Source organism: Paludisphaera rhizosphaerae, from assembly GCF_011065895.1.
Taxonomy (GTDB): domain Bacteria; phylum Planctomycetota; class Planctomycetia; order Isosphaerales; family Isosphaeraceae; genus Paludisphaera; species Paludisphaera rhizosphaerae.
This window is the reverse complement of sequence record NZ_JAALCR010000012.1, coordinates 1-115343: the sequence shown is the minus strand read 5'-3', so window position 1 is coordinate 115343 and position 115343 is coordinate 1. Positions and strand designations below refer to the sequence as shown.

103 protein-coding genes (1 of these 103 running past the window's edge) are annotated in these 115343 nt (G+C 65.9%); 45 read left to right on the top strand and 58 right to left on the bottom strand.

Features of this window, described 5'->3' with window-relative positions; genetic code table 11:
- The 4 genes from G5C50_RS17015 to G5C50_RS17000 all read left to right on the top strand — a co-directional run.
- On the top strand, positions 1–52 hold the 3' end of the coding sequence (locus G5C50_RS17015) for a lactate racemase domain-containing protein (RefSeq protein WP_165071296.1). The gene continues 1310 nt to the left of window position 1, outside the view; 52 of the gene's 1362 nt are visible here — the last part of the coding sequence; its start codon lies beyond the left edge, outside the window; its stop codon occupies positions 50–52.
- A gap of 132 nt (positions 53–184) precedes the next feature.
- Positions 185–1030, top strand: a complete 846-nt coding sequence (locus tag G5C50_RS17010; protein ID WP_165071294.1) for a PEP-CTERM sorting domain-containing protein — start codon at positions 185–187, stop codon at positions 1028–1030.
- Positions 1031–1159: 129 nt separating this feature from the next.
- Complete coding sequence (locus G5C50_RS17005) at positions 1160–1477, top strand: DMT family transporter (protein ID WP_165071293.1); 318 nt, start codon at positions 1160–1162, stop codon at positions 1475–1477.
- 86 nt (positions 1478–1563) lie between these two features.
- Positions 1564–2070 carry a hypothetical protein gene (locus tag G5C50_RS17000; protein WP_165071291.1) on the top strand — a complete coding sequence of 169 codons (507 nt, stop codon included), beginning with the start codon at positions 1564–1566 and terminating at the stop codon, positions 2068–2070.
- An 81-nt stretch (positions 2071–2151) separates the two neighbouring features.
- Here the strand turns inward: G5C50_RS17000 and G5C50_RS16995 are convergent, their stop codons facing one another.
- Entirely contained in the window at positions 2152–3894 is a 1743-nt protein-coding gene (locus G5C50_RS16995; RefSeq protein WP_165071289.1) for an alkaline phosphatase, read from the bottom strand.
- A 317-nt stretch (positions 3895–4211) separates the two neighbouring features.
- Here G5C50_RS16995 and glgC point away from each other — a divergent pair, with 317 nt between their 5' ends.
- Both glgC and G5C50_RS16985 read left to right on the top strand, forming a co-directional pair.
- A complete protein-coding gene (glgC, locus tag G5C50_RS16990; RefSeq protein ID WP_165071288.1) occupies positions 4212–5444 on the top strand; it encodes a glucose-1-phosphate adenylyltransferase in 1233 nt (410 codons plus the stop codon).
- 233 nt (positions 5445–5677) lie between these two features.
- Positions 5678–6154 carry a TIGR03067 domain-containing protein gene (locus tag G5C50_RS16985; protein ID WP_165071286.1) on the top strand — a complete coding sequence of 159 codons (477 nt, stop codon included), beginning with the start codon at positions 5678–5680 and terminating at the stop codon, positions 6152–6154.
- 358 nt (positions 6155–6512) lie between these two features.
- Here G5C50_RS16985 and G5C50_RS16980 read toward each other — a convergent pair whose 3' ends face one another.
- From G5C50_RS16980 to G5C50_RS16960, 5 genes are all read right to left on the bottom strand, one after another.
- Positions 6513–7499, bottom strand: a complete 987-nt coding sequence (locus G5C50_RS16980; protein WP_165071284.1) for a PLP-dependent cysteine synthase family protein — start codon at positions 7497–7499, stop codon at positions 6513–6515.
- Between the two features lie 93 nt (positions 7500–7592).
- On the bottom strand, positions 7593–9059 hold the full coding sequence (locus G5C50_RS16975) for a sulfatase family protein (RefSeq protein ID WP_165071283.1): 1467 nt from the start codon (positions 9057–9059) through the stop codon (positions 7593–7595).
- A gap of 104 nt (positions 9060–9163) precedes the next feature.
- Positions 9164–10087 (bottom strand): DUF4349 domain-containing protein, encoded by a 924-nt coding sequence (locus G5C50_RS16970; RefSeq protein ID WP_165071281.1) that lies wholly within the window; start codon positions 10085–10087, stop codon positions 9164–9166.
- Between the two features lie 129 nt (positions 10088–10216).
- Positions 10217–12151, bottom strand: a complete 1935-nt coding sequence (gene asnB, locus G5C50_RS16965; protein ID WP_165071279.1) for an asparagine synthase (glutamine-hydrolyzing) — start codon at positions 12149–12151, stop codon at positions 10217–10219.
- 70 nt (positions 12152–12221) lie between these two features.
- Positions 12222–12407, bottom strand: a complete 186-nt coding sequence (locus G5C50_RS16960; RefSeq protein WP_165071278.1) for a hypothetical protein — start codon at positions 12405–12407, stop codon at positions 12222–12224.
- 348 nt (positions 12408–12755) lie between these two features.
- Here G5C50_RS16960 and G5C50_RS16955 point away from each other — a divergent pair, with 348 nt between their 5' ends.
- Positions 12756–13448, top strand: coding sequence for an Npun_F0296 family exosortase-dependent surface protein (locus G5C50_RS16955; RefSeq protein ID WP_165071277.1), 693 nt, complete (start codon positions 12756–12758; stop codon positions 13446–13448).
- Between the two features lie 271 nt (positions 13449–13719).
- On the opposite strand, the gene G5C50_RS16950 is transcribed toward G5C50_RS16955, so the two are convergent.
- A complete protein-coding gene (locus G5C50_RS16950) occupies positions 13720–14784 on the bottom strand; it encodes a tetratricopeptide repeat protein (RefSeq protein WP_165071276.1) in 1065 nt (354 codons plus the stop codon).
- 903 nt (positions 14785–15687) lie between these two features.
- Between G5C50_RS16950 and G5C50_RS16945 the strand changes: the two genes are divergently transcribed.
- A complete protein-coding gene (locus G5C50_RS16945; RefSeq protein ID WP_206107746.1) occupies positions 15688–16614 on the top strand; it encodes a cation diffusion facilitator family transporter in 927 nt (308 codons plus the stop codon).
- A gap of 113 nt (positions 16615–16727) precedes the next feature.
- Positions 16728–17708 carry a ThuA domain-containing protein gene (locus G5C50_RS16940; protein WP_165071275.1) on the top strand — a complete coding sequence of 327 codons (981 nt, stop codon included), beginning with the start codon at positions 16728–16730 and terminating at the stop codon, positions 17706–17708.
- 18 nt (positions 17709–17726) lie between these two features.
- Here G5C50_RS16940 and G5C50_RS16935 read toward each other — a convergent pair whose 3' ends face one another.
- The 4 genes from G5C50_RS16935 to G5C50_RS16920 all read right to left on the bottom strand — a co-directional run bounded on the left by G5C50_RS16935 (position 17727) and on the right by G5C50_RS16920 (position 21647).
- Complete coding sequence (locus G5C50_RS16935; RefSeq protein WP_165071274.1) at positions 17727–18938, bottom strand: hypothetical protein; 1212 nt, start codon at positions 18936–18938, stop codon at positions 17727–17729.
- A gap of 266 nt (positions 18939–19204) precedes the next feature.
- On the bottom strand, positions 19205–20071 hold the full coding sequence (gene ypfJ / locus G5C50_RS16930; protein WP_165071273.1) for a KPN_02809 family neutral zinc metallopeptidase: 867 nt from the start codon (positions 20069–20071) through the stop codon (positions 19205–19207).
- Positions 20072–20229: 158 nt separating this feature from the next.
- The gene (locus G5C50_RS16925) at positions 20230–20589 is read right to left on the bottom strand and encodes a hypothetical protein (RefSeq protein ID WP_165071272.1); all 360 of its coding nucleotides are present in this window, start codon (positions 20587–20589) and stop codon (positions 20230–20232) included.
- 14 nt (positions 20590–20603) lie between these two features.
- Positions 20604–21647, bottom strand: coding sequence for a DUF1559 family PulG-like putative transporter (locus G5C50_RS16920; RefSeq protein ID WP_165071271.1), 1044 nt, complete (start codon positions 21645–21647; stop codon positions 20604–20606).
- A gap of 256 nt (positions 21648–21903) precedes the next feature.
- Between G5C50_RS16920 and G5C50_RS16915 the strand changes: the two genes are divergently transcribed.
- From G5C50_RS16915 to G5C50_RS32715, 7 genes are all read left to right on the top strand, one after another.
- Positions 21904–22323 carry a cytochrome c gene (locus G5C50_RS16915; protein ID WP_165071270.1) on the top strand — a complete coding sequence of 140 codons (420 nt, stop codon included), beginning with the start codon at positions 21904–21906 and terminating at the stop codon, positions 22321–22323.
- Between the two features lie 74 nt (positions 22324–22397).
- On the top strand, positions 22398–23567 hold the full coding sequence (locus G5C50_RS16910; RefSeq protein ID WP_165071268.1) for a pyridoxal phosphate-dependent aminotransferase: 1170 nt from the start codon (positions 22398–22400) through the stop codon (positions 23565–23567).
- A 477-nt stretch (positions 23568–24044) separates the two neighbouring features.
- Positions 24045–25115, top strand: a complete 1071-nt coding sequence (locus G5C50_RS16905; RefSeq protein WP_165071267.1) for a DUF1559 family PulG-like putative transporter — start codon at positions 24045–24047, stop codon at positions 25113–25115.
- Between the two features lie 109 nt (positions 25116–25224).
- Positions 25225–25698, top strand: coding sequence for a hypothetical protein (locus G5C50_RS16900; RefSeq protein ID WP_165071265.1), 474 nt, complete (start codon positions 25225–25227; stop codon positions 25696–25698).
- A 290-nt stretch (positions 25699–25988) separates the two neighbouring features.
- Positions 25989–26252 carry a hypothetical protein gene (locus G5C50_RS16895; protein WP_165071264.1) on the top strand — a complete coding sequence of 88 codons (264 nt, stop codon included), beginning with the start codon at positions 25989–25991 and terminating at the stop codon, positions 26250–26252.
- A gap of 54 nt (positions 26253–26306) precedes the next feature.
- Positions 26307–26522, top strand: coding sequence for a Sec-independent protein translocase subunit TatA/TatB (locus tag G5C50_RS16890; RefSeq protein ID WP_165071262.1), 216 nt, complete (start codon positions 26307–26309; stop codon positions 26520–26522).
- A gap of 48 nt (positions 26523–26570) precedes the next feature.
- Positions 26571–26897, top strand: a complete 327-nt coding sequence (locus G5C50_RS32715; protein ID WP_240907123.1) for a Sec-independent protein translocase subunit TatA/TatB — start codon at positions 26571–26573, stop codon at positions 26895–26897.
- Between the two features lie 68 nt (positions 26898–26965).
- Here G5C50_RS32715 and G5C50_RS16880 read toward each other — a convergent pair whose 3' ends face one another.
- Positions 26966–27493: an acyl-CoA thioesterase gene (locus G5C50_RS16880; RefSeq protein ID WP_165071261.1), complete on the bottom strand. Its 528-nt coding sequence runs from the start codon at positions 27491–27493 to the stop codon at positions 26966–26968.
- 126 nt (positions 27494–27619) lie between these two features.
- On the opposite strand from G5C50_RS16880, the gene G5C50_RS16875 reads away from it, so the two are divergent.
- Both G5C50_RS16875 and G5C50_RS16870 read left to right on the top strand, forming a co-directional pair.
- Positions 27620–28303, top strand: coding sequence for a class I SAM-dependent methyltransferase (locus G5C50_RS16875; RefSeq protein ID WP_165071259.1), 684 nt, complete (start codon positions 27620–27622; stop codon positions 28301–28303).
- Positions 28304–28394: 91 nt separating this feature from the next.
- The gene (locus tag G5C50_RS16870; RefSeq protein ID WP_165071257.1) at positions 28395–28931 is read left to right on the top strand and encodes a hypothetical protein; all 537 of its coding nucleotides are present in this window, start codon (positions 28395–28397) and stop codon (positions 28929–28931) included.
- A gap of 4 nt (positions 28932–28935) precedes the next feature.
- Here G5C50_RS16870 and G5C50_RS16865 read toward each other — a convergent pair whose 3' ends face one another.
- Positions 28936–29856, bottom strand: a complete 921-nt coding sequence (locus tag G5C50_RS16865) for a dihydroorotate dehydrogenase (RefSeq protein WP_165071256.1) — start codon at positions 29854–29856, stop codon at positions 28936–28938.
- 275 nt (positions 29857–30131) lie between these two features.
- Here G5C50_RS16865 and G5C50_RS16860 point away from each other — a divergent pair, with 275 nt between their 5' ends.
- Entirely contained in the window at positions 30132–31199 is a 1068-nt protein-coding gene (locus G5C50_RS16860) for a DUF1559 family PulG-like putative transporter (RefSeq protein ID WP_165071254.1), read from the top strand.
- Positions 31200–31241: 42 nt separating this feature from the next.
- Here the strand turns inward: G5C50_RS16860 and G5C50_RS16855 are convergent, their stop codons facing one another.
- From G5C50_RS16855 to G5C50_RS16825, 7 genes are all read right to left on the bottom strand, one after another.
- Complete coding sequence (locus tag G5C50_RS16855) at positions 31242–32372, bottom strand: protein-glutamate methylesterase/protein-glutamine glutaminase (protein WP_165071253.1); 1131 nt, start codon at positions 32370–32372, stop codon at positions 31242–31244.
- 9 nt (positions 32373–32381) lie between these two features.
- Positions 32382–33248, bottom strand: a complete 867-nt coding sequence (locus G5C50_RS16850) for a CheR family methyltransferase (RefSeq protein ID WP_165071251.1) — start codon at positions 33246–33248, stop codon at positions 32382–32384.
- Position 33249: 1 nt separating this feature from the next.
- On the bottom strand, positions 33250–33756 hold the full coding sequence (locus G5C50_RS16845; RefSeq protein WP_165071250.1) for a chemotaxis protein CheW: 507 nt from the start codon (positions 33754–33756) through the stop codon (positions 33250–33252).
- A 58-nt stretch (positions 33757–33814) separates the two neighbouring features.
- Positions 33815–35650, bottom strand: coding sequence for a methyl-accepting chemotaxis protein (locus G5C50_RS16840; protein WP_165071248.1), 1836 nt, complete (start codon positions 35648–35650; stop codon positions 33815–33817).
- Entirely contained in the window at positions 35647–38016 is a 2370-nt protein-coding gene (locus G5C50_RS16835) for a chemotaxis protein CheA (RefSeq protein WP_165071247.1), read from the bottom strand. The genes G5C50_RS16840 and G5C50_RS16835 overlap by 4 nt, the downstream gene beginning before the upstream one ends.
- Positions 38017–38271: 255 nt before the next feature.
- Positions 38272–38739 carry a response regulator gene (locus G5C50_RS16830; protein WP_165071246.1) on the bottom strand — a complete coding sequence of 156 codons (468 nt, stop codon included), beginning with the start codon at positions 38737–38739 and terminating at the stop codon, positions 38272–38274.
- Between the two features lie 137 nt (positions 38740–38876).
- The gene (locus G5C50_RS16825; RefSeq protein WP_165071244.1) at positions 38877–39173 is read right to left on the bottom strand and encodes an STAS domain-containing protein; all 297 of its coding nucleotides are present in this window, start codon (positions 39171–39173) and stop codon (positions 38877–38879) included.
- A 315-nt stretch (positions 39174–39488) separates the two neighbouring features.
- Between G5C50_RS16825 and G5C50_RS16820 the strand changes: the two genes are divergently transcribed.
- On the top strand, positions 39489–40517 hold the full coding sequence (locus G5C50_RS16820) for a DUF3500 domain-containing protein (protein WP_165071243.1): 1029 nt from the start codon (positions 39489–39491) through the stop codon (positions 40515–40517).
- A gap of 144 nt (positions 40518–40661) precedes the next feature.
- Positions 40662–41651 carry a prenyltransferase/squalene oxidase repeat-containing protein gene (locus G5C50_RS16815; RefSeq protein WP_240907122.1) on the top strand — a complete coding sequence of 330 codons (990 nt, stop codon included), beginning with the start codon at positions 40662–40664 and terminating at the stop codon, positions 41649–41651.
- 6 nt (positions 41652–41657) lie between these two features.
- Here the strand turns inward: G5C50_RS16815 and G5C50_RS16810 are convergent, their stop codons facing one another.
- The 7 genes from G5C50_RS16810 to G5C50_RS16780 form a co-directional block, all read right to left on the bottom strand.
- Entirely contained in the window at positions 41658–42782 is a 1125-nt protein-coding gene (locus G5C50_RS16810; protein WP_165071242.1) for an Ig-like domain-containing protein, read from the bottom strand.
- 236 nt (positions 42783–43018) lie between these two features.
- Positions 43019–44113: a hypothetical protein gene (locus G5C50_RS16805; RefSeq protein WP_165071240.1), complete on the bottom strand. Its 1095-nt coding sequence runs from the start codon at positions 44111–44113 to the stop codon at positions 43019–43021.
- Positions 44114–44450: 337 nt separating this feature from the next.
- Positions 44451–45407, bottom strand: a complete 957-nt coding sequence (locus G5C50_RS16800; RefSeq protein WP_165071239.1) for a DUF1559 domain-containing protein — start codon at positions 45405–45407, stop codon at positions 44451–44453.
- A 275-nt stretch (positions 45408–45682) separates the two neighbouring features.
- Entirely contained in the window at positions 45683–46219 is a 537-nt protein-coding gene (locus tag G5C50_RS16795; RefSeq protein WP_165071238.1) for a hypothetical protein, read from the bottom strand.
- A 115-nt stretch (positions 46220–46334) separates the two neighbouring features.
- A complete protein-coding gene (locus G5C50_RS16790; protein WP_165071236.1) occupies positions 46335–47276 on the bottom strand; it encodes a hypothetical protein in 942 nt (313 codons plus the stop codon).
- 88 nt (positions 47277–47364) lie between these two features.
- A complete protein-coding gene (locus G5C50_RS16785) occupies positions 47365–48066 on the bottom strand; it encodes a metal-dependent hydrolase (RefSeq protein ID WP_165071235.1) in 702 nt (233 codons plus the stop codon).
- Between the two features lie 94 nt (positions 48067–48160).
- On the bottom strand, positions 48161–49063 hold the full coding sequence (locus G5C50_RS16780) for an alpha/beta hydrolase (RefSeq protein WP_165071233.1): 903 nt from the start codon (positions 49061–49063) through the stop codon (positions 48161–48163).
- Positions 49064–49212: 149 nt separating this feature from the next.
- Here G5C50_RS16780 and G5C50_RS32380 point away from each other — a divergent pair, with 149 nt between their 5' ends.
- A complete protein-coding gene (locus G5C50_RS32380) occupies positions 49213–50322 on the top strand; it encodes a M15 family metallopeptidase (RefSeq protein ID WP_206107745.1) in 1110 nt (369 codons plus the stop codon).
- Between the two features lie 13 nt (positions 50323–50335).
- Positions 50336–51664 carry a right-handed parallel beta-helix repeat-containing protein gene (locus tag G5C50_RS16770; RefSeq protein ID WP_165071231.1) on the top strand — a complete coding sequence of 443 codons (1329 nt, stop codon included), beginning with the start codon at positions 50336–50338 and terminating at the stop codon, positions 51662–51664.
- A gap of 33 nt (positions 51665–51697) precedes the next feature.
- On the opposite strand, the gene G5C50_RS16765 is transcribed toward G5C50_RS16770, so the two are convergent.
- Positions 51698–52585, bottom strand: a complete 888-nt coding sequence (locus G5C50_RS16765; RefSeq protein WP_165071229.1) for a hypothetical protein — start codon at positions 52583–52585, stop codon at positions 51698–51700.
- Between the two features lie 482 nt (positions 52586–53067).
- On the opposite strand from G5C50_RS16765, the gene G5C50_RS16760 reads away from it, so the two are divergent.
- Both G5C50_RS16760 and G5C50_RS16755 read left to right on the top strand, forming a co-directional pair.
- Positions 53068–54153, top strand: coding sequence for a ferrochelatase (locus G5C50_RS16760; protein WP_165071228.1), 1086 nt, complete (start codon positions 53068–53070; stop codon positions 54151–54153).
- A 205-nt stretch (positions 54154–54358) separates the two neighbouring features.
- Complete coding sequence (locus G5C50_RS16755; protein WP_165071226.1) at positions 54359–55528, top strand: SpoIIE family protein phosphatase; 1170 nt, start codon at positions 54359–54361, stop codon at positions 55526–55528.
- A gap of 447 nt (positions 55529–55975) precedes the next feature.
- On the opposite strand, the gene G5C50_RS16750 is transcribed toward G5C50_RS16755, so the two are convergent.
- The 3 genes from G5C50_RS16750 to G5C50_RS16740 all read right to left on the bottom strand — a co-directional run bounded on the left by G5C50_RS16750 (position 55976) and on the right by G5C50_RS16740 (position 59955).
- On the bottom strand, positions 55976–57670 hold the full coding sequence (locus G5C50_RS16750) for a hypothetical protein (RefSeq protein ID WP_165071224.1): 1695 nt from the start codon (positions 57668–57670) through the stop codon (positions 55976–55978).
- 41 nt (positions 57671–57711) lie between these two features.
- Complete coding sequence (locus G5C50_RS16745; RefSeq protein ID WP_165071223.1) at positions 57712–58875, bottom strand: dsDNA nuclease domain-containing protein; 1164 nt, start codon at positions 58873–58875, stop codon at positions 57712–57714.
- A 324-nt stretch (positions 58876–59199) separates the two neighbouring features.
- The gene (locus G5C50_RS16740) at positions 59200–59955 is read right to left on the bottom strand and encodes an SGNH/GDSL hydrolase family protein (protein WP_240907121.1); all 756 of its coding nucleotides are present in this window, start codon (positions 59953–59955) and stop codon (positions 59200–59202) included.
- 343 nt (positions 59956–60298) lie between these two features.
- Between G5C50_RS16740 and G5C50_RS16735 the strand changes: the two genes are divergently transcribed.
- Complete coding sequence (locus G5C50_RS16735) at positions 60299–62194, top strand: DUF1592 domain-containing protein (RefSeq protein WP_206107744.1); 1896 nt, start codon at positions 60299–60301, stop codon at positions 62192–62194.
- A 16-nt stretch (positions 62195–62210) separates the two neighbouring features.
- Positions 62211–63599: a DUF1552 domain-containing protein gene (locus tag G5C50_RS16730; RefSeq protein ID WP_206107743.1), complete on the top strand. Its 1389-nt coding sequence runs from the start codon at positions 62211–62213 to the stop codon at positions 63597–63599.
- Between the two features lie 47 nt (positions 63600–63646).
- Here G5C50_RS16730 and G5C50_RS16725 read toward each other — a convergent pair whose 3' ends face one another.
- The gene (locus G5C50_RS16725) at positions 63647–63961 is read right to left on the bottom strand and encodes a hypothetical protein (RefSeq protein ID WP_165071217.1); all 315 of its coding nucleotides are present in this window, start codon (positions 63959–63961) and stop codon (positions 63647–63649) included.
- Between the two features lie 370 nt (positions 63962–64331).
- Here G5C50_RS16725 and G5C50_RS16720 point away from each other — a divergent pair, with 370 nt between their 5' ends.
- Positions 64332–65396 (top strand): class I fructose-bisphosphate aldolase, encoded by a 1065-nt coding sequence (locus tag G5C50_RS16720; protein WP_165071215.1) that lies wholly within the window; start codon positions 64332–64334, stop codon positions 65394–65396.
- 260 nt (positions 65397–65656) lie between these two features.
- Here the strand turns inward: G5C50_RS16720 and G5C50_RS16715 are convergent, their stop codons facing one another.
- From G5C50_RS16715 to G5C50_RS16695, 5 genes are all read right to left on the bottom strand, one after another.
- The gene (locus G5C50_RS16715) at positions 65657–65992 is read right to left on the bottom strand and encodes a DUF5615 family PIN-like protein (RefSeq protein WP_165071213.1); all 336 of its coding nucleotides are present in this window, start codon (positions 65990–65992) and stop codon (positions 65657–65659) included.
- Positions 65961–66299 carry a DUF433 domain-containing protein gene (locus G5C50_RS16710; protein ID WP_165071454.1) on the bottom strand — a complete coding sequence of 113 codons (339 nt, stop codon included), beginning with the start codon at positions 66297–66299 and terminating at the stop codon, positions 65961–65963. The genes G5C50_RS16715 and G5C50_RS16710 overlap by 32 nt, the downstream gene beginning before the upstream one ends.
- A 38-nt stretch (positions 66300–66337) precedes the next feature.
- Positions 66338–66706 carry a hypothetical protein gene (locus G5C50_RS16705; protein ID WP_206107741.1) on the bottom strand — a complete coding sequence of 123 codons (369 nt, stop codon included), beginning with the start codon at positions 66704–66706 and terminating at the stop codon, positions 66338–66340.
- Between the two features lie 246 nt (positions 66707–66952).
- Positions 66953–67405: a hypothetical protein gene (locus G5C50_RS16700; RefSeq protein WP_165071210.1), complete on the bottom strand. Its 453-nt coding sequence runs from the start codon at positions 67403–67405 to the stop codon at positions 66953–66955.
- A gap of 19 nt (positions 67406–67424) precedes the next feature.
- Positions 67425–68003, bottom strand: coding sequence for an RNA polymerase sigma factor (locus G5C50_RS16695; protein WP_165071208.1), 579 nt, complete (start codon positions 68001–68003; stop codon positions 67425–67427).
- 127 nt (positions 68004–68130) lie between these two features.
- On the opposite strand from G5C50_RS16695, the gene hpt reads away from it, so the two are divergent.
- The 4 genes from hpt (at position 68131) to G5C50_RS16675 (ending at position 72817) form a co-directional block, all read left to right on the top strand.
- The gene (gene hpt / locus G5C50_RS16690) at positions 68131–68646 is read left to right on the top strand and encodes a hypoxanthine phosphoribosyltransferase (RefSeq protein WP_240907120.1); all 516 of its coding nucleotides are present in this window, start codon (positions 68131–68133) and stop codon (positions 68644–68646) included.
- Between the two features lie 34 nt (positions 68647–68680).
- The gene (locus tag G5C50_RS16685) at positions 68681–69868 is read left to right on the top strand and encodes a glycosyltransferase family 4 protein (protein ID WP_165071204.1); all 1188 of its coding nucleotides are present in this window, start codon (positions 68681–68683) and stop codon (positions 69866–69868) included.
- Between the two features lie 20 nt (positions 69869–69888).
- Positions 69889–71031 carry a glycosyltransferase gene (locus G5C50_RS16680; protein WP_165071203.1) on the top strand — a complete coding sequence of 381 codons (1143 nt, stop codon included), beginning with the start codon at positions 69889–69891 and terminating at the stop codon, positions 71029–71031.
- Between the two features lie 463 nt (positions 71032–71494).
- Positions 71495–72817 (top strand): hypothetical protein, encoded by a 1323-nt coding sequence (locus G5C50_RS16675; RefSeq protein ID WP_206107740.1) that lies wholly within the window; start codon positions 71495–71497, stop codon positions 72815–72817.
- 174 nt (positions 72818–72991) lie between these two features.
- On the opposite strand, the gene G5C50_RS16670 is transcribed toward G5C50_RS16675, so the two are convergent.
- Complete coding sequence (locus G5C50_RS16670) at positions 72992–73420, bottom strand: hypothetical protein (RefSeq protein WP_165071199.1); 429 nt, start codon at positions 73418–73420, stop codon at positions 72992–72994.
- Between the two features lie 112 nt (positions 73421–73532).
- Between G5C50_RS16670 and G5C50_RS16665 the strand changes: the two genes are divergently transcribed.
- Positions 73533–74339, top strand: a complete 807-nt coding sequence (locus G5C50_RS16665; RefSeq protein WP_206107739.1) for a bestrophin-like domain — start codon at positions 73533–73535, stop codon at positions 74337–74339.
- Between the two features lie 180 nt (positions 74340–74519).
- On the opposite strand, the gene G5C50_RS16660 is transcribed toward G5C50_RS16665, so the two are convergent.
- The 4 genes from G5C50_RS16660 to G5C50_RS33260 all read right to left on the bottom strand — a co-directional run bounded on the left by G5C50_RS16660 (position 74520) and on the right by G5C50_RS33260 (position 78162).
- Positions 74520–75080 (bottom strand): cysteine peptidase family C39 domain-containing protein, encoded by a 561-nt coding sequence (locus G5C50_RS16660; RefSeq protein WP_165071196.1) that lies wholly within the window; start codon positions 75078–75080, stop codon positions 74520–74522.
- Positions 75077–76129: a hypothetical protein gene (locus G5C50_RS16655; RefSeq protein WP_165071195.1), complete on the bottom strand. Its 1053-nt coding sequence runs from the start codon at positions 76127–76129 to the stop codon at positions 75077–75079. The genes G5C50_RS16660 and G5C50_RS16655 overlap by 4 nt, the downstream gene beginning before the upstream one ends.
- Positions 76130–76521: 392 nt before the next feature.
- Positions 76522–77067 carry a hypothetical protein gene (locus G5C50_RS16650; protein ID WP_165071194.1) on the bottom strand — a complete coding sequence of 182 codons (546 nt, stop codon included), beginning with the start codon at positions 77065–77067 and terminating at the stop codon, positions 76522–76524.
- A 60-nt stretch (positions 77068–77127) separates the two neighbouring features.
- Positions 77128–78162 (bottom strand): DUF1559 family PulG-like putative transporter, encoded by a 1035-nt coding sequence (locus G5C50_RS33260; RefSeq protein WP_165071452.1) that lies wholly within the window; start codon positions 78160–78162, stop codon positions 77128–77130.
- A gap of 1308 nt (positions 78163–79470) precedes the next feature.
- On the opposite strand from G5C50_RS33260, the gene G5C50_RS16640 reads away from it, so the two are divergent.
- Positions 79471–80532, top strand: a complete 1062-nt coding sequence (locus tag G5C50_RS16640) for a tagatose 1,6-diphosphate aldolase (RefSeq protein ID WP_165071192.1) — start codon at positions 79471–79473, stop codon at positions 80530–80532.
- A 120-nt stretch (positions 80533–80652) separates the two neighbouring features.
- On the opposite strand, the gene G5C50_RS16635 is transcribed toward G5C50_RS16640, so the two are convergent.
- Positions 80653–82329 carry an alkaline phosphatase family protein gene (locus G5C50_RS16635; protein ID WP_165071191.1) on the bottom strand — a complete coding sequence of 559 codons (1677 nt, stop codon included), beginning with the start codon at positions 82327–82329 and terminating at the stop codon, positions 80653–80655.
- Between the two features lie 691 nt (positions 82330–83020).
- A complete protein-coding gene (gene msrA, locus G5C50_RS16630; protein ID WP_165071189.1) occupies positions 83021–83740 on the bottom strand; it encodes a peptide-methionine (S)-S-oxide reductase MsrA in 720 nt (239 codons plus the stop codon).
- 227 nt (positions 83741–83967) lie between these two features.
- On the opposite strand from msrA, the gene G5C50_RS16625 reads away from it, so the two are divergent.
- The 3 genes from G5C50_RS16625 to G5C50_RS16615 all read left to right on the top strand — a co-directional run bounded on the left by G5C50_RS16625 (position 83968) and on the right by G5C50_RS16615 (position 90493).
- Positions 83968–84351, top strand: coding sequence for a BlaI/MecI/CopY family transcriptional regulator (locus G5C50_RS16625; protein ID WP_165071188.1), 384 nt, complete (start codon positions 83968–83970; stop codon positions 84349–84351).
- Between the two features lies 1 nt (position 84352).
- Complete coding sequence (locus tag G5C50_RS16620) at positions 84353–87355, top strand: M56 family metallopeptidase (protein WP_165071187.1); 3003 nt, start codon at positions 84353–84355, stop codon at positions 87353–87355.
- A 111-nt stretch (positions 87356–87466) separates the two neighbouring features.
- Positions 87467–90493: a M56 family metallopeptidase gene (locus G5C50_RS16615; protein ID WP_165071185.1), complete on the top strand. Its 3027-nt coding sequence runs from the start codon at positions 87467–87469 to the stop codon at positions 90491–90493.
- Here G5C50_RS16615 and G5C50_RS33255 read toward each other — a convergent pair.
- Complete coding sequence (locus tag G5C50_RS33255; RefSeq protein ID WP_165071184.1) at positions 90471–90614, bottom strand: ATP-grasp domain-containing protein; 144 nt, start codon at positions 90612–90614, stop codon at positions 90471–90473. The genes G5C50_RS16615 and G5C50_RS33255 overlap by 23 nt on opposite strands.
- A 351-nt stretch (positions 90615–90965) precedes the next feature.
- On the opposite strand from G5C50_RS33255, the gene G5C50_RS16605 reads away from it, so the two are divergent.
- From G5C50_RS16605 to G5C50_RS16595, 3 genes are read left to right on the top strand one after another with little or no spacing between them, the layout of a single operon-like run.
- Entirely contained in the window at positions 90966–92000 is a 1035-nt protein-coding gene (locus G5C50_RS16605) for a KpsF/GutQ family sugar-phosphate isomerase (RefSeq protein WP_165071183.1), read from the top strand.
- 4 nt (positions 92001–92004) lie between these two features.
- Positions 92005–92559, top strand: coding sequence for a KdsC family phosphatase (locus tag G5C50_RS16600; RefSeq protein ID WP_165071181.1), 555 nt, complete (start codon positions 92005–92007; stop codon positions 92557–92559).
- Positions 92560–92604: 45 nt separating this feature from the next.
- Positions 92605–96573, top strand: a complete 3969-nt coding sequence (locus G5C50_RS16595; RefSeq protein ID WP_165071180.1) for a hypothetical protein — start codon at positions 92605–92607, stop codon at positions 96571–96573.
- Between the two features lie 15 nt (positions 96574–96588).
- Here the strand turns inward: G5C50_RS16595 and G5C50_RS16590 are convergent, their stop codons facing one another.
- The gene (locus G5C50_RS16590; RefSeq protein ID WP_165071179.1) at positions 96589–96978 is read right to left on the bottom strand and encodes a VOC family protein; all 390 of its coding nucleotides are present in this window, start codon (positions 96976–96978) and stop codon (positions 96589–96591) included.
- A 367-nt stretch (positions 96979–97345) separates the two neighbouring features.
- Here G5C50_RS16590 and G5C50_RS16585 point away from each other — a divergent pair, with 367 nt between their 5' ends.
- The 4 genes from G5C50_RS16585 (at position 97346) to G5C50_RS16570 (ending at position 100396) form a co-directional block, all read left to right on the top strand.
- Positions 97346–97942 carry a sigma-70 family RNA polymerase sigma factor gene (locus tag G5C50_RS16585; RefSeq protein WP_240907119.1) on the top strand — a complete coding sequence of 199 codons (597 nt, stop codon included), beginning with the start codon at positions 97346–97348 and terminating at the stop codon, positions 97940–97942.
- The gene (locus G5C50_RS16580; protein WP_165071177.1) at positions 97939–98571 is read left to right on the top strand and encodes an anti-sigma factor; all 633 of its coding nucleotides are present in this window, start codon (positions 97939–97941) and stop codon (positions 98569–98571) included. The genes G5C50_RS16585 and G5C50_RS16580 overlap by 4 nt, the downstream gene beginning before the upstream one ends.
- An 82-nt stretch (positions 98572–98653) precedes the next feature.
- Complete coding sequence (locus G5C50_RS16575; protein ID WP_165071176.1) at positions 98654–99046, top strand: rhodanese-like domain-containing protein; 393 nt, start codon at positions 98654–98656, stop codon at positions 99044–99046.
- A 90-nt stretch (positions 99047–99136) separates the two neighbouring features.
- Positions 99137–100396: a hypothetical protein gene (locus tag G5C50_RS16570; RefSeq protein ID WP_165071175.1), complete on the top strand. Its 1260-nt coding sequence runs from the start codon at positions 99137–99139 to the stop codon at positions 100394–100396.
- An 81-nt stretch (positions 100397–100477) separates the two neighbouring features.
- Here the strand turns inward: G5C50_RS16570 and G5C50_RS16565 are convergent, their stop codons facing one another.
- The 6 genes from G5C50_RS16565 to G5C50_RS16540 form a co-directional block, all read right to left on the bottom strand.
- Positions 100478–101692, bottom strand: a complete 1215-nt coding sequence (locus G5C50_RS16565; RefSeq protein ID WP_165071174.1) for an acyltransferase family protein — start codon at positions 101690–101692, stop codon at positions 100478–100480.
- Positions 101693–102343: 651 nt separating this feature from the next.
- Positions 102344–103450 (bottom strand): DUF4142 domain-containing protein, encoded by a 1107-nt coding sequence (locus G5C50_RS16560; protein WP_165071172.1) that lies wholly within the window; start codon positions 103448–103450, stop codon positions 102344–102346.
- A 599-nt stretch (positions 103451–104049) separates the two neighbouring features.
- Entirely contained in the window at positions 104050–104580 is a 531-nt protein-coding gene (locus G5C50_RS16555; RefSeq protein WP_165071171.1) for a hypothetical protein, read from the bottom strand.
- A 22-nt stretch (positions 104581–104602) separates the two neighbouring features.
- Complete coding sequence (locus tag G5C50_RS16550; protein WP_165071170.1) at positions 104603–104908, bottom strand: hypothetical protein; 306 nt, start codon at positions 104906–104908, stop codon at positions 104603–104605.
- 161 nt (positions 104909–105069) lie between these two features.
- The gene (locus tag G5C50_RS16545) at positions 105070–106455 is read right to left on the bottom strand and encodes an efflux RND transporter periplasmic adaptor subunit (RefSeq protein ID WP_165071169.1); all 1386 of its coding nucleotides are present in this window, start codon (positions 106453–106455) and stop codon (positions 105070–105072) included.
- A gap of 199 nt (positions 106456–106654) precedes the next feature.
- On the bottom strand, positions 106655–107032 hold the full coding sequence (locus G5C50_RS16540) for a winged helix-turn-helix transcriptional regulator (RefSeq protein WP_165071168.1): 378 nt from the start codon (positions 107030–107032) through the stop codon (positions 106655–106657).
- 126 nt (positions 107033–107158) lie between these two features.
- Between G5C50_RS16540 and G5C50_RS16535 the strand changes: the two genes are divergently transcribed.
- A complete protein-coding gene (locus G5C50_RS16535) occupies positions 107159–107917 on the top strand; it encodes an SDR family oxidoreductase (protein WP_165071167.1) in 759 nt (252 codons plus the stop codon).
- Here the strand turns inward: G5C50_RS16535 and G5C50_RS16530 are convergent.
- The 6 genes from G5C50_RS16530 to G5C50_RS16505 form a co-directional block, all read right to left on the bottom strand.
- Complete coding sequence (locus tag G5C50_RS16530) at positions 107898–108614, bottom strand: DUF434 domain-containing protein (RefSeq protein WP_165071166.1); 717 nt, start codon at positions 108612–108614, stop codon at positions 107898–107900. The two genes, G5C50_RS16535 and G5C50_RS16530, sit on opposite strands and share 20 nt — an antisense overlap.
- Before the next feature lie 152 nt (positions 108615–108766).
- The gene (locus G5C50_RS16525; protein WP_165071165.1) at positions 108767–109804 is read right to left on the bottom strand and encodes a polysaccharide deacetylase family protein; all 1038 of its coding nucleotides are present in this window, start codon (positions 109802–109804) and stop codon (positions 108767–108769) included.
- Positions 109805–109840: 36 nt separating this feature from the next.
- Entirely contained in the window at positions 109841–110494 is a 654-nt protein-coding gene (locus tag G5C50_RS16520) for an HD domain-containing protein (RefSeq protein ID WP_165071164.1), read from the bottom strand.
- Positions 110495–110510: 16 nt separating this feature from the next.
- Positions 110511–112328 (bottom strand): sulfatase-like hydrolase/transferase, encoded by a 1818-nt coding sequence (locus G5C50_RS16515; protein ID WP_165071163.1) that lies wholly within the window; start codon positions 112326–112328, stop codon positions 110511–110513.
- 219 nt (positions 112329–112547) lie between these two features.
- On the bottom strand, positions 112548–113693 hold the full coding sequence (locus G5C50_RS16510) for a TlpA family protein disulfide reductase (RefSeq protein ID WP_165071161.1): 1146 nt from the start codon (positions 113691–113693) through the stop codon (positions 112548–112550).
- 212 nt (positions 113694–113905) lie between these two features.
- The gene (locus tag G5C50_RS16505; RefSeq protein ID WP_206107738.1) at positions 113906–114622 is read right to left on the bottom strand and encodes an SMI1/KNR4 family protein; all 717 of its coding nucleotides are present in this window, start codon (positions 114620–114622) and stop codon (positions 113906–113908) included.
- Positions 114623–115343: the final 721 nt, after the last annotated feature.

Below are 115343 nucleotides of genomic sequence, written 5' to 3'. Positions count from 1 at the left end.
GCGCGGCGGTCTGACTTACTCCACTGGCGTCCGCAATACAGTTGATGTCTGAAAACCTATTCAGAATTTACGTATGCCTGGCGTGCTGCGGTGTGAATCGCCATGATGGGTGGTCGAATCCGGCCTGAACATTTCGGTGCCGGGTGTTTCGATGTTGGAAACACAGCCCAGGGAGCGATTCGACATGTTTCGTTCTTTCTCGCATCGGTGGGTTCGGAGGCTGTTGACGGCTACGGCGATCGTTCTTGGAACGACGGCTCCATGTCACGCCGGGTTCACGGTGTTCGAGGCCGCCGGGTCGACCGCTGCGTCGATCACGCCGACGCGTGACGCCTTCCGGACGGCGATCGGCGGCGGCACGGTCGCCGGGGCCAACGGCTCGTTCGGCGGGCTTCGGCGTGAGATCAACTGGGACGGGGTGCCCGACCTGCAGAGCGATCCAAATCCCTTCTCCGCCAATTTCTTCAATACGACTTCGCCCCGGGGCGTCGTCTTCAGCACGCCCGGGACCGGATTCCTGGTCAGTGCCAATGCCGGTGGGGCCACGCCGCCGTTGTTCGGATTCCCGAACGACTTCCAGGCGTTCAGCGCCCAGAAGCTTTTCACCGCGGTGAACAGCAACATCACCGACGTCAGCTTTTTCATTCCGGGGACGACCACGCCGGCGACCGTCAGCGCCTTCGGCGTGGTCTTCGTCGACGTCGAGGTCGCCGGTCAGACCAAGATCGAGTTCTTCGACCAGAACAACTCGCTCATCTTTTCACGAAATGCGTTGGTGGCTGGGAACCAGGGCCTCACGTTCCTGGGCGCGATCGCGAACGCTGGTGAGCAGATCAGCCGGGTGCGGATTACTTCGGGCGCCAACACGATCGTCTCCAACGGCGTGCTCGGCAACCCGAACGACGACGTCGTCGTAATGGACGACTTCATCTACTCCGAACCCCAGGCCGTCCCGGAGCCTTCGAGCCTGGCGTTAGCTGGTCTGGGACTGGCTGGCGTTCTTGCCTGGTCGCGACGCAATCGGACTTGAACTCCAGGGCTCCAACAACGAAGTTGGGAGCCCCTGCGGCTCCTCTGAATCGAACAAGTAGGGGCGAGGTCCCACGGCGCACGGGACCTCGCCCCTTCGGCTTTTCCTTTCTCTCCAAGGTGCTTTGCGATGTCCTGGCTGGTCCTGATCGTGGCGGGTTTGTTCGAGGTCGCCTGGGCGTACTTTCTGAAGACGTCGAAGAGCTTCACGCAGTTGTGGCCGTCGCTCGCGTTCCTGGCCACGATGACCGCGAGCATGCTGGGGCTGGGGTGGTCGCTGAACCGCCTGCCGATGGGGACGGCCTACGCCGTGTGGACGGGCGTGGGAGCCGTGGGGACGGCCATCGTCGGCATCGCGGCCTTCGGCGAGCCGGCCTCGGCGCTGCGGGTCGGGTCGATCGCCCTGATCGTCCTGGGGATCGTTGGACTGCGATTGGCTTCAGGCTGACGGCGCGGGAGTTGCGAATCCTTTCAAGACGTGTGGACCCATGCCACAGGTCCCGAGGATTCGCACCATCAGCCAGGAGCTTTCCCATGCGCCGAAATATCTTCCGGGGCGGCCTGCGCGCCCTGGCTTTGTTCGCCCTTCCGCTCGCGGCCCAGGCGCAGAGCATCAACGTCGATAAGGACAAGCCGGCCGGTCTGAAGCCGGCGGAGCTGGTCGGGGCTTACGAGATCGTCTCGGGCGAAAAGTTCGGTGTGCCTGAGCCGGCCGATCGGATCAAGGGCTCGACCGTACGGTTCACTCAGGACCGCGTGGTCGTCATGGACAAGGACAGCAAGGAGGTCTACGGAGCGGCCTATACGCTGGAACCGTCTGAGATCGCTACCACCGCCGAGGACTCCGGCGCGACCGCCGCGAAGATCCGGATGGTCAGCAAGCTCGCCGACACGGAGAACAAGCTCGCGATGGGTCTGATCGAGAAGGACGGCGACAAGGTCCGCCTCATCTACGCCCTTCCCGACGCCGACGCCCCGCGCGAGTTCAAGACCAAGGACAAGCAACTCATGTTCACAATGAAGAAGAAGGCCGGCGAATAACCGAGGACTTCCAACGCGCATGCGAACGGCCGCCGAGATGATCGGCGGCCGTTCGCTTATCTGCGTCAAGACCGGTCGAGGTCACTTGGCCTGGTTGAGAAGCCCTTCGGGCTTGTCGATCACCAGATAGTGGCCGTGGTCGGAAGAGACCACCAGGACGGATTCGTCCCAGTTGCTCTTGGTCTCGACCCAGTGGATGATCCGCTTGATGGCATCCTCGCCGCTGTGGACGGCGCCGATGGCGTTGTCGAGATTATTCGAGTGCAGGCCGAAGTCGACGTCGCCAGCCTCGGTGAAGAGGATGAACTTTTGGTCGGGCTTGGCGGTCAGGACCGTCAACGCGGCGTCAGCCTCCTGGGCGAGCGTCGGCTGGGAATCGAGCGTCTCCTTGGAGTAGACCTCGGCGACGGGCTCCTTGCCGAGCTTGGCGGGATTCGGCGAGGGATCGTAGTTGCCGTCGGCCGTGCGGAACGGGAGGTGGTCTACCCCCTTGTCGCCGAAGAAGCCGAAGAGTCGGGTGCCGTTCTTCGCGGCCTCGTCGGCGGCCCGTTGCAGGGCCTCGCCGCCGTTGGTCCCCAGCTTGGTCTCAACGACCGTGTACTTGCCGCCGTTCTTGACGTTGATCGCCGCACGGTCGGGCTCGGCGATGAACAGGTGGCCGTCGACCGCGTTCTTCCCCTGCTTCTTGAAGTGCGCCTTCTCCATCATGATCCCGTACCCGGTGCCGATGATGACGTCGAGCCCGGGATAGAGGGGAGCGTGAAGAGCGTCCTGCATGATGTTCGGAATCCCGAACATGCACCGGGCGAGATCCTGGTAGTCGTCGCGATAGACGTTCTGGGCGTACATGCCGGCCGGCGAGGCGTGCGGGAACGGCACGCTCGTGACGACGCCCGTCTTCCAGCCCTGAGCCTGCAGGTCGTGGAAGAGGGTTGGGACAGGCTTGCCCTTGTCCGACACGTTGATGCTGTTGTTGTACGACTTCACCCCGCTGACGATCTCCGCGGCGCTCTGCGAGGAGTCGGTGTAGGCGTGCATGATCCGGCCGACCGACTTCACGCCCGCCTTGTCCTTGTCGTTCGCCGACTGGCCCTTGAAGTAGCCCGGCGCCTGCGGTCCGTTGGGGCCGAGCGTCCAGGGGTTGGGGCCGGCGATGGTGACGTCGTAACCCCCCTTCATGCTCGTCTTGGGGATCTCGACCGACTGGACGTCCACGTCGTTCTCAGTGTGGTCGTAGGTCGGGCTGGTGACCACCCAGCCATACTGGGGGTTGGAGCCCTTGCCGGCGTAGTCCTGGAAGATCAGGCCCGAGCCCTTCCCCTGGGTGTAGACCTTCTGAGATTTGGCGATCGCCGCGGCCTGGGTGGCGACCCAGTCCATGCCGTCGAACCAGACGATGAAGATGTGCTTGGCGCCCCTCTTGGCGGCGTCTTCCAGGACGATGCGGATGTCGCTCTGGTCGGCGTACTCAGCCTCAGGGTTGACCGTGTTCTCGGGGAGGAAGCCGTAGATCTTCTTGAGCTTCTCGGGATCGCGATAGCTGCTGTTTGAGCCCATGATCAACCCGAGGTCGATCTTGGTCCCCCAAGTGTAGACGGGGATCTGGCGGTTGGAGTGGCTGCCGTGGTTCGAGTAAACGTCGCCAGGACCCTGCGACCCGAAGTGGTAAACGCGGTCGACCTTCTCGCCGGCCTTCGTCGAGTATTCGGTCTGCAGTTCCTTCAGCCGGTCCTGCGCCTGCGACGCGACGGGAACTCCCCAGGCCGAAAGCCCCGCCAGCACGGCTGCGGCCGCGCGGACGTGTCGAGATGCGATTGAATTCATCAGGCGTCTACCTCTCCATTCACCGAGGACGTCGAAGGCGGGTGGGCCGGCGGCGACGCCCGGGAGGCCCATGATCACAGGATACGAACGGTTTGCGAAGATTCGAGGTTTTTCCGGCGGGATCTCGGCGAGACGGCGTGCTGCGCCGAGGATGACAGTCTAACGAATCCTCATCGGGCTTCGCAGCCCCCTGACGAAGGAAAAGGATGGGGAGGAGGATAGTTGGGTCGGCTCTCCGGAGCAGGTAGGATGCAAACGTGGGCGACGCCGTTCGGCGGCCTCCATGGGCGGGGCGATTCGATCGATCGGAGGCGGCGGTGCAGCGGGACGTCCTGGCGATCGTGCTGGCGGGCGGGCGTGGGTCGCGGCTAGACCCTCTCACGCGGGATCGAGCCAAACCGGCGGTCCCCTTCGGCGGCATCTACCGAATCATCGATTTCACGCTGTCCAACTGCATCAACTCCGACATCCGCCGGATCCTGGTCCTCCCGCAATACAAGGCGACGAGCCTCAACCGCCATCTCGACCAGGGCTGGAACTTCCTCTGTCGCGAACTTGACGAGTACGTCGAGGTCATCCCGCCGCAGCAAAGGATCGCCGAGACCTGGTATCAGGGCACGGCCGACGCCATCTATCAGAACGTCTACACAATTGAGAAGGCCGCTCCTCGCGACACGATCATTTTGGCCGGCGACCACATCTACAAGATGAACTACGCGCGGATGATCGAATTCCACCGCGATCAGCGCGCCGACCTGACCGTCGCCTGTCAGCCCTCCACGCTGGCGGCCGCTCGGGAGTTCGGCGTGATGGGAGTCGACGCGGAGGGCCGCATCACCAGCTTCGTTGAGAAGCCCAAGAACCCTCCCTGCATCCCGGGCCAGCCCGACACGGCGCTGGCCAGCATGGGCATCTACGTCTTCAACACGGACGTGATGTACGAGTTGCTCTTCCAGGACGCCGCCCGCAAGGAGGCCAGCCGGCACGACTTCGGCCGCGACATCATCCCCAAAATGGTCGCCGACGGCATGCGGGTGTACGCCTACCCCTTCCGCGACGAGAACCGCAAGACGGCCGCCTACTGGCGCGACGTGGGGACGCTCGACGCCTACTTCCAGGCCAGCATGGACCTGATCGCCGTCGACCCGATCCTGAACCTGTACGACCGCGACTGGCCGATCCACACCTACCAGCCGGCCTCGCCGCCGCCGAAGTTCGTCCACACCGACTACGATCGTCGGGGCTCCGCGTTCAATTCGATCGTCTGTCAGGGGGTGATCGTCTCCGGCGGCCAGGTTTATCGCAGCATCATTTCGCCGGGCGTGCGTATCCACAGCTATTCGCTGGTGGAGGATTCGATCCTCTTCGAAGACGTCAACGTCGGCCGCCACGCCAAGATCCGCCGCGCCATCGTCGACAAGCACGTCCAGGTCCCGCCCGGTTTCACCATCGGCTGGAATCGCGAGCAAGACCTCGCCCGGGGCTTCACCGTCACCCCCGACGGCGTGACCGTCGTCTCGAAGGACGAGGATCTCGAAAGGTTCGTCTGACCGAGTGATGTTGCCCGCTTTGGGGACGTTCTCTAGGATGTCGGTCGACAACCCCTCCCCGGCCCAGTGAGATGTCGCCGACGGCGTCCCTTCTCCTGCTGGCCCGTAGGCTGGGTCTCGACCCGGCCGGGAGAGGCCGAGGCTCGCACAAGCTGGGTTTCGACCCAGCGTCTCAGGCTGTCCTGTGCCTCCGATCGAGTCCTCGACGAATCATCAGGCGGTAGGAGAAGCCGATGAAGCCAATGCGAAACGGATGCGTTGTGATCGCCATGGTCCTGACGGCGGCTGTCGCCGTCGCCCAGGAACCCTCGGCCAAGAGCACGCCGCTGGAAGGGACCTGGAAGTTCGTCTCCTGGGAGATCGACGGGAAGAAGGCGCCGGAATCGGCGATGAAGGAGTTCCGCTGGATCTTCAAGGACCATGACGCGGTCTGGTCTTCGGGGCCCATCCCCGAGAAGAACGAGACGCACGAGGAGAAATACTCGTTCGCCTACGACCCCGACCGCACGCCCGGGTGGATCAACCTGTCTTCAACCAACGAAAAAGGCCCCGCACTCGTCCGGGGCCTCTTCGAGATCAAGGACGACAAGCTGAAAATCTGCCTGCCGTCCGACACCGCCAAGCCCAACCAGGACCGTCCCACCGCCTTCAAGGCGGGCCGCGACAGCGGCATGATGCTCATGGTCCTGCAACGCGTCCAGACCCCATGATTCTACGCCCCGGATGATCGCCCTGCGGGGTCACGTAGGGCGACGAACGGGGGCGTCGACGCCCCTCAATTCAAGGGGTCAAGCGATCGTGACGCACAGCGAACATGCAGTGACCAACTGAGATAAGTCGTCTCGTTCGGCCTGCGAAGCGTCCGTATAATTTAGGGATCGGCGGGCGTGTTTTTTCTGAAAATCACGCCGGCCGAGCCTTGGTTTCTTCGATGAGTTCAGAAGTGGAGGGAGCCGAAACGCGCGGAAGGCGAGGGTTCACAGGTTGGCACCGTTCCTCGTCGACCAAACGTCCGGCTTCCCTCCATTTCTTTAACATAGCATTAAGAGTGCCGAGGTCGATCAGAATTCAGGCCTGGTTGAACAACTCCGTCGAGAAATAGCGCTCCATGCGGTCGGGGAAGACGGTGACGATCTGGGCGTTCGGCCCCAATCGTTGGGCCACCATCAAGGCGGCCAGGTAATTCAGTCCTGAACTGGGCCCCACGGGGAACCCCTTGCGGATCAATCGGCGAGCCAGTTCGACGGCCTCCTCGTCGGGGACGTCCAGCTCGACGAGCGATGCGGCGCGTTCGGTTCGGAACCTTGTGTAGATGGTGGAGAGGCCGTCGACGACCCCGGGAATCCGGCCGCTGAACGAGCAGCACTCTGCCCCGGCGCCTCCCAAAGCCGCGCCGGTCACGGGTCGGGCGGCGAAGGCCGTCGGCGAGCAGCCGTGGTCGCAGAGGCCCTCAAACAGGCCGACGAGCGTCCCCCCCGTGCCCACCCCGGTGACGACGGCGTCCACGCAGCCGCCGGGGATCTGACCCAGAATCTCGCAGGCGGTTCGGCTTCGATGCGCTCCGGGGTTGTCGGGGTTCTCGAACTGGAGCGGCAGATAGGCCCCCCGCTCTTTCGCGACGGCCTCCGCCCCGGCCAGGGCGCCGAGGATCCCTTCGGCTTTGGGCGAAAAGACGACCTCGCCGCCATACGACTCGATGATCAGCCGGCGCTCGCGGCTGACCCCCTCAGGCATCACCGCGATGAACCTCAGCCCCAACTGCGCCGAGGCCAGGGCCATGGCGATGCTCGTCGACCCGCTCGACGCTTCGACGACGAGCCCTCCCGGGGCGACCTTCCCGGTCCTCACGGCCTTGTGCAGGATGTAGCCGGCGATCCGGTCCTTGGTCGAGCCGCTCGGGTTGAGGAACTCCAGCTTGCACCAGATCGTCGGCCCGTCGGCGTCGAGCCGGACGGGGACCAGCGGCGTCGCCGCCGTGCGGTCGAGGTAGTGGTTGCAGTCGGGGAGCCGGGGGGTCGTGCTCACGTTGGGCCTCGTCGGAAACGCGGTCGCCATCTCTTGCGAGTGTAGGTTACCACTTCCGTTCGTCCAGGTCCGACCTGTTTCGGCCACGGACCGCCGAGTTTCAAGCCGACTCGGCGAGGCGGCTCATTCCGGCGAAGCGGCCTTCGCCTTGGCCCTCTCAGCCTTCTTCGTGGCGGCGCCTTTCTTTGTGGCGGGGGCGGCCTTGGTAGCTCCAGAAGCCGCCGCGACCTCGGGCGCTTCAAAGAACCGGCCCTGGTCGTCGGTCTCCTCGATCCACCGCTCAAGGCGGCTCCGCAACCGCGCCAGGGCCTCGCGGTCGGCGGGCTTCTCGGACGCGACGAGGTTGTGGATTTCGTGGGGGTCGGCCTCCAGGTCGTAGAGTTCCTCCGGAGGCATCGTGGGCGCGGTGAGAGCTTTCTGCACCGGGGTCAGCTTTCCCTGGGCGTCCAGCTCCTTCAAAAGGTTCCAGACCGGGTAGCTGCGCTCCTTGTAGGCGTTGGCCTGGAGGAACGGGCGGTCGGGCGTGAAGTTGCGGATGTACCGGTAGCGAGCGTCGCGGACCGTGCGGAGGCGGAAGACAGTCTCGTCGCAGCGGTCCCTCGCGCCGAAGACGTACTCGCGGGGCGCCTCGGCCCGGTCGCCGAGGAAGACCCGGCCCTGCATTCCTTCCGGCTTCGCCGCGCCGGCCAGGGCGAGGAACGTCGGCGCGAGGTCGATGGCCTCGACGAAGCGGTCGTCCACGCGACCCACGCTGAGGCCCGCCGGGGCCGTGGGCCCTTCCGGCCATCGGATGATCAGGGGAATGTGCAGCCCTTCCTCATAGCAGAACTGCTTGCCGCGCACGTGCGCCTGGCCGTGATCGCCCATGAAGACGACCACCGTATTCCCGGCGAGGCCGTCGGCCGAGAGCTGGTCGAGGATCAGGCCCACCTTGCGGTCGAGCTCGCTGGCCGCGTCGAGGTATTCCGCCCAGTCCTCACGCGTCACCGGGTGGTCGGGATAGTAGGGCGGGATCACGACCTTGGCTGGGTCGGCTTTCTTCGGAGCGTGGAAGGCCCGGTGGGTCTCCTGGAAGTTCACCTGGGCGAAGAAGGGCTGATGCGTCGCCAGATCGGCCCACTTGTCGGAGTCGAACGACGTGCCGTCGTGGGTGAAGTTCCAGTCGGTCTTGCCGGTCCCCGAGAAGCCGAAGGACTTCGGCATCGCGCGGATGTTGGCCGTGAAATAGCCGGCGTCGCGCATCCGATCGGGAATCGGCCGCACGGAAGTGGGGAGGCGGTAGCCGTCGTCGCGGTGCGAGCGGTGGTTGTGGGCGCCGATGGTCGTCTGGTACATGCCCGTCATGAAGGCCGACCGGCTGGCCGAGCAGACCGGGGCCGTGGTGTAGGCGTGCGTGTAACGAGTGCCCTGCCCCGCAAGGCGGTCGAGGTTCGGCGTCCAGACCTGCGTCGTGCCGTAGCACCCCAGCTCCGGCCCGAAATCCTCGGCCACCAGCCAGAGGATGTTCGGCCGGGTCGGCTCGGCGGCGGCGACAGCCCCGCCGAAGGAAAGGGCCAGGAACGCCAGCGTCGTCCATCGGCAACGAATCATGGAAGTCTCCCCCGCTGCTCGGGTCTCCGCGATCTCAGTCCCGTCGCGGGAGCGCGATCATAAGGACGCCGACGACCCCGGTCAACGAAGTGCATCCGCGGCGGTCATCTCTCGGCCGACGGGACCTGCTGGGCCTTGAAGAACGGTCGCAACCGGTTGACGACCCGCAGGCCGATCAACGCGACCCCCAGTCCGACGAGCCAGAGCGGGAGCCAGACCGCCACGGACACGGCGAACAGGATCAACCCCTTGACCGCGTCTGTCATTCGCTCCACCGATCCGTACCAGGTCCGGGCGACCTGCGTGCTGAAATCGGCGACCACCGGCGCGGGGGGCTGAAAGCGGTCGCGTTCGCGGAGGGTGAGCGTCAACGTGGCCAGCGACGAGAGGTTCTGGAGCACCCGCAGCCGGCCCTGCATCTGCTCGATCTCGCCCCGGACTCGCGACAGCTCCACCTCAACCTTGAGGACCTCCTCAAGCTGCCCGGAACGCTCCTGGAGGATCTTGTTGAGAGTCTGCTCCTGGATTTGCTTGTTCTTGATCCGGGCCTCGACGTCGTAATATTCCGCCGTCACGTCCTGCGACTTGCGGCTGAACTGGACCAACTCGCCCAGGGCCATGACCGACTTCACGAAGCCGTCGAAACCGTCGACCGGGATCCGCAGCCGCCAGAATTGCGACCGGGTCGAGCCTGGCGAGCCTGTCATGGTCTCCTCGGCAATGTACCCTCCCGACGAGGCGACGAGTTCGCCGACCTTCGCCGAGGCCCGATCCAACTCGTCGACCGCCAGGTCGAGCGTGGCGTCATAGATCACCTTCCTCGAGACGCCCGCAGGCGCGGCGGCCGATGACGCCTCCTCGCGGCCTGTCTCGCCCATCATCCCGCCGCTGGGCGCGGCGTCGGGAGCGGGAGCGCTGGCTGGGGCCACGAACGATCTGGAAGCGACGCTTGATTGGCTTGGGACTTCGCCGCAGCCCGCGACGGGCAGCGCTGCCGTCGTCAACAGGCAAGCCGTGAACATCCGCATGGTCGTCGACCCTCGCTTGGGGACATGAATCGGCGATGGGGACTTCGTCTCACGGGTTAGACGTGCCAGAACTCGTTTTGTTTGAGACGACCTGCCGATCGCCCTCGGATTTCCCTCGGTCCATGGCTCTCAAGCAGCACGATCCAGGTAATTCCGCATCCAGAGTTCCAGCATCACTAGGGCCCAGAGGCGGTGGCCGTGTTCACGGCGGCCGGAGACGTGTTCGTCGATCAGGGCCTGGATCCGCTCGGGCCGGAAGAGGCCGCGGGCGAGGGCGATCGGGTCGAGGAGGATCGCGGAAAGCTCGGCGTGGAGTTCGTCGCGGAACCAGCGGCCGACCGGGACGCCGAAGCCCATCTTGCGACGCGTGCTGATCGGCTCGGGGATGAGGTCGGCGAACGCCCGCTTGAGGACGACCTTGGACCGTCCCGGCCGCAGCCGGAGCTTGCGGTCCAGGGGCATCGCCGCGGCCAGTTCGACGACCCGATGGTCCAGAAACGGTCCCCGGCATTCCAGGCTGTGGGCCATGCTGGCCATGTCCACCTTGTAGAGGAGGTCGCCGGGGAGGTAGGTGAGCACGTCGGCGATCATCGCCTGGGTGACCACGTCACGCCCACCGGACGCGGCCAACGCGCGAGCCTGAAGGACGGACGGGTCGACGGATTCGGGATCGGAGAGCGATGCCGCCGTGGAGGCCAGGCGGTCGAGCTGGCTGTCGTCGTAGAGCAGCAAGCGTTGGTCCTCATCGAACGTCGCCATCCAGCCCAGATAACGCAACGACGCGGGCTGATCGATCCGCTCGGCGATCCGCTCCAGGGCCCGCAGACGCGACTTCGCCTTCCCCGATCGCGGCAGCAGCCGGGTCATCGCGCCGGCGAGGACTTTCCGGGGGCCGGCGGGGAGGCGCTGGAACATCTCAGTGAGGGCGAGGGCGCGGTAGCGGTCGTAGCCGCCGAAGAGCTCGTCGCCGGCGTCGCCGGTGAGTGCCACCGTGACCTCGCGACGCGTTTCGTGGGCGACGTGCCAGGTGGGCAGAGCCGAACTATCGGCGAACGGCTCGTCGAACTGCCAGGCCAGAGCGGGAAGGGTCTCCCACGCCTTCGGTTCGACGATAAACGTATGATGCTCCGTGCCGATGGCCTTGGCGGCGGCCTCGGCGAAGGCCGTCTCGTCGTAGGCGGCGTCCGGGAAGCCGATGGCGAACGTCTTCACCGGCCGCGACGACGCCCGCTGCATCAGGCCGACGATGATCGTCGAGTCGATCCCGCCCGAGAGGAAGGCCCCCAGCGGAACGTCGGCGACCATCTGCTCGCGGACCGCGTCGTCAAGGGTCGCGCGCAGCTCGTCGGCGTCCTCCTGGAACGACCGCCGGCGCTCGGCGTTCCAGTCGGGGCTCCAGTAACGCTCGACCTTCAGCTTGCCTTCATGCCAGACGGCGTAATGCGCGGGGGGCAGTTTCTTCACGCCTTCAAGGATCGTCCGGGGCTGGGGGACGTATCCGAACGCGAGGAACTGGTCGACGGCTACCGGATCGAGGCGTCGTGGCGCCTCGGCCTCCGGCAAGGCGAGCAGCGACTTCAACTCGCTGGCGAACGTGAGACGGCCGGCGTGCTCGCGGTAGAGCAACGGCTTCTGGCCGAGACGGTCGCGACCCAGCAGCAGGGTCCGCCGGGGGGCGTCCCAGATCGCCAGGGCGAACATGCCCCGGAGCAGCTCGAACATGCGCGGGCCCTCGTCCTCGTAAAGGTGGACGAGGGTCTCCGTATCGCCCGTCGAGCGGAGCGTGTGCCCGCGAGCCTCCAGCCGGCGGCGCAGCGCGGGGAAGTTGTAGATCTCCCCGTTGAATACGACCCAGACCGAACCGTCCTCGTTCGACAGCGGCTGATGCCCGCCTGCGAGGTCGACGATCGACAGCCTGCGGAACCCCAACGCCGCGTGGGCGTCGAGATACTGACCCGAGTCGTCGGGCCCGCGATGGACGATCCGGTCCATCATCGCCGTCAGCGCGCTGTTGCCCAGCGCCGAGCCCGGATCACCCCAGACCGCCCCGCAGATGCCGCACATGACCGACCGCCCTTCGCCGGGAACTCCTCCATCGGACGCCCGGCATCCAGGATATCAGCGCGAAGCCCGATCAGCGATGCGAACACTGGTCTGCCGTCCCATCCGGCGGAAACTCGGGCGTCCACGCCCCCCAGTTCGCCCCCGAGAAGGCCCCCCGCAGAAGGCTGTAGTCCGCCTCCGGCTGTCCGTTCGGGCCCGTCGTCGTGCAGCCGGTCAGGGCGATCACGGCCGCCAGCAAGAGGATCAGTCGTCTCACGGCCCACCTCCATCCCGCGCGGCTGAACACAGAGGCCTGGATGATATGCGTCGTTCCGGAATCGTCAAGCTCTGCTGAAACGACGCGCCGTGGCGGCGGTGCATCATGGCGGACCGGCGGCGTGGATAAGCCGCAACGAGCCGCCACATAGCCGGGCGTATGCCCTAATCATGTCGTCAGCGACGCAGCAGAGCCAAGTGACGGCGTCCCGGTGGAGGGCCGCGGCGCGGCGGCAGATACGGTCGATGCCGAGACGGATCGCCGTTCCGAACACAATCTAGTCGTCCGCGCCGCGGCGCCCCCCACCGGGGCCGACCGCCTCATTTTTCATGTAGTAAGGATGTTGTCATGTCACTCATTGTGAATGCCATGCGATGGGGCGTGGCCGCGGCGGCAGTGATCGGGGTCAGCGCGAAGTCGGCGTCCGCGGGCGTGATCATCACCCCTTCGGCCGCCGGAGTCCAGACGACGAGCATGGCCGGGGCCGCGACCGAGATGTTCAACAGCATCACGCCCAACACGTATACGACGCTCTCCACGGCCGTGGGGACGCTGACCTCGTCGGGCATGCAGGTCATGTCGGCCGACCAGTACGGTGGGGCGGGAGGCGTTGGGAACTACCTGGGGATCACCGGCGGCAATCCGGTGACTCTGACCCTCTATTACAGTCAGGAGTACGTCGGGCTCTGGTGGTCCGCGGCCGACAACAACAACTCCCTGACGGTCAACACGACGCTCGGCTCGAGAACCCTCACCCGGGCCGATCTGCCGACCGCCAGCGCCTATTACGGCAATCCGAATCCGCCTTCGGGTCGGAACACCGGCGAGCAATACGTCTATGTGAATCTCACCACATCGGTCGTCGGCGAGAGGATCACCAGCCTCGTCTTCTCGAACGGCGGCAGCGGTTCCGGCACGATTTTCGAGGTGGACAACATCAGCGTCACCACCGTTCCCGAACCCTCCTCGCTGGCTCTCGCCGGGGTGGCTTCGGCAGCGGCCGCAATCTCCGCTCTCCGCCGATCCCGCCGCAGGGGCTGAGATCCGGCTTCCTTCTTTCCACGTCGTGAAACGACGATTTGAATACGGGGCGGCGCGGGCATTCACCTCCGCCGCCTCGCTCCATGCGCGAACGTCAATGAGGGCTCCCGTGGCGCGGTCAGGCGCGCGGGGACCTGAGATTAGAGGATATGTGGGGAGGCCGGCGGTCGTGGGCGGCGAGGGCCTCGGCGAGCTTCACCACGGCGGCCAACCCACAAGAATCCTCCCCGATGCTTCGTCGACCTTCATTCGGAAGTCTTCAGATCTCAGGTCACTTCCCTCCGGCGCGGATCGAGGCGGCGCGGGCTTCCAGCGCGGCGGCTTCATTGACGCGGCCGGCGGTTTTGAGGGCGGCGGCGTAGTCGTCCAGGGCGACGGCCAGGTCGAGGGGATCGCCCTGGGCCTTCTCCAGGATGGCGACGGCCTGCTTGCAGCAGGATTCGGCCTCTTGCTGGTGACCCTGTACCAGGCAGGTGCGGCCCAACTCCCCGGCGCAGCGGGCCACGTGGGGATGCTCCTTGCCCAGGTCGGCTTCGTAGAGAGCCAGTGCCCGCTTCAAGAGGGGCTCGGCCTCGGCGGCGCGGCCGCTGAGGGCGTAGAGCCAGCCCAGGGCTTCGAGGGCGGCGGCCAGCTCTGGGTGGCCGGCGGGGCGAGCGGCGTCGTTGATCTCCAGCGCCTGCTTCAGCAACGGCTCGGCCGCGGCGTAGTTCTTGCGGTCGATGTAAAGCTGCCCCAGGTTGTGGAGCGTGGCCGTCAGGTCGAGCGGGTCCGCGCCGGCGAGCTTCTCGCGAATGCCCAGAGCTTTCTTGTAAAGGGCCTCGGCCTCGTCGTACTGGCCAAGGGCGTGATCGACGGCCGCCAGGTTGTCGATCGCCGCGGCGGCTCCGGCGCTCTCGGGACCGTCCGCCTTCTCGACCTCGGCCAGGCAGCGGACGTAGAGCGGCTGGGCCATCGCCGGCTTGCCGGCCTCGTCATAGACGGCGGCCAGAGTGTTCAATGCCTCGGCCATCGGCTTGGGGTCGTTGGCGACGATCTTCTCGGCGATCGCCAGGACTTCCTTCGCGAGCGGCTCGGCCTCGTCGCAGCGGCCTTCGGCGCAGTAGACCCAGGCCAGGTGGTGGAGGGTCACGGCCAGCCGAGGGTCGTTCTCACCAAACGTCCGGGCCTGCACAAGGGCCGACTTCAACAGGCCTTCCGCGACTTCGATCCGGCCTTCCTTATACGCCGCCCAGCCGGCCTCCAACTCCGCCTTCCAGTCGGCGCGGGCCGTGGGCCCGGCGACGACCGCCGCGGCCAGCGCGACGGCTGCAGTCCAAGTCATTCTCGTGGGTATCATCCCGGGCTTCTCCTCATTCGACGTCGGATTGATGAATTCATCAGGATGCAGGCCTGCTCGTTCCTCGACGGTCAACCGCGGGAACGCAGCCAGGGGCGGTGTGATGGGACGCGGTTTCCGGTTGCCCAGTTCCGCGCCCCTGGGCCCACGCTGCCGCCGCTCCCGGAGGTCCGAACGGTCGACGAGGGGGCTGTCAATCTCGGTGGGGAGGCCGGCGCAGCGGCCGCAGGCGCCATGGGGGCCGTCGCGCTCGGGACGAGGTAATACCCCAGGCCCTGAGGCCCGTAACCATAAATGTACGGCGAGACCGAGACGCCTTGCGCGTTTGCCGCGGCCAGCAAGGCTGCACCCCCCAGCAAGGCGAGGGCCGCCCATCTGAGGATCGACGATTGGGAGAGAGGAGGAGACACGGCGAATGGCTCCTTGGGGATCGTTGGACCTGAATCGATAGAACGAAGCGCGATCCCAGGGCTTCGTCCACCTCGGCCCGGAAGCGGTCTACGTCTCGCTTCGACGGACCGTCGCACGTTGGTTGGAACGACGTCGTCCGCACCGGACCGGCACGAACACTCCCAACTCTACGATGCGCCCTCAGATGGCGATTCGCAAGCAGGCGTTGCATTGGATTTGGGATATGATCGAGTGCAGATAAACGGAATATGGAAATCTTATATAAGTCCGAATGTAAGCAAGTTGCAGTGCGAAGTTGCGATGTGTTGATTCGCCTCCGCAGTCGAGGGAGGATGATTCGCGCTTAGGGGGCGCGGGTCAGGAAAAGTGGGAGGGTGTTCATGCGGGAGGGAAATCTTGCGAAGGTGGTAGGGGGAATCTCAGGCCGAACCGGCCTGTGGGCCGGACCGGTCCAGGCCGGCTGTTTTGAAGGCGCGATCGACGGGGGTGGGGGTGGAGGACTCGAAGCGAGGGTTGTACGGCGAGGCCGTCTCGGCGACCTGGCTAGGCCTGGCCGTGAATCTGGTTTTGGGAGGGGCCAAGCTCGTCGGAGGACTCGTCGGTGGGTCGCTGGCCATGGTCTCCGACGCGGTCAACTCGTTGGGGGACGTATTCACGTCGACCGCGGTGCTGGCGGCCTTCCACGTCGCCCAGAAGCCGGCCGACGCCGAACATCCCTACGGCCATACCCGGGCGGAGGCCATCGCCGGGTCGAACGTCGCCGTGCTGGTGATCGTCTCCGCTCTGCTCGTGGCCTGGAACACGATCTGGTCGTTCCCCCACGAGGTTGCGGCCACCCCACCCTGGTGGACCCTTTTGATCGCCGGCGGAAACGTGGCTGTGAAGGAAGCGCTGTATCAGTACAAGATCCGGCTGGGTCGGCGGCTGGGGTCGAGCGCCCTGATTGCCAACGCCTGGGACCATCGATCCGACGCGCTATCGGCGCTCGCAGTCCTCATCAGCCTGGCGCTGGTGCGGATCCTCGGTCCGCGATATACGTTTCTGGACGGGGTCGCGGCCCTTGCCGTGGTGGGGGTGATCCTCTACTCGGCGACCCACCTGCTTCTCTCCAGCGCGCAGGAGTTGATGGACGCCCAGGCCGAGCCCGAGTTGGTCGCCGAGATCCGTGAGGCCGCCGGTCGACTTCCCCAGGTGCGTCGGGTGGACAAGCTGTGGGTCCGCAAGTCGGGGTTGGAGCACCTGGTCGACATCCATGTCCAGGTCCCCGCGGGGCTGAGTGTGGCCGAGGGGCACGAGGTCGGCCACCAGGTCAAGGATCGGCTGCTGGAGCAATTCCCCAACGTCCGCGACGTGCTGGTCCACCTGGAGCCCTTCCCCAACACCCACAGTCACGAATGCGAGGAGCCGGGTCGGATTTGAGTCGGTCCTCGATGCTCGCTCGAAGGGGCCGCGGCCCTGTTGAACCCTCGTGCAGGGCGACTTATAAGGGATGTGCCGAAGACCGACCGCCGCCCCTCGCGAGGACCCTCCCCATGACGCCGGCCCCGTTCCGTCGAACTCGTCTCCTTCTGGGCATCCTCCTCGTCGGCCTGACCGCCTCGGCTCAGGCGCAGGAGAAGAAGCCGCCGCACGTCGTGTTCATCACAGGGGATGAGGAGTATCGCAGCGAGGAATCGTTGCCGATGCTGGCGAAGATCCTTAAGGACTCGCACGGCTTCCGCGTGTCGGTCTGCTACGCGATCGACGACAAGGGGAAGATCGACCCGAACACGCTGACGAACATCGCCGGCCTTGAGGCGCTCGACGACGCCGACCTCGTCGTGATGTACACGAGGTTTCGCAAGCTGCCCGACGACCAACTCGATCGAATCAAGGCGTACGCGGAGAGCGGCCGGCCGATGATGGGTTTCCGCACAGCCTCGCACGCCTTCAAATACCCCAACGGCCCCCATTCGGCTGAGATGAACGAGGCCTGGGAGCGGAAGATCTTCGGACAGAAGTGGATCACCCACCACGGCCACTTCGGCGACGGCAAGGAGATGCTGACCGCCGTCTCGATCAACCCCGCCGAGTCGGGCCACCCCATCCTGCGCGGGGTTTCGCCGTTCGAGACTTACTCGTGGCTGTACCACGTCGAGGGGGGCGGGGACTCGCTGTCGGGCGAGTGCACCAAGCTGTTGACAGGCAAGGCGCTGAAATCCAGCCACGCCAAGGAGCTGTCGCGCTTCCCAGACGTCCAGCCGGTCGCCTGGACCAAGACCTACACTGGCTCATCGGGCAAGCCGGCCCGCGTTTTCTTCACGACCCTCGGCCATCCGTTCGATTTCAAGGCCGAGTCGATGCGGAAGCTCGCCCTCAACGGCGTCTTCTGGGCGCTCGGGCGCGAGTCCGAGATCCCCGCCGGCGGCGTGAAGGCCGAACCGGTCGAATCCTACGAGCCCAACAACTCGGGCGTCGGCGGATATAAAAAAGACCTCGCGCCGGTATTTCTGGAAGCCGGCGCGAGGCGTTGATCGGGCTCGATCCTGGCGTCAGTTCGTCGTCGTGCCGTTGACGCGGTACGGCGGCACCACGGTCGGCGGGGTGGTACTGAAGTCGGGCGGGACGTTGCTGGCGACGTAGCTGAAGTTGCTGGCTCCGGTGAAGTCGCCGTTGATCTGGAGCATGTTGTCGATGTCTCGGCCGATCGCGAACTTGCTGCCGGAGTTGACGATGAGGTCGCCCTGGATGTAACCGGAGACGGCCGGGTACTGGGTGTTCGACTGGGTGCCGACGAGCGGGACGTTGAGCGACAGGACGTCGGACCCGGTCCCCGTCCCCTTCGCCGGCTGAAGGACCTGTCCGAGGTCGCGGCCGATCGTGAAATTGGCGCCGTTCTGCAGCGTGACGCTGCCGCCGGCGTTCAACAGGTTCAGGTCGCGGCCGATCGAGATGTTCCCGCCGTCGAGCGTGATCCCCTGAAGGACGTCCAGGGTGTTCACGTCGCCGCCGGTGGTGATCGACCCACCCGGCTGGATCGAACGGAAGGCGATCCGGTCCACGGCCTGGGTGCCGGAGATCGTCAGCGGGCCGGTGAGGTCGGCCGTATGGAAGCCGAGGACGCTGGCGATCTGGCCGGTGTTGATCGTGATCGAACTGACGGTCAGAACCTTGCTCTGCTCGGTCTGCCCGTAGGCGAAGCTGTGGGCGTAGCCCTTGCGGATCGCGTTCGGGAGCGGGTTGATCGTCAGCTCGGTGTTGTTGGTCGAGCCGTCGACGATGATGCCGACCGAACCATCGGCTCGCGGGTAGACCCGGACCGTCCCCTGCGGCTGGGGCGTCTCGGTCGGCTGCGCCAGGGAGAGGGCCGTCGACCCGGAACCGGCCGCATACGCCCCGTTGGCGCCTTCATCGGCCGAGGTCTGCTGGGTGTTCGAGACGTACGACAGTTGAATGCGGAACCGGGAGCCGTCGTTGGTTACGACGTTCACCGCCTGGCCGCCCCGAATCGTCTGGATCGCCGGAGCCAGGATCGTCCGGTGCGTCTGCTTGACCCCCGGAGCGTCCTTGGTGAACGCCGGGAAGCCGACGTAGCGGGCGAGCTTCGCCGAGGGGTTGTTCAACAGCTTCTGCGAGAGCGTCAGATACTGGTGCAGCGACACGGGAGAGGCGCTGGAGAGAACCACCCGCTCTTCCAGCGGGGCCTCCGCCGTCGGCTTGAAGGCGTGGCGCAGCCGACGGTTGCGGTTCGAGGGGGCCGACATGCGACGATCCTCCATGATCGCAGAAGAGCGAGGCGGCGCCCGGCGGAACTCCTCCCCCGACCACCCGGCCAGGGTCCGACGCCGCGAGGGAACCCGGCGCGACTCCGTCGCCGATTCCCTGACGCCTTCTGTATCGGCCCCCTGAACTCCGCCGGCTCTCCCAAACGGCCCCGACTTGGAGTCGGTCGCGCCAGCCGCGCCGAACGTGCGGGTCCTGACGGCGCATGGAAAGGCCCGACGCGCCTCCGCGTCGGGCCCGGAGAAGTTCAGAGATCGCCGCGTTCGCCAGCCGCGAAGGTGTCGCCCTGGTTGATGTCGCCGGTCTGGAGGCCCTTGGTGAACCACCGGATCCGCTGCTCGGAGCTGCCGTGGGTGAACGAGTCAGGGACAACGTAGCCCTGCGCCTGGCGCTGGAGCGCGTCGTCGCCGATCGCGTTCGCGGCTCGGAGGCCGTTCTCGATGTCCCCCTCCTCCAGGATGCGCCGCTTCAACTGGATGTCATGGGCCCAGACGCCGGCGAAGAAGTCGGCCTGGAGCTCCAGCATGACGGACAATCGGTTGGCGTCTTCCTTGCTCACCTGCTGTTGCAGCCGCGAGATCTTCTCGCTGATCCCCAGCAGGTTTTGGACGTGGTGGCCGACCTCGTGGGCGAGCACGTACGCCTGGGCGAACTCGCCGGGGGCGTTGAAGCGGTTCTTCAACTCGTCGTAGAACGCAAGGTCGATGTAAACCTTCATGTCCCCCGGGCAATAGAACGGCCCGACCGCCGAGCTGGCCAGGCCGCAGCCCTGGGTCGTCACCTGGTTGGAGAACAGGACGAGGGTTGGATGCTCGTACCGGCGTCCCATCTTGGCGAACTGCTCGTCCCAAACGTCCTCGGTCATCCCCATCAGGGTTCGGACGAACTTGCCCTGCTCCTTCTCCTCCGGGCTCAGCTCGCGCTGCTGGGCTGCGCCGCCGCCACCGCCACCGCCTCCACCGCCTCCGAAGATCTGAAGGAGAGGCCGCGGGTCGATCCCGAAGAACATCGCCAGGAGGATCACGATCAATGTACCGAGTCCGCCGATAACGGCCGGTGACATGCCCCGACGATCCTCGACGTTCTCGCTCTCACGTCCACCTTGCCATCGCATTGGGGTGCCGCTCCCGGTTGTTCTTCATCGAATCAAAAGACCGCGCCCGTCGACTTGCGGGAAGATCTGCGCGACCGTCATGGTCAAAGGGTATTTGCACCCTCAAGGCATGGCAAGGGGCGTGCCGTTTCGGGTGCGAAATCGGTCCGCCGGACCAATCACTCGGTGATCGTCTCCAGCAGGCGGCAGCCGATCCAGTAGACGGAGCCGGCGTGGGGGCCGTCGGCGATGCTGACGCGTGCGTCGTCGCCGTCGATCGCCAGAACGTCGACCCGGGTCCCGGTCGACAGGAAGACGGTTTCCACGGGGGGAGCTTCACCCTTGCGAAGGGGCTTGCGGCCCTTGGCCGTGGGATCGGGGAGGGTCTCCAGGGTGACTTCCGAGGCCCCCCCTTCCCCAACGACCTTCGCTCTGCCGCCGACGCGAAGATCCCACAGCCCAGCCGCGCCCGGCTTCGGCCCGCAGCCGAGCACCGTCGCGGGAACCAGAACCGTCGCCAGGAACGCTCGACGGTCCATCCGAATGCCCTTCATTAATAGGAGTCCGACGACAGGACCTCGCCGCCGGCGAGGCTCGCCAACGCCCACCAAGTCGGTAGGGCGATCGAGTCCTTGAAGAATCGGGCGGAGCCGTCGGCCATCAGGCCGTTCACGCCGCCGGGGTGCTTGCTCCGCGCCGCGACGTTGAGCGAAAGCTGGTTCCAGAACGGGTCGCTCTTGTCGCTGTGCGGCAGACCGCCCCGGCAGTCGACCTGGGGATCGTTGGGGCGTCGGCGGTTGTTGTACATGCTGTGGCCGGGGGCGCCGTAGAACCACTTGCTGCCGCGCGTCACCTGGAAGCCGGGGGGCGAGTTGGTGACGCAGAGCGACTGATAGTCGGCGTCGGACGTGATCGGCGGGCCGCTCGTCGTATTGTTTCCCGTGATGACGAAGCCGTTCAGAGGGGCCTGGGCGAACGTCATCCCCGGGACCGACCGGATCGACTCCGCAATCACAACCGTGTTCGACGTCCCGTCCGTCACGGCCCCGATCGTTGTCGCCTTGTTCTCTGTGAACATGCCGTCGGGACGGATCCCCAACGCCGCGCCGGAGGCGTCCAACGGGCTCTGGACCACGGGGTAGAGGCTGCCGACGCAGACCGGGTAGTTGTGCATGCCGTAGTTCGTCTGGGCGTATTGCGGCGGGCTGGGGTCGCTGGGGCAGAGGAACGTCGAGATGAAGATGCCGCCGGCCGTGGTGTTGGCGGGGTCGATGTCGGGCGAGAGGTTGAAGTTGAAGGCGTTGAAGACGACGCCCAGCTCAATCTGAGGAAGGAGTTGGGCGTAGGCCCCCCACGTGTTCCCCCGGCCGGCGATATGGCTGTTGATCCGCCCTGGCGGGAAGGCGTTGTGCGTCGAGACGTAGTTGTGAAGCCCCAGGCCGATCTGCTTGAGGTTGTTCACGCATTGGGCCCGCCGGGCCGCCTCGCGGGCCGACTGCACGGCCGGCAGCAGCAGCGCGATCAAGACGGCGATGATGGCGATCACCACCAGGAGTTCGATGAGGGTGAAGCCTTTCGACTCGTGCGGCTGTCGCATGTCGCGTCCTCAGAGTGTGTTGGTCGCAGGTGTCGAGTTCGGTCGGATTGTAAACCGCCGGGATTCGGCTTGTACACTCGTCGTCGCACGGAGGGGAAACCGGCGCGGTCTCTTCTGGCCGCGGTTCGGCCTTGCCGGTAGTCTATCTGGACGCCGACGGGCCGCGCGGCCCGTCCTCGCTCTCCGTCGACGCAATCGGGGGGCCCCTTCCTTGTCTAGAGGCCCCACTCTTGAAGTTCCCAAGAAGGAGTATTGCATGAAGAGCCTGATCTGCGGCGCCAGCCTGGCGGTCTTGATCGTCGCCGGCCTGATCTCCGCCCGGGTCGACGCCGCCGCCGACGACCCGGCCTCCGTCGAGGTCGTCATGAAGAAGCTGTTCGCCGGCAAGACCGCTCCGGCCAAGTCGCTCCAGGCTGCCGCCAAGAGCGACTCGCCCGACTGGGCCAAGGTTAAGGAGGTCTCCGACCTCTTCAGCAAATACGCCCCCGACCTCGGCAAGAACGACCCCCCCAAGGGCGACAAGGCCTCGTGGGCGAAGCTGACCAAGGCCCTGACCGACGAGACCAAGAAGCTCGCCTCGGCCGCTGACAAGAAGGACTCCGGCGAGCTGAAGGCTTCCGCCAAGGCGATCGGCGGCTCGTGCAAGTCCTGCCACGACGCGCACCGCCCCGAGTGATCCCCAAGCCGTCGCCCGCGCTGATGCGAGGCGACGGCTCTCCTCCGCCCCGCTCTCGTTCTGAGACGCCTTCGATGCAGCATCCTCTCCTCTCGGTCAAGTCCTCGCGATTCACCGACAGCGTCATCCGAGGCATGTCGATCGAGGCCCGCCGCCACGGCGCGGTCAACCTTGCGCAGGGGATGCCGGATTTCCCCGCTCCGCAGGTCCTTAAGGACGCCGCCTGCCGCGCCATCCAGGACGACGTCAACCAGTACGCGATCACCTGGGGCGCCCACGACCTCCGCCATGCGATCGCCGAACACGCCGCCTGGCACCTGGACCTGACCGTCGACCCTGAATCCGAGATCACCGTCACCTGCGGCAGCACCGAGGCGATGCTCGTCGCCCTGCTCTCGATCATCAACCCCGGCGACGAGGTGATCCTCTCGCAGCCCTTCTACGAGAACTACTGGCCTGACTGCGTTCTCGCCGGCGCGACGCCCCGGTTCGTCCCCGTCCGTCCCCCCGACTGGAGCTTCGACCCCGACGAGTTGGCCGCCGCCTTCAATGACCGCACCAAGGCCATCGTGCTCTGCAACCCGAACAACCCCACGGGGGGCGTCTGCTCGCGCGAGGAGCTGGAGGCCGTCGCCGCCCTCTGCCGCAAGTGGGACGTGATCGGGATCACCGACGAGATCTACGAGCACATCGTCTACGACGGCCGTAAACACGTCGCTCTGGCGTCGCTCGACGGCATGTGGGAGCGGTCGGTCACGGTCGGCGGGATGTCGAAGACGTACTCCGTCACCGGCTGGCGGGTCGGCACGATCCTCGCGCCGACGCATCTGACCAAGGCGTTCCGCCAGGTCCACGACTTTGTGTCGATCGGCGCGGCGGCCCCGCTCCAGGAGGCTGGGGCCGTCGCCTATCGGCTGCCCCGCGAATACTACGACGGCCTCGCCGCCTCCTACCAGGCGCGGCGCGACCGCTTCAGCCAGGTGCTCTGGGACGTCGGCTTCGAGTTCGCCGCGCCGCAGGGGGCGTACTACATCATGGCCGGAATCCGCCCGTTCGGGGCGACCGACGACGTCGCCTTCGCCGAGAAGCTCGTGCGCGAAGTCGGCGTGGCGACCGTCCCCGGTTCCAGCTTCTTCCGCGACAAGGAACTGGGCAGGTCGTACGTCCGCTTCTGCTTCTGCAAGAAGGACGAGACCCTCGACGAGGCGGCCCGTCGCCTACAGGGTCTGAGAGAAGTTGGTTGAGGCGAACCTCCTCCGCTTCTCTGATCCTGTCGCCAAGAGATCGGAAATTCCCGTGGAGTGTCCACGAGAGACATCGCCTCTGGGGGGCAGTTGGCCTTGTCGAACTCAGGGCTGCTGCTTCGCTGCAGCCACAGAGCAAACCGCTGCATCTGGACCCGGATTTGGGATCATCATGAGTTGCGATGAGAAATATCAACACAGCAGAAGAAATTACGAAATTTTAAGTCGCCTGGGTCGTCCCTGTTTGATTGAATGACCACCGGCGGTGTCATGTCGACCGGCCAGGCCTCCGATCGGCGGATTTCTCGACGGCGACGTCCCGCCTACCGTCCTTATCAATTCAAAAACTCAGCCTTGCGTTCGCTCAAAGGCCTCTCCGACCGAGGCTCCCGGGCTTGCACGCCTTCAATGTTCGAAGGCCTCCCGCACACCGCCCCTCGGCGAGGGATTCCCCCCTTTCGACCAGGATGCTCTCCCATGACACCACTCCCACGTCGCGGCTTCACGCTGATCGAGCTCTTGGTGGTGATCGCCATCATCGCCGTCCTGATCGCCCTCCTGCTGCCGGCCGTGCAGGCGGCCCGCGAGGCGGCCCGGCGGGCCCAATGCGTCAACAATCTCAAGCAGATCGGCCTGGCGGTCCATAACTTCGAGAACGCCAACACCAAGTTCCCCGACGGCCAGGGGCCCGTTCCCAAGGTCTCCGGCGCGCTTACCGCCGCGTACATCCGCGGATCGATCCTGACGCTGATTCTGCCCTATATGGAGCAGGCTTCGCTGTACGGGGCCTTCAACCTGGACCTCGACGTCCACACCTATCCGGAGAACGAGACGGCGAGGTGTCAGCAGATCGCCTCGTTCGTCTGCCCGTCCGACATGACGGCCAACAAGATGACCGGCAGCAGCGGCCAGCCCTACGGATCGAACAGCTATTACGGCTGCATCGGCGCCACGGCCGCCCAACTCTTCAACACCCCCGCGGTGGGGACGGCGGAGACCAATACGATCCTGCTCGGCATTTTCAATATCACCTTCAATCTGACCGGAAGCATCGCCACCAACCCCGACTTCCGCAAGGTGACTAGCACGGTGACGATCGCCTCGATCACCGACGGCACCAGCAACACGGCGATGTTCTCGGAGACCAAGCGGTCCAGCCAGCCGTCGACGACGACCCAGATCATGGCCAAGGATATGGCCCATCGCTCGCAGGGTTGGACGACGACGGCCGGCAACTACGCGCCCCCCAGCGACTGCGATACCAGCACGTATCTGCCGCTGAACTACCGTGGCCTGCAGTATCACCGGGCGCTTCAGGCGATGTCCACCTACGCCCACACCGTCCCGCCCAACTACAAGGGCTTCGACTGCTTGGATTCAGCGGCCGGCGCTTCACACATTGCGGCCCGCAGCAACCACTCCGGCGGCGTGTGCGTGCTTAACGCCGACGGCTCGGTTCGCTTCGTCAAGGACTCGATTAGCCTGCCGACCTGGATGGCCGTGGGGACCCGCGCCGGCGGCGAGGTCATCAGCGCCGACGCCCTCTGATCTCAGCCCTTCAGCCAGCCGATCGAACGACCGGGCGGCGTCCCCTTGGGGCTCGCCGCCCGGTCTTGCTTTCCAACCATCCCGAACGAGAGACAGATAGGGGAACGCCATGTTTCGAACTATTGTCGCCCCGCTGATCGTCGCGGCCGGCCTGGGAGCCGTCGCCGGCTGCGACGGCGGTCCGACCGTGAACAACAGCGTCACGTCGGCCGAGTCCGAGAACGGCCCGCTCGCCCAGATCGGCGCTCTTTACGCCGCCTTCACCGACACCCAGAAGAAGCCGCCTTCGGGGATCAAGGACTTTGCCTCCTTCGCCGAGTCCATGCCCGAGGGAGTCCAGGGAGTGAGGTCGGGCAATCTGGTTGTGATCTGGAGCGTGAAACTCGACGACACGACCCCCGGCGGTAAGGGAGACTCGGCCGACGAGGTTCTCGCCTACGAGAAGTCGGTCCCGGATTCCGGCGGCTTCGTCCTGATGAAGAATCGCACGATCCGCAAGATGACCGCCGACGAGTTCAAGGCCGCGCCCAAGGCCGCCGGGACGATCGAGGACCCCGCCAAGGCCAAGGTTAAGAAATCCTGACGAAGGCCCCCGAGGCTCGCCTCCTCTCCGTCCTCGGCTGGGGGATTGACAGGGGGCGCAGCCGCGGTAGGATAAGTAGAACGTAGTCCCACCCGCGTCGTCCCTGTCGAGACGCATTGGCCTATGGGCGGAGCCGAGCTGTCGGCCCCCACCAACCTGGCGGCGCCCCGTGCGCGACAATTCCTCGGCGGCCCGCTTCCCGTGGGCCTCACCTTCTCATACAAGCGCCTCCGCGTCCGTCGCGGATCAGGCGTCCTCCGACCGCTTTTGCGAGCCAAGGGCGAGGCGCGATGATCGGATTTCGCGAGCTGGTGTTGATCGCGATGGTCGCCGCGGCGCTCTACGGCCGCTCGGGCGTGCTCAAGAGCGACCGCGCCAAAACCGTCATGCCCTGGATCAGCCCCGTCCGGCGAGGAGGGCGCAAGCCCCCCAAACCCGTCGGAGCCTCGTTGATTCGGGGCGACCGCCTCTTCTGGGCGCTCGCTTTGATCGCCGCGGCGGCCGTGGCCGCCTGGATCGTCACTCGGACCCTGATCGCCGCCGGACCTCATTGATCTGATTTCGAAGTCGACCCGACCGACCCTATTCGACCGACAGAGGACCCAGCCATGCCCCTGCCTCTCGCCTTCCTGCCCAACCTCGGCACGACGGAACTGCTCGTGGTGGCGTTCGTCTCGCTCCTGATGTTCGGCAACCGCCTCCCCAGCGTGATGCGGTCGCTCGGCAAGAGCGTGACCGAGTTCAAGAAGGGCGTCGCCGGCATCGAGGACGAACTCGACCAGGCCGTCAACGCCGACAAGAAGATCACCCCGCCGACCCCCTGACCCGGACCAGAAGCGGATCGACCGCCAGCGCATTACGGAGCCTGCCGCATGCTTCCGAATCTCGGGCCGATGGAGATGATGATCGTCATGGGGCTGGCCGTCTTGCTCTTCGGCAAGCGGCTCCCCGAGGTGGGACGGTCGCTCGGCAAGGGGATCGTCGAGTTCAAGAAGGGCCTCAACGAGGTCACCAGCGCCCTTGACGTCGACTCGTCGTCGTCCTCGGCGATCTCGAACTACACCACCCCGTACCAGGCCCCGAAGTCGTCCTACGAGGGCTCGTCGTCCAGCTCGACCACGGTCGACGAGACCGTCCCCAAGTTCGAGGTCCCCGGCGCAGTTTCGACCACCGCCGAAGCCCCTCCGGCGACGAACTGAGTCGTTGGCGGCTGGTAGGCTGGGTCTTCGGCCCAGCCTACGGGATGTTCGCGGGCCGTCGCGTCGGATCAGAGAAAATCCGCCTTGTGCCGCTTCGCCTCCTCCCGCCGGGCCAGCCGAACGGCCTGGCGGGCGGCGGCGGCCTCGTCGCGGAGGCGGTCGGCCTCAGTGACCGACAGCAAGGGGGGAACCTCGTGGGGGCGCCTCCCCTCGTCGTCGAGCGCGACGTAAAGCGCATAGCCTGAGCCCACCTTGCGCCGACCGGGGTGCTGCAAGGCCTCGGCGTAGATCTCGATCTGGGTCTCGATCGAGGTTCGCCCGGCGTGGGTGACCTCGGCGACGATCTCCACCCGCTCGCCGACGTAGACCGGGCACAGGAACGTCATGGAGTCCATCGCGGCCGTCGTGACCTGGCCCTTGCCGACGTGCCGCAGGGCCGAGACCGCCCCGCATTCGTCGGCCATCCGCAGCATGACCCCGCCGTGCAGCGTGCCGAACGGGTTAGCCTGGCCCGGCACTGTGAGGATCGAGAGGCTTACCCGCGAGTCGATCGCCGCGCGGGGGGCTGTCGGGTCCTCATTCCTGGGAGCGTCCATCGTCGACGCGATCTCCTACGCTGAAGGATCGCCCGCCGCGTCGTCGTTCTCCCGGTCGTTGCGGCGGACTTAATTGAAGTATAAGCCGAACGTCAAACCACCTGATCCAGCCTCGAAAGACCGCCGATGTCCCTCGCCTCCTCCGTGTATCGCGGCCCCGCCGCCGTCTCCACCTTTGAAGTCGCCGGCCGACCCATTCGACTGGTGCGTCCCGCCGACCCTGACCGACTGCTGGACGACCCGGACGTCCACGACCGCAACCGCGCCGACGACTACATGCCCTACTGGGCGTACGTCTGGCCCGGAGCCCGGATGCTCGTGGAGGCCGTCGCCGAGCTTTGGGGAGGCGTCGCGCCGGGGGACGACGAGGTGCTGGAACTGGGCTGCGGACTGGGCCTGGGGGGGCTCGCCGCAATGGCGCTGGGCTTCCGCGTCCGGTTCAGCGACTACGAACCCGCCCCCTTCGATTTCATCCACCGCAGCGTCTCCGAGAGCGGCTTCCCCGCCGACCGCGCCGAAACGCTCATCCTCGACTGGCGGCAGCCCCCTGCGCTGACCTTCCCCCGGATCCTCGGGGCCGACGTGCTCTACGAACGGCGGCTGGTCCCGCTGGTCGTCGACGTCCTCGACCGGATGCTCGCCCCCGGCGGCGAGGCCTTGCTGACGACTCCGTATCGGACCGCGTCCGAGGACTTCCCCGATCTGGTCGCCGCGCGGGGCTTCGCCTGCACGAGAGTCCCCGTCCGCACGGTCGACGAGGCCGGCCCTCGGCAAGGGACGGTCTTTCGGGTCGTCCGGCGCGATCGCTGACGGGAACGGCTCAAGCGGCTGGTCCGCCGTCGTCGATTTCCCAGAAGTGCTGCGATGTCGCGGCCGATCGACCAGGCGGAGGGGATCCCCCATGAGCCTTGAAGACTACAACCGCGGATACAACGCGGGATCGACGGGTTTCTCCACCGGTGCCCCGCGATCCGCGGCTGAGGTCGTCGGCTACTGGAACGGCGAGGCCGACCGGCGCCGTTGGGAAGGGCAGCAAGCCCCACCAGCGTCGTACGACCACTGGACCGACGCCGTCCGCGACTACGGGGCCGCGGGGGCTCTGACGGGACTCATCGTCGGCGGGATCTTCACCAAATCGATCCTGGGGGCGCTCGTCGCCGCGACGACCTTCGGGCTCGCGGCGGCCGGTGTTCTCACCTTCGCGGTGGGGGTGGTCAACGTCCTGGGTTGGATCTTCGGCGGCATCCCCAAGACGAAGCTTGCGCTGGTGGGCGGCGCCTGCGGGGCCGCCGCACATTGGGCGTTCGCCTCTCAACTGGGCGCCTACGCCCAGGACGGCCCGATGAGCTTCGCCATCCTCGGGGCTGTCGTCTGCATCGGACTGGCCGCCGCCTGGCGCGTGGCGACGGCTCCGTTTCGGCTGCTGGCCCGCCGCTGAGGCGTCAGCCCCGGTTCGAGCGCCCCGAAGCGATGATCTCGGAGACGTTCGCGATCCCGGCGTCGTCGAGGCGCTGGATCATCCCGTCGAGGACGTCCTCGGCCGCGCGAGGGTTGTAGAAGGTGGCGGTGCCGACCTGGACGGCCGAGGCGCCGGCGACCAGGAATTCGAGCGCGTCGTCGGCGTCGGCGATCCCCCCCACGGCGATGATGGGGAGCTTCGGCAGGGCGCGGGCGACGTCCCAAACGATCCGCAGCGCGATCGGCTTGATTGCCGGCCCGCTCAGGCCGCCGACGTCGTTGGCCAGGATCGGCCGGCGCTTGCGCCAGTCGATCGCCATCCCCCGGACGGTGTTGATGAGTGTGACGGCGTCCGCGCCGGCCTCGGCGGCGGCGGCGGCGATCGCGACGACGTCGGTGACGTTGGGGGTCAGCTTGGCGATGATCGGGTGCGGGCAAGCCTCGCGGGTCCGCCGCACCAGCCGGCCGACAGCGGCGGCGTCGACGCCCAGATCGAGCCCGTGGCTGACGTTCGGGCACGAGACGTTCAACTCGACGGCCGCCAGACCGGGCTCGTCACCCAGCGCTGCGGCCATCTCGACGAACTGATTCTCGTCTTCACCGGCGATATTCGCGATCACAGCCGTGCCGAGCGTGCGTAGGTAGGGCAGATGGTGCTCGCGGAAGTGGTCGATGCCGTCGTTGTCGAGGCCGATGGCATTCAGCAGTCCAGCACGGGTTTCGACGGTCCGGGGGGTGGGATTTCCCGCCCTCGGTCGCTGGGTGACGGTCTTGGGGACGACGCCGCCGAGGCGGTCGAGTCGGACGAAGCCCGCCATCTCGCGGACGTAGCCGAACGTCCCGGAGGCCGTCAGGACCGGATTCTTCAGTTCGAGCCGCCCCAACTTCACGCGCAAGTCGACCACCGTCGTCGGACTCCCTTCATATGAGGTTCACCCCAGCGCCACGGCTTCATCATGGCCTTTTCGAACCTTCGCTGCCAGGCTTTCGAGCGTAGGAAGGCGGGGGTCGGATTTAGGGATTCTGAAAATTGTAAGACATTGACAGAACGTTCTCGCCACGGGCGCCGCCGATGGATATTGTGATCGGTGCGTCCCTCGTCGACGAGGGCAAGTCAAACCGTCATCGATCTTGTTCGGTCGTCCTCTCCCGACAATTCGCGTTCAGGAGCCTGTCGCACATGTCCAGGTCTTCGAGGCTGCGCGCGTTCACGCTGATCGAGCTACTGGTCGTCATCGCCATTATCGCGGTGTTGATCGCCCTCTTATTACCGGCCGTGCAGGCGGCGCGCGAAGCCGCGCGCCGCGCCCAGTGCGTCAACAACCTCAAGCAACTCGGGTTGGCGATGCACAACTATCACACGGCGAACGATTCGTTCCCGACGGGTTGCATCCAGGGCGTCGGCGGCACGCTCGTCCCGGGGGCCTCGGCTTGCAAGACGAACATCTTCAGCAACTGCCAGAACACCCCGTGGTTTTGCTTGATGCTCCCCTACATCGAACAGGGGGTGCTCTCGAACGCGTACAACTTCCAGCTCGGGGCCGAGGGGCCCGTCCTCCCGCTGCCCCTGGGGATGATCGCCAATAGCACTGTGGCCACGACGAAGATGAGCACGTTTCAGTGTCCCAGCGACCGGATCAACCAGTTCCAGATTACCCCGGCGTACGCCGGCGGGGCGATGAGTTTCATCACCTTCACCAAGGGGAACTACGGGGCGAACTGGGGGAACCTGCAATGGGGGCAGGATACGACCCCGGCTGTCAGCCCGATGGTCGACCCGGCAACCGGGGCCCTGCCGACGTTCCAGAAGGGAGCGTTCGGGTTCTTCACGATGGGGATCGCGGGCATGACCGACGGGTCCAGCAACACGGCCCTCGCCGCGGAGGTGCTCCAGGGCGCCCAGTATGACGTCCGCGGCATGATGTGGTCGACGCTCCCCGGCGGTGCCTCGTACATGGCCCGGCTGGCGCCGAACAACCCGACCGACTACTACCGTTCGGGCATCAGCGGCGACTTCCTGAACCAGACGGTCTTCTGCGTCAGCGAACCCGTTCAGGGGCTCCCCTGCGTCGGCGGCGCCGGCGACAAGCTGGCCTACGCCGGGGCTCGCAGCAAGCACTCCGGCGGAATCAACGTCCTGTTCGGCGACGGCTCGGTGCGGTTCGTCAAGAACAGCATCAGCATGCCCACCTGGCTGGCGATCAACTCCGCAGCCGGCGGCGAAGTCGTTTCGTCCGACTCGTATTGATCGACGAGCGATCTCGGCCCCAACGACGCCGGCGTCCTGGCATCAGTGCCAGGTGCCGGCGCCGGGGTCGGCGACCCAGGCCATGATGGTGTGGGGGATGGAGTCGAGAGGCGCAACGTAACGGGCGGCCCCGCGCCGGATGGCCTCGCGGGGCATGCCGAAGACGACGCAGGTGGCCTCATTCTGGGCGATCGTCAGCGAGCCGGCCTCGCGCATTTCAAGCAGGCCGCCCGCGCCGTCGTCGCCCATGCCGGTCATGATGACGCCCGCGGCGGCGGGGCCGGCGGCCTGCGCGGCCGACCGGAAAAGAACTTCCACGCTCGGCCGGTGGAGGCAGACGGGCGGACCCTCGTTCAACTCGACGCGGTAGCCCGACCCGTGGCGTCGGACGAGCCCGTGCGAGGTCCCGCCGGGGATGACCAGAACTCGCCCTCGACGGATGGGCTCATGGTGGCGGGCCTCGACGACTTCCAACTGGATGCGGGGGTCGTTGTTCAGGCGTTCCGCGAAGGCGCCCGTGAAGTCGGCCGGCATGTGCTGAACGACGACCATACCGGGGGCGTCGGCCGGGAAGTGGGGCAGCAACGCCTGGATCGCCTGAACGCCGCCCGTGCTCACCCCAAGGACGACGATCGGCTCACCGAGGGTCGCCCGAGGGATGTAGGGAGCGTGCGGCAGGACGACGTCCGCCGAGTGGCGGGGGTCGGAGGCGGCCTGGGGGCGCTCTTCCCGCAACGGGAGCTTGCCGGCTCGGGCGGCGTTGCGGACGCTCTCCAGCAGGTTCTCCGACCACTCCGGCAGCCGAGCGGCGTTGAGCCAATCGGGCTTGGCGATTACCTCGATCGCCCCCATCTCCAGCGCCGTGACGGCCCGCTCGGCGACCGACGTGCACATCACCACGGGCATCGGGTGTTGCTTCATCAGCTTGCGGAGGAAGGTCAGGCCGTCCATCCGGGGCATCTCGACGTCCAGCACGATCACGCCGGGGACCGACCGGCTGAGCATGGCGACCGCCTCATAAGGATCGGCCGCGAGCGTGACGCGGAAACGAGGGTCGGATTCAATGATCGACTTGAGCCGCTGGCGGATCACGGCGCTGTCGTCGACGACCATGACCTCGATGGTGACGTGGTGGCCGGGAGGCGATGTTTTGGAGCGGTCGCGCAGGGCCATGGCGGACGGTCACTCCTCTTTCTGGAAGATCGACGGCGAGTGTTTGCGGAACATCGCCGGGACCGAGGGGAGGATCTCCCCGTTTCCCATCACCAGCCAGCCGCCGGGCCGGATGTGCTGGGCCAGCCGGTTCAACAGCGCCTGCCGATCGTCGTCCGAGAAGTAGATCGAGACGTTGCGGCAGAAGACCATGTGGAAGTCGGCGGGGATCGGCCAGATCCCGGTGCGGAGGTCGATGTGTCGAAATTTCACCAGGTCGCGGATCTCCGGGACGATCCGGAACGAGCCCTCGCGAGGCCCGCGGCCCAGTAGGAAGAAGCGTCGAAGTCGGGCCTGAGAGACCCCCTGGACGTCCCTGGCGGTGTAAATGGCGCCGGCGGCGACCTTCAGCATCTCCAGCGAGAGGTCGCTCCCCCAGATGTCGATGCGGGCGAGGTTGTGCTGCGGCAGCGTCTCGGCCAGCGCCATGGCCATGCTGTAGGGCTCCTGGCCTGAGGAGCAGCCGGCCGACCAGAGGCGAACCGGGGCCGACGGGGTCTCGCGGAGCCAGCTCTGGACCAGCTCGACCATGAACGTGAAGTGGGCCGGCTCTCGAAAAAAGGAGGTGTGGTTGACCGTGGACAGGTCGATCAACAACTGCGCCCCCCAGCCGGTGGGGTCGGGGCGCAGGGCCTGGTCATAGAACTGGGTGAAGCTGGCGATCCCTCGGGCTTGAAGCCGCGAGCGCAGGCGTGCCTGGAGCAGCCCCATGCGGTGCGTCTCCAGCGAGATGCCGATCTGGCTCCGGAGGAAGCCGACGACGCAGCCGAAGTCCTTCTCCGACCACGGATCGGGTTCGCCCGGGGGCGAGGATGGCGGCAGGCCCGACGACGCCACGTTAGACCCCCTCGCCGTTGATCGTGGCCAGCACGGAGAACACGCGGTCGACGTCCAGCACGAGCAGGAAGGCGTCCTGGTGGCGGATCAGGCCGCGGACGAACGGGGTGGTCTTGCCCAGCCCCAGTTGGGGGGACGGCTGGACCTGCTCAGGAGCGAACTCCAGCACGTCGGAGACGCGGTCGACCAGGAGCCCCGTCACGTCGGAGTCGTTGCCGGCCTCGTTCTCGACGATCAGGACGCTGGGCGCCCGGGCCGGCTTGGGGTCGATGGCGAGCCCGAACGGGATTCTCAGGTCATAGACCGGGACGACGTGGCCGCGAAGATTGATCACCCCCAGGAGGCATCGTGAGGAGCCGGGGACTTCGGTGATCGCCAGAACGTCGAGGACCTCCTGAACACGCAGGACTTCCAGGGCGTATCCCTCGCCGCCGAGGCGGAAGACGACGTAGGACTGGGCTCGGTCGCGGTCGGCGTCGGCGGCGGGCTCGGTGGTCGCGTCGATCATCCGCGGGGCCCTCCCGGGGCGTGGGGTCGCGTGGTCGCGTCGAATTCGACTCCGGCCCTCATGAGAATCGCTCGAAATTGTCGTCGTCGTCAAGGTTGACCACGACCCCGCCTCGAGGCGGCGGGACGATCCCCGGCGGCGGTCCCGGCGGCGGCAGCGGGGCGCCGTGGCCTCGGCCTCCGGAGCCGTTGTCGGTCGCGTGGTGGGTTTCGCCGCGCGGCATCTCGCCGAGATGCGCGGGGGGCCGTTTGGGAGGCCGGTGGTGGGCGATCCCTCGAGGTGGTGGGCCGCCCAGCGTGGGGGGCGGCGGCGATGAGGCGGCGCCGGCCTCCAGTCGGAAGAACTCCACCTCACGTTGGAGGCTCGACGACTGCTGGGCCAGGTCGGTCGACGTCGCCGCCAACTCGTGGCTGGCCGCGGCGTTCTGCGAGACGACGTCCTCAAGCTGCTTGACGCCGATGTTGATCTCGCGAATCGCGTTCATCTGCTCCTGGCTGGCGGCGGCGATTTCCGAGATCAGTTCGGAGGTGTCGCGGATCATGGGGACGGTTCGCTCCAGGAGCTGGCCTGCGTTCTCGGCCACGGCCACGCTCTTCTTGGCCAGGTCGCTGATCTGCTGGGCGGCCGCCTGACTGCGCTCGGCGAGCTTCTTGACCTCGCCGGCGACCACGGCGAACCCTCGTCCGTGCGGGCCGGCGCGGGCGGCCTCGATCGCCGCATTCAGCGACAGCAGGTTCGTCTGATAGGCGATGTCTTCGACGATCAGAATTTTCTGCGTGATCTCGCGCATCGCGGCCACCGTCTGATGGACGGCCTCGCCCCCCTTGCTCGCCTGGGCGCTGGCCTCGTTGGCAGTCCTCGCCGTGTCGCGGGCGTGCTGGGCGTTGCGGGCGACCGACCCATCCACCGACTGGAGGCTGGAGCCGATCTCCTGGAGCGTCGCCGCCTGCTCATGCGCCCCCTGGGCCAGTTGCTGGGCCGACGAGTTCAATTCGTTGCTCGCCGTGGAGACCGAGTCGGTCGTGTTGCGGATCTGGCTGATGACCTCCGACAGCTTGCCGACCACGGAGTCCGTCAACCCAGCCAGATTCCCCATCTCGTCCGATCGGACGATCCCCGTGCGGTTGTAGAGGTGCCCCTGATGCAGGTCGCCGGTGACCCGGATGATCTGCAAGAGCGGCCGGATGAACCAGCGGCCGAAGAGGAAGCTCAACAGAAGCGTCAGAGGGACGATCCCCACCAGGAGCTTGAAGATCGTCCATTGAGAGTTGTAGATCGTCTCATAGGCGTTGACCAGGGGGACGGCCGTCAGGACGGCGAACCCGGGCCGGATCGTCGCGTCGGTCGGCAGCGCCCGCTTGATCGACGCGAAGCCGACGATCTCGGGGACGATCGTCTCTCCCGAGACCACGTCCGAGACCCCGTCCAGTTGGGAGTGCCCCACGACGGCGCCGACGGCGGCGTCGCGGATGTCCTTGTACCGGGTGGGTAAGTCCCCTTGCTTGTCGTCGAAGGTTCCCGCGGGGCCGCGGTGGTCGATCACCAGCCGGTTGTTGGGATCGACGATCATGATGTGGGCGTTGTCCAGCTCGAAGCGCTTGACGACCTCGCCGATGACGAACTGGATCCTCCGCCGGGCCTCCTCGTCGGGCTTCCAGTCGGGCAGGACGCCGGCTTCCGGCCCCTCCTCGACGGCCTTCGCCGACTCGGGGGAGGTCAGGGCGATAGCGTAGATCTTGTCCGCGATCGCGCCGGCCGCGGTCTGGATGATGAGGTCTTGCTTGCGCTTGAACTGGTCGTCGGTCAGGTAGGCGGTCGCCGCGACGATTCCCGCGGGGATCAGCCCGAAGGCCACCAGCGCCAGGGTGACTTTCTTTCGCAGGGTCAGCTTCATCGCACGTTCTCCGCCCACACGCCGGCCGCGGGCTTGTTACGGGAATGGCTCTCGGCGATTCGCGATTCCGACACCAGGGCCGACAGGTCCAGGATGAGCGAGACCGAGCCGTCTCCCAGGATGGTCGCCCCGGAGAACCGGCTCAGGCTGTGCAGCCCTTCGCCCAGCGACTGGATGACGGCCTGGACCCGACCACTGAGGCGGTCGACGGCCACCCCCACGCGTCGGCCCGAATGTCTCGTCAGCAGCAATTCCTGCCGAGGAGGCGGCGGGCCGTCGATCCCGAAGAGGTTTCGCAGCGAGACCGTCGGCACCAGCTCGCCGCGGACGGTCACGCACGGCCTCCCGGCCGAGAGCGCCTGCTGGACGCCCCCCAACGCCACGCATTCCTCAACTTGCGCCAGCGGCACGACGTACCGCCCGCCGCCGGTCTCGATCAGAAGCCCGTCGATCAGGGCCAGGGTCAGCGGGAGCCGGAAGATGAACGAGGTCCCCTGCCCCGGCTCGCTCTCCACGGCCAGGCTTCCACGGAGCGCCCGGACTGAGTCGCGGACGACGTCCAGACCGACTCCCCGGCCGGAAAGCTCGCTGACCTGGTCGCGCGTCGAGAACCCGGGCTCGAAGATGAGACTCACCACCCGGGGGTCGTCGGCCGGCGTTCCGGGAGGGATGAGCCCACGCTCGACCCCCTTCCTGACGATCCGCTCACGGTCCAGGCCGCGGCCGTCGTCCTCGACCTTGATGGCCACGCGGTCGCCTTCATGCCCGGCCGAGAGCGTGATCCGGCCCACCCGCGGCTTGCCCATCGCCTCCCGTTCCTCGGGCGTCTCCAGCGCATGGTCGACGGCGTTGCGGATCAGGTGGACCATCGGGTCGCCCAGGCGTTCGACGATCGTGCGGTCGAGCCGGGTCTCCTGGCCGACGATCCGGAGGTCGATCTCCTTGCCTGTCCGGTCGGCCTGGTCGCGAACGAATCGGGGGAACCGCGAGAAGAGTTCGTCGACCGGGACCATGCGGAGGTCCAGCGTGGTGTCGCGGATCTCCCGACTAACGCGCAGGAGAGATTCGATCGTGGCGACCCACGGCGAGGCGCTCCGGATCTCGCGAAGCCCCTGAAGATTGTCTGAGATGACCGCCAACTCGCCGGCCAGGCCGACGAGGTCGTCGAGCTGCTGGGCGTCGACCCGGATCCGGCCGTGGGCCCTCGCCGCATGCGCGGTTTTTGCCTGGCCGTTGATCGCGTCGGCGGCCTCGCTCGGTTTCGGGTGAGGGGCCTCGCCGGGATGGGCCGTGGTGGACTGAACCGCCGGCGCTGGGGGCGGAGGGGTCGGCCGGGGGATGGTCGACGGGGGCGTGGCGACGGGGGTTCCGGGGGGGAGCTTCAACAGCGGCGTTTCGACCGCCTCGAACGCGCCGTCGGCGAGCCTGCGTTCGACGCTGATCGCGCCGTCCTCGGCGACGAACAGGAAGACGTCGTCCAGCCGGTCCGGCTCGGCGGTCGTCCGCAGCGTGCAGGTCCAGCTCAGGTAGGACCGCTCAGGCTCGAACCCGCTGAGAGTGGGGACGGCGTCGATGTTCGCCTGGACGTCCAGTTTTCCCAGTTCGCGAAGCTCGTCGAAGACGCCCAGCAGATTCACCCCCCGCTTGAGGACGTCGGGGCCGGGGGTGAACCGGATTTTGTAGACGATCTCGCCCGCGGCCGGCTCGTCGACGGCTGCGGCGGGCATCGTCTGGCGATGGGCCGTCCTGGGCTTCGGGTGAGCTTTGGGAGTGGGCTCGGCCTTGTGGCGAGGTCGCTTCGGTTTGGCGGGTGGAGGCTCGGCGGCGACCTCGACCACGGGCTGCCTGACCGGGGGCTCGGGTTCGGGGGTCGGTTTCGGCGGCTCGGGCTTCTGGGCGGTTGGTGGGGGGGCGGAGGGAGGCGCCGGCGCTGGGGCGGGCACGGGCGCGGCGGAGGCCGGCCGGGGGTCGTCGCGACGACCCGACGAAAAGAGCAAGGCGGCCAGGCGCTGGGAAAGGTGGCCCGAGCCCGGGATGGGCGAGTTGGCTGCCTCTCCTTCGACCATGGCGGCGAGGTGGTCGCGTGATTCCAGCAGGGTGGTGATGATGTCCGAATCAACGACGAGGCCGCCGGTGCGGATCTTATCCAGCACGGCCTCGATACCGTGGGTGAATTCGGCGATGGTCCCCAGACCGACCATTGCAGCGGCGCCCTTGAGGCTGTGCGCGGCGCGGAAGGTCTTGTCGAGGTGCGCACGATCGCCCTGCCGGCGTTCCAGCTCCATCAACCCTTCTTCCAGGCTGATGAGAAGCTCGCGGGCCTCCTCGTAGAACATCTCGCGAAATCGGTCGTCCGCGCTTCCCAAGGCCGGGTCGCTTCCTCAGCAGGGGAACGGTGCGGATGCCGCCCGTCCGGTTGCCTCTCCTGGAAGTGGTTCCTCGACCGGCGATCCTCGTCGGCCCAGCCGTCGCCTCGGCGGCCCCGTTTGCCTATTGTATGCGCGCGAAGTCCGCGCCGCCTCCCGGATGTGGGCACTTGTAACTTACCCGATGTCGGCGGGCGTCGGTGGACGGGGCGAGAGAATCGAGATCGTGCCAATCGGTGGACCCGGACCAGGCGGCTACTCCGGCAGGACGCGACGCACCCATCGGCGCAGGTGCTCGCCGTCGACGGGTTTGACCAGCCAGCCGGTGACGCCCTGACGACGCGCCGGGGCGAACTCCGCCGGTTGTTTGCTGGAGAGGACCAGGACGGGGAGGAACCGATGCGAGGGCAGCTCGCGGACGGCCGCCAGCAGGGCCAGGCCGTCGAGGTTGGGCATTTCCAGGTCGGTCAGGAGCAGGTCGCAGGTCCCGTCCTTGAGGTACTGCAACGCCGCGTCGCCGTCGGCGACGGAAACGACCTTCAGGCCCATTCCGGCGAGTTGATCGGCGACCCAGCGACGGACCGAGCCGCTGTCGTCGGCGTGGAGCACGGTCTTGGTGCTGGACTTCGAGCCGGGGGCCTCGCCGATGAGCCGGTGGGGCGTCTTGAGGCCCGATGGCCCGGCCGCGGGTGCGGTCAGCGTCTGGGGAGAGACCCAGTCCATGTTCGCCGCCTCACTGGCTGGTCCGCCCCAAGCCTCGGCGTCCACTCGCCGACCCCCGGGGACGACGTCGTTTTTGATTCCCTTCCAACGACCCCTTTCGGTTCAACCCGACCGCCGCCGCCCTCTTTCGGTTCGCTCTAATCGTGCTCCGTCGCCGATTCCAGCCAGGCCGACAGTCCGGCCCGCTCGGCTGCTTCCACGCATGCCCGAGGGACCTTGGCCAGCGTCAGCCGGCGGCCTTCCGCCTGCGCCGTCTTCACGCACGAAACCAGCAGCTGCAACCCCGCCAGGTCCCACTTTGTGGACTCGTCCAGCTCGACCCGGAGGTTTCCCCCCTCGGCCAGGGCCTCTCGGAACGCCTCCTTCAGCCCGGCGACCTCGTAGATCGTCGCCGGTCCTTCAAGGCCCACCGTCTTGGTCTTCGTAGAATCCAAGGCGGGCTCGCGGCCTTCGACCGCGCCCTCGTCGGCTACGTTCCAAATCCATGCGCCGTCACGATCTTATCGGCGTCACGACCGGGAGTCGAGAATGTGTCGTCCGACTCCCCCACGCCCTCATTCTGTATTTTATCACATGGACGGTCAGACAGAGGAGGTGAGTTTGCCGACTACGCGAATCAAGGGCGGCTCGCAGTCGTCGGGAGCCAGCTTGTTGACGGGCAGGGAACGTGTCACTAGGTTAAACTCTTGTGGATTATTTCCCCTCCAGGCGCCCGTGGCGGGCGCGCCTCTACCCCGGGAGCCGCAGCGATGGCGAACGACGCCCCTCGATCGGAACGAGTCGACGGTTGCGAAGGTTGGACGCGGCGCGACCTTCTCCGCGGCCTGGGCGCGGGAGTTCTGGGGGCCTCGGTCCCCGGGCTCGGCGCGGCGGCGTGGGCGTCGGACGCGAAGCCGGCAAAGGACCGCCCCAGCCCTTCCGACCTGGCCGAGACGGCCGTCGCGCGGTTCTACAAGTCGCTCAGTCCCTCCCAGCGTGAGGCGATCTGCTTTCCGTTCGACCACAAGCTGCGATCGGTGGTGAAGAACAACTGGAGCATCGTCAAGCCCTCGATCCGCGACCTCTCCACCGAGCAGCAGGCGATCTGTCGCGAGATCATGAAGAACCTCTCCAGCGAGGACGGCTACGAGCGGTTCATGCGGCAGATGAAGGACGACTCCGGGGGGTTCGAGGCTTACCACGTCGCCGTCTTTGGCGAGCCTGAGAGCGACAAGCCGTTTGAGTGGGTGCTGACCGGCCGGCACGACACCCTCCGCGTCGACGGCGACAGCGTCGCCGCCTCAGCCTTTGGAGGCCCCATCTTCTACGGCCACGCCGCCGGCACCGACAACGAGGACGCCAAGCACACCGGCAACGTCTGGTGGCCCCAGGCCGAGCAGGCCAACAAGATCTTCGCCACCCTCGACGACAAGCAGCGCAAGCAGGCGCTCGTCGACGAGGCCGAGGTCGACGCCTCGGACACTGTGAAGCTGAAGGGGGAGAAGCTGGCCTCGACCGGCCTCTCGATCGGCACGCTCGACGGCCAGCAGAAGCAGATGACCTCCAAGCTCATCGATTCCATGCTGGCCCTCTTCCGCGAGTGCGACGCCGCCGAGGTTCGCCGCTGCCTCGAAGCCAACGGCGGCGTCGACAAGCTCCGCCTCACGTTCTTCAAGGAAGATGACATCGGCGACGACGGCATCTGGGACATCTGGAAGCTCGAAGGCCCTGCCTTCTCCTGGTACTTCCGGGGCGCTCCCCACGTACACGCCTGGCTGAACGTCTCGCGAACGGCGTAAGTATCGACATCCGAAGGGGACGAAGAGACGTCTCCCTTCCTTGGGATTCAACGAAACTGGGTGGCATGGCCACGCTTGCGTGGCCATGACCTGTCGCCGATCGCATGCCCACGACGAGCGTGGTCATGGAACCCATGGCGGCCCTTGGCTGGAGTTGTGGTCATCTTCTGGGGCAAGACAACCCTTTACGTGATGATCCTGAACTCGGCGGCCTTGGCCGTCGCGGAGGAGCCCGGGGTGGAAGCTCGGGCTCTTGCGTATCTGTCTCGCGAGGTCCCTCGCTGGCGACCCGAGAATCACTGTTTCTCCTGCCACAACAACGGCGACGCCGCCCGGGCGCTCTATCAGGCCGCCCGGCTCGGCGAGCCGATCGCCGACGCAACGCTCGGCGAAACGACCGACTGGCTGGAACGCCCCGAGCGCTGGGAGCATAACGGCGGCGAGGGGCCGTTCAGCGACAAAGTGCTCGCGCGAATCCAGTTCGCGGCCTCCCTGGCGGACGCCGTCGATTCGGGGCGATCGAAGGATCGCGGAGCTTTGACGCGCGCCGCCGATCAGGTCGCCGGAGACCAGAGCGGCGACGGATCGTGGCGGGTGGACGTGGAGGGGAACGTCGGATCGCCAGCCACGTACGGGCCGGTCCTGGCGACGGTTATGGCTTGTCGATCGCTCCGCGCGGCCGACCTCCAGCGGTTCACTACGCCCCTCGATCGGGCCGACCGCTGGCTACGTAAGACTCCGGTTCGGAGCGTCCTCGACGCCGCAGCCGTCGTGTTGGGATTGGTCGATGAGAACGACCCCGACGCGGTCGCCCAGCGTCGGCGCGCGCTCGACCTGATCGGCCGAAGCGAGGCATCCCGAGGCGGCTGGGGGCCGTTCCTCAACGCCCCGGCCGAGCCGTTCGATACGGCGATGGTCTTGCTGGCCCTCGCTCGCTGCCGGGACGAAGAGTTCCCCGGGCGATCGGAGGCAATCCGCCGAGGCCGCGCGTATCTCGCCGCCGTTCAGCGTCCCGACGGCAGTTGGGCCGAAACGACCCGCCCCCCTGACGGCGAGAGCTACGCCCAACGCCTTTCCACGACCGGCTGGGCGCTCCAGGCTCTTCTGGCCACGCGGGCCGTTAATGCGAAGTGACGGGGCTCAACGGATCTCGAAGGAGCGGTGGACGACCGGGACGTCGATCCGACGGCCGACGGATTCGAACACGTCGAGTTCGAAAGGCCGTTGAAGGTTGTTGCCGGCGAGATCCTCCAGCGTCGCCCCGACCGCAAGCTTATAGGCGCCGGCCGTCCAGGGGCGCTCGGGCGTGAACGACCAGCGAGTCTCCTCGTCGGTCACGACCACCCGGCCGGCCACGTCGCGCCCATCCGCGCTCTGCACGCGAACCAGTCGATTGAAAAGGGCGTGGTCGAGCGGCTTGGGGGACTCGACGATCAGTGCGTCAGTCGAGCCGGCGGCGGGCGGACGGACGCGCCAGGACCGAACGTCGGGGCAAACGACGTCGGCGGCCGTTGTGCGGAATGGTTTCCGGTAGGGCGTTCCGAGCGGACGGCCTTCGGCGTCGGGCCATCGAGCGTCAACCAGGAGCGTGTAGCTTTTGCCGGCCTCGAGCACGGGCCCGAAGCCCTCGCGTGGACCGACCTCGCGTTTGATTCGGCCGGGGTCGATCAACAGCGTGAGGCGGACGCCGTCGCGATCCCAGAGCTCCTCGTCGAGCTTCAGAAACGCCCCCTCGACCTCCTCGCCGCTCGCGTCGAGGATGTGGACGAAGTCGTAGGCGCGTCCCTGGCTCATCGGAGCGCTGAAGTGGAGGTAGAACTTGAGCAGGTTCTCGGGGAGCGTCGACCGGCTGGGGTAGACCTGATTCACAACGGTCGGCGCGGCGGGCGGCGGTTTCGGCAGCGAGAATTCAGCCGAGACCGACGCGACGCCCTCGCGGCCTGATAGACGGCCAGGACGGAACTCGGCGCGGTACCGGAGGCCGGGGACGAAAGCGAAGCGAGGCTCAAACCGCAGGCGGCCTTCCTCGACCCGATACGAACCGAGGATCGGCGGCTGTTCAGAGCCCTGACCGGCGACGGAGACCGCGAAGAGCGTCGCCCACTCGCGAGCCTCCCAGTCGGCCTTCGCGAGCCGGTCCAGGTCGGCCTTGTAGAGACCTTCGACGTCGACGGTCGCCTTGTCGTTCTGGCGATGCAAGACGACCGACGGACCGTCGCCGAAGCTTGGCGCGATGAGCAGCAGGAGGATTCGGATCTGGTTCATCGGTTCGACATGATCCGAGAGCTGGCTGGGGAAAGCACAGAGAAACCCTCCCTTCTCCCCTTGTGGGAGAAGGTGGCCGAAGGCCGGATGAGGGGGCCACAACGTCAACGTCGTAGGCCTTGGGTTGTGAACCCCTCATCCGCCGCTGCGCGGCACCTTCTCCCACAAAGGGAGAAGGGACGTTGTCAACGGCTTCGCCTTGAACTCTTACGGGGGGACCACTGCGGCCTTGGGCCTTAAGGCAGCGCGATGGTCTTGAGGTCGACGCCCTTCTCGTTGCGCACGAGGACCACGGCGCTATCGCGGCCGAGCTTGTCGAGCTGTTCGACACCCTTCAACTCGGCGATCGTGTCGTAGGTGAGGCCGGCCTTGTCGCTGACGCGCTTGACGAGCCCTTCCTGCGCGCCGACGCGGTCGGCGGCGATCTTCATGACGCCCCGGCTGCTGTTGGCCATCAGGATGTAGTCGAGGCCGTCCTTCTTGTAGACGATCATGTCGAGGGGCTTGTTGCGGTTGCCCAGCTCGGCGATGGTCGTGCCTTTGATCTTCACGCCGGGCTGAAGGTCGGCGACGGAGAATTTCACCACCGGCGTGCAGGTGTAGGCCGCCAGGATGAACGGCTTGCCGTCGATCTCGTAGGGGACGAACGTCCGGATCGGCGAGGTCGTCTCAAGCCGGTCGTGCGAGGTGTGGTAGATCTCAATGTGCGTCCCCGGCGCACTGGCCGAGGTGAACGGGAACGGCACCGTGCGGAGGTTCGAGGAGAACTCCTCGTTCGAGAGGCCGGCAATGAACACGCGGCCGTCGACGAAGGCCAGATCCGTGATCGCGTCCTGGCGGCCGCGCTGCGAGGTGGAGAGGCCGGCGAGGTCGGTTTTGGCGAACTTCACACCCTTGAGCGGCAGCTCCTGGATCTCTCCCTTGGCGTCCACCCGGACGATGGCGGACGGGGAGTCAGGCCCCCTGCCCCGCCCGACCGAGAGATAGACGTTGCCCGAGGCCGGGTTGACGGCCATGTCCCGAATCAGGATTTGATCAGGCGTGGTTCCAAGCATCCCCGCGACCTTGGCGTCGATCCCCTCAACGGAGACCGCGGCGGGGGCCTGCGAGCTGGTTTGGCCGCGGTCGCCGGTGTCGATGGCGAACAGGGCGTTGCCCGGCTGGTCGGTGGCGAACAGGACGCCGTCGGGCCCGAAGGCCAACGCGCCGGCCGACTTGATCTCAGGCGAGCCCGGCTTGAGGCTGTCGGTCAGGTCGCCGCCCAGGACGGCCCCTGCACCCAACGTCAGCGCCGCGAACGAGGCCGCGGCGGAACGGACGGCTCTCAGCATCTTCGTCTCCTTCTCCCGGTTGTTTGATCCATGCCGAGTTTCGAGATGCGATCCGCCAAGGCTATCGCGGCGGATGCGCGTTGTCGACGGGCTGGACGACGAATCGATCGCGACGATTCGTCGTCTCGACTCGTTCGAACATAGCGACGAATCCAACCGCGGCGTCTCGACAACCAGGGCCGTCGAGAGAAGAAGCCGACGTATTCAACCACGGGCGGCCGGCCAGGGACGTGATGGGAGGCGGGCCGTGTCGGCAGGGATGGGGGGCGTGAGGCCAGAGCGAGAAGGGAGCGAAAAGGCGGCGGGCGATCGTCGCATCGCCCGCCGCCGTCAAGGATCAGTAGGCGTCGGCGCTGATGACCTCGCCGCCCTTGGTGGTGCTCAGAGCCTGCCAGATCGGGAGGCTGATGCTGTCCTTCATGAACCGGACGCTGCCGTCGCACATCGCCGCATTCACGCCGCCGGAGTGCCGGCTGCGGGCCGCGACCATGTTCGGCGCGGTCGTCGTGGAGACGGCGCCCGGCGGGTTGGTCATGTAGGGGTACTTCACGTAGCTGGCCGAGTAGATGCGGTCGAAGTCCTTGCTGTTGGGGGCAAGGTAAGACTCGAAGCCGGAGGCGTCGCCCCAGTGGACGAAGCCGCGGAGGTCCACGCCCTGGCCGATGATGACCTCGCTGGCCATCATGGTGTTGCTCGTGCCGTCGGAGAGGCCGCCGATGGTGACCACGCCGGACTGGGCGGTGGTCGCTCCGCCGTTGGCCGAGCTGATCATGTCGGTGAACGGCGCGCCGCCGAAGTTGATGCCGTTCAGCGTGGTCTGCTGCGCGTTGCCGGTGTTGCCGAAGTTCACCGCATAGTTATAGCACTGGATGCCGTTGAACTGCGTGTTGGGCGTGTCGCTCGGGCAGGTGAAGGCCGAGATGCGGGTGTTCGTCAGCGTCGAGTTGGCCACGCCGTTGTACCGGAACATCGGCGAGCTCGGGTCCCACTGAGGGCTCCCCGTGAAGTTCCAGGACGCGTACATGTTCCCCTGCTCCAGGAAGGGGAGCACGAAGACGACCCAGGTGCCGAAGCAGCAACCCTTTCGCCCAGGAGCGAAAGATGTGTTGGTGCTTTCATAGTTCATCATCGCCAGACCCAACTGCTTCAGGTTGTTGACGCACTGGGCGCGGCGGGCGGCCTCGCGAGCGGCCTGGACGGCCGGCAGCAACAGGGCGATAAGGACGGCGATGATCGCGATGACGACCAGCAGTTCGATCAGGGTGAAGGCGCGGCGCGACTTGGAACTCTGCAAGGCGACCTCCTCTTACAAGATGGCGACGTGCGGAATAAAAGAGACGGAGTTAGGGCGCACGATCACGTCGAGACCGAGCCTTGCACCCTTCCGGGGCTACGGGTCGGCCGTGAAGCGATCGAAAACCGGACGTAGAGCGATCGGGACTTATGGGACGGACTGCAAGGGGGCCTGCGGCGTCGGCTGGTGCGAGCGCATCGAGCCTGACGTTCCTCAGGAGTATCGTGGCATCAGGGCTGGAAAAGGGGCAGAGACTGACATCGGCGAGCGATCCGTCACTTCGTGTCGAGGCTGAAGGTGAACTCGTTCGGAGCGTCAGCCTTGACCTCGGCGTTGAGCGTCGAGTTGACGTTGTACTTCTTGGGGATCGGATCGGCCTTGGGCTTCGACGGCGCGCCTGGGGCTTCGCTAGCCGATCCATCATCGGTCGTGACCGAAGAGATCATGACTTTATAGCCCCCAGGGGCCGCGCCACGCTCCTTGGGGATGGCGAATTCTCCCGCTTTGATCTCGGCAGACGTACCGGTGCCGGCCTTCGGATCAGAAGGGATGAACTGGATCGAGGCGTTATTCAAAGGAGCGCCGCCCAACGTGACTTTGCCCGAGATCGGCTCTCGCGCAATGCCGTCTCCAGTCTCGCCAGAGCCGCAGCCTGCAGCCATCCCCATCAACACCGCGCAGAACGTCTTGCGAGAACGATCGAGCGTGAAAAAATTCACAAATCCGCTCCGAATCACGAGGGCATTACCCCGAGTTAGGTGAGAACCGATCGATGTTAGGGAGAGGAGGAGGAAGAGTTGCGAGAAGAACATTCATAGTCAGCCGGGTGCCGAGCGTCAAGATTCTCGCTTCTTTTCTTGATGTTTGCATGCCCTCGCAGCGGAGACCGTAGGGTTCAGTCCTAAATCATTCGTTCGTTGGCTGGAGTCATCGGGGGCGGCTGGAGGGACGCCAGGCGGGGCGGTTCGACGAAGTTTTTCGGAGATTCCAAATGTGTATAAATGCTTGCGCAACCCGCGCTTGCGGCTCTGGATTTCTGGTTGCGGGAACGGGGAGAAAGAGCGAGTTCTCTTCCCGGCGGACCGGGACGCGCTCGACGAGCATGGCACGGAGGAGCCAGCCGGCCTCCTCTTCGTCGGCTGTTTCGACACCCGCCCAGCCGACGTAGCGACGGGACGAAGACGGCAGGCCGGAAGCGCGGAAGGCTCCCTCGATTACGGCCTGAGCGGCCTCGTAAGCTGTCGGATCGGCGGCGGCTTCGGTGGGGGAGGCGGCCTCGCAGGCGGCCTCGCCGCCCAGGGATTGCTGGGAGTCGGTCAGGTGGCCTTCCCAGTAGTGGGAGGTCTTCGCCAGGGCCACGACGAGGTTCTTGATCTCTTTCTCGGGGCGGAACGCGGGACCGGCCGGCAGTTGGAGGACGAGCCCCCGCCGACGTATCGAGACGTTTTCCGCCGTAACCGCCAGGTGCAGCCAGGAGGCCTCCGCCTCCGAAGTGCACGGCACGCCGACCCATCCCGGTTCATAGCCGTCGAGCACTCGGAAACCCGATGTCATGCCGACGGCGCGGTCGATCTCGGCGATCACCATGCGCTGGCGTTCGGGGGCGGCCTTCACCTCGTCCGGAGATACGGGCTCCAGCAGCCTTCCCCGATGCGGTGGACCGCCGGCCAGGGCCAGGTCGCAGAACGAAGTCCAGATCCGATCCCAGGCGATCTGTCCGTCCGCCCCGTAGATCAGCCCCGCCGAACCCATCGACGTCGGCGAAACCGTCTCATAGCAGTGCTGGTACCGCGGAGGCAGCAGCGCGTTGATCTTCTCATCGAGCGCCGCCAGTTCCGCGGCCAAGTTTCGGGGAGGCGTAGGGGTCATCTTGCTGGTCTCTCGTTGGCCGAGATTTAGACGGCTTCAAGATCGTCAGGGTCTAATACAAGCGTGGCTTTATCAGTGGCTGTTCGGCTCACTTCGGGATGCTGAACCAGTCCCCCGGATCCATGACGACGGGCTTGGAGTGCGTCTCCTTCCGGATGCGATCGGCCCAGGCTTCGGCGTCCTGGGCGATGGTGGGGAAGGTGCTGTAGTGAATGGGGACGACGTACTTCGGCCGCAGCAGTTTGACGGCTCGGATGGAGTCCTCGACGCCCATCGTGTAGTAGTCGCCGATGGGGAGAAGGGCGAGGTCGAGGCCCTCGTCGCCGATCAGGGACATATCGCCGAAGAGGGCGGTGTCGGCGGCGTCGTAAACCTTCGTCCCGTCGGGGAAGGTCAGGAGGAAGCCGCAGGGGTTGCCGCCGTTGGAGCCGTCGGGAAGGGCCGAGCCGTGGAAGGCGAGCGTCAGCTTGACGCGGACCCAGTCGTCGAACGTGAACCCGCCGCCGTGCTGGAGCCCCTCCACCTTCGAAAGCCCCTGTTCGGGCTGTTGGAGCCAGCCGGAGATCTCGTAGTTGGTGGCGACCGTCGCGCCGGTGCGCTTGGCGATGGAGACGACGTCGCCGACGTGGTCGCCGTGGCCGTGGGAGATCAGGATGAGGTCCGCCGGCGCGTCCTCGGGCTTGATCGCCGCCTTGGGGTTGCCCGTGAGGAAGGGGTCGATCAGGACGTGCCGGCCGTTGTTTTCGAACAGGAGCGCGGAGTGGCCGAGCCAGCGGAGGCGGGTGGACATGGTGGTTCGTCTCGTCTCTCGGGTTCCGGGGGAGGAGGGCGGCGCGCCGGGACGCCGCGGACGCCCTCCATCATACCCGAGGGAGAGGCGGCGATCAGCGGGCTTCGGCTTCGTCGAGCCCCGGGATCGGCGGCATGCCCAGATGCTTGCGCAGGAAGGAAACGGATTTCACGATCGCCCTCTTCAGGGCTTCGGCGTCGCCGCCGCCGTGGCCTCCCCCTTCGATGGTGAGAACCTCGGCTTCGACGCCGGCCTTCTTGCAGGCCTCGGCGAACGGGGGGATCTGTTCATACGGGACGAGCTCGTCCTTGGTCCCGTGGATCAGCAGGACCGGGGCGTCGCCGGCGTTGAGGTGATGCAGCGGGCTGGCCTTCTCCTTCGCAGCATGGTCGTCCTTGTGATCCTTCCCCATGAAGTCGTCGAGCATGAACCGCGAGGCGATCGGATAGGTGATCGTCAGATCGACCGGTCCGGCCAGAGAGACGGCCGCCTTCACGGCGCTGGAGGTCCCATCCTTCGGGTCTTCGTCGCCGGTGGTCGCCAGCATGAGGGCCAGGTAGGCGCCGGCGGAGCCTCCCAGCGCGGCGATGCGGTCGGGGTCGACCTTCAACTCCTTCGCGTGCTCGCGGATGTACCGCACGGCCGCCTTGACGTCGTCGACCTGCGCCGGGAAGGGGTGCTTGGGGGCGAACCGATACTGCACCGAGACCCCCACGGCCCCCTGCCCCGCCATGCCGAAGATGCCGCCGCGGAAGTCGCGCTTGTCCCCCGCCCGCCAGCCGCCGCCGTGGATGAAGACGACGCACGGGAACGGCCCGTCGCCGTCCTTCGGGCGGGCGATGTCCAGCTTGAGCGTCTCGCCGTCGACCTCGCGATACGCCACGTCCTTCTCGAAGACGACCGAGTCCGGCGGCGTCGGCTCCTGGCGGGCCAGCACGAGCGCCGCGCAGAACATCAGCAACACCGTCAACCCCGCCCACTTCGCCCAGGTCTTCATGCGTCGCTCCGAATTCGCCTTGGCCCGATCCTCTGGATGCGTCCGACGATTGATTACCTTCTCGCCGCGTCCTGGGTTTCAGAACGCCTCACTGACCCGGCGCGTGCTCGATGGTAACATGGCCCGGCCAGATTTGATGGAGGAACGCCATGAAGCCGATTCGGAACGCTTTTGCGACCCTGGTTCTGCTCCTCGGCGGCGGCTCGACCTGGGGGAACGACCTGCTTCTCGTTCGCCCCGGCGTCTATGAAGTCGGCGCCGCGACGATGACGATCCTGATCGTCGCCAACGAACACGTCGATCTCAGCGTCAAGGACGCCGGCGACCGAGAAATCCTCGGCTTCGACCTGGGCTCGGCCCGGTCGCGCTGGTTCGTCTTCTCGGCCACGCCCGATGAGGTTTGGGCCTACAGCGGCGACCTCGGAACCTTCGGCTGGCGACGCGAAGCGGACGGGCTCTATCGGGCGATCGAGATGCTCGACGCCGACGGCCGCCTGATCCACAGGCTCCCGGACGCCTTCTTCGATCGTCTGCCGGCCACGCTCAAGGGGCGGTGGGTCGAGAGCCAGGTCGCCCTCAATCCCGAACCCCCACCCGCCGGCATGTTCCGCATCAAACCGACTCGCCCCATCGAACAGATCCGCGCCGAGGCCCTGACGGCCGAACCACCCAAGGAAGAGGGCGAGTTCCTCAAGGCCGACCTCGTCGACCTGACGACGCTCGACCCGCGAATCAAGCTGGAGATCCGCTACGCCACGCCCGAGAACTTCCTGGGCGTCCCGGTCTACACGACCCCTCGTGCGTTCCTGCAACGCCCCGCGGCCGAGGCCTTGAAGCGGGCGCAGGTGAAGCTCGGCGAGAAGGGCCTGGGCCTGTTGATCCACGACGGCTATCGCCCCTGGTACGTCACCAAGATCTTCCGCGAGGCCACCCCGCCGAAGTACCACGACTTCGTCGCCGACCCCGCGAAGGGCTCGCGACACAACCGAGGATGCGCCGTGGATCTGTCGCTCTATGATCTCAAGACGGGCAAGGCCGTCGACATGCCCACCGGCTACGACGACTTCTCCCGATGCGCCTTCGCCGACTATCCCGGCGTCACCCGCGCCCAGGCCCTCAACCGCGCCACGCTCCGCAAGGCCCTGGAAGACGAGGGCTTCATCGCCCTCCCCGAGGAATGGTGGCACTTCGACTACCAGGACTGGCGGAAGTACCCCATCCAGAACGTCCCCTTCGAGAAGCTGGGAGCGGGCGGTTGAGCCCGGATTTCACATGAACGGGTGCGCGATCGTGCTGGCGTTCTGTCTCTCGGGAATCTCGGCCGAGGGGCCGTCCGTCGCGGGGTACGCGACGATCCAGGAGGCGCTCGACGCCAACCCCGGCAAGGTCGTCGAGGTGCCGGCGGGAGATCATGAGATCCATGAGACGATCCGGATCGCAACGCCCGGCGGAGGGCTCTCGGGGACGGGGCGAATCATCCAGACGGACCCCTCGAAGGCCATCGTTCGGATCGACCACGCCGACGGCGCCCTGCTCCGCGGCCTCACGCTCACGAGGCCGGAAGGACGCCAGGAGACCGAGGCCCAGGCGGTGATCGCCACCGATTCGCGCGACGTGACGCTCGCCGACCTTCGAGTCCTCGACAATCAGAGTCGATCGGCCACGATCGAACTCCGGCGCTGCGAGGACGGACGGGTCGTCGGCTGTCTGGTGCAGAACTACCAGCGCATCGGGGTCGACGATCGGACGGACTCGCCCGACAACGGCTATGCCTTTCGCTGCGTCATCGGCACGGGGATCCTGGTGGCCGAATGCCGCGGGACGCTCGTTCAGGGGAACACGATCCGCGAGGACCGGCTCGTCGCCACTCCTGAATTGAAGCGCACGCATGAGTTGGGGAAGTTCATCAAGAAGAACGCCGTGCGGGGGCGTCTCGCGGGCGTCCGCGACTGGGAGCGGGGGGAGACTGACAACTGGATGCAGGGGACCGCCGTCCACATCGCCTCTCCCGAATCGACCGACTTCACGCGGGTTCTCGGCAACCACGTCGAACGCGCGGGCCAGGGCTTCGACATCCACGCCGATCGCGTGATCCTGGCTCAGAACACCGTCGACGACGCCCTGATCGGGATGAAGGCGATGCACGGTTCGCGGCACGTCGTCGTGATCGGCAACCAGTTCGCGCGGAACTCGCTCTGGAGCATCGGCCTGATGCCTGGAGCGGCGTCGCATCGGGCGAAACCGAGCGACGACGGACGCCCCGCCTCGGCGGCCAACGTGGACGGCGGCTCGATCATCGCCAACAACATCATCAGCGACTTCGGCCGAGGCGTCACCCGATGGATCTGGGGCGGCCATCCCGGCTATCCCCTCCGCTTCGACCACGGCCAGCTCCCCGACAACCCCCCGCTGACCGACGTCGTCATCCAGGGGAACGTCGTGTACGCGTCCGACCGCGACGACCTCCCCGCCGCCGCTCCCTCGTATCGTTACGCCGTCCTCGTCGAGGGCGGGCCTACGGCCCCCGTCGGACTGCATTTCTCGGGCAACGTCTTTCATCCGGGCTCCGAGGGCGTCTCGAACGTCGAGCTGAAACCGTAGGGCGTCGGATCAACGAGACCTTGCTTCAGGAGTTCAGGCGCTCAACTCACGGAGGGCCTTCGCCGTGCGACGACGCGCGGCGCGAACGCGAAGTTGAGGGATGGGCGGCGTCAGTTGGAGGGCGAGCTTCAAGGTCCAAAGATAGGTCATGCGGTAGGCGTCGCCGTCCAGGACGATTTCACCGGCGCGAACGCGGGCCTCCCATTCGCGGCGGCTGGATTCGCGCTGGAATTCGACCGGATTGGAGGAGCTCAGCGTCCTTCTGCCGGTGATGCGTCGCTCGACGGCCGCCTCGTGAAGTTGGAGGACCACTGCGGGGTCGTCAACGTCCAGAACGATCAAGCGGGTCGAGCCTTTGTGACGGGGGAATGTCGAGAACTTGCAATAGGTTTCCGACTGGAGGAAGGTCAGATGATGCGTGTCGTCCACGAACCCCGTCGCAATGCTGGGCCCCACGATCCGGTGGATCGACTGCCCGCCGAGAGTCGACGACATTCGGGCGACCGTTCTCGTTCGCTCATTCATCATGAGGGCGACGACGATCGGGCCGATGGCGGATTGGCAGTTGAGGAAGGCCGGCGATGAGTAGCCCAGAGGAGTGAGAGCCGCGGCCATGCGATCGACCGCGACCGCGAACCCTGGGGCGGCGTCGGGGTCGTCGCGCGTCGTCAAAGCCGGTTGCGGGTCGACCGGGTGGCGAAACCGTCGACGATTCTGCAGCGCTGCCCTGACCATGGCGAACGTCAACACGGCGGCCGTGAACACCACCAGGCAGCCGACGGAGATCGCCAGAGCCCGGAGAACGGCCCCAACCGATAGGGAACTGTCGCTCACCTGAAGAACGGTCAGACTGACGACCAACACGCTCGGCGCCCAGCACCCCAGCCTCTTGCTCGGGGCTGGCTTCCCTTCCGTCGACATCTCAAGTCCTCGAGTCGGTCGATTTCTTGCACCTTCAAGCATCCGAGGCCGAATCTCCAGGAGTTTGGCGAGCGGACGATCCGCAAACAAGTCCATTCAATCACTCGTTTGCCACGTCGCTGGGCAACTTCTTCCATTCCTCGGGCGATGCCCCGTCAAGAATGGCGAGGTGTCGGCTGAAGAAACTTTCCAGGTTCACATAATTGCGGTTCGATACGCTCCAGGTTGCCTATTTGAGCGGTGGCATGCGCTTTGCGGCCGATTGTCGCGGCATCGCATGATTCCTCGAATCCACATGGACCGCTGGACGACTCTTTTCCGAGTCCCTGGCTCGATTCTTAAGCGTTGTTATTCCTGGCGGGCTTTGGGCCTGCTGCAACGGATCGCCGAGGGTGACGGACCCGGATGGGCTTGTCGATCGGGGGCGACCCGTTCAAGATGCAGGCGTGATCAATCCTCTTGCACCTGGTGGTACATCAAGAATGATCGTAAGCAACGTCGCCGAGGGGAGTGGTTCGAAGCCCGAGTACGATGCGATCCTGGTCATCGGCTTCGGCGGTCCGGAAAAGCCCGAGGACGTGATGCCGTTCCTCGAGAACGTCACACGCGGTCGGAACATACCTCGCGAGCGGCTGGAAGAGGTCGCCGAGCATTACCACCACTTCGGCGGGGTCAGCCCGATCAACGCCCAGGTCCGCGAGTTGATCGCCGGCCTTGCGCCCGAGCTCCGTCGCCACGGCGTGACGATCCCCATCTACTGGGGCAACCGCAACTGGGACCCCCTGCTCCCGGACACCCTCCGCGAGATGGCCGCCGCCGGCGTGAAGAAGGCGCTGGCGGTGGTGCTGGCGGCTTACAGCTCGTATTCGAGCTGCCGCCAGTATCGTGAGGACGTCGGTCGGGCTCGCGAGGAGGTTGGACCGGACGCGCCGGAGGTCGACAAGGTCCGCGTCTTCTACAACCACCCTGAGTTCATCGCCGCCAACGCCGACCGCGTTCGCGAGGCTCTGGCGAAGGTCCCCGCCGAGGAACGCGGGCGCGTCCCGATCGTCTTCACGGCTCACAGCATCCCGGAGTCGATGGCTGTGAACTCGTCGTACGAGGAGCAGCTTCAGGAGACCTGTCGGCTGGTGGCCGAAGAGCTGAAGGTCGGTGAGGACCGCTGGTCGCTGGTCTATCAGAGCCGCAGCGGCCGGCCCAGCGACCCCTGGCTCGGCCCCGACATCCTCGACGCCTTGCAGGCCCTCCGCGACGGCGGGGCCGAGGAAGTGGTCGTCCACCCGATCGGCTTCCTCTCCGACCACATGGAGGTCCTCTACGACCTCGACGAGGAGGCGCGCATCCTCTGCGAGCGGATCGGCCTGAACATGGTGCGGTCGCGGACGGTCGGAACCCACCGGGGTTTCGTCCGGATGATTCGCGAGCTGATCTGCGAACGGCTCCACGGCGCCTCCGAGGAGGAGCGTCGGGCCGTCGGCCGGTTCGGGCCGAGCCACGACGCTTGCCCCACCGATTGCTGCCTGCCGCCGGCCCGGAAGCCGTCGCACCACGCCCACGCGTCGGCCTGAGTCGGCCAGGCTCTAGGCATCGCCGCTCGCGGTTCCCTATTATGGGAGGCCCCCCCACTGAGGGGCGGCTCCACCGTCCGGGAACGCCGACGAACCGACTTCCTGCGATCAGACCCCCGTGGGTCGTGCGATAATAAGCAGGAAGTCCTGTCCGCGTTCCGTGACGGTGCCTCGAGCGATTCGAGCCGGGCTTGGAGTGCTATCGATGTCGTCGCGTCGCATCTTGCTGGTCGAAGACAGTTCCACGATGCGCCGGATGCTCGGCACGCTCCTGAAGGAGCAGGGTTACGAGGTCCGCACGGCCGCCAACGGGGTCGAGGGGCTCGCCCAGGCCAAGGAGGAGCCGCGCCCGGAGCTGATCCTGACCGACTACGAGATGCCCGAGCTGGACGGCCCGGGGCTCTGCAAGGGGGTCAAGGACGATCCCGAGCTGCGGACGATCCCCGTCCTGATGCTCACGACCCTGGGCGAGACCCGCAACAAGGTCGCCGGCCTGGAATCCGGGGCCGACGACTACATCGAGAAACCCAAGAGCCCGGACGACATCGAGGAGATGTTCGCCCGCATCCGCGCCCACCTGCGGATCGCCGACCTCCACTCCGAGCTGGCCGAGCGCAACCGCCTGCTGGAGGCCGCTCACAAGAAACTGACGTTCGAGCTGAACCTGGCGCGGAAGGTTCAGGAGGCGATGATGCCTCGGCCCCCCAGCCCTCGGGGCGTGCTCCGGGTGGCCGTGCGATACACGCCGGCCAACCAGCTTGGCGGCGACGTCTACGACTTCTACCGGCTCGACAACAACCGGCTGGGGGTGCTGGTGGCGGACGTCTCCGGTCACGGCGTGAACTCGGCCATGCTCTCGGGCATGGTCAAGGCGCTCGCGGCCGGGCTGTCGATCGCCGTGCTGGAGCCGGGCGAGCTGCTGGCGGGCCTGGACGTCTCGGCCGGCCACTACTTCCCCGAAGGCTACTTCTGCACGGGGTTCTACCTGATCGCCGACGAGGACACCGGCCTGCTCCGCTACGCGGGGGTTGGCCACCCGCCGGGGATCATCGTCGGGCCGAACGGTCCGCGGATGCTCAAGTCGAACCCGGGGATGCTCGGGATCGGCATGGTCGACGGCACCGCCGGCGACGCCGACCGCCTGGAACCGGGCGAGTCGCTGATCCTCTACACCGACGGCCTCCCCGACGCCATGGACCCCTCCGACGTCGTCTTCGGCGAGGAGCGGCTCAAGACCTTGCTGCAAAGCCACCACGGCAACGACCCGATCGAGATCCTCAACCAGGTCGACGACGCCATCCAGGCCCACACCGCCCCCAATCACCCGGCCGACGACATCAACATCATCATCGTGCAGAACGCCGCCAAGAAATAACCCCTCCCCACAAGACGCCGCCAACGCCAGACTGAGCCCTTCGCCGTCGATCGCAGACCGCCCGATCGTGCCGCCCCCACCCTCAGCCCAGCGAACCCCAAATTGGGTTCGCTCGCGAACCGAGCCAAGCGGATTTTTGGATGCAAGTCATTGTTGTTAAAAGGGTTGTCTTATTCATTGGGTGGGTTCGTTCGCGCACTTCTGCAAGCTCCGCGACCGCTGTTCCCCTGCACTCGGATTGCCAATGAACGATGCGGGCGTTGGGCCCTCACCTTCAATATGGCTCCGGCTTCGCCTTTCAGTTTCGCGGGTTCAACACCTTCTTGGAGAAGGTTGCTGGCTAAGGCGATTGCGAGGACTGTGGTGGGTCTACGGTTGTTGCCTGGGCTGCCTAGTCGGATGTGCGTGGCCAGCGGCCAAGAGTCCTTCTCGCCCAGGCGTCGATGCTCAATGCAAGTACGAGAGTAACCGCGTCATTCGGGGGGAATGTTCTTCGAATTCGGCCTGATTCAAGAGGCTGTTCTTCTCGTGAAGCTCGATCACCTTGCCGCCGAGATCGACGTCGCCCTGATCCACTAGGGCCAGGATCAGCTGGGCGGCGGGCGGCCTGAATTCTTTGATGAAATTGTAGATGCGGTCGCGGTTTACGGTGTCCTGTTCCTGCTGATTCGGGGTGTCTATGATGATCGGACAAAGGGAACCGGGCAACTGCTTGTCCATCACGCTCAAGATGCTGAAGAAATACGCCAGCAGAACTCGTGGCAGGTTGCTGCCCGTCGCGTTGATCGTCGAGTAGATCTTCTTGGTCATCGACTCCGGAGCGTTGTGGCAGTCGAGGTGGAGGAGGAATCTACCAAGGAATTCCCGGTAGTCGTCCATAATCGACTTCGTCCGACCTTTGCTCGTCGCGGCATTCATGATGGCCTTGCGATCCTCGATCTCCTTCTCGGCCCGATCAATCTCGCCTTGGACGAGAAGAATGTCCCGCCGCAGGATTTGTTGGACGTTTTTCCGCCCCTCGCTCTCGATAATGTCCCGGAGTTCGACCTGGCCTTGTTTCGTGCTTAGCAGCTCGTTCGCTCGCAACACCTTCGTGTTGAGATCGCCGTATTTCTGATTCGCGCTTGCGATATCGGCGTCGATCTTATCCAGGTCTCCGTTCAAATCATCGAGAAACTGAGCGCATCGCTCCTCATCCAAGGCGATGGCGAATCGCTCGGCGAACGAATTCGTGTATTCGACGCCACAGGTGGGGCACGACACATGGTCGTCCCGCTCGCCGGATGAGGCGTACCTATAATCGGACCGGACCTGAGAGATGGCGTCCTTGGCGATGACGATCTGGGCTTCGGTGACGGTCTTGTTGTTATAGAGGGCGACCAACTCCTCCTTGATCGCGTCCTGCATCTTCTTGAGTTCGTCGCAGACCACCAAGAGTTCGCGTAGTTCCTCCCGGTACGCTTCGACGTCGATGCTGAAATCGGCGACCTTCATCTGTGCTTCGAGATCGAGTTGAATGCCCTTCAAGACGTCCCGTCGCTGGGTTGGGGCCTTTAACTCCTCTTGGAATTTCTTCGCCTCGCCCTGGGCGATGTAATAACGATTCGGGCGAATGCCCGTGTGATACTCTGCCACGGGGACTTGCCATCGCTGGAATTGGCTGAGCCTTTCGAACGCATTCCACGGCTTCGACCATCCGGTGTCCTGATCGATGTAGAATGGCAGGAACATGTAGGCCGGAGGCGGCACCAGCAGCTCGTTCTCGTTGGACAGGAGCTGCAACCGGAAATCCAGCAAGTTCGCCAGGAAGGGTCCAAACCCCTTGGTGATGCCGGTGTACTTCCTGACGAAAGAGTCATCCGCATCGAACAGCGCGAAGGACTTGCCGGATCTGAGAATGCGGTGGAGTCTCCCTTCGACTTCGATGCTGACGAGCGTGATGACCTTCGCATGCTTCCACGAATCCTGGACCTTGCCGGCCGTGGCACCCAGGCTACCGTAGATGCTCTTGATCAGGCATGACTTCCCCCTGCCGTTCCGCTTGCTCTTGACCAGCGTCACCTGCGAGTCGAACTCGACCCTGCGCGCCTTCTCCTCCTTGAGGGAGAGTAGGATCAGTTCTTTTAATACGAATTTTTTCATACGACTTGGTCCGCAGGCTGCGAATCAGCCTCTTGTAATTCTCAATACTCATAGATCGCCATGAGTAGGAGCGCTGTAAGGTACGTGTCCGCGAAGAGCTCGGTGCCCGGCATGTTCCGCTCCTTCAGCCGCGCGAGCCCGAGGTCGATCAGCGAACGGAGCGAGTGCTCCTGGTCGGGCGCGTGCATGTTACGGACGATCTGCTCACAGGCCGCGTAGACAGCCTTCGGCAGAGCGTTGCTCCTGCTTTCCAGGAAGACCCGTCTGCAGTCGCGTATGATGGCCCGGGTCGCCGTGAACGCCAAGCCCTCCTGTCGTAGGTCGCCTTCGATCCGAGCGGTGGTCGCTTCGATGTCTCGCGGGTTGCGGAGCGCATCGAGCATCCCCTGGAACCCGGCCTTCGTTATCGATTTGCGGCGGATGATGCCTTCGAATGAACCTGGCTCATCCTCGTAATTCGTTCTGAGCTTAATCTCCTCGAAAAGTGCTCGATAGAAAGCGGCCACCGATTGGGCGTCGCCCAAGTTCCTGTCGGCCATGAATTTCGCGGTCTTGCCGCGGGCGCAGTCGGTGTGGTTGTTGACTCCGAGGTCCGACCGCCTGAAATAAAACAGGTGGGCACAATCTGGCGCTTCCGCCAGCTCGTGCTCAACCTTGAGTTTCGAAAGAATTTTTTCGAGGTCGGCCGCGCTTAGTTCATTGAAGCAGATTTCAGTACGATCAAGTCCTGCGCCGCCCTTCGCCAGGATGAGATTGAATCGAGCGTTGCTCACGAAGCTAGCCGTCATCTCGCTGCCTAAGCATGCGAGACGATTGCTGTAAAGCTTGGCTAGGAAGGACATTTTCTTCTCTACGCTCTGCTTTTTTGCCTTCTTCTTGACGCCATTCTCTTCCGGCCTCTCCGCATCGTCCGCTTTGTCCCTTGCGGATCTCGATCTCTCCACGTAAAGCAGGTTGGCGAGCTTCCAGTCTCCGTTGTCTTTTGTTTTGATCTGGTAGAAATCAGCACGTTTCGGCTCGCTCGAATGATCGAGTACCACGACGTCATCGTGCCTCTCTACGACCAATGCGTAGTCTTCGCGGGCCTCGTGGATTTCCAGCAGATGGCACAGGGCCCAGTCTTTCTGATAGTCGGTGCGGTTGGAGTTCCGGCCCCCGCCTACTTCGCGTGGGGCGGCCGCGAACTGCTCTTTCAGGCTCGGCACGCTCACTGTCCTTCAACCCAGATGCTGGCTGTCGCTATCAGCAATCCCCGCTTGCACGATTGTACTTTCGCGGCGCGGAGTTGTCAGCAAGCCACTAGCGCTCGAGCGTCTATTCGTCGATAATAGATCATATTTGCAAGAATTCCGTTAAGGGTAGGCTCTTGGCCATGCACGCATTCTGGCGTCCCTAGGTGAGATGGGCAATTCCATCTCATTCCTGTCCTCGCCTGCCACCTCTAATTCGCCGATTAATCAAACGAAGATCACCCGTGCGAGGAATGCCTGACACTCGCCGAGGTCATCGAGCGAACCGGTCGACAGATGCTACCGCGGTGTTCCCACCCGTGAGCCGGAGCCGGAAGCGGCTTCGGTTGTCGGCAGGAGCTTGGTGAGGTAGGCGGCCACGGCTTCGCCGAGGGCTTCGCGGCCCTCGGGCTGGAAGTGGATGCCGTCGTCGCCGATCCGTTTGGCGAGGACGTCGGCGTCTCCGGCCGCCAGTCGGACGTCGTCCACCGGCACCTTGAGGTCGGCCATGACCTTGCGGGCGATGGCGTTGTACTGCTCGGTGCTTGCGTTGAGCAACTCGTAGTCGACCTTCGATCTCGTCTTCGCGGCCCGATCGTCGATGACCGGGGTCGTGGTGGCGAAGACGACGGTGGCCTCCGTTTTGGAACGGATGCGCTCCACGATCGCCCGCAGGTTGGCTTCATAAGCCTCGGGAGGGACCTGGAACTGGCCGCTGGTCTTGAACTTCTTCGTGTCGTGGATGCCGCAGTTGAAGTGGACGATGGCCGGCTGCTCGCGGACGACCCATTCTTCCAGGTGCTTCAGGACGTTGGCGCTGTCGCCGCCGTTGGGCGCGGGGCTGATCACGATCGCCTTCCCCTCGAGCCGCTTCGCGACGATCGGCGCATAGGCGAGGCGGATCGAGTCGCCGACGAGCACGATCTTGGGCAACGACGGGGTCGGCTCCTTTCGGGCCTCCTGCCGATCGTCGGCGGCCATGGACGGGCTCGTCGCCAGCAAGAACGACAGCGTCAGCCCAAACCCGATCGCCAAACCTCGGACGGACGAACGCATCAGGCACCTCCTCTGATCGTACTCAGGGGACGTAGGCATTCATGGTCGTCGGACGACCTTCTCGCCTGTCCCCGAACCGCACCGAACGAGTCGAATCTATCCGAGCGCCAGACGGGTTGCGAGGAGCGAGACCAAAGGAGGCGGCGAAGTGGGTTGCGAGCAGGGCTGCGGTGGTCGTAGCATGGTCCATCGAGGCGGCTTCTCGGGCGTGTCGCGATGATTTCAGCACGGCGACGCAGCGGGAGGTCGGCTCGTTCCTCAAGCGACTGCCCCGCCTTGCGTTGGAGATGGGTGACGAATGAGCGATCAGGCGTCAGCTACAAATGCACATGTTCGCTGCTGTATGATTCTTGCGGCGGCATTGGGCGTCATTTGGCCGCGGCCGATCGTCGTCGCGGCTCAGGCCGTCGCGGATGAGGATGTCGCCGCGCTCAAGGTGGACGCCGAGAAAAGCTTCAACGCTCGCGTGGCGCCGTTCATCAAGACCTATTGCCTGTCCTGCCACTCCAACAAGAAGCCGACCGAGGGGGGAGTCAACTTCTCGCCGGCGCTCAAGGACCCCGGCAACCTGGCTTTCGGCAAGCAGTGGAAGAAGGCCGTCGCCCGGGTGAAGGCGCACGACATGCCGCCGGACGACGTGGACAAGCAGCCGAGCGACGCCGATCGCCAGATGTTCGTCGATTGGCTGGCGAAGTTGAAGTTCCTCGGCCGAAAGGACCCAGGGCCTTTCATCATCCGGCGGTTGACCAAGACGGAATACGGCAATACCCTGCACGACCTCTTCGGCGTCGATCCGGCGATCGCCGATGAATTGCCCGACGAGGTGAGCGGCGAGGGCTATCTCAACTCGCTCTCGCCTCTGCAGTTGGAGCAATATCTGGCGATCGCCGAGAAGGTGGCGGCTCGGATTCTCGCGCCCGAAAACGCCCCGCCCACGGAGATCGAACGGCGGCTGTTCGGCGAAGTGCCTCCCCCCGAGGCCGACGCTCGCTCGGCGGCCCGCGAGGTCGCCCAGTCGATGGCGCGGAAGGCCTATCGACGGCCCCCGTCGCAGGCTGAAGTCGACTGCCTGCTGGAGGTGTTCGACCTGGGAAGGCAGAGCGAACTCGCCTATCGATCGTCCCTCCGATTGATGCTCAAGGCGATCCTGGTCTCACCCCAGTTCCTGTTCATCACGCCGGCCGGTGAGCCCAACCCCAAGGCGGAGATCGTCCCGCTCGACGACCATCAGCTCGCGTCTCGGTTGTCCTATTTGCTATGGGCGACCATGCCCGACGACGAGCTGATGGCGCTGGCGGACAGCGGAAAGCTCCATGAGCCGTCGGTCCTCAAAGCGCAGGCCAAACGCTTGCTGGCGGACCCCCGCTCGCGGGCTCTCTTCGACGGGTTCGGCGCACAGTGGCTGGGGGTCGACAAGCTGGCGGACCAGACGTTCGACGCCGAGAAGTTCCCGCAAATGACCGGCGAAGTCCGCGCGGCCATGTACGATGAAGCCCGTCTCTTCTTCGAGAGCATCGTACGAGAAAACCGCAGCGTCATCGGGTTCGTCGATGGTGACTACACCTATCTCAATGAGGCTCTGGCCGCGATCTACGGCATGGAGGGAACGGTCACCGGGTCGGAGTTGCGGCGGGTCCAATTGAGCGACGGGAATCGAGGTGGAATTCTGGGGATGCCCGGCGTGCTCGCGGCGACCTCGTTCCCCAATCGGACGAGCCCCGTCAAACGCGGTGTGTGGGTGCTCGAACAGGTGCTCGGCGACCATGTCCCCCCCGCCCCGCCGGACGTGCCGGCCCTGGACCAACAGGATCCGGGGGCGGTCGCAAAGCTGACCCTCCGCCAGCGCACCGAACTGCACCGCACAAACATTGTCTGCGCCAATTGCCACAAGACGCTCGACCCAATCGGATTCGGCCTCGAGAACTTCGACGCCATCGGTCGATGGCGTGAGAAGGACGAGAACGGCGGGGCGATCGACGCCGCGGGCGAACTCCCGGGCGGGAAGCATTTTTCGACCCCCAAGGAGTTGAAGGCCATGATCGCCGGCCGGGTCGATGATTTCTCCCGGAACCTGGTGGAACGACTCCTGGCGTATGCCCTCTGCCGAAGGCTGTCAGGCTACGACGAGACCGTGGTCGATACTCTGGTGCAGGACGTCGCCGCGGATGGGTACCGGATGCAGACGCTCATCAGCGCGGTCGTGACCAGCTACCCCTTCACGCATCGCCGAGTCCGGTGAGAGAGGAAGGCCCATGATGAAGAGCGCGATGATCGATCGCCGGACCTGCCTGAAAGGGCTGGGTGTCTCGCTGGCCTTGCCCCTCCTGGACGTCATGGGCTCGACGGTCCGGGGCGAGACGTCCAGGCCACCAGTCCGGCTGGGGTTCATGTACATGCCGCACGGCGTGATCACGGATCAGTTCTGGCCCGCCGACCCGGCGACCTTCCTGACGTCGCCGCCGCCGGCGCTGGCGTCGCTGCGGCCCGTGCTCGACCAGTGTCTGCTGATGAAGGGGATCTCGGGGGTTCCGATCTCGCCCTACAACGGCGCGCCCCACGCGCTCGAACTCTCTACCTGGCTCACGGCGATCCTGCCGAATCCCGAGCGGCGGAATGAGATCGACATCGCGATCTCCGCTGACCAGATCGCCGCGAATCACCTGGGGGCCTTCACCACGTTGCCGTCCCTGGAACTGGCCACGATGCCCCAGACCTGGAAGGAGAACCAGGAAGGACTGAACGAGGCGTATTACTCGCACTGCAGCTTCCGGTCCCCCACCCAGCCCGTCCCCGCCGAGGTCAATCCGCGCAACGTCCTCAACCGCCTGTTCAACAAGCAGGACCAACCGGCCCGCGGCGGCTCGTCGACGCCGATGAGTCCCCTGGACCAGCGCATGCTGGACATCGTCCTGGGCGGGGCGAAGCAACTGCGTCAAACACTCCCCGCCGCCGACCGGCGCAAGCTGGACGAGTATCTCGACAGCGTGCGCTCAGTGGAACGGCGCATCGCCGCCATCGAATTCCGCCAGAAAGAAGCGGCCCTGGAGCGAGCCGGCGTCCGATCCAGCCGACGCGACGACTCCGATTCCCCGCCCATCGAGATCAAGATCCCGGAGGGAGACAAGCGGAGCGAGTACATGCAGGTCATGTGCGATCTGAACGTGCTGGCGTTTCAGACGGACACGACCCGAGTTTCGACCTACATCGGCTCGACGCCGAACGGGGTCTCCTATCCCGAGCTTGGATTCAACGACAAGCATCACTCCCAGACTCACCACAACAACGAGGCGGACAAGGTCAGGAAGGTGGCCGCGATCACGGCCTTCAACATCGAGCAGTTCGCCTACATGGTGAAGAAGCTGCACAGCCTGCGAGAGGGCGACGGCACGCTTCTGGACAACTGCATCATGATGTGGGGGTCCGGCCTCGAAGACGGCAACAAACACACGCGGGAGAACCTCCCGTTCATCCTCGCGGGCAAGGGAGGCGGCTCCATTCGTACGGGTCGTTTCGTGACGGGCTCCCGTGGAAATCAGGGGGATCTGCTGACGACCTTGCTGACCTGCGCCGGCATCCCCATGGACCGCCCGATCGGGATCGCGACGAAACAGCTGAAGGAGATCGGCCCCGCTTCTGGAAGCTAAGCGGGGGCCGTCGGCGTCAGTTCACCGGCTCGCCGAATCGCCGGGGCTCAATCCTCTTCATCCTCGTCCTGCTCCACCTCATGGATTTCGACCTTCGTCTCCGGCAGTGAGTCGCCAGGCTCGAAGCGGTGCATCTCGGCGTCTTCATCGCTGATAAAGCCGGGGGTGACCACGGCGCACAGCGAGAAGATCGTCATCGGCTTGCTGTTGCACGTCGGGCAGAGCGTGCATCGCTTGGCGGCGCTCCGCCACCAGATCCGCGTGATGAACGAGAAGGGTTCGCCGTCCTCGCCCGCGAACGTGGTGACGCGGGTGGCCTTGGGTCTGGGAATTCGGTCCCTGGGACTGGGTGCTCTTTCCATGAAGACGCCTCCCAAAGAAGTGGCCTACACATCAGTATAGGCGCTAAGGCAAGGTCGACGCGGCCGAGGCGACCTGGACGTGGGAGGCGGGCGACTGCTAATGGCTCATTGCAACCGAGGGCGTCGAAACCTATGATGGAGCCTTGCCCCGGCCGGGTGCGTCCGGGGCCGTGCGGCCGGATGGATCCACGCCGGACGCAGCGCATCGCCCCCCGGGCCCGCTCAACTGGGGCCGTCGTCCGGGGCGTGACGGGCGCGAATCGCTCGTCGCTTGAGCCTCTCATCCTTATCCCAAGTGTACGCGGACCGACGCCGGCGTCCGCCCCCAGAGAGGGACCGCCGCGACGCCCGCGCATCGGAGTGCCACGAAATGGCGTCCGCGATCAGCGAACACCTCGGAAGCGAAGCCGAAAGCCTCCTCAGCTACACCTGCAAGGCGATCCCCAAGGAGTCGCTCCATCTCCCCGGCCCCGACTTCGTCGACCGGATCTTCATCCCCAGCGACCGCAATCAGCGGGTGCTCGGCAGCCTCTCGTGGATGTTCAACGCGGGCCGGCTGGCCGGCACCGGCTACCTCTCGATCCTCCCCGTCGACCAGGGCATCGAGCACTCGGCCGGCGCCAGCTTCGCCAAGAATCCGGCCTACTTCGACCCCGAGAACATCGTCAAGCTGGCCATCGACGGCGGCTGCAACGCCGTCGCCAGCACCTTCGGCGTCCTGGGCATGGTCGCCCGCAAGTACGCCCACAAGATCCCGTTCATGGTCAAGATCAACCATAACGAGCTCTTGACCTACCCCAACAAGGCCGACCAGATCATGTTCGGCAAGATCAAGGAAGCCCACGACATGGGCTGCGCCTCCGTCGGCGCGACGATCTACTTCGGCTCGGAGAACGCCAGCCGTCAGATCGTCGAGGTCGCCGAGGCCTTCCACCAGGCCCACGAGCTGGGGATGGCCACCGTCCTGTGGTGCTACCTCCGCAACAACGCCTTCAAGTCCGACAAGGACTATCACGTCGCCGCCGACCTCACCGGCCAGGCCAACCACCTGGGCGTGACCATCGAGGCCGACATCATCAAGCAGAAGCTCCCGGAGAACAACGGCGGCTTCAAGGCCCTGAACATGGGCGGCTCCAGCTACGGCAAGCTCGACGAGCGGATGTACACGGAGCTGTGCTCCGACCATCCCATCGACCTCTGCCGCTACCAGATCGCCAACTGCTACATGGGCCGCGCGGGGCTGATCAACTCGGGCGGAGCCAGCGGCAAGAACGACTTCGCCGAGGCCGTGAAGACCGCCGTCATCAACAAGCGGGCCGGCGGCATGGGCCTGATCTCCGGCCGTAAGGCCTTCCAGCGGCCGATGGCCGAGGGCGTCAAGCTCCTCAACGCCATCCAGGACGTCTACCTCGACAAGTCGGTCACCATCGCCTGACCTCGACCGGCCTGACGACTTTGAAAAAGTAAAGCGCCCCCCGGCCGACGCCGATAACAGTGGTGTCGGCTGGGACGCCGATCCGGTCAAGGACGATCGGACGACGAAGGCCTTCAATCCAGGTGGTCGCCGCCAGGGAAGGATGGCGACTCGAAGGTCGGGGGGCCAGGGAAGGCCCTGCCTCGCATATTCCAGCGGTTCCCTCCGAACGCCCCGACGGCTCCCCAGCCGTCCGGGGCGTTCGGCGTTTTCGAACCGCTTCAGAGATGCTCGACATGGTTCGCCATCTCGTGTGGTTCGAGGTGCTCCCAGATGAGCAGGACTGCTCGCACCACCTCGCCGATGGACCTGCTCTGCGACGGGTAGAAGGCGATCCCCGAGTGCGCCGCGCCGGAAGCGTGGATGCGGAGGAAATCCGTATCCTGAGTAATAATGACCCGACCTTCGGCCTTTGCGAAAGCGTGCTGATCGTCGTCGAGCGCGGTCAGGAGCCCCACCTCCTGACTGGTCGTGACGTCGACCTGGTGACGACGCAGCCCCCGAGCGATCCTCGGGTCGCAGTTCTCATCCAGGTGAAACCGAATCGTCCTGGGCATGGAGCCGCTTCAGTTTCTCCGCGACGAGCGACGGGCCGGCCTTCGCCTTCTGCTCGGCGACGAACTTCTCGTCGGCGGCGATGTCGGCGTCGATCTCGTCTCGGTGGGAATGGTAATAAGCCAGGGCGGCGTAGACGGCGGGGAGGCTCAGCGTTGGATAGGTCGCGACGATTTCCTCGGCCGACATCCCCAGACGCTCATGCCAGACGGCGACGTGCTGGACCTTGATCCGATGGCCGGCGATGTGCGGTTTGCCGCCGTTGCAGCCGGGACGGATCGCGATGTATTCGGTGATGACGGGGACCATCGTCGGCGCGTCCATGGGCGTCTCCTCTCATCGTCATCTTACCGCGCTCCGACGCCGATCAGCACGCGGGAGCCGTCGCGGAGGGAACGCTCGTAGAAGAAGAGCTGGTTCTCGGGGGCGTCGACGTGGGTGGTGTAAGCCGGAGCGTCGGACGGGCCCTCGCGGAAGGAGCAGAGGAAAGAGATCCGACCGGCCTCAGCGCTCTCGTAGGTCGTCTCGGCGACGCGATCTTCGCCCAGGTCGCAGGGGAGCGTCTCGCCCGGCTGGAGCCGCTCGCTGCGGGTGGCGATCAACTCGAAGCCATGGTTGGGGAGGACCTTCCGAAGCTGGTCGCGGACCTCGGAAAGCCTCGGGTCGATCGCCGAGGCGTTCGGCGTCGCCTTGATCGCGAAGACCGTCACCTGCATTGGCTGGCCCGTCGCGACGAACTGCGGAGAGGATGGCGTGGGTTGCGAGGGACGCTCACAGCCGGCGAATAGCAGGAGCACGGCGATCAGAGCCTGGGTGCCATGGCCACGCTTGCGTGGCCATGCGATCGGCGACGGTCGCGCCGGATTCCCGGGCCGGTTCATGGCCACGGAAGCGTGGCCATGGCACCCGAGCAAGTCGCGTCGAACAGTGGAACGACCATCGGCCGACGGCGGGATCATCCGTCACTCCGACATGGCGACGGCCGGTGCGGCCAGGTATTCGAGGCGGTTGAGGAGGAGGTGCCAGGGGTCGACGCCCCCTTCGCGGCTGAGGTCGGCGACCTGAAGGGCGTCGAGGTCGGGGCGGATCAAAACGAGCTGACCTTCCTCGATGTGGACCGTCGACGTAACCCGCTGGGAGACCTGGCGGGCGTCGGGAATTGGGCCTCGGCCGTGCAGGGCCAGGCCCACGGCGATCGCCGCGGCGGCGGCCTGCGAGAGCAAGACCAGCGCAACCGCCGCCCAGCGTCCGCGAGGGGCCGGTACGACGGGCATGGCCAGGGTCAGGGGCTTCGCCTCGGGGCGGTCCAACTCTCGCGTCACCGACGCCCAGACGTCGTCCCAGGCCGCGGCCGAGGGGGCCGCCGGTCGGGTCGCCTGCCAGAGTCGTTCGAGACGGTCGTCCTGCGGATTCATGGGTCGTTCCTGTTCGGGCTCAGTCGAGCCCCTTGAGGCGGTCCCAGTCGAGCGATTCCTGCAACTTGCGGCGAGCTGCGTTGATCCGACTCATCACGGTGCCGATCGGGACGTTCTGGGCCTCGGCGATCTCCTTGTAGCTCAACCCGGCCTCCGCGAACATCACGAACGTCGCCCGAAGGATCGGAGAAAGCCGGTCAAGCGCCCCGTCGAGCGCCCGGCGGAGGTCCGTCCGCTGGAGGCCCCGGGCCGGGTCGTCGTCGAGCGATGGACTCGTCGGCTCCCCTTCCAAATTCACCAGTTTACTTCGCTTGCGCCGTCTGCCTTGATCGAGGGCCGTGTTGGTCACGATGCGGATGAGCCAGAATCGGAAGCCGCCGCGACCGTCGAACTCGTGCAGGCGGGCGAAGGCTTTCAGCAGCGATTCCTGGACCACATCCAGCGCGTCGTGTTCATCTCCCAGGAGGCGGTAGGCTGTGCGGTAGGCGTCGTCGCGGTGGCGGAGGAAAAGCTCCTCGCGGGCCGCCGGGTCGCCTTGCCGGGCCCTCGGTACCAGCGCCTCGTCGGGGATGGATGCGACGGCCGGGGCTTCCAGCATACGGTCTCCTACCCCCTTCAGACGATCCTGGACCGTCTCCTATTCGATCGGCCGGGGCTCGGTTAAACTGGGGCGTCGATTCGAGGCAACGCGACGCCCCATTGTAACGTCAGGAGCCCCGCCCGCCGTGTCCGTCGACGTCCTGATCCCCGAAGCGGCCATCCGTGACCGTCTCCGCGAGTTGGGGGGCGAGGTCGCCCGCGACTACGCCGGCAAACCTCTAACCATCGTGGCGGTCCTGACCGGCAGCCTGATCGCCCTGGCCGACCTGATCCGCGCCGTCGACGTCCCCCACCGGATCGGCCTGGTCCACGCCAGCAGCTATCGAGGCGCCACCACGACGGCCTCCACCCTGGTCATCAACGAGACCCTCGCCCCCGACGTGGCCGATCGCGACGTCCTGCTCCTCGACGACATTCTGGACACGGGCCAGACGCTCGCGGCCCTGGTGGACCACATCGCCCAGCGCGGGGCGAAGAGCGTCAGAACGGCCGTCCTGTTGCGGAAGATCGGCCGCCAGACGGTTCCGATCGAGCCCGATTACTGTGGGTTCACGATCCCGGACGCCTTCGTCGTCGGCTACGGCCTGGACTACGACGACGACTACCGCCACCTCCCCTACGTCGGCGTTCTCAAGACCTGACGGCTGGAAGATCGAAGCGAGCCGAGCCCCCTCCGTGACCGAACCCTCCCCCTCCCCACTCAGGCTGGCCCTGCTCTCCCGCCGCTTCCCCCCGCTGATCGGCGGGGCTGAGCGCGTGCTGGCCTATCTGGCGGAGGCCCTGGCCGCCGAGGGAGCCGACGTCTCGGTGCTGACCTCGGCCGTCGGCGAGGCGGCGGGTTTGCCCGAACGCGAGGAGATCGACCACCCGCGCTCTCGGGGGGGCGGGCGGTTGACGATCCATCGGCTGCGGACCTCGCCGCTGCGGTTCGTCGGGACCTGGCTTTACATGCGGAACCTCCGCCGCTGGCTGGCGTCCAACCCGGTCGACCTGGCGTACGTCTCGATGCTCAAGCACGACGCCTACGTGGCCGTCGGCGCGGGCGAGGAGCGAGGCTTCCCGGTCGTCCTCCGGCCCGAGGGGGCCGGCGATACGGGGGACGTGGCCTGGCAGGCGAAGGGGAACTTCGGCGCGAAGATCGCCCACCGCTGCAAGCAGGCCGACGCCTTCGTCGCCATCTCGAAGGCCGTCCGCGACGAACTCTCCCGATCCGGGTACGACGAGGCGAAGATCCACGACCTCCCCAACGGCGTGCCGATCCCCCCCCGGCTCTGGCAGCGTCGCGAGGGCTGGCGCGACGCCCCCCGCGCGGCGTTCGTCGGCCGGCTGGCGCCCGAGAAGGGGGTGGACTCCCTCCTCCACGCCTGGCCGATCGTCCGTCGGGCCTTCCCCTCAGCGCGGCTCACGCTGATCGGCGAGGGGCCGGAGCGTCCCCGCCTGGCGAAGCTGGCCGAGGAGCTGAAGCTGGGCCCAGACGCCTTCGCCATGCCGGGGGCCTCGAACGACGTGGAGGGGGCCCTGCGCGGGTCGGACCTCTTCGTCTTGCCGTCGAACGAGGAAGGGATGAGCATCGCCCTGCTGGAGGCGATGGCCCTGGGGATTCCCGTCGTGGCCTCGGCGATTCCGGGGAACCGTCGGTTGATCTCTGACTTCAAGCACGGTCGACTGACGCCCCCCCGCGAACCGGAGGCGCTGGCGCAGACGATCGTCGAGCAGTGGTCCACGTTCGATCGGGCCTTTCACATGAGCCGGGCGGCGCGGGGCCGCGTCGAGCAGCAGTTCTCGATCCGGGCCGTGGCTCGCAAGCATCTGGATCTGTTCCGGGAATTGATCGCCCGCCGGCGATCGATCGGGTCGACCTGAGACGAGGGAGCGGGGCCGCCGTGCTGAAGGTATTGCAACTGATCCCCACGCTCGACCGCTCGGGCGCCGAGAAGCAGATGGTGATGCTGTCGAAGGACCTCCCTCGCGACCGCTTCACCGTCGAGGCCGCCGTGCTGACGCGCTCCGGCCCGCTGGAGGCCGAGCTGACCGCCGCCGGCGTTCCGGTGACGTCGATCGCCAAGCGGCACAAGGTCGACCCCTGGGCGCTGGGGCGGCTCACCCGGTTCATTGAGGCCGGCAAGTTCGACGTGGTGCAGACCTGGATCTTCGCCGCCAACGCCTACGGCCGGATCGCCGCGAAGCGGGCCAAGGTCCCGGTGGTCGTCACCGCCGAGATGGCCGTCGACCTTTGGAAAGGGCCGATCGAGCGTTACGTCGACCGCAAGCTGGCGACGTCCTGCGACCGACTGGTGGGGAACTCGAACGCGGTCGTCGACTTCTACATGGGGATGGGCCTGCCGGCCGACCGGATGGAGATGATCTACTCGGGGATCGCCGACGAGCCCCCGCCGGCCGACGTCGACCCGGCAGCCGTCAAAACCGAGATCGGCTTCCCGCCGGATGCGTCGCTGGCCCTCTTCGCCGGCCGGTTAGCCCCGCAGAAGCGGGTGGCCGACCTGCTCAAGACCCTGGACCTGTTGCAGCACGTTCAGCCGGACCTCCGCACGGCGATCGTCGGCGACGGACCGCTCCGCTCGACCCTGGAGAAGCTCGCCGTCCAGTACGAGCTGAGTGAGAAGGTCCGATTTCTTGGGCACCGCGACGACATCCAACGGCTGATGGCCGCCTCTGACGTGGTCGTCCTCCCCAGCGAGTACGAGGGGCTGCCGAACGTGGTTTTGGAGGCGATGATGCTCTCCAAGCCGGTCGTCGCCACCGCCGCGCCGGGGACCACGGAGGTCGTCGTCGACGGCGTCACGGGTCTGCTCGCGCCGGTGGGGAACCTCCCCTTGCTCGCCCGAGGCCTGCGCGACCTGATCCGCGACCCCCGCCGCGCCCGGGCCCTCGGCGCCGCCGGCCGCGAACGGGCCCTGGCCGACTTCCGCGCCGACGCCATGGTCGCCCGCTTTGCCGACCTCTACGAACGCCTCGCCGCCGCCAAGGGCCTCCGCGTCGTTCCCTCACGCTCCGCCGCGACCTGACCATCACGACGGACGGCTTCGTCTGCGATCGAAGCCAACCGGTTGTGTGTCGTAAGTTGTTTTCAGACAAGATGATGTCGATGTTGTCGGCGGCTTCGTTCGGCGAGAATCGCGGCCCTTCGCGGCGTTCCCGTCGCGTCTCGCCGGCCTGCGATCGGCGGCGAGACGCTCAAAACTCGTCGGATTGCCAAGGAGCCCGGGAAAGCGCGTCGACCTGTCTTGAGCATGGTTCCTGGAGGAGAATCATCGCCCAGTCAATCGGAGGTTCCGGGTCTCGTTGTGCGGCCTTTGAGGGGTGGATCGATTCGTCGCGGTTCCGACCGCCTCGGAGAGGAGCGCTGCTGTGGGAATGGTTGCAAGCCTCAGAGGGGAAGGGACTCCTCGAACGCCTCGGCGGACGGCGTCGCCCGCGCTGGTCGCGTCCTGGTTCGTTGCGGCGGTGCTCCTCGCGAGCCCGGGGTTCTTGGCCCGGGGGGACGAAGCCCCACTGAAGGCCGGCGTCGCCCGTCGCGTGGTGACGCCGCCGGTCCGGGTGCCCTATCTGACCTCCTCGGCGCAGGCGACCAACGCCCCGTTCGGAGGGGTCCACGACGACCTGCACGCTCGGGCGTTGGTCCTCGACGGCGGCCGGAATTCGCTGGCCCTGCTGACGGTCGACTCGATCGGCTACGACAACGCCCTGCTCGGCCCCGGCCGAGATTTCACCCGAGAGCTTCGCGAGCGGGTGGCCGCGAAGACGGGGCTGGAGCCGGGCTCGATCCTGCTCGCCGCCTCGCACACCCACTCGGCCCCGGAGACGATCGGCCTGACGCCCTTCCGAGACGTCGCCGGCGTCCCCGACTGGATCGAGTCGCACCTGAACGACCTCGTCGCGACCGTCGTCGAGGCCTGGGAACGTCGTGTGCCGGTCCGGGCCCGTTTCGGGTCGAGACGCGTCGATGAGGTGGCGCGCTATCGCCGGATCGTCTTGAAGGACGGACGACTCAACCGCGCCGGGGCGCTGCCGACGCCGGAGCAGACCGCCGAGCCCTGGGCTCTCGACGAGGACCTGTCCGTCCTCTACCTCGAGACGCTCGACGGACACCCCCACGCGGTCGTGCTCAACTACACGGCGCATCCGGTGATCGCGATGCTGCTCCCCCCTGTCTCGGCGGATTACCCCGGCGCGGCGACGGCTCTCGTGGAGACCCAACTTCCGGGGGCCGTCTGCCTCTTCACCCAGGGGGCGGCGGGCAACATCAATTCCCGGCAGGTCTCCACCAACTTCGATGACGTTGGGGCGACCGGCCGACGGCTCGGCGCCGCGGCGATGGCGACCATCGACGCGCTGAAGACGAGCCCGCCAACCGCGATCGATGCTCTCGACGTGCGATCGCAGGTCTGTGAACTCGAAGGGCGGCCGTGCCCGTCGGTCGAGGAGGCGGCGCGGCTCGCCGAGGCCCAGCCGAACGACCGAAACAGGCGGCTGGCTCGGCTGGCGCGGAAGTTGTCCGAAGAGCCGCTCCGCGCCGAGGTGCAGGTCATGAGGCTCGGCCCCCTCACATGGGTCGGCCTGCCGGGCGAGCCGTTCGTCGAGACCGGCCTGGCCCTCAAGAAGGCGGGCGCCTCGTTCGTCGTCGGCTATGCGAACGGCTACCTCGGCTACCTTCCGATCCGACGAGCCTACGACGAAGGGGGATATGAGGCCGACCCAGGTCCCTGGAGTCGGGTCGGCCCCGGCAGCGCCGAACGGTTGCAGGAGATCGCGGAGAGACTCCTGCAAGAGATCCGCCGTCCAGCCGGTTGAGGCGGGCCGGTTCCGGTTTCGGACCTTTGACGACCTCCGCGGATCACTCTGGATTTGCAGGCGACGGTTGGTCAGCCCCCCTTCCGCCGCGCGGCGAGAAGGGAGGCCGTCGCCGGCTTTCGTCCCGCTTGTGCCGGAGTGAACCGCCGCAGGTTCACGTCCGGTCGTGGTCCCTTAACGCGAGGCGGGTTTCAGCTTGGAATCCGGGGGCTTCGCGACGGCTTTGAACTGGTCGGCGGACATCTCGGTCGTGGAGCCGTCGCCGAGGATGACGCGGCCCCCCTGCTCCGGCGTCTTCTTTTCGTAGCCGATCGCCGAGGCGCCGCCGTATTCGTCGAGGTTCACGTCCCAGTAGATCACCACGTCGCCGGATTTCAGGGCGTCGATCGCCCCGGGAAGGCCGGCGGCGAGCTTCTGGGCCTCCTTCAGCGACTTCGGCGTCGGCCGATTCTGCTCGCGGCAGATCCGCAGAAGCTGGCCCACCTGCTCCGCGGGCGTCGGCGCCGAGTCTGGGACGGCGGGCGTTTCGGGCTCGCCGCAGCCGACGAGGATGAAGGCCAGGATCAGCCCCAGGGTCGTTCGCAAACTCGTCCTCGTCGCCATCGAGACTGGTCTCCTGATGCCTTGCAAAGCGGCGGCGGACCTCGCCATCGTCTTGTGTTCTAGTGTTGCGTATCGGGTTGGGGAATGGAAACGGGGCTCGTGCGAGGCCCTCGTGCGAAAGGGTCGTGGCATGTCGATCGACAGCTATCCCGTCGGACTGCTACTTGTCCCCTGCTGCGTCGTCGCGTCGCTTGCCGGGTTGCATGCCTCGCGTCGGTGGCTGCCGCACGACGAACTGGTGCGGTTCCAGGACGTCGCCAGCTACTTGTTCGCCGTGGTGGGCACGCTCTACGCGGTGATCCTCGGGCTGGTCGTCGTCGACTCGATGAGCAAGTTCTCCGAGGCCCGGCTGGCGTCCGAGGCCGAGTCGAATGCGCTCTCCGAGATCATCCTGTTCACGACCCAGTTCCCCGGGGACGGTTCGCGTCGGGTCCGAGACCTCGCGGGGGATTACGCGAAGAGCGTGATCGAGACCGAATGGCCGACGATGGCGCAGCATGGCCACGCGACGGAGACCCACAAGATCGCCATCGAACTGCTCCAGACCGTCTTCGCCTACGAGCCGAAGTCCTCGCGCGAGGAGCAACTCTTCGCCACCCAGGTGCAGGCAGCGGCCGACTTCTGGAATTTCCGCCGGACGCGCCTCGTGCACGCTTCCCAGTCCGGCCTGCCGACGCTGGAGTGGATGGTCCTGATCTCCGGCGGGGTGATCACGGTGGTCTTCGCCTACTTCTTCAAGGTGGAGCACCTCCGGCTCCAACTGGCGATGACCTCGATGCTGGCGGCGGTCATCGCGCTGAACCTGTACCTCATCCTGATGTTCGCATCGCCGTTCTCGGGCGACCTGCAGGTCGTGCCCGAGGGCTTCCACCTCACGCGGGTCATCCTCGACGAGGTCGAAGGGCACCATTTTGAGTGATGAAGTTCGGAGGACCAATCGGGTGAAAAAATGGAGGCGCCGGGAGATACTCGAACATATTGAACAGAGGGTATAACTATATTGATTAGTGGCAGTGCGAAATTTGCAATGACTTAGTAAATCTGCAGATCCCACACCCGGCGCAGGCGATTTATGCGTAATGATGATGGTCGCATTAGATCAAGTAGTTGATCGTGAAGGGTTGCTGCGAAGGCGGAAATGGACGAATTGAAGAAAGGCTCCAAGGCAAATGGCTATAGAACCACCTGCTGCAAGCCCCCAAAAGGAGATGTTATTACTCTGTGGCACTAGAGCCAAACCGGTCCAAGACGAAAGACGAGTTAGATCATCACAATTTATAACAGTGGGTGAACGATCGCCATCCAGCACTTGAACCAGTTTGCCGGTATGCCCAACAGGGCGAACAACCACAAAATGGCCTTCGCTGCCGATGCGAAAAAACATGATGATCGGCGACTCGACCCGAAAAGATTTTATGGGATAGTCAAGAGCTTCTAGCGTCAACCCTAACTGCTTCGCCACTCGTTGCAAATCACCTAACGAATGCCCCTGGGGATTGGCAGGAGGCAAAAGTGGAAGTATTTGTTCCGGCGAAATGTTTATTGCGACGCACTTGAATAATTGATATAATGATTGAGCGCCGCACCCCCAGTTTTCAGGGCCTGGATTCTGATTAGTTGTTAAAATCATGGCGATGAACACTCCAATCGACGCAGTCATATCTTCTTTCTCCACTGATAGGCGACTGCGATGGCCAGCGAGATCGCGGCAACAGCGCCCAAAATCCAGGCCGGGAGAGTTGTCCAGAACTGCTCGGAGCTCGCAGCAACAGATGCGTCAAGTCGGGACGATTGGCGGTCCGCCTCCGCTAGAGCATCATCAAGCCGTTTGGCCCTCTCAGCTTGGGAAACGGGGGAACGTCTGGCCGGTTTAGGGGCGGGATGATTCTTGAGTTGGTCTAACAATGCTCGTAGGTCCTCCTCGCTCGATGCTAGGGCATGTCTCTTGATCGAGAAGAACTCATTCCTCAAATCTCGATTCACTTTGATTGTGTCTCTGAGAATTCGATAGTGTTCCTCAGAGGTAGGCGAATCGCGGTAGACCGTTTTGCCTCGATCCATGAATGACTCCGAGAAGACCTCAACCAAGCCGGAAATAGGTATGGTGACCGAAGGCCGACCAGGCACGGGAACTTCATAGAATCCATCAAATGAGGTTCGCAGACTCAATTTGTCCCCATCAAACCATTCCATTCGTGCAACAACTCCACCCTTTCCTAGATCGATCCATAGTTTCGCATAAGGGAGAGGGCCTTCCCAAGCTCCCAATTGAGGTTTTGGACGCCGAAGCATTCTTACGACGTGACATCTGCTCCCGCTCAATACCTCGTCACCAAGGTATTGATACTCGTGTTCGTCATGGCCCCCGAGGCTGGACAGGAACCACGCTAGGTGGATTCGTTGAGCTGATCGTGGAAAATAGAGCGATCCAGCGCCACCCGCTGTAGTACGCGGCTCACGAAGTTCCACTCTAGGAAGCACGTCCGGCGTTGCATCCAGAAGGTCGAATTTGTAATTCAATAGGCTGTAAAGAAAACGCGCGTCTGGGCTGTCGTTAGCATTTAATGTGTACAAGTCGAGCAGCGTCGCGACGTTGGACCGGTAGGCGTAGAAGCCTTGGAACTTCGACTCTATGGGTTCACTCTCCGGCTTTACCGGATAGGTGGCAATTCGCCCCTCGTAAACGAATGTGATGTTCTGGAAGGCCATCGACTCTCGCTCGAGCAAAGCGAAGCATGTGCGGGAGTCCAAGTTCCCGTCCGGCTGGCCTAGTAACACCATTGAAAAAAGAACCGATAAGGCGAGCACTATGCGTTTGACTCCTTGTAGGTTAGCAGTTAAGGCCAGCTGTTTGGGCCGGCGGGTCAACAAAACTGATGCTTGTCAAGCTTCGCTCAGCGAGCAGAGGAGGATTGTTATGTGTCTTGATCAGGGTAGGATCTTTTGGTCCTGGTTTACTGTTTCATATGTTCTATTTGGATAGATATATGAAAGCGAGCCTGCCAGGCCATTTCTGCGTTAAACGTGATTGAGTTGAACGCAAAGAGAGCTCGGCCGAGCCGAAATTCCGCTGAATATAGCTCGGCCGAATGCCCGTGGTTTTACTGGTCTTCGTACTCGGCGATACCGGTCGTGCAACTATAACTCGTCGAGAAGGCACAGTACATCTGGGGATTGCTTGGATTGCTGTTTAGTTGGCATGTGCCTTTCTGGCCCGAGTTGTTTTCATTGCCGCAGAGGACGAAGGTTCCCATAGGAGATACGATCTCGGTTCCCCCGTCAGGTGCAACGTCCGAGAACCAAGCGATCCAATTCTTTATCGGGTCGAACGATGCGCCGCACGTGATGCATGTAACGCCTTGGCGATTCTCTGCGCACCCGAAACCTACGACGCTCGGCGGACCGGGTGGATCAAATGCCGTTTCCGTAGCGATGTTCTCGGAGAGGCACGTGCCCGATTCTGTTTTGACGAAATCTGGGTTCAATCCACGAAAATTCGTTAGGGATTCATCAGGCAATGTCTTGGCCTCCTCCCCAGGAAACTGCGAGAACACCGCCCAAACGATGAGAAATAGTCCCATAGTCATGGACAGCACTCCAAGAAAGGGGGAAGACTTGAGCGATGGAGCCGAAGCCGACGTGCTCATAGAGCACCTCCTTTAACATGGTTTATATGCTTTGTCCCGATGCGTAGATTTCCGGATCGATCAGTCAACTAGTTCTCCACCATTGCGAGTGCCTAGCCCTCGCCATACGGCCGTATCGATGGCATCGCGCACTGTGCGGACCGATCCATCGCCCATAAGCGCGCCCACAGTGTTCGGATGCCGGCTTCTTGCGGTTGCCATTCCAATTGGTGAAGACATGCGTGCGGCAATACAGTCAGGCGTCGGCCCGTTTGGCCGCTGAGTGTGGCTGTAGCTAGTACAGTCGCGGCCTGCCCAAAACCAAGATCGTCCGCTATTGACGAAAGCTGGAGTGGCACCGGGCCTGGCGACGATTTGACAACCCTGCAACAGTGAGTCGGCGGAAACGATATTCGACGGCATGGCCCAATAATCTCGATCGGCGGCAGGATGGCCGACCATCCCCGAGCCTCGCAGTCGTTCCGAAAACGCAACGGTATGACTGAGCCCATCGACTACATAAGCAGAGCGTGTCAATCCGAGATCCTGGAACAGGCCATTCCCACTGTCCCTGAATTCAGCCGATCTGCGAGGTGCCGGTCCTGTTCCCACATTTGCTCGATAGTTGTTGCCGGCCCCATTGAATTGACCTCCGTCAGACGGACAGAGGAAGGTGGGCACGCACGTTGCGGCAGCTGTGGCATTGATAGCGATGGACTGCTTTTGCTTGCTAGGTAGCTCGTTCACACCGAGGAGGAAGGGGGACATGGTTCCCACTTCGAAGTTGATTGCGTTGTAAACAGGTCGGTTCTCCAAGAAGGGAATGAGCCTCACGTGAAATGAAAAAGCGCCAGCATAGATTATATTGACGCCGCCGTCCGACTGTCTTTTTCCGAATCTATTGGTGTTGCAGATTGGATAGCACGAGTTGATTTCGTGATAGCCATGCAGTGCCAAGCCGATCTGGCGAAGATTGTTGTGGCAAACCATCCGCCTAGCTGCCTCGCGCGCGAATTGAACCGCCGGGAGCGTGAGAGATGCGAGGAGGCTGATTACGCCGACTACGACGACGAGTTCGATCAGAGTGAAGCCGTGTCGAGTAGCTTGGCTCTTCATGTTTACCTCTGATCGACCGGTTTGATCACTGGTATGGTAAGTATAGGCCACTCAGGATGGTCTGATGCTACAGTGATTTCTGGCGTCCTTTCGTCCATTGCTCGTTTCGCATCTACGGTAATGTTGATCCTCTGAAGTCCCTTCTTACTCTCCAGGACTTCGTAGCGTGATACTAGACGCTCTGGACCCAACTTCATCAATTGGAATGACCTGCCATCAGATCGTACGACCATGGAGAAATCTACATTGGAAGCGGTGTTGGAATCAAGGATGATTGCTCGGGGCGTTATGGCGAAAGGAGGTGGCACATTCCATGTAAATGTATGCTCGCGGCTATGGCCGTCAGCCCATCCAAAACCCAAGACTCCACGATACACGCCTGCCTCAGAAGCGGGCAGTTCAATCTCCAGAGGCTGTCTCGACGACTCAAGTTCCCCTGTCGTCTCGATTATGGGATCCCCTATCGGTCTTGCCCGTACCGGCGACTTGGCATTGATCGTTGAAGGCAAGGATTCCCCGTTAGCTTTCAGCCGCCGCGCAACCATCGTTCCGTGGATTCGGCCGGATTGTTTGAATAATGCTACAGCTGTACTTCCATCAATTGAAAACTCCCATCTAGGATGCACTGTTGCGAGGAGTGTGAATCTTCGTCTCGGTGAGTTAGTGTCGGTTGTATGCACTAGGAAGTCGACGCGTTTTCTTTCGCTTATGCTTCCGATCTTTAGAGTTGCCGGTAGCGTCGCGGTATCTCCAGAAGAGACCTCGATGTCTCGATTGAATTTCATCGTTGAGCAGCATGGGCTACCAACTTCTATCCTTACAATTTTAATCGCTGAAGATGTGCTGTTATGTAGTGAAAACTCGTGTGTGAGAACCTGTCCATCTGCGAGGACGTCGCCCAAGTCGTATGTGATATCGTGCTTACCGCCGGAATTGGTTGAGCAATATGATGGAGTGACCCCGTTGTTCGGAGTGGCGATTTGGTTAGAGCAACCTAATGGAGCAAGTGCGCATATGAACAGATATCGCTTCAAGGAATTGTATCCCTAATATGTTTTGTGCTGGTGTGAAACACTTTGGGCGACGGGTTGACCACAGATGATTTAAATAATCCGAACTGCTGGCGGTCGTCAAATTAATTTCTATAAATACGACTGTATTGGGATACGGGAGCCAAGTATCAACCCAATTAGCCCCTGGTTACGATGCAGAGGTCGAATGGGTAGGATGAGCCGCATGGACCGCGTCGCCTGGGCGAGCCGCGGTCGAAGGACGAGTCGAGGCATCGAACCGGGAAGAAGGCGGGCCATGACGTTCGGCGACGGGTCGAAGACGCAGGGGGCGTTCGTGCTGGCGGCCAAGGGGCTGACGCCCGGCAAGCTCCGGGGCTTGCAGCGGATCAGCAACCCCGGCGGCACGCTGACGATGCTGGCGCTCGACCAGAACAACTCCGTGCTCGACATGGCCGGCAAGGCCCTGCGCGCCGCCGGCGAGGACCGCCCGGCGAACTATCAGGACGTCGTCGAGGCCAAGCTCGACATGATGCGCCACCTGGCGACGGCGGCGTCCGGCGTGCTGATCGATCCCTATTACGGGGCGTGGTCGGCCGTGGCGTCGGGAGCGGTTCCGCCGCAGGTCGGTCTGCTGCTGCGGCTGGAGCGGACGAAGTACGAGATGAGCCCCAAGGGCGCTCCGATGGCGACCATCGAGCCCGGCTGGTCGGTCGAGAAGGCCAAGCGGATGGGGGCCGACGCGGTCAAGCTGCTGGCCCAGTTCGAACCGAACGAGCACGAGTCGGCCGACGCCAACCTCGCGCTGGCGGAGCGGGTCTTCGAGGAGTGCAAGAAGCACGACATTCTGCTGCTGCTGGAGGCCGTGGCGTTCCCCTACAACGGCGAGACCAAGAAGGACGCCTCGTTCCTGGACCGCAAGGCGGAGACGGTCATCGAGTCCGCCCGGGTCCTCAGCCGGTATTGCGACATCTACAAGGCCGAGTTCCCCGGCACCCTCGACCGTGAGAGCGACCAGCAGCTTGAAGACAACCTGCAAGCGCTCGACGCCTCGTCCGAGCGGCCGTGGGTGCTGCTCTCGGCGGGCGTGGACTACGACGACTATCTCGTCCAGGTGGAGATGGCCCTCCGCGCCGGAGCCTCCGGCGTTCTGGGAGGCCGCGCCTTCTGGAAGGAGTACTTCCAGCAGCCCGACGGCACCGGCCGTCACGCCTTCCTGAACGACGTCGCCCGCAAGCGGCTGGCCGACGTCGACGCCCAGGTCCGCGAGAACGGCGCCCCCTGGTTCACCCGCTACGGCTTCAGCGCCGAGGAACTCCAGACGGTCCGGGGCGTGGAGGGCTGGCACTTCCGGTATTGATGAAAGAGTGTGAGGCCGTGATGCCATCGAACCGCTAAAGGGCGATCACGGCCTCCCCTCGTGGGGGACGGCGGCCGTGAAGCGTCCGGATGACGGGGCGATCAAGGCCGACGCGTCGGCTCAGAGATATCCCAGGTCGGCCAGGCGGCTCTGGATGGCGGCCTCGTCTTCCTCGTCGTAAGACGAGGCGACCCCGGCGGTCGATCCGTCCCCGTTGTCGTCGCGCTGGTGGGCGGTGGCGGCGAGGTCGGGGGTGAGGACTTCATCGAGGACGCGGCCGTCCATGTCGGCGGGAACGGGGACGCCCAGCAGGTGGAGGACGGTCGGGGCGATGTCCAGCAGGTTCGCCCCCGAGGGAGCCGTCCCTTGCTGGATTCCAGGGCCGCCGGCGATCAGCACGCCTTCCATCCGGTGGTCGCCCGTCGGGCCGAAGGCGGGGGCGATCACCTTGTGGGTGGTGAAGTCGTGCAGGCCGATGGTCCGGTACTTCCAGTCCTTCAGGACGACGGTCAGGTCCGGGGCCTTGTCGGCGTAGGGCCCGTGGTAGAGGTCGGCGGCCTCGTGGACGTGCTCCACCAGGGACTCGCCCGTCTTGGGGTCGGGGATGGTCATGAGTCCGGCCTTGATCTCGTCGAGCAAGGCGCGGGCGTCCTTGGGGTCGACGCAGCCCTGGGGCTGGCGGCCCTTCAGGTTCAGGAAGAGCTGGCCGAAGTTCCCCTGGGCGTAGGCCCGGGTGCGCGACCAGTCGATGTGCTCGCGCGAGAGGAAGACCTTCTCGCCCAGGCGGTCCAGGGCGCTTTCCTGCTTGCCGCGGAACCGGGAGACGCGGTGGCCGGCCATGCCCAGCTTGCTCATGATCCCGTAGATCCACTGCGGGGTTACGCCGCGGCGGTAAAACCAGTGCTTCTGGCGGACGTAGAAGTTGTCCTTCAGGACGATGTAGCCCTTCTCCAGCAGCCAGACGTTGAAGTTGACGTAGTGCTCGATCGGCCCGAATCCGTGGTCGCTCATCAAGAGGAACGTCACGTCGTCGCCGGCCTCGTCGAGGATCTTGCCGATCCCGCGGTCGAGCGTCTTCCAGAACTCCAGCAGCTTGGGCTTGAGGGCGGCCAGCTTCGTCTCGCGGCCCTTCGCCGAGGCGTGCGCCGTGTCCCAGGCGTGCCAAAGCTCATGGCCGAAGCGGTCGGTGGCCATGAGATCGAACATCAGCAGGTCCCACGGCCGACGCTCCATCAGGAAGGCGATCGTCTTGAGGTGCTGGTCGAGGAACGCGGTCAGGTCGTCGACCACGGCCTCCTCATTGTCGCCGTCGTGGATTGAGGTCGACCACGCGCGGTAGGGGCCGACGGCCTTCTCCAGCTCGGCGAAGAGTTCGGGGTCGGTGGTGAAGTCCGGGGCGTTCTCGGGGCTCAGGAAGTCGCCCAGGTAGAAGCCGGGGAAATCCTTGGCGGGGCGTGGGGGATAGCTCATCGGCACGCCGCCGGCGATGGTCTGCTTGCCGTGGCGGGCGAGGATCTCCCAGATCAGGTCGGCGCGGATGGCTCGCGACGAGTTGACCCGGCCGTGCATTGGGTCGTGGTCGTGCTCCAGGAATTCAAAGACCCCGTGCTTCCCCGAATTCTTGCCGGTCATCACGCCCGTCCAGGCGACCGGGCTCAGCGGTGGGAAGACCGATTGCAACTCGCCCGACGCACCCCGCGCGCGAAGGCGCTCGATGTTGGGCAGCAGCCCGTCGGCCGCCAGGGGGCCCAGGATGTCCCAGGTGGCCCCATCCAGCCCAAGCACCATGACCTTCATCGCCGCTCGATCCTTTCTCCGGCCGATCCGACCCCGGAAATCTCCGTCGCCGCTTCATGTTCCGCAGTTCAGCTTCCGGGATTCCGCCCCCCGGCGTCAACCGACATTCCCCTCCGGGAGATCCCGCGAATGCCCATTGCGTCAGCCGAATCGCCTGGGAGCCGTGCCTGAAACTCGCGCAGGCCTAGATGATTTCGCGGGCATTTCTGAGGCGCCTTCGAACGTCGATAGCCCCCAGGCGAGATCCGGTTGTAGCTCTTCGGAAAAAAATCATGAATCGTAAACTGCTATTTACAAATAGGTTAACCGCAAATTGCGGCGGTGTTGGCAAGGAGATTTAAGTCTTGGGCACAGCTCGTGCTTTACTCCTATTTCGTTGCGAGCGACGAGGGCCGAAAGAGTGCAAGCCCAAGCCGCTTCCCCAAATCACGCTGAGAGTTGCGACGACCCCGCAGCCTCGGCAGCCTCCACGAGCAAGCGTCGTTCTCCCTGGCTGTGCCCGGCTCCCTCGGGGGGAGCCGGGCTTTTTTTTGCGCCAGGAGTCAGCACGAGACGCGCAAAGAGGCGGCAAATCGAGCCCCCGTCCGTTGGAGGCTCGCCCTGGCCGGTTGGATCTAGCGCCGGCTGATCAAGGTCGCCAGGGAACCGGCCCGTTCACGGCTCCCATCTTTCCGACCGTGATTCGCGCGGCTTACTTCTCCTGCGCTTTTTCCGCCTTCTCCGCCTTCTCCGCGGCCTTGAGCTTCGTCCTCAGCTTGTAGAGCTTGGGGGTGATGTAGGTCTCGACGTAGCCGTGGTACGGGTTGTTGCGGGCGAAGTCCTGGTGGTAGGCCTCGGCGGGGTAGAAGGTCTGGAAGGGGACGATCTCCGTGACGATCGGCGACTTCCTGGGCCGCTTGGCGTTGATGGCGTGCTTGGCCTCCTCGGCGATCCGCTTCTGCTCGTCGTTGTGGTAAAGGATGATCGAGCGGTACTGGGTTCCGTGGTCGGGCCCTTGCTCGTTGAGAGTCGTCGGGTCGTGGGCCGTCCAGAAGAAGTCCAGGAGATGGCCGAACGAGATGACCGACGGGTCGAAGGTGATCTCGATGACCTCGGCGTGCCCGGTCAATCCGGTGCAGACCTGCTCATAAGTCGGGTTGGGGACCTGGCCGCCCGAGTAACCCGAGACGACCTGCTTCACGCCCGGGATCCGCTCGAAGTACGCCTCGGTGCACCAGAAGCAGCCGCCGCCGAAGGTGGCTTCTTCCAGCTTCGGCTTCTTGGGCGTCGCGTCGTCCTTCTTGGCCGTCGCGTCGTCCTTGGCCTCGGCCTTCGGGGCCTCGGTCTTCGCGTCCTGCCCCCGCGCCGCCCCCGCGACGAACGCCAGCCCGAACGCCAGGCCAAGTCCCCAGACCCGCTGAATCGTGCTCATCCGTCCGCGCTCCTCATTTGATGGTCGCGATCCGTACCCCGATCCGGGACGCCCCGGCGCGCTCCACCACCATTGTCGCCGCCTTCGCCGCCGTTTCCAGCCCCGACCTTGGGTGCAGAAAAACCAGCATGGTCCTTGCAGGTTGGCGATGCCTGCTGTATTTTCAGCACTGTGCTAAAAAATCTGCATGTGAATCCGGGCGGGCGAGGTGCTCAGGAGGGCTCGTCATGGCGAAGACGGAGGCGTTGGCGAAACGAGAGCGGGAGATCATGGACGTCGTCTACCGCGCCGGGCGGGCGACGGCCGCCGAGGTCCGCGAGGCGCTGGCGGATCCGCCGAGCTACTCGGCCGTGCGGGCGATCCTCCGCGTGCTGGAGGAGAAGGGACATCTGAAGCACGAGCAGGACGGACCCCGGTACGTCTTCCTGCCGACGGTTCCCCGCGAGAAGGCCCGGCGGTCGGCGTTGAAGCGGGTCGTCCAGACCTTCTTCGAGGGCTCCACCGCGCAGGCGGTGGCCGCGCTCTTGGGCTCGCCGGATGCGAAGCTGACGGAGGAGGACCTGGACCGGATCGCCGGGCTGATCGAACAGGCGCGGAAGGAGGGCCGTTGAGATGGGCGAGCTCTTGCTGACGGGAGGGTTCGCGGCCGTCGTCGCGAGGGTCACGATCCTGCTGGGGCTGGCGATTTTCGTCGTCCTCGCAATGCGCCGGACCTCGGCCGCGACGCGGCACGGCGTCCTGGCCTCGGCTGCGGCGGCGAGCCTCGCCGCGCCGTTCCTGACGCTCCTCGGGCCGACGTGGTCGCTGCCCGTGCTGACGCCGACGGTCGAGCCGATCGCAGCCTCGTCGGTCCCACCTGCTCCGGCCTTCGATCGCTTCGAACCAGCAATGCTTCCCCCCCGTGATGCGACGATCGGCCAGTCCCCCGCACGACCGATCCTCGCGTCGCCGGTCCTCGCTCCCTCGCCGCCCTGGACATGGTCGCAGCGACTCCTCGCGATCTGGGCCGCCGGCGCGGCGGTCGCGGCGATTCCCGGGGTCGTCGTGGGCGTGCGACTCCGACGACTTGCGAGACGCTCTCAACCGCTCGCCGGCCCTCCCTGGGACGCGATGCTGGACGACCTGCGAGGAAGGCTGGGCGTTCGAGGGCGAGTGCAACTGATCCACTCGAACGCCGTCGCCGCGCCGATGACCTGGGGCGTGTTCCGCCCGATCGTCGCGCTGCCTTCGGATGCGGTGGCCTGGCCGGAGGACCGTTTGCGAGCCGTGCTGGTCCATGAACTGGCGCACGTCGCCCGTCGCGACGCCCTGGCGCAGGTCCCGGCCAGGCTGGCCTGCGTCATCTACTGGTTCCACCCGCTGGCCTGGTGGACGGCCTCGCGGATGCTCGTCGAGCGCGAACGGGCCTGCGACGACCTGGTTCTCGCCGCCGGCTGGCGAGGCGTCGACTATGCCCAGCGCTTGCTGGAAGTCGCTCAAGGAGTCTGTGGCCGGACGGGCTTCGCGGGGGTCGCGGCGATGGCCCCGTCGTCGCAGGTGGAGGACCGCGTCCGGGCGATCCTCGACGCCTCGCGCAACCATCGCCCCCTGGGACGCCGCGGCATCCTCGCCCTCGCCGCCGCGACCACCGCGCTGGCCGTCCCGCTCACCTCGGCGAGGCTCGTCGCCCAGGCTGCGCAACTGGCCGCTGAGGCTCCCAAGGCAGAGACGATGACGATCTCGGGCCGGGTGCTCGACTCGGAAGGGAAGCCCGTCGCGGGGGCCAAGGTCGTCGTTGTCGGGCGTCGGTGGGAACCGAGCCCACCGAAAGAGAGGAAAAACGAGTTGGGAGAAGGCGTGGCCGACGGCGAAGGCCGCTTCCGCATCGAGACCCCGCGGACTTCCTCGGATCGGTGGTACCCCAGTGGGAACGTCGTGGCCGGCGCGCCGGGCTTCGGCCTGGGCTGGAGGGCGTTCGACGTCGACGCCGCCGCGCCCACGGTCGAGGTCGTCCTGCCGCCCGAGGAGCCCACCGAATTCCGGTTCGTCACTCCCGAGGGCCAACCGGTGACGGGGCTGGTCGTACGGATGCTCTCCTTGACTCGGGAACTGCCTCCGGCGGAAAGGCCCGGTCCGGACTTGATCCCTTTCGTGGTCGTCAGTCTCTACCCTCGGGTTCCCGACGCGTTGGCCAGCCTGTGGCTGGGCGAGTGGAAGACCGACGAGGAGGGGGTGATCAAGGTCGCCGGCCTCGGCCGAGGGATCATGACGAGCCCCAGCATCAACGACCCGCGATACGTCCTCGACGCGGCCTTCGTCAAGGCGGCCCCCGCCGAGGGCTCGAGGCGGACTCGCGTGCAATTGAGTCATGCGTTGCGAATCTCCGGCCTGGTCAAGACCGCGGACGACGGCCGGCCGATTCCCGGTGCGACCGTAAAGGTGACGACGAGGATCGACCCCACCGGAAGTGAGCGCAGCGGGAAAGCCCAATCCGATGAGCAAGGGCGGTACGCGGCCACTATCCCCCCCACCTCCTCCAAACTGGAGGTCACGATCACTCCGCCGCTCGGTTCGCCTTATCTGACACGGTTCGATGAATTCCCGAAGCCGCCCGACGCGACGCCCCAGACTCTCGACCTGACGGTCCCGCGCGGAGTGTTGATCGAGGGCCGCGTCGTCGATCGCGAAGGACGGCCGATCGGCAACGCGACGATCACCTACAGGCCCGAACGTCGGGACAAGCCCCCCTGGGGGCCGAGGAACGTCTCGGGATCGATGGCAGGCGTCTCCAGCGGGGCCGACGGTCGTTTCGCCATCGCGGTCGCCCCGGGGAAGGGGACGGTGTCTGTGGCCGGGCCGACCCAGGACTACGCCCTCAAGGAGTGGACCGAGGCGAACCGCCAACGCGAATACGCCCACGCGTTCCTCCCCTACGACGTCCAGCCCGGCCAGGCCCCCGTCGCCATGGACGCCGTACTAAACCCCGGAGCAACGATCGTCGGTCGCGTCGACGATCCCGAAGGGCGGCACGTCGCGCGGGCCTCGATCATTACGGCGGCCTCGTTCGCCGGAAACCGTCTGTCCTGGGGAGGCTCTGCGACGATCCCCGTCGTCGACGGCCGATTCGCGATCCCCGGGGCGACGGCTGGACGCCTCATGAGAGCCTGGTTCTTCGACGCCGAGCGCGGCCTGGGCGCGATGGTCGACCTCGACCCCGACACGGGACCCGTCGTCGTCAGGCTACAACCCTCCGGCGAAGCCCGCATGCGTGTCGTCGATCTCGACGGCCGGCCGTACGCCTCCAGCGGCCCTCGGCTCTCGATCGTCGCCGCCGCCGGCCCCCCGGAACTTCACGAATTGGAAGGCATCGACCTGACCGCCGAAGAACTCAAACAACCCCTCGCCGAGGAAGCCTACTACGGCTTATTCGACCGGCGCAACTACTGGCCCTGGCCGACGTTCCCGAAAGAACCCGACGCCGACGGCCGCGTGGTCTTCCCCAAGCTGATTCCCGGCGCAACCTATCGCATCTACGAGCGGGTCCTCGAAGGCGACGAGGCAACCCTCCGCTGGCGTGACTTCACCGTCGCCCCGGGGCAGACCATCGACCTGGGCGACGTACACATCGAGCCCTAGGCAGGCAATTGACTACGGAGCGACCGGGTTCGCCGGTCGCGAAGTTGACGGAGGATGGCGTGGACCGCTTCGGCGGCCTGATCGAGTAGACGCGAGAGGAGGGAAGCCGAGATGGAAGCGCTCTTGATGGGAGAAGGTCTCGCGGCGGCCGTCATCGCGAGGGTCACGATCATCCTGACGCTCGCGATCCTGGCCTGCATCGCGATGCGTCGGAGTTCCGCGGCGATGCGGCATTGCGCCCTCGCCGCGGCCGCGACGGCGAGCCTCGCCGCGCCGTTCCTCGCGGCCTTCGGCCCAACCTGGGCGCTGCCGTCCGTAGGGTTGATGAAGGCCGATGAGCCGGTCGACCCATCGTCACCGCTTCCCGTGTTCGAGTTTACTCACGAACCAGAGGTGGTTCCTGGGTCTGGTCGCGAGTTGATGGCCGCTTCTCCGCGGCCCACGATCGCGACTCCCGTCGCAGCTTCTGCTGCCCCGTGGACCTGGTCGCAAAGGGTCCTGGCCATCTGGGCCGTCGGAGCCGTGGTCGCGGCGGTCCCCGCCCTGGTCGTCGGAATCAGACTCCGCAGGCTGGCGAACGCGTCGCAACCGCTGGTCGAAGGGCGTTGGGACGCGATGGTGGACGACCTCCGAAGCCGACTCGGGGGCGTTCGATGCGTCCGGCTGCTCCAATCAGACGCCGTCGCCTCACCGATGACGTGGGGCGTGTTTCGACCGGTGATCGTGCTGCCGACAGGCGCGGAGACCTGGCCGGAGGGTCGCCTTCAGGCCGTCTTGATGCACGAGCTGGCGCACGTCGCCCGCCGCGACGCCCTGGCGCAGGTCCCGGCCCGGCTGGCCTGCGTCGTCTACTGGTTCCACCCGCTGGCCTGGTGGACGGCTTCGCGGATGCTCGTCGAGCGCGAGCGGGCCTGCGACGACCTGGTTCTCGCCGCCGGCTGGCGAGGCGTCGACTACGCCCAGCGCTTGCTGGAAGTCGCCCAGGGGCTCTGCGGCCGATCCGGCTTCGCAGGGGTCGCGACGATGACTCGGACTTCCCAGGTCGAGGACCGCGTCCGGGCGATCCTCGACGCCTCGCGCAATCATCGCCCCCTGGGACGCCGCGGCATCCTCGCCCTCGCCGCCGCGACCACCGCGCTGGCCGTCCCGCTGTCCTCGGCAAGGCTCGTCGCCCAGGCTCCTCAGGCCCCCGCAGCCGCCCCGGAGGCCGCGCGAATGACGATCTCGGGTCGGGTGCTCGATCCGGAAGGGAAGCCGCTCGCGAGGGCGAAGGTCGCGGTGGTGGGCCATCGTCAGCGGGCGCATGAATCAGCCTGGCTGGAGCAAGCGGCGATCGTGCTGGGTGAAGGCGAAGCCGACGGCACCGGCCGGTTCCGCATCGAGACCCCGCGAACCTCGTCGGGTCGTTACCAGAATGCCAATGTTGTGGCCGGCTCGCCTGGATTCGGCCTGGGCTGGAGCGCGTTTAACCTCGACGACGCCGCGCCCACGGTCGATGTCTCCTTGCAGCCAGAACAACCCGTCGAACTCCGCTTCCTCACCCCTGAAGGACAGCCCGCGGCCGGCCTGGCGGTGCGAACGCTCAGCCTGACAAGAGAATTGCCCCCGCCGGCGAGACCCGATCCGGCTGTCCGCAATCTCGTCGGAGTGAACATGTCCCCGCAAGTGCCTCCAGTGTTGGCGGGCCTATGGCGGGGCGAGTGGAACACGGACGACGAGGGTCGGATCCACCTCACCGGCCTCGGCCGTGGCGTGTGGGCGAGCCTCAACCTCGACGATCCGCGATACTTCCTCGACCTGGCGTTCGCCAAGGCGGACGCACCCGAAGGCACGAAGCGGATCGAGGTGAAGCTGAAATCCTCGTTGAGGATCTCAGGTCGAATTACAGGAGGCGACGACGGCCAGCCGATCCCTGACGCGATCGTCCATCTGATCACGAGGGTCAACGCCGCGGGCGCGGCCCGAGGCGGGACGGCCCGGACCGATGCGCAGGGACCGTATGAAGTCTCACTTCCCCCCAAATCTTCGAACTTGGAAATCACGATCTCCCCTCCGCCCGGATCGCCGTATCTCACTCGGCACGAAGAATTCCCGAAGGTCCCCGACGCCATGTCCCAGACCTTCGACCTGATGATCCCGCGCGGCGTGCTGATCGAAGGCCGCGTCCGTGATCGTGACGACCGGCCGATCGCCGATGCAACCGTCTGCTACACCCCGGACGTAGACGAACCCACATCGGGTCCGAGCAACCTCTCGGGACGAACGGCGGGCGTCTCCAGCGGGAACGACGGCCGTTTCATCATTGCCGTCGCTCCAGGCAAGGGGACGTTGTCGGTGAACGCAGCGACGCAGGACTACGCACTCAAAGAAGCGGTCGGTGCGTATCACGTCCGCGATCACGCCCATGCCTTCCTGGCCTACGACGTCCATGCAGGACAGGCTCCCGTCACGGTCAACGCCATCCTGGATCCGGGCTCGAAGATCGTCGGCCGCGTCGAGGACCCGGAGGGTCGGCCCGTTGATCACGCGGAGATCATCACGGCGGCCTCCTTCGCCCACAGCCGATTCACCTGGGGAGGCACATACACGATCCCCGTACGCGATGGACGTTTCGAGATCCCCGGCGTGACGGCGGGTCGCCCGACGAAGTGCTGGTTCTTCGACGCCGAGCACGGGCTGGGCACCGTGGTCGAACTCGATCCCGCCCAGGCGGCCGGCGGCCCGATCACCGTCAAGCTTCAGCCCTCCGGCGAGGCTCGCATGCGAGTCGTCGACATTCAGGGCCAGCCTTACTCGGCAAGCGCTCCGCTTCTCTCCATCGTCGCCGAGCCCGGCCCCCCCAGGCTCCACCTTGCCAGAGGAATCCCCTTGACTGAGGAGGAAAGCAAGCAGCCCCTCGCTCTGGAGACCCCATACATTCTCTTCGACCGCCGAAATTACGGGCGCACCGTCGTCAAAAAACCAGACGCCGACGGCCGCGCGAGCTTCCCCCAGCTGATCCCCGGCGCGACGTATCGAATTTACGAGCCCACCTTGAACGGCGGCGTCGAGACTCTCCGCTGGCGTGACTTCACCGTCGCTCCGGGGCAGACCATCGACCTGGGCGACGTCAGAATCAAACCCGGCTCCGGTGGCTGATCCCGTTTACTCCGTCGCCCTGGCCGTCGCCCAGCTCGACGATCGTCCAACGGCCGTCGCGACGGCGGGCGACGTCCAGTCGAGAGGAGGCGGCTGGGCACCCGCGGCTGTTCCGACACATCCCGGGCCGCGGCTTGAGCAAAAACGACAAACGCTACGTGTAATTTTTACAGGAAGGCCGCAAAATCGCGCCGATACAATCCGCGGTTTCGTCAGACTCCAGCCGATCGCCAGCCTCAATGCAGCTTCCGGAGTCCCCTTGATTTCGCTTATCTTTCGTGATCGCCCCAAGTTCATGGAGGGGGGCGGACGATAAGGAGGAGCGGTGAGGCAAACGGGGGAGGCCGGGCGCGGGGTCGCGTCTGACTCCGCGTTGACCGTCGCTGGGGGATGGGCTATGGTGCCGCCGCTCGAAGGTCTGGTCCGATCCGACGTCGGCCATCAGACCGCAGGCAGGGCAGGGAGGCCCAGGATGGCGACGATCTCCGACGCGACGACGTCCCCAATCGCGGGGGTCGGAACGGAGGCCGAGGCGCTGGCGTTCGCCCGCCGGGTCCTCCGCGACGAGGCCGTGGCGCTGGCCGGCGTCCATGAGCGGCTCGACGGCTCCATTGTGAAGGCCGCAAGGCTGGTCCACGACTGCAACGGCGGCGTGATCGTCACCGGTATGGGGAAGGCGGGTTTGGTGGGACAGAAGACCGCCGCGACGCTGGCCTCCACCGGCACGCGAGCCTATCCCCTGCACCCCGCGGAGGCCGTCCACGGCGACCTCGGCCGCATCCGGGCGGGGGACGTCGTGCTCGCCTTCTCGCAGAGCGGCGAGACCGAGGAAGTCCTGCGCATCCTCCCCACCGTGCGAAGAATCGGCGCGACGCTCGTCGCCGTGACGGAGCGGGCGAGCAGCTCGCTGGGGCGTGCGGCCGACGTCTGCATCGCCATGGGAACGATCGCCGAGGCCTGCCCGATGGGACTGGCGCCGTCCGCCAGCACCACCGCGATGATGGCCGTGGGCGACGCCCTCGCACTGCTCGTCGCCCAGATGCGCGAGTTCACGCCGGAGGACTTCGCCCTCTACCATCCGGCCGGGAATCTGGGCCGCAAGCTGACGCGGGTCGAGGACGTGATGCGGACCGGCCGCGACGTCCGCACGGCCGCGCCCGAGGAAACCGTCCGCGAGGTGTTCGTCCGCCTGGCCGGGCCGCGACGGCGGTCGGGGGCCGTGCTGGTCGTGGACGGGCGGAAGAACCTGCTGGGCATTTTCACGGACAGCGACCTCGTCCGCCTGTTCGAGCGTCGCCGCGAGGCTGAGCTGGACCGGCCGATCGCCGAGGTCATGACCGCCAGCCCATTCCGGGCCGTCGAAGGCTCGATGCTGGGCGATGCGGTGGAGCTTATGAAGGGCCGGAAGATCAGCGAGCTTCCCGTCGTCGACGCGGAAGGCCGGCTGCTGGGCCTGATCGACGTCACCGACCTGATCGGGGCGTCCCCCGAAGACTTCGAGGAGTGAGCCGATGACGAAGCCGGGAGGCCCGTCGGCCGACCTCGAAGAGCGTTGCGCGGCGATCGAGCTGCTGGCGGTGGACGTCGACGGCGTCCTGACCGACGGCCGAATCATCGTCGACGACCAGGGCGTGGAGTCGAAGCACTTCTACGTCCGCGACGGCCTGGGCTTCGCCCTCTGGCACAAGCTGGGGAAGACCTCGGCCATCCTCTCCGGGCGGTCGGCCCCGGTCGTCGAGCGTCGCGCGGCCGAGCTGAAGATCGAACACGTCGTCCAGGGGATCGCCGACAAGGGGGAAGCCCTTCAAGCCCTTCTGGCCAAGACAGGTAAAACGGCGAAACAAGTTTGCTACGTAGGCGACGACCTCATCGACCTCCCCGCGCTGCGGGGCGTCGGCCTGGCCTGCTGCCCGGCCGACGCCGTCGACGAGGTGAAAGCCGCGGCCCATCTGACAACTCGCGCGACCGGAGGATCCGGCGTAGCCCGTGAAGTCGTCGAGCTGATCTTGAAGGCGCAGGGACTGTGGCACGACGCTTGCGGTCCCTACACTTCAACGACGACGTAAGCGGACACAGGACGACGTGGACCGAGTGACCTCCGACGTTCCGGCATGTCGAGTCGATTCGTGCTGAAGAAACTCCTCAAGATGGCGACGGTCCTTGCCCTCGTGACGACGGCCCACCTGGCGTACGTCCGAGCGTTCGATCACATCGTCGCACGACTGCGCGCCGATCACGGCGCCGACCGCCTGGCCTTCACGCCCCAAGAGCCCGAGAACAAGCGGCGGGTCAAGGAGGTCGCGGTGCGCGCCTTCGGCTCCGACCACTGGACGAGCTCCGACGACCAGAACCTCCTGCGCTACATGATGCCGGAGAAGAACCTCGTCCTGTTCGCCATGAATTTCAAGCGGCCCATTGAGGCCGACGGCGTCAAGTTCGAGGGGAAGCGGATCATCGTCGATCCCTTCGCGATGACGCTGGGGACCCCCGGCGACGGCCCCGTTCGGACCCTCACCAGTAAGACGGCCACCATCGACCTCAACAAGGCGTTCGGCATCAATCCGAAGTCCGACAAAGAGCCGCTGGCCATTCGTAAGGCCGTCCTCGAACGCGAGGTTATGATCCACGACGACCGCGGCACCCCCGATGACCCCCGGGACGACCTGTTCATCGGCCCGATCAACGAGGTCCAGTACATCGACGACGGCGTCGCGCCCGTCATCAAGTCGGAGTCGGAGATCGTCCTGGTCGACCGCGGGCTGCGGGTCACAGGGGTCGGCCTGGAGATCCAGATGCGGCCCAAGCTGACCGCCCTCCCGGGGAAGACCGGCGGCTTCGACGGCGCGCAGCGGGTGATCCTCAAGCGCGACGTCCGCACCACGATGCTGGACGTCGGCTCCTCCGGGGTGACGGACGGGCTCGGCGGCGGCAAGGGCGCCGTCAAGACCGCATCGAAGGCCGGCAAGGATCAGCAGAAGGATCCCAACGACGCCGTGCCGCTGGACGTCCGCTGCCAGGGGCCGCTGGTCATCGACCTGCCGCGCAACCCGTCGAACCCAGTCGTGGGCCCACCCCAGCCTCCTCGGCCGACGTTCGTCGAGTATCGCAACGTCGTCGTCGTGCGCCGGGGGAAGGTCACGGAGATCCCCGACCAGATCGACTGCGACACGCTCCACCTGACGCTCCTCCCCGGCGACGAGAAGCCGAAGCCCGCCGAGGCGAAAGAGGAGAAGGACGCGAAGGTCCAGGTTGCGGTTGCGGACGAGTCCGCCGCCGAGCAGGGCTCGGCCGAGAAGAAGAGCGCCCCCGGCGCCTTCGGCGGCCTGGCGCTGCACCGGCTCAAGGCGAGCGGCCACGCGGTCTGGGTCCAGTCGCCGACGCAGGGGGTCAAGATCCGCTGCGTGGAGCTGCTGCACTACAAGGATCCCGAGGCCGGCAAGAGCACCACCATTTTCAACGGCGGCGGCCCCAAGAAGCTGTGGGTCGAGAAGCGCGACATCGTGGCTGAAGGCCCCGACAAGGGGAAGGTCCAGTCGGTCACCCATATCTGGTGCAACGACGCGACCCTCGTCGACGACGGCGACATGTCCCGCGCCTCACTGGTGGCCAACGGCCCCGGTCTGCTGGAAAGCCGTCCCGGCCTGGGCGCCGACGACGCTCCTCGCGAAGTCCCCCCCTCGCGCACGGCGATCTGGAGCGACCAGCTCTGGCTCCAGAACGAGTCCCCCACCGAGAACCGCGAGCCCGGCCGGATCCTCGTCCTGAAGGGGAACCCGCGCGTCGAGGACCGCGACCAGAAGTCCTCGCTGGAGGCCGCTGAGACCATCGCCGTCTGGCTCCGCCCCAACGAGAAGAAGACCGAGACGACCGTCGACGGTCGCGAGGTCGTCCCCACGGCCTTCTTCCAGACCGCCACGAACGCCGCTCCCGCGAAGCCCAAGGAGTCGCTGCCCCCCATCCGCAAGCTGGTGGCCGTCAAGGACGTGCACCTCGTGGACCCGACCCGCGACATGCGGCTGCGCGACAGGCTGCAAGTCGACTTCGAGACCGGCGTCGTCTCCACCACGCCCGCGGTCCCGAGCCGGAACCCGAACCCGCTTCCCAGGCCCGCCGCGTCCACTCCGGCCCAGACCAAGGCTCCCGCCGTCGCCAAACCGGCCGACTCCCAGGCCGTTCCCGATCTGACGCCTGTTCCCGAGAAGGAGAAGGACAAGGCCGCGGCCCCCGAGAAGCCCGCTCCGCCCAAGGTCACCGCCAAGGCCCACAGCGCCGAGGCCGTCATCGTCGTCTCCTCGGCTCCCGCCGCCCCGACCGAAACGGCGACGACCGACGGGACCGCCGCGAAGCCTGAGGGCTCGTCGACCTACGAACTGCGCGAGCTGAAGATGTTCGACGAGGTCGAGCTCCATCAAGACCCCGCGCCGGGGAAGACCATCGGCACCAACGCCGTCGGCGAGGTCCTGGTTCTCAACAGTGAGGCCAAGGGCCGGCTCGTCTTCGACCTGTACCACCACAATCCGAACTCGGACCGGGGCAAGCAGACCCCGCCGTCGAAGGCTCCCAAGGCCCACGTCCAGACCGACGAGACCGACATCGTCGCCGACACCATCGGCGTCGACCAGGAGGCTAACCAGGCCTGGGCTTATGGTGCGGGGACGTTCAAGCAGCTCACCGACCGCGGGGTCCTCACCGACCGCACCGCCGAGGATCTCGCCAAGGACAAGGAGCAGGCCGAGGCCGCCGACCCGAAGAAGGCCCGCAAGCGCGGCGGCAAGGCGCAGAACGACAAGGTCACGCTGACCGTGAAGTGGCAGCGGATGATGACCTTCGAGGGCATCTCGCAAGACCCCCAGAAGCGGCCCGCGGCCAAGATCAAGTTCTATGACGGCGTCCTCGCCCAGATGGAAGACGGCCTCCTCCACGGCGAGAAGTCGATGACTATCTACACTGACAAGCCCATCCCGCTCGCCGAGGTCGGCAAGCTCACCGCCCAGCCCCAGGCGAAGGACGCGGCCGACGCCGAGGCCGCCGAGCCCGGACCCCGCGCCGACCTCTCGATGCTGGAACTCGTCGGGACCGACAGCCGGCCGGCGACGGCGATCTCCCGGAAGGTCCACCCGGATCGACCGGTCCTCCTGAGCCAGCAGCGGATGGAAGCCAAGACGCTCACCTACGATCGTCGCTCGGGCATGTTCCAGACCCCGGGCCCTGGGCAGGTCTTCCTCTACGACCGCCAGGCCAAGGGCGATCAATCGGCCAATCCCGACCTCGGCGGCGCCGTGGCCATTCGCCCGACCTCCTACCGCCCCGGCGAGGACGACGACGTGGAGCCCGCCCCGCGCCCGGGCGCAGCCGCCGGGGTGAAGGAACGGATCGTCGCCACTCCAGACGCCCGCCGCGCGGTCGGAGCCGTCGCGAAGCCGCTGGATCCGCCCCTGGTGCTGACCCAGATCAAGTTCCAGAGCCTGATGCGCGGCCGGTTCGGCAGCGGCAAGGAAGACGACGTCGACACCCAGCGTTGGGCCGAGTTCTTCGGCGCCGTCGAGACGGCCCGCGGCGAGATCCCCGAACCGGTCGGCCCGAAGTTGACTCAGTTCGACTTCGACCGTCTGCCGGCGGAAACCACGTTCCTGACCTCGGACGCCCTCCGCGTCATCAACGAGCCGCCGCCGGTGGGCGCCGAGAAGACGGCCAACGGGCGAAACTTCATGAAGGCCTGGGACAACGCCTACGTCAACGCCCGCGACACGGCCCTACAAGCCGACGTCATCACCTACGACTCGCTCAACGACCTCGTGGTCGCCAACGGCCTGGAGGGGCGTCCCGTCCGCATCGTCCAGCAGGCGGCCGTCGGTCAGTCGGGCGCGCCGCTGCGTGCCGAGGTCATCAAGCTCAACCCCAAGTCGGGCGCGCTCGGCCTCGGCGGTCCCGAAACCGTCCGGCTCCTCGACCTGAAGACCGGCACGCGACCCCCGAACATGCTTCCGTTCGACCCCGACGCCAAGGCGCCCAAGAAGCCCAAACCGCCCAAGCGGATGCAGGTCAACCAGATGGAACGCAAGGGCTTCACCGGACAGTGACGCGGACCGGCCGGCTCACGCGACAGGCGGCCGCTCGACGACGATCAGTCGGTTGCCGTCCGGGTCGTAGGCGTAAAACTCGCGGCCGTGGCGGGTCGACTCGATCGGTCCCGGCGGCCGCGACGGGTTGAGAGACGCCAGCTCCTGGCGGGCCCGGTCGACGTCAGCGACCCCCAGAACGAGGCTCAGCCCTCCCCCCGCGCCCGGCGGGTTGGCGAACTCCGAGCGGTTCGCCTCCTTGGGCGCGAAGATCCCCAGGTGCAGACCCGGCGGACGGAACGCCGCGTAAACGTCCCGGATTCGCTCATCGGGCTCGCGGCCGAACAAACGCCGATAGAAATCCACCACGGCGGGGAAGTCGCTCGCTCCGATGGCGATGAACGCTTCGTTGTAGGCGATGGCCATCGGCGGTCTCCTGACGATCAATCCGACGGTTGCCGGGGGCGATGGCCACACTTGCGTCACGCGACTTCAAGTTTGGCCGCGAAGGATCTCGAAGTCACCTGGGAGCTTGCGGGAGACGAGCCGAGGGAAGCGGTTTGAGAGAATTGGGCCGCGGGAGCTACACTCCATGGGGGCCTGGCCGACTTCGACCGCGTTTTCTTGTCACGCCCCGTCTGTTCGCGACAAATAGGTGCAAGAAGACGACGGACGCCGCTGAGGACCGCCGGGACGCGGAGGTGAACCGCGGCTCGATGGTCAGTCGGAACTAAAGCTGCGGCGAGAGGTTGTGTCGACCGCCGGCGTCGAAGAGGTCCATCGGAGGGGCGAGTTGCAACCGAGCCGCGATGCGACGTCGGACGTTCGGATGCGGACCGGCGCCCTGCCGCGGCCGAGGGGCCCCGCGCCGGGCGACGACCGCGTGGCGACGTTGGAATCGCTGGTGCGGGAGCATCAGGCCGGGGTGCGCGCGTTCCTCCGCGCGATAGGGGTGAACGCCGCCTCGGTGGACGACCTCGCGCAGGAGACGTTCCTCGTCGCCTATCGGAAGCTCGACGACCGCGACCCCGACCGCAGCGCCGGGCCGTGGCTCCGCGGCATCGCCCGGCACCTGGCCGCCAACGAGATTCGCAAGGTCGGCCGCCGGTCGCGGCTGATCGCTGGCGGCCTGGCGGACCTCCTGATCGATCGGGCCGATCCCGACCGCGAGACGCCCTCGGAGGAATGGATCGAAGCCATGCGGGCCTGCCTTCGGGAACTGCCCGACGCCGGCCGCGAACTGCTGGTGCGGCGCTACGCCGACGGCGAGCCGGCGGAGGCGATGGCGGCGCGGTTGCAGGTCCGGGCTGACGCCCTGAGGCAGAAGCTCCTGAGGCTCCGGCAGGCTGTGAAGGGGTGCGTTGAACGAAAGACGGGGATGTGGCGATGACCGAGGCTCGGTATCACGAACTGCTCAGCCGGCTGCTCGACGGCGAACCGTCCGAGGCCGAGGCCGAGGAGCTGCGCAAAGAGCTTGAACGCGACCCCGCCCTGCTCCGCGACCTGAGCGAGCACCTCACCCTCTCGGAGATGATCGCCCACGAACTGGACCCGAAGCGCACGGCCGACGCCTTCTGGCAGGGCGTGCAGTCTCGGCTCAACGCCGGCGAGTCGATCGGGTCCGCCGGGCCGGCGTCGCGCCGCATTCGGCTGCGGCTGGCCGCGGCAGTCGCGGCGTGTGTCCTGGCCGCGGTCGGGGTCGCCTCGTTCTGGTCGCGACGTGAAGCCGGGCCGGTTCCGGGACGCGGCGACGCGGGCGTGCAGCGGGTCTCGCTCCGGGGCGAGGTCGTCTGCGCCCACTGCGTCCTCCACCAGGCCGAAGAATGCCGGCCCGTGGTCCGCGTCCACGAGGCGGACCACGACGAAACGATCGCCCTGAGCGACAACGCCGTCTGCCGAGACTTCTACCGCACCCAGGGATGCGGCCGAAAGCCCGTCCCCGTCATCGCCGAGGGGGTCATGCGAGCCGAGGACGGGCGACCGCTCCTCGCCGCCACCCGCCTGGAGATCGTCCACTGACGCGCCCGCCGCGTTGCACCGTGCACCCGACTCGTCGTCGGCTTTCCTGCATCGAACCTCTTCAACGAACCAGGAGAACCCCATGCGTCACGCCATCGCCCTGACCGTCGCCCTGATTGCCGGTGTCGGTCTCGTCCGCGCTGAGGACCAGACCTTCCCGAACATCACCCACGAAGAGCTGCTCAAGGCCATCGAGGCCAAGCAGGTCACGCTGCTGGACGCCAACGGCTCCGAGTCGTACGCCGAAGGGCACATCCCCAAGGCCATCGACTTCGAGAAGCAGGGCAAGGACCTGGCCGCCAAGCTGCCGGCCGACAAGTCCTCGCTGATCGTCGCCTACTGCGGCAACGAGCAGTGCACCGCCTACCGCGCCGCCGCCAAGGCCGCCAAGGAACTGGGCTACACCAACATCAAGCATTACGCCAAGGGCATCGTCGGCTGGAAGAAGTCGGGCGCCAAGATCGAGGCCAACTGATCGGGCTCAGCGCCTGGTCGAACGAGTCTGAACGAACGACCGGGCGGCCGCCAAGGCCGCCCGGCTTCATCAAGCCCGGAGCGACGCGGGATGGATCGACCGAAGGGCGCACAGGCGGCCGAGCGAATCGCGGCCATTCTGGTCGTCGTCCTGGGATTGACCGGGTCGGCCCTCGCCGAGGACCCGTCCGGGGTCCGCGACCCGATCCACGGATACGAAACGCTGCCGGCGCACGACCGGTTCTCCCGGTTCAAGGCCGACCTCGACGCCGGTCGGGTCAAGCTCGACGCGGGCGACGAGCGGGCCCTGCTCCGGAGCGTCCTCCGCACGCTCGACGTGCCGGTCTCCTCGCAGATGATCGTGACCTCGGCCACGAGCTTCCAGAAGACGATCATCTCGCCGAGACGGCCGCGGGCCCTCTACTTCAACGACGACACCTACGTCGGCTACGTGCCGCGCGGGCAGATCGAGGTGATCTCGATCGACCCGACGCGAGGGCCGATGTTCTACATCTTCAACCGCCTCGAAGCCGGGAAGGTGCCACGGTCGCGGCGGAGCGAGAACTGCCTGACCTGCCACGGCACCCCCGAGATGGGCGAGGTCCCGCAGCTCGTGATCGAGTCGGTCATCCCCGGGCTCTCGGGAGGCGGCGAGCGGGCCTTCCGGCGCGGGCTCAGCGGCCACGGCGTGCCGCTCGACCAGAGGTTCGGCGGCTGGCTCGTGACCGACGCCCCCGAGTTCACCCATCAGGGGAACATGCTCATCGACTGGAAGGATGGGCGGGCGCAAGAGCTTCCCATGCAGCCGGGCGAGCTGTTTGACTTCGGCCGCTATCCGGTCTCGACCAGCGGGCTCCTGCCGCAGCTTCTCCACGAGCATCAGGTCGGCTTCATCAACCGCGCCGTCTCGGCCACGTACCGCGCGCGGACGCTCCTGCATCGCAACGGCGGCGACGAGGCGGCGGTCGCCCCCCAACTCGACACCCTGGCCCGCGATCTGGTCCGTTACATCCTCTTCGCCGATGAGGTCCCGTTGCCTCCCGGCGGCGTGACCGCATCCGACGACTTTCGGGCCGACTTCCTGGCCCGCCGCCGGCCCACGTCCGACGGCCGGTCGCTCCGCGATCTCGACCTGAAAACCCGGCTCCTGACCCATCGTTGCTCGTACATGATCGAGTCGGCGGCCTTCGAGGGGCTTCCCCCCCCGCTCCGCCGCGCCGTGGACCGCGAGCTGGCCCGGGCCCTCGATTCGAAATCCCCCGCGCCTGACTACGCCTACCTCCCGGACGACGAGAAAGCGGCCATCCGATCCATCCTGGCCGAGACGAAGCTGTCGCTCCGGACCGATTGAACGATCGGCGTCCGAGCGTCCCTTTCCTTCGTCTCCCTGGCTGGCGAAGGCCACTGCGCGCGAACGGAACCTCAAGCGGGCTTATCCCTGGACCAGTCGGCCTTCGCTCAGGAACCCGCCTTGAGGCCTGGGGGGATGGAAATCCTCGCCCCTGTCGACGGTCCGCGGCTTCAGGTGAGCCTTGAGACGCAGGAACCTCGTCTCGATCAGTCGGTAACTGAGAACCGCCAGGGCGAGCGTCGTCGTCGTGAAGACGAGGAAGCCGACGAAGTCGCTCAGGTACGGATGCGACGCGTGGAATTCCCGTGGAATGTGCGCCATCAGGTGCAAGGCGAGGAGGTGGTAGAGGTAGATCCCGTAGGAGATTCGTCCCAGGTAGACCAGAGGCGGCCAGGAAAGGAACCGGACTACGGGGCCCGTCGCACCCTCCCAGATTGAGGCCGCCAGGACGGCGAAACCCACCGAGAAGATCGGCAGGAAGAGCCGGAACACGCCTCCCATGCCGAAGAGGTGGTTCGCCTTCGCTCCGCTGACAATGACCCCCAGCGCGAAGCACCCGAGCGCGGCCCCTTCCACGACGCCGCGGCGTCGGAGCCGTGCACCCAACCTCGGCCAGTGGGCGAGGCTGAGTGCGACAGCGCAGCCGAGCACGATCGAGACGCCGCGGGTGTCCAGTGAGTACTCCGGAAACGGCGACAGGAAGAGATTACGGCTCACCATGGCTCCGAAGATCAACCAGGCGGCGGTCGTGGCTGCCGCACCGCCTGGGATGAACGTCATGAAAATGGGCCAGAGGACGTAGAACTGCTCCTCCACCGCCAACGACCAAAGGTGGACCCCTAGCGGTTGGTATTCCCACACGCCCAAGGGGGCGTAGTTCGAGTAGTAGAACCAGAGCGACCGCAAGTAAGCGCCCGGGGTCCATCCGCCGACTTCGCGCGTCCATCCTCCGCCGAAGGCCATCAGGAGCGACAGGCCGAGGATATAAAGCCAGTAGGTCGGCATCAGCCGCAGCAGCCGACGCCCCCAGAACCGGGCCAGGTCGATCCCGCCGGTCGCCCGTCTTTCCTCGATCAACAGCGACGTGATCAGAAACCCGCTGAGCACGAAAAAGAGATCCACGCCCAGCCACCCCAGTTCGCGAATCAGGGGGTACCCCGCATGGGCGAACATCACCGACCCCACCGCCAACGCTCGAAGGCCGTCGAGGGCCGCGACGTATCGCGTCTTCTTGACCGGCGCGGACCTCAGGGACGCGACAGCGGCTCTTTTTTCAAGCGTGCTTGATAATGGCATTAGAGTGGTGATCACAAGTAAATATGAAATTGAATCGGCAAGGCTCCCGCAGGCGGCGCCTACCGCGCTCGTCGGTGTGTGAGACGCAGTCGGATCGTTGTGTCAGTGAGTGAACGCATCTTGGTGAATGCGTCGTGCGAGTTCTACTGCCAGTACCGAAATGCGGCCGCTTCGGGACGGGACGCGCTGCGAAGGCGCGTTCGCGAGACGTTCGCGTCGACTTTCGGAGTCGAGGACGATGACAGGGAGCCTCGTTCGTGGTTCGAAGGCCTCGCCTGCTGTGGACGCTCGGCCGCGTCGACATGATGGGAGGATCGCCAGCAGGAGGCGGCCGGAATCCGGAGGGGAAAGACAGGCAGGTTCAGGAGGCAGTTGCGATCGCCGCGGCTGCGTGAAGGGCTTTGCGCGGACGATCCTGCATCGCAACGGCGCCGACGAGGTCCCGCTGCCTCGCGGCGGCGTGACCGCATTCGATCGATCCTGGGCGAGACGAAGCCGTCGCCCCGGCCGATTTGAACGACGACCCACCGGGCTTACGATCCGTTCGAAACGCCGGGAACCCCGGAACCCAGGACGTGCGTCGAGGGTTCCGGGGTTCCCGATGTTGTCGTCCGTCGTCCGCGAGGCGGCGTCGGCGGTATGAGTCCTGCCTCAGTTGGAGACGCGCCGGAGAGTTTTGGCGGAGATCAGGTGCATGTAGATGGTCGGCTGGACGTTGAGGGCGAACTGCTTCAACGTGGGGTTCTGCGACGTGCCGATGACCTGCGAGGTGAACTTGAAGGCGTCGGTGTGCCCCATGATCATCTGATTGAGATAGACCTGGTTGTAGCGGGCTGTGCTCCTGGGGCGGATGGTGCGGGTCGCGGCCACGACGGCGTCCGCCATCGATGCGTTACCGGCCGGGATCGCGGCGGGGAGGTAGGTCCCCGTGCTGGCGGCGTAGTCGCCGAGGACCACCGCACCCTGCTCATGGTCGCCGATCAGCTTGGCCGAATAGAGCGCGATCGAGCTGGGCTTCGTGACGAGCAGGGTGATCTGGGCGAGGAAGACCTCCATGACGTTGATCGCGTAGTACGTCGAGAGCGTGTTGAGGTCGGACGCGTCGAGCGTGCTGCTGTACGGCGTGCTGCCGACCGGGGCGAGCGTCCCCGTCCCCTGCGCGGCAGCCAGGTCCGCCTGCACCGTCGGGAGGATGCCCGCGGCGAAGGCGCGGATCGACGCGTCCTGGGCGCTCGTCGCCAGTTGGGAGACCTGATTGACCAGACTCGCCTCGGCCTGGACGATCAGGCTGGAGTAGGCCTGGTCGACGTTCCCCACCTTCTGGGCGGCGATCATCTGCTGGGCGAGGACCGCGTCGTTGCCCACGACGTTGCCGGGGAGCGTCACCGCGATCCCGCCTGCGAAGTTGTCCATCGCCATGTCGACGTTGCGGGAGTCATTGAGGATCGAGAGCGCCAACTGCTGGGTCGACGCGTTGGACCCCGCGAGGGCCTCAAACTGGCTCAGGAAGACGACCAGGTTGTTGGCGCTGGCGGCGCTCTGCAGGGCCGTGACGTCGGAGTAGACGGGAGCGGCCGGAACGTTGACGAGCCCGCCGCCCGTGACCTGGGTCATGTCCGTCGGGGCCGCATTCGGACTCATCGCGTCCGAGTTCATGTTCATCGTCTGGGCGGCCGGCGTCGCGGTTCGCGCCGCCCGGGCTGTCATGGCGTGCGCGTGGTGCAAGGCCCCGGGGTGTCCCGATGCGACGGACAGCATGGTCCTCGTCTCGAGAGAATCACATTCCAGCGGGCGGCGACGCATCTTCATCTTCGGCGAACTCCTCATCGTCGTGGCTCGGTGTCGGACTCGGATGGTGATCGGGCGGCAGATCCACGCTCGTGGATTGAAGTCGGCTTCCCAGCCCTTCGGGATCGGGCGGTCGTGAGGACGACCGTCGGGGTCGCGACGTTGCGACCGGCCGTTCGCCGAAGCCTTTCCTGGCGTTCCATGGCTCCACGTCCGGCTGAAGGTCGATCGATCGGTCCGGGCGTCTGGCGAGGCTCGGGCCGACGAGGACTCGACGATCGGAGGCCCTAACGCGGCCAGGACGAGAAGCATCTCGTCGGGATTCTTTCTGCCATTGATAGCTACTTTACAACGTGGCGACGTTCGGACAACAAATTTGGCGCTCGCGTTCTTAAGAAAACGAAAATGCGCCCGCCAGCCTCCTCGGCCGACGAGTCCGCCGCTCCACTCGCCCTCGTCCCAGTCCGAGCGGCGCAGGATTCCCGAAAGCCTGTACCCGGGGACTGGCCAGGGTCAGGCCGTGGCCGCCTGGGATGGATCGCGGCCGGGGCCCATGTCTCTCGCCGCGTTTACTCGAGGGACCTGTCGGGCTTCTCTATTTTGCCCTCGGGCTCCGGGGGCGGCAGCGAGATGATGCAACTGCCCACACCGAGCCCGATGCTGAGGATCAGCACCATGAAGACCCAACGCCCGTCGAGGTCCAGCCGCGAGACGGCATGTGGGCCCAGAAGGGCGTCGATGGGGATCGCCAGGGGGAGCATTCCCACGGCCGCCAGGGATAGGGCTAGTGAAGTGAAGTAACGGCCGGGGAACGCGATTGCGGCGCGAAACTGGCCGAAGCCCGCCAGCAAAAGGGCGGCGGCCGTCATGGTGAAGACCATACCGACCCCCTGGGAGGCGCTCTGTCCGGCGTGGGGAAGGAACGAGAGTAGGGCGAGCGCCTCGAGCGAAGCCGAGGCGAACAGGCCGGCGGCCAGGATCAACCTCGCCTGCCCTGTTCTCCCGGCCGCAGCGAAGACGAGGGCGGCGAGAACCGATGCTCCGGCGACGATCACGCCGAGAGCGCCGAGCCATATCGCACCGAAGTTCATGCCTTCCATCGCCGCGCCTCGGCTCGGGTTCTTACCGCGTGCTGGCCCACCAGATGACCAGGAGGGCGACGATCGTCAGCGGCGCCATGATGAAGGCGGTCTTCCTCTTCCGGCGCGAGCGGTAGGCGGCGTACTCGCCTTCATCCAGGAAATACCCGGTGCCGGCCTCGCGCAACGCCCCGGCCTTCAGCAGGCGGCGCATCACCCGGCCGCCCATCCAATTCTGGTCGGGAAGAGAAACCGCCGATGCGGCATCCACCGCCCTGGCTTCCCGCAGGCGCTCGACCAGGATTCGTTCCTTCCGCCTGGCGGCGGCCACGACCGCACCGATGCTCATCAATCGACTCCACGAGGCTTTTGTTGTTCTTAGCCACGGAGAGGATTCGTGCGGAAAGGAATAAGATTGTAACCCGGTGCGAGCGGGTTTCTCCAGGAGGGCCTGGGCCGCCTGAGACTTCCGGGAGAGATGAGCGCGTCGAGGCAGCGTCGGCCGAGGTTCTATCGCTTCGTCGACCGGTTCGCGACCGCCTCGGCTTCGGCGAAGTCGACGGCGACTTGCTCGCCCTCCTCCAGCCCGGAGACGATCTCGATATAGTCGGGCGTTGATCGTCCCGTCTTGATGGCTCGCCGCGACAGGCCTTGGGGCGAGGCGACGTAGCAGGCGGATTCCTCGGCGATATGCGACATCGCATGGACGGGAATGGCGAGGGCGTCGGGAAGCTTGCCAGTGTCGATCTCCACGCGGGCGGACATCAGGGGAAGCAGCCCGGGGGGCGTGTCGTCCATTCGGACGCGGGCGATGTACTGGCGCATGCGCTCGTCCCACGCCTTCCAGTCGGCGACAGGCATGGGGAGGATGGAGGCGACTCGGGCGGAGAAGGTCCGGCCGGGGATCGCGTCGATGCTCACCACCGCCGGCATGCCGGCCTTCACCCGGGCGCCGACCGTCTCATGGATCGCGACCTCGACCTCCATCCGCGAGAGGTCGGGGATCTTGAGCAGGTCCTGGCCCTCGTAGACGAGTGCGCCGGGGCGGATGGGAAACCACTTGGACCGCCAGTCGTGGACGGCCACGCCGTCTTGTGGCGCGCGGATGACGCAGTTTGCGACCTGTCGCCGAAGATGCTCCAACCGCTGCTTCTGGATCGCCAGCTTCTCCTCTTCAAGCCGGTATGCGTGCTCCGCGGAGGCGACCTTGCTTCGGAGCGAAACGATCTCCTTGGGCGCTTTGAACTCGCGGAAAAGCTTGTACTCACCCTCCGCCTTCGTCAATTCGTGCTTCGCCTTCTCCAACTCCTGACGCTCGCTCAGGAGTTGGCCCGATGAGGTATAACCCTTGGCGACCATCTCCTCGGTCCAGTCCAGCCGCTTGGCGAGCAGGGCGAGGTCTGACTTCCCCAGCGCGATCCGACGTTCGTAGTCGCTGGTCTCCGTCCGGGTCTCTCCTTGCTCGTACTGGATCAGGGCGACCTTCGCGACCTCCAGCGCCGCCAGGGCCTGGTCGCGAGCCGCCTGCGCCTCGTTCACGGCGATCTCCGCCTTCCGGGCCTTCTCCTCATGCGCCGAGGAGTCCAGCCGGCAGAGTTCGTCCCCCTTTTTCACCCGGGCCCCGTTCTCGATGAGGCTCACGACGGCGACGCCCCCCACGTCGGCGACGTCCTCGACCTCGCACTTCAGCGCCGTCTCCTTGACCGACAGCAGGTCGCCCCCCACCACCAGCCGGGTTTCCAGCGGCATCCGCTGCACGATCGTCGTCTCGACCGAGACCAAGGACGACGAACGCCCCACCCCCGCGAGGGCCCACCAGGACCCCGCGGCCACCGTCGACGCCGCGGCCAAAAGCCGGAACGACGCCCCGATCCCCGCCGTCGATATCACGCCCATCCGCGCCCCCGCCGATTCCAGGGAGCCCTCAGCAGCGTCGACCCGCTCGACGTCCGCCCGCGACCGTCCGATTCAACTGTGTCCTGACAACTGTAGTTGATTCGACTTACAAATGTAAGATAAGACAGAGATTTTTTTCGCGGTGGAGGGGAATCCGGTCGAGATCTCGCCTGGGGCGTCTCAGGCTCGATCGTGAGAGTCACCCGTCGAAGGCCCTCCGCGCCTCCTGGATCTGGTCGCGGTGGCTCTCAGCCCAGATCCAGACGCCGCAGAACGCTTCGCCGAGGCTGCGGCCGAGGTTTGTCAGGGCGTACTCGACTCGGGGAGGGACGACGGGGAAAACGGTGCGGGTGATGAGGCCGTCGCGCTCCATCTGACGGACGGTCTTCGTGAGCATCTTCTGGCTGATCCCCTCGACGTGGCGGGCGATCTCGGTGAATCGGAGCGTCCCGCGCTCCTCAAGGGCTTCCAGGATGAGCATCGTCCATTTGTCGGCGACGCGGCCGATGATCTCGCGGACGAGCGCCTCGATCTCCGGGTCGACCTCTTCGGGAGGGCGTCCGACTTCCCTGGCCATCCCACACTCTCCTTTGGGTGCGTATCGCTCTTTCGGGTGCCTTCTTGCCGAAGGAGAGTACACCCCTAGGATCTCTCGGGGAAGGGAACAAGCCGATCGATCACCAGCCGAGAGGGGAGAATGGCCATGCAGATCACGGGAAACACGATCCTGATCACCGGGGGCGGGTCGGGGATTGGGCGGGCGCTCGCGGAGGCGTTCCACGCCAGGGGGAACCAGGTCGTCGTCGCCGGCCGTCGCGCCGAGGTGCTGGACGAGGTCGTCGCGGCCAACCCCGGCATGAAGGCGCTGACGCTCGACGTCGACGACGGGGATGCGATTAAGGGGTTCGCCGAACGAGCCGTGCGCGAGTTCCCCTCGTTGAACGTCCTGCTGAACAACGCGGGGATCATGAAGCTGGAGCAGTTGACGTCGTCCCCCGGCGACCTGGACGACGCCGAGAAGACGGTGGTCACGAACCTCCTGGGCCCCATTCGCCTGACAGCGGCCCTCCTGCCCCACCTGATGAAGCAGCCGAGATCGGCCGTGATGAACGTCACATCCGGGCTGGCGTTCGTGCCGCTGGCGATCTTCCCGACCTATTGCGCGACCAAGGCGGCGCTCCATTCCTACACAATGTCGCTCCGCCGACAGCTCCAGGGGACGAGCGTCGAGGCGATCGAGATCGCGCCCCCCTACGTCCAGACGCACCTCACCGGCGATCACCAGGCGAACGACCCTCGCGCCATGCCGCTCGACGAGTACATCGCCGAGGTCATGTCGATCCTCGAACGCGACCCGGCAGTCGCGGAGGTCGTCGTCGAGCGTTGCAAGCCCCTCCGGTTCGCCGCCGAGAATGGCAAGCTGGCCGAGATGTTCGAGGCCCTCAACTCCCAGGCGTTCTGAGATCGACGACGAAGGCCTCGGGGACGGCCGCCTCCACGAGCAGCCGGGCCAGGTTCAGCCAGGGGCCGCAGCGGTCCAGGACGCCGGAGTCGGCGGTGGCGACGGCGGGGCCGGGAAGCATCAGGATCGGGTCGGGATCGGGGACGACCTCGGCGATGAAAGATGGGTCGACCTCGCGGATCAGGGCGGCGAGCCGGCCGCTGTTGGAGACGGGGGCGTCCAGCAGCCACGTGCAAGGGCCGACGCCCCAGGCTCGCAGAAGCCTGGCGGCGATCTCCAGGCCCGGGCGTGTCTCCTCGACGCGGCGATACGTGCCGTGGACGCTCGCCAGGTCGCGGAAGCAGCCGTCGCGAGCCCCCAGCACCACGCCGCCGCCAAGGGCGCACTCCAGCGTCAGGATCACGTTCAGGGCGTCGATCCGGATCGGCTGGCCCCGCAGGTCGCCCGGCTCGACCTGACGCGACCGCCGATCGGCCACGGCCGCATCCGAGGCCGCGCACCGCAACACGGCCGATCGCTGTCGCTCCACCAGGCGGTGGCGGTCCCCCACCAGCTTCAACGCCGACGGTTCCGCGTACCCCCGCGAGAGCAGCCACGAAAACTCGGCCGTCGCGACCACCAGCGCCGGTCGGGCCGACTCGCCGAACCACTCCCGATCCCCCGGCCCGGGGCCGCGATGCTTCCTTGTATCGGGCACGGCTCGTTCCTCGTTCAACCGAGGTCCCAAGGGACTTCGCTTCAGACGCAGGCAACGCGAAATTGCTTCAGGAGGAGTCGACCTCGGGCGGTGTGGCCACGCAGCTCATCATTGTGTCCGCGCGAGGACATCGCTTGAATCGCGCTCGTACTTTACAGCCACGATCGGCCAAACGCTCCCCAAAGGGCCGCGCGGGAGCGGAGCATGGCGGTGGTGTCGCCGCAACCGACGTTCAGGCGGGGGACGGCGAGCGGGTCGAAGCCAGGTCGGACGATCCCCTCGAACGAGGTGAATCCGATGCGGTAGCCGACGTCCGAGGCCAGACGAAACGTCCTGTCGGACACGGCCCCCGGCCAGCCGTAAGGATAGGCGACGGTTCGTACCGGCCGTTTCACCGCGGCCTCCAGGATGGTGCGCGACAACGCCAGCTCACGGCGGGCGGAACGGTCGTCGAGGCTTCCCAGCGCGACGTGACCGTGGGCGTGCGAGCCGATCGTGTGGCCCGCGTCGACGAGCTTCCGCAGGTGCTCCCACGTCATGAACAGCTCGCGGCCGAGGGCGGGAGAATCGACGTCCACCCTGGCGGCCGCTTCCAAGCGTTGCAGGAAAGCGTCACGGTCGGCGACCTCGCCGGTCAGCACCGGGCGGATGAGGGTCATCACCGCCGCCGAGCGATCCCCGTCGGCTCGCTCGACGACGATCGGCCGCGGGTCGCCCGGAGCGCGTTCGACCTCGAATCGATCAAGTTTTGAAGACTTGACGATATAAGCCAAATGGTCCCACCAGGGCAGCCGGGGGCGTTCGAGGTGGTCGGTGGGGATGAAGAACGTCGCCGGGACGCCGAGTTCGTCGAGGATCGGCAGCGCAGCGTCGAAGTTGTCGCGGTAGCCGTCGTCGAAGGTCACCACCGCGCGAGGCCGTTCGTCGTCGTGATCGTCGATCAGATCTTCCGGTCCGACGACGCGGAACCGATCACGGACCATCGCCATCTGAGCGCGGAAGCCCTCGGGCGTGGCCGAGACGACGTTGTCATAATACGGATTCCCCTCCCCCGGTTCGGCGACGCGATGATACGTGAACACCGCCGCCCGACGCCCCCCCAGCGCCTCCAGCGCCCTCGCCGCGCCCGTCGCCGCCAGCCCCTGAGCCAGCATCGCCCGCTTGTTCGTCACCCGGTCCAGAAAACCCAACGGATGCACATCCTCTCGAATTTGCGAGGCCAGGATCTATCGCCAGGCCGGGTGGACGCCCAACTCCTCGGCGATGGCCCCGAGGAAGGCGTGCATGACGCCCAGGCGTTCCTCGGCCAGGTCGCGGCCGGCGTTGGTCTGCATGGTCGCGGGGAGCTTCATGAGCTTGGCGGCGAAGTGGTCCAGCGCGAACTGGTTGTCGTTCAGCGGACGACGGACGGCGAACGGGTCGTCGGCGTCGAACATGTCCGATCCCATCAGGCCCGCCGTGTAGAACGTTCGGGCCACGCCGATCGCTCCCAGGGCCTCCAGCCGGTCGGCGTCTTGCAGGATCTTCGCCTCCACCGTGGTCGGCTCGACGCCCGCGGAGAAGCTGTGGGCATGGATCGCGTGCTGCACGGCGGCGACCTTCTCCTCGTCGAAGCCCAGATCCCGCAGAACCGGCTCGGCCGCCTCCGCCGACATCGCCGACGCCCGCTTGCGATCGGGCGAGTTCTTGGGCGGGCTGACCAGATCGTGCAGATAGGCCGCCGCGACAAGCACCAGGCGGTCGCCCCCCTCGCGGTCGGCGATCCGCATGGCGTTGTCTCGCACCCGACGTGCGTGATGGATGCCGTGGCCGGCGTCACGGTCTTCGGGCAGGCGATCGAAGGCGGCTTCGAGGGCTTGCGTCAACGATGGCAGGTCCATGGGTCGGGTCCGTCTCTCAGCGCTTCGGGTCGAGCCGTTCGTGCAGGCTCATCAGCAGCCTGGCCGTGTAATTCTCTTCCTTATCGATGATCGAGTCGAGGGCCCCCAGGGCCGGGCGAGCGGCTTCCCCCATCTCGTCGAGGGCGGTGAGCGCGGCGACGACCGTCCAGGGTTCGGTGTTCTTCAACTCGGCCGTGAGGACGGGAAGAGCCTGATCGGCCCGACCGCCCTTTCCAATCCACGACGCGGCGGTGATTCGCACCACGGGCGAAGCGTCTTTCAGGCTGGGCTCAATCGCATCGAGAGCGCCACGCGAGCCCAGCCGCTGGACGGCCCAGTAACGGACGGCCTCATCGGGGCTGGAGAGGTCGGATTCACCCCCTGCAATCGCGGCGTGGCGGATGGCCTTGAGCCGCTCCAGGCCGGCGTTCCCCTCCAAAACCGCCCAGCGCGAACCCAGGGCCTTCTCGGCGGCGGCGAACAGCGGTTCGGGCAGCAGATGGACGTCGCGAGTGCGGTACGTCCAGTCCTCCTGCTCGCGGCGGAGTCGGTCGCGAAGCTCCGCCAGCGCGGGGTCGTCGATCCGGTTGTGCTGCTGCCAGGGGTCGGCGTCGCAGTCGTAAAGCTCTTCCTCGGGCTTGCCGGTCGCGGCGAACCAGGCGCATTGCGGAGGGAGCTTGTTCTCGGCGGCCAGCCGGCGGAGGGCCTGCATCGTCTGCTCCTGCTCGGCGTAGTTGAGCGGTTGGCTGTAGGCTTTCCACGGCATGTAATTGCGGACGTAGAGGTAGCGGGCGTCGCGGACGCTCCGGATACAGTCGTACCGCTCGTCCATGCGGTCACGAGCCCCGTAGACGTACTGCCGGGGCGCGGGGAGCTTCGCCCCCAGGAAAGGCTGGCCCTGCATGTGGCCGGGGACGGCGACTCCGGCGAGGTTCAGTACAGTCGGCCCGAAATCGAGCCCGCTGATGAGCCGGCCGTCGGTAGTCCCCGGAGCGCCTTGGCCGTCGACGCGGAACTTCTCGGGGATGGAGACGACCATCGGAACGAGCGTGCCGCTGTCATAGAGCCAGCGCTTGGCGCGGGGAAGGCCGTCGCCGTGGTCGCTCCAGAAGAAGACGATGGTGTTGTCGAGCAGGCCGTCGGCTTCCAACTCCTTCAGCCGCTCGCCGACGCGGCGGTCCATCACGGTCGCCAACTCGTGAAGGTCGGCTTGATCGCGGCGGACGTCCGGTTCGTCGGGGTAGATCGGCGGCACGTCCAGCGAGTTCGGGTCGGGCCGCTCGGCCGGCTTCAGCTCTGCCGTGTCCTTCGCATACTTCGCAGGATCGGCGAAGACGTGGGACTCGTGGGTGATCTCGAAATTGAAGACGGCGAAGAACGGCTGACCCGGTTCCTGACGGTTGCGCCAGTGGGCGTTTTTGCTGACCTCGTTCCAGCCGGCCTCGAAGCCGGCGAGGTTGTAGTCGGTCTTCACGTTGTTGGTGCAGTAATACCCCGCGGCGCGGAGCGACGTTGGGAAGCCTTTCGCGAAGGGGGGGACCTTCGCCTTGCTCCGCATTCCGTTCGCACCCAGCGAGGTCGGCATCATCCCGGTGATGATCCCTGTCCGCGATGGAGCGCAGACTCCCGCATTCGTGTGGACCGCCGTGTACCGCACCCCGCGTTTCGCCAGGCCGTCGATCGCCGGCGTGGTTGCGTTCTTGCCGCCGTAGCAGCCGATGTGATGCGGGCTGAGGTCCTCGCAGCTAAGCCACAAGATATTCGGCCGATCAGCCGCCGCCGCGACGGTCGCGCTGAGGCACCATGCCGTGAGGAAGCCGTAGATCAGCCGCATCGTCGATTCTCCCCATGTCGCCCGAAAGGCGCTCAACGGCCTTCCCCCCTCGCGGGGGAAGGTGGCCCGAAGGGCCGGATGAGGGGGGATCGGCTCTGCGTTCGAATCGACCGATCGGATTCGAGGGTGACGGCGGTCGTCCCCCTCATGTGATCCACCCCATCCGCGTCCCATAGTCGACCCGCGCCGGGGCCCGGATGCAAGTCCCCGGCGGGCCGGTCAGTCGCGGCGCGTCATCAGGGCTTCCACGGCTCGGTCGAGGGCTTTCTCATCCATCCCGCCCTTGTATCGGATGACGCCATCGGGGTCGAGGACGTAGACGGTGGGCCAGGATTTCACGTTCCAGGCGGTCGAGATCGGTCCCTCAGGGCCGCCGTCGGCCCAGGAGCGCCAGGAGACGCGTTGCTCCTGGATCTGCGACCGCATCCGGGCCGCGTCCTCGTCGCCGTTGACCCCGAGGATCACGAACGGTCGATCCTTGTAGCGCTCGGCCAGTTCGCGTTCGTGGGGGACCATCGCCATGCAGGGGGCGCACCACGAGGCCCACCAGATGAGGGCGACGACCTTGCCTCGATGTTCGCTCAGCTTCATCGGCCGACCCTGGGAGTCGACGCCCGTGATCTCGGGCGCGGGCTTGCCGACGGTCAGGTCGCGGATCTCGTGGAGCAGCGTCCGGGCGCGATCGGCGTAGGTGAGCTTGCGACTCTCGTCATACACGACGCCGGCGTAGTCGCGTGTGACGAGTTCGAGGATCTGCTCCACCTCGCGTCTCAGAGCCTCGCCGTCGCGGTCGCGAACGCGGCTCATGACGTCCCTGTCGGCCGCGGTCAGCCCCTCGCGCTCGAAGAGCCCGGGATGCTCGCGGAGATCCTTCGATTGCCGGGCGATGCGCCGGAGGTGCTCGGCGAGCGCCAGGGCGGCGTCGGCCCGGACTTCCGCCGAGGGATTCTCCTGCATGACCCGCCGCAGGAAAGGTTCGACCTTCGGCCGCGTGAGGTCGAACGAGATCGTGGAGAGGACGGGGCCGATCTCCGGCGACGCGACGTGCTTCGCCTCGATCGCATCGAGCGTCTCGCCCCACGAAGCCCCGAACGGGTCGACGCACATCGCCCGCGACAGCGCAAGCGCAGCGGCGGGGTCGTCCGGATGCTCCTTCGCCATCGCCAGGAACTTTCGGGCGAACGCCGCGCCGTCCGGCCTCGGCGTCCCGCTTTCGCCCGGCGTCCCCCGATGCGAAGCCTCGGACCACTTCCGCTGGGCGTCGGCGAATTCCCGGTAGAGGGCGTCGCAACGAGCCTCCAGCGAATCCGACGCTTGCGCGGGCAACGACGATGCCAGGAGAAGAATCGCGGCCAGAGTCGTCATGATCGGTCCTTCTCCGAGTCGTGTGCCGTTCCCTCAACGCCCTGAAGTAGGCGATGGACGCCGGACGTTCGGCCCCGACTTGGGCGAGCCGGGACCGCCTCGGCCTTCGAGGCGGACGCCGCGACGTTCCGATGGTGGCGTCGTCCCGGACGCAATTCAACGGGGAAAGACGAGGCCGACGAAATTGGCGACCGGACGGGGCCGACACACCTTCAGATCACAAGCTTGAGCTCTCCCGTCGCAGGATCGAGGACGACGTCCCTGACAACTGTGCCCGGGGGAAGCACTTCGGTCTGCTTGACGATCTGCCCCATGAAGTTCAGGTGGTCGATCGAGTTGGCGAATTCCAGATTATCGACGTCACGGTCGTCGCCGCCCAGGCAGGACGGAACCTTGCTGGAAACGTGAGTGAAGAGGGGATAGGGCGATCCCGTCGCGCGTAGCAATTGATCCATCACTCGGAAGTATTCGCGCGTCACCTCCTCGTTGAGCACGACGTTGCCGATGAAGCCCTGGAAATCGGAGGCGCAGGAAGTGCTGGAGCCATCGTCAAAGCATAGGATTCGGACCATCCTTCGACGGGTCCCGAGCGCATAGTAGTACTGATTTCCAAATACGTCCTCGGCGAAGACGAAACACTGGTCGTCGAGGCCGAAGTGTTTCTTCCAAAGGTCCACGTGATTCCAATGGATGACGTCGTGCTCCGGCGGGCCGGATGCACCGAAAAAGTGGAACATGCGATCGGGAGTGTACCCCCCGTTGGTATCCCGGAGGAAAACGAGGTAATCGTCGTCCAAGCGGTCCGGCAATTCGGGGGGGAGACTCGCGGGTCGCGGCTCGACCAACGTCAAAGACCTCGCCAGGTTCGAGACCTCGTCGCGTGAACGCATAGAAGGATTCGGCTCCAGAGCAAGTGGTAAAATGGGCAAGGCGTCCCGTCAGGAGGCGGCTTCACGCGCCGTGAGGCGGACGACGGCGGTCACGATCCCGTACAGGTGGGCCGTCATGGGGAACCCCCGCCAATAGCGGAATGCACTGCAGTACAACGTGACATTGTCCACGTCTTTATCTGGTTCCAGCGACACTCCAATCGAAGCCCTGCCGAGGCGACAATCGCACCAAGGCATGCCCCTTTCCTCCCCCTGTCCATCAATGCAGACGCCGGCGTCGGCAAGCCGCGAGAGAATGAGCGGCCAGGCGTCGACAGGGCAGGATTCGAACTGTGCCCTCGTCCCCATCGCGGCCCCTCGTTTTTGGCCTTCTCACCAGTTTTTACGGGTTCGCCGACCCCTCGGATCTCGCTGAAGCGTATCTCCGGCCTTTGATGGGGGCAAGGTGCGGCGGCCTCCGTCCGAGAGAGTATCAGTCTCCTGTTCAGCGGCTCAAAGATCTCCCACAGGCGATGCCAGCATTCACGATTTGGTCGTACGTTCCTATCTGAGAAGAGTCGGCCAGGAGAAGATCGAGCAGAGCGGTGGAGAGCGCCACGGAATCGTGGAGAAAACGGTCGATCGAAGCCAATTTCCTGAGCCGGATTTCAAGCGCCATGGTGTTTCGGATTCAAGAGTTACGTCCGAGCGGCTCGTTCGCTGGACCGGAAAAGCGAAGCCAATGGGGTTGGCCTCTGGTCCCAAAACTCCTGGTTCGTCT

Coding starts and splice junctions, on each gene's coding strand:
- G5C50_RS16855 (WP_165071253.1), bottom strand. CDS start 32,372: ATGGCCCTGCGCGACCGCTCCAAAACATCGCCTCCCGGCCACCACGTC.
- G5C50_RS16570 (WP_165071175.1), top strand. CDS start 99,137: ATGGATCGACCGAAGGGCGCACAGGCGGCCGAGCGAATCGCGGCCATT.
- G5C50_RS16840 (WP_165071248.1), bottom strand. CDS start 35,650: ATGAAGCTGACCCTGCGAAAGAAAGTCACCCTGGCGCTGGTGGCCTTC.
- G5C50_RS16810 (WP_165071242.1), bottom strand. CDS start 42,782: ATGAACCAGATCCGAATCCTCCTGCTGCTCATCGCGCCAAGCTTCGGC.
- G5C50_RS16550 (WP_165071170.1), bottom strand. CDS start 104,908: ATGAGCATCGGTGCGGTCGTGGCCGCCGCCAGGCGGAAGGAACGAATC.
- G5C50_RS16640 (WP_165071192.1), top strand. CDS start 79,471: ATGACGTTCGGCGACGGGTCGAAGACGCAGGGGGCGTTCGTGCTGGCG.
- G5C50_RS16715 (WP_165071213.1), bottom strand. CDS start 65,992: ATGCCCAGGACGATTCGGTTTCACCTGGATGAGAACTGCGACCCGAGG.
- G5C50_RS16740 (WP_240907121.1), bottom strand. CDS start 59,955: ATGCGTTCGTCCGTCCGAGGTTTGGCGATCGGGTTTGGGCTGACGCTG.
- G5C50_RS16655 (WP_165071195.1), bottom strand. CDS start 76,129: ATGGCCTTCCAGAACATCACATTCGTTTACGAGGGGCGAATTGCCACC.
- G5C50_RS16860 (WP_165071254.1), top strand. CDS start 30,132: ATGTCCAGGTCTTCGAGGCTGCGCGCGTTCACGCTGATCGAGCTACTG.
- G5C50_RS16565 (WP_165071174.1), bottom strand. CDS start 101,692: ATGCCATTATCAAGCACGCTTGAAAAAAGAGCCGCTGTCGCGTCCCTG.
- G5C50_RS16600 (WP_165071181.1), top strand. CDS start 92,005: ATGACGAAGCCGGGAGGCCCGTCGGCCGACCTCGAAGAGCGTTGCGCG.
- G5C50_RS16695 (WP_165071208.1), bottom strand. CDS start 68,003: ATGCTGGAAGCCCCGGCCGTCGCATCCATCCCCGACGAGGCGCTGGTA.
- G5C50_RS16725 (WP_165071217.1), bottom strand. CDS start 63,961: ATGGAAAGAGCACCCAGTCCCAGGGACCGAATTCCCAGACCCAAGGCC.
- G5C50_RS16705 (WP_206107741.1), bottom strand. CDS start 66,706: ATGCAGGTGACGGTCTTCGCGATCAAGGCGACGCCGAACGCCTCGGCG.
- G5C50_RS16940 (WP_165071275.1), top strand. CDS start 16,728: ATGACGCCGGCCCCGTTCCGTCGAACTCGTCTCCTTCTGGGCATCCTC.
- G5C50_RS16535 (WP_165071167.1), top strand. CDS start 107,159: ATGCAGATCACGGGAAACACGATCCTGATCACCGGGGGCGGGTCGGGG.
- G5C50_RS16880 (WP_165071261.1), bottom strand. CDS start 27,493: ATGGACGCTCCCAGGAATGAGGACCCGACAGCCCCCCGCGCGGCGATC.
- G5C50_RS16590 (WP_165071179.1), bottom strand. CDS start 96,978: ATGGCCATCGCCTACAACGAAGCGTTCATCGCCATCGGAGCGAGCGAC.
- G5C50_RS32715 (WP_240907123.1), top strand. CDS start 26,571: ATGCTTCCGAATCTCGGGCCGATGGAGATGATGATCGTCATGGGGCTG.
- G5C50_RS16615 (WP_165071185.1), top strand. CDS start 87,467: ATGGAAGCGCTCTTGATGGGAGAAGGTCTCGCGGCGGCCGTCATCGCG.
- G5C50_RS16545 (WP_165071169.1), bottom strand. CDS start 106,455: ATGGGCGTGATATCGACGGCGGGGATCGGGGCGTCGTTCCGGCTTTTG.
- G5C50_RS32380 (WP_206107745.1), top strand. CDS start 49,213: ATGAAGCCGATTCGGAACGCTTTTGCGACCCTGGTTCTGCTCCTCGGC.
- G5C50_RS17010 (WP_165071294.1), top strand. CDS start 185: ATGTTTCGTTCTTTCTCGCATCGGTGGGTTCGGAGGCTGTTGACGGCT.
- G5C50_RS16720 (WP_165071215.1), top strand. CDS start 64,332: ATGGCGTCCGCGATCAGCGAACACCTCGGAAGCGAAGCCGAAAGCCTC.
- G5C50_RS16780 (WP_165071233.1), bottom strand. CDS start 49,063: ATGAAGACCTGGGCGAAGTGGGCGGGGTTGACGGTGTTGCTGATGTTC.
- G5C50_RS16575 (WP_165071176.1), top strand. CDS start 98,654: ATGCGTCACGCCATCGCCCTGACCGTCGCCCTGATTGCCGGTGTCGGT.
- G5C50_RS17000 (WP_165071291.1), top strand. CDS start 1,564: ATGCGCCGAAATATCTTCCGGGGCGGCCTGCGCGCCCTGGCTTTGTTC.
- G5C50_RS16605 (WP_165071183.1), top strand. CDS start 90,966: ATGGCGACGATCTCCGACGCGACGACGTCCCCAATCGCGGGGGTCGGA.
- G5C50_RS16970 (WP_165071281.1), bottom strand. CDS start 10,087: ATGCGGATGTTCACGGCTTGCCTGTTGACGACGGCAGCGCTGCCCGTC.
- G5C50_RS17005 (WP_165071293.1), top strand. CDS start 1,160: ATGTCCTGGCTGGTCCTGATCGTGGCGGGTTTGTTCGAGGTCGCCTGG.
- G5C50_RS16995 (WP_165071289.1), bottom strand. CDS start 3,894: ATGAATTCAATCGCATCTCGACACGTCCGCGCGGCCGCAGCCGTGCTG.
- G5C50_RS16755 (WP_165071226.1), top strand. CDS start 54,359: ATGTCGTCGCGTCGCATCTTGCTGGTCGAAGACAGTTCCACGATGCGC.
- G5C50_RS16890 (WP_165071262.1), top strand. CDS start 26,307: ATGCCCCTGCCTCTCGCCTTCCTGCCCAACCTCGGCACGACGGAACTG.
- G5C50_RS16980 (WP_165071284.1), bottom strand. CDS start 7,499: ATGGCGACCGCGTTTCCGACGAGGCCCAACGTGAGCACGACCCCCCGG.
- G5C50_RS16910 (WP_165071268.1), top strand. CDS start 22,398: ATGCAGCATCCTCTCCTCTCGGTCAAGTCCTCGCGATTCACCGACAGC.
- G5C50_RS16870 (WP_165071257.1), top strand. CDS start 28,395: ATGAGCCTTGAAGACTACAACCGCGGATACAACGCGGGATCGACGGGT.
- G5C50_RS16925 (WP_165071272.1), bottom strand. CDS start 20,589: ATGGACCGTCGAGCGTTCCTGGCGACGGTTCTGGTTCCCGCGACGGTG.
- G5C50_RS16765 (WP_165071229.1), bottom strand. CDS start 52,585: ATGTCGACGGAAGGGAAGCCAGCCCCGAGCAAGAGGCTGGGGTGCTGG.
- G5C50_RS16845 (WP_165071250.1), bottom strand. CDS start 33,756: ATGATCGACGCGACCACCGAGCCCGCCGCCGACGCCGACCGCGACCGA.
- G5C50_RS16540 (WP_165071168.1), bottom strand. CDS start 107,032: ATGGCCAGGGAAGTCGGACGCCCTCCCGAAGAGGTCGACCCGGAGATC.
- G5C50_RS16700 (WP_165071210.1), bottom strand. CDS start 67,405: ATGAATCCGCAGGACGACCGTCTCGAACGACTCTGGCAGGCGACCCGA.
- G5C50_RS16920 (WP_165071271.1), bottom strand. CDS start 21,647: ATGCGACAGCCGCACGAGTCGAAAGGCTTCACCCTCATCGAACTCCTG.
- G5C50_RS16515 (WP_165071163.1), bottom strand. CDS start 112,328: ATGCGGCTGATCTACGGCTTCCTCACGGCATGGTGCCTCAGCGCGACC.
- G5C50_RS16520 (WP_165071164.1), bottom strand. CDS start 110,494: ATGGACCTGCCATCGTTGACGCAAGCCCTCGAAGCCGCCTTCGATCGC.
- G5C50_RS16660 (WP_165071196.1), bottom strand. CDS start 75,080: ATGACTGCGTCGATTGGAGTGTTCATCGCCATGATTTTAACAACTAAT.
- G5C50_RS16595 (WP_165071180.1), top strand. CDS start 92,605: ATGTCGAGTCGATTCGTGCTGAAGAAACTCCTCAAGATGGCGACGGTC.
- G5C50_RS16830 (WP_165071246.1), bottom strand. CDS start 38,739: ATGGACTGGGTCTCTCCCCAGACGCTGACCGCACCCGCGGCCGGGCCA.
- G5C50_RS16805 (WP_165071240.1), bottom strand. CDS start 44,113: ATGCTGAGAGCCGTCCGTTCCGCCGCGGCCTCGTTCGCGGCGCTGACG.
- G5C50_RS16895 (WP_165071264.1), top strand. CDS start 25,989: ATGATCGGATTTCGCGAGCTGGTGTTGATCGCGATGGTCGCCGCGGCG.
- G5C50_RS16510 (WP_165071161.1), bottom strand. CDS start 113,693: ATGACGACTCTGGCCGCGATTCTTCTCCTGGCATCGTCGTTGCCCGCG.
- G5C50_RS16935 (WP_165071274.1), bottom strand. CDS start 18,938: ATGTCGGCCCCCTCGAACCGCAACCGTCGGCTGCGCCACGCCTTCAAG.
- G5C50_RS16555 (WP_165071171.1), bottom strand. CDS start 104,580: ATGGAAGGCATGAACTTCGGTGCGATATGGCTCGGCGCTCTCGGCGTG.
- G5C50_RS16650 (WP_165071194.1), bottom strand. CDS start 77,067: ATGAGCACGTCGGCTTCGGCTCCATCGCTCAAGTCTTCCCCCTTTCTT.
- ypfJ (WP_165071273.1), bottom strand. CDS start 20,071: ATGCGATGGCAAGGTGGACGTGAGAGCGAGAACGTCGAGGATCGTCGG.
- G5C50_RS16770 (WP_165071231.1), top strand. CDS start 50,336: ATGAACGGGTGCGCGATCGTGCTGGCGTTCTGTCTCTCGGGAATCTCG.
- msrA (WP_165071189.1), bottom strand. CDS start 83,740: ATGAGCACGATTCAGCGGGTCTGGGGACTTGGCCTGGCGTTCGGGCTG.
- G5C50_RS16900 (WP_165071265.1), top strand. CDS start 25,225: ATGTTTCGAACTATTGTCGCCCCGCTGATCGTCGCGGCCGGCCTGGGA.
- G5C50_RS16635 (WP_165071191.1), bottom strand. CDS start 82,329: ATGAAGGTCATGGTGCTTGGGCTGGATGGGGCCACCTGGGACATCCTG.
- G5C50_RS16985 (WP_165071286.1), top strand. CDS start 5,678: ATGAAGCCAATGCGAAACGGATGCGTTGTGATCGCCATGGTCCTGACG.
- G5C50_RS16915 (WP_165071270.1), top strand. CDS start 21,904: ATGAAGAGCCTGATCTGCGGCGCCAGCCTGGCGGTCTTGATCGTCGCC.
- G5C50_RS16790 (WP_165071236.1), bottom strand. CDS start 47,276: ATGACCCCTACGCCTCCCCGAAACTTGGCCGCGGAACTGGCGGCGCTC.
- G5C50_RS16750 (WP_165071224.1), bottom strand. CDS start 57,670: ATGAAAAAATTCGTATTAAAAGAACTGATCCTACTCTCCCTCAAGGAG.
- G5C50_RS16820 (WP_165071243.1), top strand. CDS start 39,489: ATGGCGAACGACGCCCCTCGATCGGAACGAGTCGACGGTTGCGAAGGT.
- G5C50_RS16670 (WP_165071199.1), bottom strand. CDS start 73,420: ATGGCGACGAGGACGAGTTTGCGAACGACCCTGGGGCTGATCCTGGCC.
- G5C50_RS16620 (WP_165071187.1), top strand. CDS start 84,353: ATGGGCGAGCTCTTGCTGACGGGAGGGTTCGCGGCCGTCGTCGCGAGG.
- G5C50_RS16710 (WP_165071454.1), bottom strand. CDS start 66,299: ATGGTCCCCGTCATCACCGAATACATCGCGATCCGTCCCGGCTGCAAC.
- G5C50_RS16560 (WP_165071172.1), bottom strand. CDS start 103,450: ATGCTGTCCGTCGCATCGGGACACCCCGGGGCCTTGCACCACGCGCAC.
- G5C50_RS16950 (WP_165071276.1), bottom strand. CDS start 14,784: ATGATACCCACGAGAATGACTTGGACTGCAGCCGTCGCGCTGGCCGCG.
- G5C50_RS16735 (WP_206107744.1), top strand. CDS start 60,299: ATGATTCTTGCGGCGGCATTGGGCGTCATTTGGCCGCGGCCGATCGTC.
- G5C50_RS16875 (WP_165071259.1), top strand. CDS start 27,620: ATGTCCCTCGCCTCCTCCGTGTATCGCGGCCCCGCCGCCGTCTCCACC.
- G5C50_RS16905 (WP_165071267.1), top strand. CDS start 24,045: ATGACACCACTCCCACGTCGCGGCTTCACGCTGATCGAGCTCTTGGTG.
- G5C50_RS16625 (WP_165071188.1), top strand. CDS start 83,968: ATGGCGAAGACGGAGGCGTTGGCGAAACGAGAGCGGGAGATCATGGAC.
- G5C50_RS16760 (WP_165071228.1), top strand. CDS start 53,068: ATGATCGTAAGCAACGTCGCCGAGGGGAGTGGTTCGAAGCCCGAGTAC.
- asnB (WP_165071279.1), bottom strand. CDS start 12,151: ATGTGCGGCATCTGCGGGGCGGTCTGGGGTGATCCGGGCTCGGCGCTG.
- G5C50_RS16795 (WP_165071238.1), bottom strand. CDS start 46,219: ATGTTCTTCTCGCAACTCTTCCTCCTCCTCTCCCTAACATCGATCGGT.
- G5C50_RS16580 (WP_165071177.1), top strand. CDS start 97,939: ATGACCGAGGCTCGGTATCACGAACTGCTCAGCCGGCTGCTCGACGGC.
- G5C50_RS16730 (WP_206107743.1), top strand. CDS start 62,211: ATGAAGAGCGCGATGATCGATCGCCGGACCTGCCTGAAAGGGCTGGGT.
- G5C50_RS16785 (WP_165071235.1), bottom strand. CDS start 48,066: ATGTCCACCCGCCTCCGCTGGCTCGGCCACTCCGCGCTCCTGTTCGAA.
- G5C50_RS33260 (WP_165071452.1), bottom strand. CDS start 78,162: ATGAAGAGCCAAGCTACTCGACACGGCTTCACTCTGATCGAACTCGTC.
- G5C50_RS16955 (WP_165071277.1), top strand. CDS start 12,756: ATGTCACTCATTGTGAATGCCATGCGATGGGGCGTGGCCGCGGCGGCA.
- G5C50_RS33255 (WP_165071184.1), bottom strand. CDS start 90,614: ATGTGTCGGAACAGCCGCGGGTGCCCAGCCGCCTCCTCTCGACTGGAC.
- G5C50_RS16975 (WP_165071283.1), bottom strand. CDS start 9,059: ATGATTCGTTGCCGATGGACGACGCTGGCGTTCCTGGCCCTTTCCTTC.